This is a genomic window from Ditibartonella choladocola (genome assembly GCF_002007565.1).
GTDB classification, from domain to species: Bacteria; Pseudomonadota; Alphaproteobacteria; order Rhizobiales; family Rhizobiaceae; genus Bartonella; species Bartonella choladocola.
On sequence record NZ_CP015625.1, the window covers coordinates 2,617,501 to 2,732,843 of the forward strand.

Genomic DNA, 115,343 nt, shown 5'->3' on the forward strand with positions numbered 1-115,343 from the left:
AAACTATTATCAACGCGTTGAATGATGCCAATTACGAAGGCGATGATGCCGACAGGCTTGCACAAGCGCTAACCCGTTTCAACGGCTCGGACACACTTCATGCCGGAAATGTCTTGCGCATCGGTATCGAAACCAATTCGGCATCGGAAGATCATCTCGTACGTGCAAGCATTTATCACGGTATGCATCATGTGCTTTCCATTTCTTTGAACGACAAAAACGAATTTATAAAAAGCAACGAACCGGAAATGACTCCGATTCTGAAAACCGCTTTCGAGGGAGGCGTACCGCTCACCCATATTAATGCTTCCAATTTACCGACAATCTATGATGCAATTTACCGGTCGGTTTTGAGTTATGATATGCCGTTGACGACTGCCCGACAACTTATTCGCGTCATGGCCAATGATGTCGACCTTGAAGATCGCGTTTCGCCAAACGATACATTGGAAGTCTTTTATGCGACTCCGGGAAAAGACGAGGAAGACAGTTCCGAACCGGAGATTCGCTTTGTCAGTGCTACATTCGGCGGCGTTACACGTAAATATTATCGCTTCCGTTCAACTGACGGAACAATTGATTATTATGATTCGCAAGGCCGCAGCTCGAAACAATTTTTGTTAAGAAAGCCTGTCCCCAACGCTATCTTCCGCTCGCCATTCGGGCCAAGAAGACATCCCGTCCTCGGTTATGTCAGAATGCATACCGGTGTCGATTGGAGTGCGCCGAGGGGTTCTCCCATTGTTGCAGCCGGTGACGGTGTTGTAACGAAAGCAGGCCCCGTTCGCGGTTATGGCAATCAAACCGAAATCCGTCATGCTAACGGATATGTCACATCCTATGCCCATCAGAACAGCTTCGCTCCCGGTATCAAAGTCGGAGCAAAAGTTCGTCAGGGGCAGATTATCGGCTATGTCGGATCAAGCGGTCTTGCAACGGGACCTCACTGCCACTTTGAAGTTTCTGTCAACAACACCAAAGTTGACCCGATGCGAATTCGTCTGCCCGATGCGAAGTCGTTACACGGAAAAGATCTGGAAGCATTCAAACATGATCGCAACAAATTGGAGGCTCTTATCAACGGACAGGACGATCAGAAGCTTGCAGCAACGGTCACTTCCGACGATAAAGTGCGAAATCCACGTTCCGACATTTGACAGGAAACTGCTTTAGACCGCTATAAACCGGCTCACCGGATTTTTTTCATCATATCGGGTGAGCTTAAAAATCGTAAACGTCGCGGATTTTATTTCTTATATTGATTCGACAGAAACTGTTTTGGATTTATTAAAATGAATGGCACTCGCGCAGTTTGAAGCTGCGTCTATGGCGTGCCGGCCAATTAAAAATTCATCATATATTACAGGAAATCGAAAAATGATTTTCGATTCGTAAACAGTTGAGCGGATGACCAACTATTTGCTTCCTCGTTCTGAACAGGTCAGGCAACAACACCGGAATAACTGAACCCCGCTTTCGACCGGCGGATCTGATATTATGAGCTGCCGATGCCAATTCTCTTATAAGTTCCAATTCTATCATAATAAGATAGCTAGGCGGTTTCGTGAGTTGCTTTTAGCAATACAGCCTCTAGCCTCTCTCACCGGAAAAATTCCGGCAAGCCTGTTCGTTCCGCCTGTCAGTTATTCGTAAACGAGCGCATTGTTGCGGCTGCCGAATTGGCGTCGGGACCATAATCCGATTGACCGTTAACGCCCAATAATTCCTGTAGACGGGTACGCGCGCGGCTGACACGGCTTTTTATTGTGCCGACAGCACAACCGCAAATTTCTGCTGTATCTTCATAAGAAAAACCGGAAGCACCAATAAGGATGATGGCTTCTTTCTGGTCGTCGGGCAATTGGTCCAGAGCTTTTCTGAAATCCTGTAAATCAAGGGAACCGTATTGTGCAGGATGAACAGCAACATTTTCAGTGAAAACGCCTTCGCTGTCCTGCACTTCACGGCCTTTTTTACGCATTTGACTGAAAAACTCGTTTCTCAAAATCGTGAATAACCAAGCTTTCATATTTGTTCCGATTTCGAAACTGTCCTGCTTTGCCCAAGCTTTCATAATGGTGTCTTGAACAAGGTCATCGGCTTTATCATGCTGACCACTCAAAGACACGGCAAAAGCGCGCAGAGACGGTAAAATTGAAAGAAGTTCACGTTTGAAATCAGGATTATGCGGGCTCATGGGTTTCACTTTCCCATATCAATTTTGGCTGCCTTGTTCGGCTTTATCAAGCTTTTCAAGAAGATCGAGAAATTTTTCCGGTATTTCTTCTTCCTGAAGAGCTGTATAAAACTGCCGCAACTTAACCGCTATTTCGCTATTGGATCCAAGCAGATCATCTTGCGGACCGAAATTCTCGGAACCGTTTTTTTCCTTGCCATCATCCATCTTAAGTCCCTTAAAAATGACGCCATCCGTTAATTTATAAAGAGTGTAAAAAAATACACTTACCTTAAAGAATATAGAAGTGAGTAAAAAGTTCCAAGGGGCTGGAACTTTTTATTATTCATGAATTAATCTTCCAAACACACCCTCATGCGGGTACACTTTCAGGGGCAGAAGGAGTTTCTTATATGACCTTATCAACGCGTATTGCACCGCATCTACCTTACTTGAGAAGATTTGCGCGTGCCGTTACCGGATCTCAAACTTCGGGTGACGCCTATGTTGCAGCTATGCTTGAAGCATTAATTGCCGACATTTCGATTTTCCCTGACACATCTTCCGACCGCATAAGCGTTTATCGGTTGTTTTGTGAATTATTCGATCAGACAACGCCGAATATTGCTGAGCCATTGCCGCAATTCGGTGTCGAGCAGAAAGCGAATGCAAAACTTTCCTATCTCACTCCCAAGGCCCGTCAGGCATTTCTGCTCATCGCTGTTGAAGGTTTCAGCGATAAAGAAGCTATGAAAATTATGAATGTCGATGCTCAAGAATTCAGAAAATTGCTGAATGATGCTTCGAGTGATATTTCCGAACAGGTCGCAACACGCATCCTCATTATTGAAGATGAACCCTTAATTGCTATGGATATCGAGCAACTGGTTGAATCGCTTGGTCACCAGGTGGTCGGCATTGCACGTACACGTGACGAAGCGGTTTCACTGTTCAAAAAGGAAAAACCCGGAATGGTTCTGGCGGATATTCAACTTGCCGATAACAGTTCGGGCATTGATGCGGTCAATGACATTCTGGAAACCGATGAAGTTCCGGTCATCTTTATTACCGCATTTCCCGAACGTCTCCTCACAGGTGAGCGGCCCGAACCGACATTCCTTGTAACCAAGCCTTTCAATCCCGATATGGTCAAAGCGTTGATCTCGCAAGCGCTTTTCTTCCAAGAAAATGCATCACGGAAGTAACAAAAGTGAAGCTTCAAAACTATCTCAGACAAAAGGTTATTCGTTTCTTATGACATCGGCTCCCCGATCAGCACCTGCCGTTGAAAGATTGCATGTGAGTGCCTTGGCACAGGCCATTCACGGAGCCGATATTTTTGTACTCTATCAAACGCCCGATTTTATCTATCATTGGGCTGAAAATTTGCCTGATATACTCGCGAACAAGTGGTTTGCCGGATGCCGTGAATCGGATTTTCTATCCGAAACACTCGCCGATAATATGAAAACTGTAAAATCGCAGGTTCTTGCAACAGGCAAGATGCAAACATTAGAAGCGCGCTTTGAAAATAGCTCGAACCGGATTTTGTGGTATAAATTTTCTATCGATTGTCATCGCAACGATCAGGGGGAAATTATCGGTTTATTGACGACGGGCGTCAATGTAACAGAATTACGGCGACGCGAGCAGGTACTCAAAGCTTTATTGAGAGAAGTAAGCCACCGTTCCAAAAATCTTTTAGCCATTATCCAGAGCGTGGCCGGACAGACTGCCCGTTATACCGATTCATTGCAAACATTTTTAAAGAAGTTTCAGGGACGCATACAATCCTTGTCGCATTCGCAAGATCTGGTCACAGATTCGGATTGGCGCGGTGCGCATTTCAGGGAGCTTTTTTTAAGCCAGGCTTCAAGCTACCTCGGGAGCGAACATAAACGCTTTACGATCGAGGGAGAAGATCCCTATTTGTTCCCTGGTGCAGCCTTGCACATCGGTTTGGCGTTTCACGAACTTATCATCAATTCTCTTTCTTATGGTGCTCTCTCCAGACCTGACGGTTCGATACGTGTGACAAGCCGGATCAGCAAGGATAAAGGGCAGCCTTCCCACCTTTATATTTCCTGGTATGAAGTTTTTTCACCCGATCAAACCCTGGACGATGATCGCAAGGCCTGTTTCGGCAGCGCAGTTCTCGAAAAAATTGTTCCGGTTTCTGTCGATGGAACAGCAAGTCTCGAATTTACCGACGACGGTGTCGTTTATCATCTGACTTTGCCTGATACCTATTTTGATTTTTACGGCTGATCGCATTCGCGCTCACAGAAATTTTTTAATATCCTGCTTAAAAGGATAGCGATCATTGCGCGCCAAATTCAAACCTTTTTATGAAATATGTTTTGTTCTGGAACAAATAACCGGATCAACCGTTTATTAATTATAAAACAAACGTAAATCCAGCCGTTCAATACTGTATCTTTTCTGAAGGGGTCAATTATGAATTCCGTCATTGCTGTCATGTTGCTTGTTTCCTGTACAGATGGTTTTTCTGCCTGCAACGCCTCTGATGATATGGTCAAGGTTTTTCCGACACACGAAGCCTGCGAAGCAGCGCTTTTGCCTGCGGTCAGCCGTGTTGGACAGACCAACGAGATGGTTTTCGGTAAATGTATCAAATCCGATCCGGACTTTATCAACGGCGATTTGAGTATTTATTGGCGGGTCGACCAGAATGGCGATTTCATTGTCGAGCTTTCCAACGAGGACAGTGAAGAAGAAGAGCTCACTGTGCCACTTGAAAAACTTGAAAAACCGGTGGCGGGTAAACCGGTAACCAATAAGCCGACGGCCTGATTTCAATAAAATCTTGCCTGATAACCGGATTTGACTTTCCGTTTCTGCTTTATCTTTCCCCTTAACACTTTATATACCACGGACTAAAAAATATATTTTCCATTGAAAGATCACCTCGAAACTCGTAAATGCGGTGCACTATCTATGGAGAATGTTCAATGCGCGATGATTACCAGTCAGGTTACGACGATATGGATTATCAGGATCCCTATAATCAGCAACCAACACAGCCACAAGCGCAATTAGACCCTGCAGTTGAAAAAGTAAGACGCAAACTTATGCGTTTGATGATGATTTCAATCGGAATAACAATCGTTCTGATTTTGATTATTCTGGCGGCGGTCATTTATAAAGTGACATCTTCACCTTCAGAAAAAACACCGACTGAAGTCAGCAAAACAGAGGCTAGTCCCGTTCCCGGTGCAGAAACCGATGCGACCTCTGAAGCCAAAACAACACAGCCAGCCGTTCCGGAATTTATCCGGCGTTCGATTGCTCTTCCACAAGGAACCCGCATTCTCTCGCAGAGCCTGTCGAACGATATGATTGCGCTTGAAACATTGACACCTGAAGGCAACACGGAACTTGTGATTTACGATTATCGCCAAGGGCATCTGGTTGCCGGAATCACGGTTGATACATCGCCGGTTGCCAAACAGCCGGTTGAAGAACCGACACCACAAAGCCAGCCCGCTCAATAAAAAGCTTTCAAATTTTATTCAAAAGAAAAGGCCGCTTCAAAAAGCGGCCTTTTCATCATCTCATGATCTTATTTCTTGTCTGTTTTACGGTTTGCATTGGAAGTTTTTCCATCACCCGCCTCTTCGGTCTTTTCGGCAACTTTTTCTTCAACTTTTGCCTCATCGACCGGATGCGTTGGCGTTGGTGTAAAGATCAAGCGATCGGAACCACGGGATATATTGACTGTCGAACCATCAAGAATATCACCGATCAGCAGTCTTTCAGCGAGCGGATCCTGAACTTCTCTCTGGATAACCCGTTTAAGCGGCCGTGCACCATAAGCCGGGTCATAACCCTTGTCGGCAAGAAATTCACGAGCACTATCATCAATAACCAGTTTGATCTTCCGGTCTGACAACAATGATTGCAAACGTTGCAACTGGATGTCGACAATGGCTCCCATTTCTTTCCGGTGCAACCGGTGGAACAGGATGATTTCGTCAACACGGTTGAGAAATTCCGGTCTGAATGCAGCTTTAACTACTGCCATAACATCGTCACGGGCTTTCTCGGCTTCGTCATTATCGTCAAGTGCTGTCAAATATTCGGCACCCAGATTCGATGTCATAATGATAAGCGTATTGCGGAAATCGACAGTGCGCCCCTGCCCATCGGTCAAGCGGCCATCATCAAGCACTTGTAAAAGAACGTTGAAAACATCCGGATGGGCTTTCTCAATTTCATCAAACAGGATGACCTGATATGGCCGACGACGAACCGCTTCTGTCAAAGCGCCGCCTTCTTCATAACCGACATATCCCGGAGGAGCACCAATCAAACGGGCAACCGAATGCTTTTCCATATATTCCGACATGTCGATACGAACCATTGCGGTTTCGTCCTGAAACAGGAATTTTGCCAGAGCCTTGGTGAGTTCTGTTTTACCAACACCTGTTGGCCCCAGGAAAATGAACGAACCAATCGGCCTGTTCGGGTCTTGCAAGCCCGCACGTGCACGACGTACCGCCCGCGAAACAGCCTGTATTGCTTCGCCCTGTCCGACAACGCGTTTGGCAAGCTCGTCTTCCATTCTCAGAAGTTTCTCACGCTCGCCTTCGAGCATGCTGTCAACCGGAATACCGGTCCAGCGCGATACAACCTGTGCAATGTGATCGGGTGTGACGGTTTCTTCCAGAATCGAGCCGTGATTTTCCTGACTTTCAGCCTCTTCCAATTGTTTAGCCAATTGCGGAATGATGCTGTAAGAAAGTTCACCGGCTTTCTGATATTCGCCGTTACGTTGGGCAATAGCCAAATTGTTGCGTGCTGCTTCCAATTGTTTCTTCAACTCGGCAGCATGACCCAATTTCTGTTTTTCCGATTGCCATTTTGCAGTGATTTCATGCGATTGTTCTTCAAGCTCGACCAATTCGTCTTCGAGTTTTTCCAAACGGTCTTTCGAAGCAGGATCGGTTTCGGCTTTCAAAGCTTCCCGCTCGATTTTCAACTGCATGACACGGCGGTCAATTTCATCGAGTTCTTCCGGTTTGGAATCAACCTGCATACGCAGCCTTGAAGCCGCTTCATCAATAAGGTCAATTGCTTTATCGGGCAAAAACCGGTCGGTAATATAACGATTCGACAAAGTTGCCGCAGCAACAAGAGCCGAGTCGGAAATCCGGACTTTATGATGTTGCTCGTATTTTTCTTTAATGCCACGCAGAATAGAAATCGTGTCTTCAACCGTCGGCTCGTCGACAAAGACCGGCTGGAAACGACGTGCAAGAGCCGCGTCCTTTTCAACATATTTGCGATATTCTTCGAGAGTCGTCGCACCGACACAATGCAGTTCACCACGGGCAAGAGCCGGTTTCAAAAGGTTCGACGCATCCATTGCGCCATCCGATTTACCCGCACCGACCAATGTGTGCATTTCATCAATGAACAGAATAATTTCGCCATTTGCAGCCTGAACTTCGGTCAAAACCGCTTTCAGGCGCTCTTCAAACTCGCCACGATATTTTGCACCGGCAATCAATGCCCCCATATCAAGGGCAAGAAGCGATTTATCACGCAATGTTTCGGGAACATCACCATTGATAATACGCAATGCAAGCCCTTCGACAATAGCCGTTTTACCAACGCCCGGTTCGCCTATCAGCACCGGATTGTTCTTGGTGCGCCTTGACAAAACCTGAATTGTCCGGCGGATTTCTTCATCACGCCCGATGACCGGATCAAGTTTCCCCTCGCGCGCATCCTTTGTCAGATCACGCGCATATTTCTTCAATGCGTCATACTGCGCTTCGGCATTGGCCGAATCAGCTGTGCGTCCTTTTCTCATCTCGTTGATCGCCTTGTTTAACGCCGTTGGCGTAACCCCACTTTTTGAAAGAATTTCTGCTGTTTTCGCTTTCGGCTCCATCAGCAAAGCCTGTAGAAGCCGTTCGACAGTTACAAAGCTGTCTCCTGCTTTCTCGGCCAGTTCTTCGGCTTTCGTAAAAACCTTTGCCAATGCTTCCGACATATAAAGCTGGCCATTGCCACCACTCACCTTGGGCAATGCCGAAAGTGCCGTAGCCAATGCGTCTTTTGCAGCTTTTACGTTGCCACCGGCCTTCTCTATCAACGATGCACAAAGGCCTTCATTGTCGTCCAGCAACACCTTTAACAAATGTTCCGGAACAAACTGCTGATTATCAGACGATAAGGCAAAATTTTGTGCAGATTGTAGGAACCCCTGCACGCGCTCGGTATATTTTTCTAAATTCATTCTCGTCTCCTTTTCCCACAATCCATAAATGGCCTTATGGGCTTGAAGTGACAGACTCCCGTTAAGGCAAGCCGTACTCGTTACCTGATATGGTATTGACGGTGAAATTCGACAAGATCAAAAATAATCAAGCCGACAAACAAAATGTGCACTCTGAAAAGAAATAAAAACAAGCGCTTTTATTTGGAAAAAGTCTGGCTTTCATTTGCCGGAATAATGTCCAGAGGAATTGTAATACCAAGTTTTCCCAGCATATTTTTAAAGTCCTGAACACCATAACCGGCGCTCTCGGTTACCAGCCCTTGAATAAAACCGCTTCCCTCTTCGCTTTTTCCAAGTTTGGCAATAACGCTTTCGGCGGGATCAAGAAAACAGCATTGTGGCGCTGCTTTTTCAAAAAAGCTTTTGAGCCACGGCAAATGGGTGCTTGAAAGTGTGCACGTATCAACGGCCGGATATTGTCCCAACAAATCGGCCATGAAACGGTCGACTTCGGCTTGCGTCTTTACAGGATCAAACAGGAAAGTGCCGCTTTCCACCAGCTCGACCATAGAAGACGCATTGACGAGGGCGACATTTTCCGGACGTTTGCTGTGTTTCTTCACAAATGCTCTCCCCATGGGGCTTGCAACCATAGAAGCAACCCCCATAATTGCCACGTGACCGCTCCGGCTTTTTCTTTCTGCTTCTTCAAGTGGCGGAAATACGCCATAAAGCGGCACAGGGCAGCACTCTTTCACATCATCGAACACCATAATAGACGGCGCATTGGAAGCGATAATGATGGCGGAAGGGTCGTAACGCATCAACCGTTTGAAGGTCAACTTCATTATATCGGTAAGCTCTCCGGCTGTTTTTTTCCCGTAAGGGAAATTGGCCCGATCGGCAAAATAGATAATGTCGCGTTGTGGTTGTTTTCTATGTAACAGATCAACAATGGCATAAGAACCAATGCCCGCGTCAAAAATAGCAACCGGCTTTATCATATTCATTCTTGTTCATCCGCGTTGTTGAATGGCTTTCCCGGCAATATATAAGCACCTTTCAGCCAGCGGTTAAGGTCGATTGACCGGCAACGCTCCGAACAGAACGGATAGGCTTCACGGATTGAAGGTTTACCACATTCCGGACATGGTCTGGGCGAACGCAAAGGATATACTTTTGCAGTTTCTGAAACCTCGCCATTTTTCGACGTAGCCATTTTCAGACCTCATCTTTCTGCCAATGTTCAAATACGGGATAATTCTGTGTCGTCAACAATTCAACTGTTTCGGCAAGCGGCAAGCCGACAATACCGCTATATGAACCGGATATTTGCAGGGCAAAACAACCGGCTCTGCCCTGAATAGCATACCCGCCTGCTTTTCCTTGCCATTCGCCGGATTGCAAGTAAGCTTCGATAACCGCCCGTCCAAGGCGCTCGAAACGTACTCTGCTTTCAACAAGCTTATGGTGGCTTTTACCTTTGGCGTTAATAAGACAGACACCGGTATAAACTTTGTGGGTGCGCCCTGAAAGAAGCCGCAAACATTCACGCGCTTCATCTTCGTCAACCGGTTTAGGAAGAATTCTGCGCCCCACTGCAACCACTGTATCGGCAGCAAGCACCAGAGCATTTTCGAGATCCGGTAAAACCCGAACCTTTTCAGCGCCTCTTTCGGCTTTTTCTTTTGCCAGTCTACGCGCCAAAAAACGCGGATGTTCCAGACGCCGCGGTGTTTCGTCAATATCGGCAGGGTGCAAATGATCGGGATAAACCCCGATCTGCCGCAGCAATGCCAGACGACGCGGAGAGGCTGAAGCAAGAACAAGTTTGACTTTCGCCAAAGAGTCTTCTTCAGGCATGGCAGCACTTTCGGTCATATTATTTATAACGGTAGGTGATCCTACCCTTTGTCAGGTCATAAGGTGTCATTTCCACCATGACCTTGTCACCTGCGAGAACTCTGATACGGTTCTTGCGCATACGCCCTGCCGTATGGGCGATGATTTCGTGATCGTTATCAAGCTTTACGCGGAACATTGCATTGGGTAAAAGCTCTGTAATCACGCCGGAAAATTCCAAGACTTCTTCTTTGGCCATAAATTACCTATTTCAAGACTGTTTATTTTGATCAAAATTTGACAAACGGCCTATACCGTCCATCCAGTTGGGGCGAACCTACCCTATTCTCGGCCATTTGTGAACAACTGAATCAAAAGAGCGCAACGGTTTGTGCCGGTTTTTATCTAAATTGGCACTATTTATTGCCGAAACGCGCCAATATCCGTTTCTTCAGGTTTTCCCGAATATCCCGATAGGCATCGAGTATCTGTTCACGCGAGCCTGTTGCAAGTGCCGGATCGGGTGTGGGCCAATATTCGACATCGACCGAAAAACCGCGCATCTGTTCGAGCACTGCATGATGGGCTTGCGGGGTGAGTGTGATAGCGAGATCAAAATAACCATCCGACAATTCTTCAAGCCCGCGCGGGTTATGTTCTTCCATGGAAAGCCCGTCTTCAGCAATAACCGCCGCTGCAAAAGGGTCGCGGTTACCTTTGACAACGCCGGCCGAGGCGACATAAATATCAGGAAACATTTTGCGTGTCAGTGCTTCGGCAATGGGCGAGCGTATCGCATTCTGTCCGCAAACAAAAAGCACTGATGAAGGGCGTGTTGACTTCCGGTCTTCGATCATTGTCACCCTTTCCAGTATAAAACGCAAAGAAGGGTGAAAAGGCGCCGCGCGGTTTTGAAATCCATATCTATTTTCCCCCGCAGCCGTTCTTCCAGAGTGGTCGAACCTTCATTGTGCAAGCCGCGACGCCCCATATCAATGGCTTCGATTTTTGTGGGAGTTGCAGACCGGATAGCCTCGTAATAGCTATCACAAATAAGATAATAATCTTTAACAATGCGTCGAAACGGCCCAAGCGATAATATATGGGTGGTTACCCATTCGCCATTTTCACGGGAAATATCGAAAACCAGCCGCCTGTCGACAAGTGACAATTTTAGCTTATAGGGGCCGGTTCCAGTGTCGCCTACGGGCTTGAAACTATTTTCTTCAATCAGATCGAAAATAGCGACAGCACGTTCATGTTCTATTTCGGGCGTTGACCGCCCGATCGTTTCATCAAGTTCAACATCGATTAGACGTGCCTTGTCCACATTCCCCCTCCCTTTTTACCCTAGAGGTTCAATCTTACTGCAACCGACCGCCCGTGGGCTTCCAGCCCTTCGGCATTGGCAAGCTCTATTGCAGAAGGGCCAAGTTTGCGCAATTCATCGGCTCCAAGTTTTAAAATCGAGCTGCGTTTCATATAGTCAAGAACCGAAAGACCCGATGAAAACCTTGCCGAACGAGCCGTCGGCAATACGTGATTCGATCCCCCTACATAGTCACCGATCACTTCCGGCGTATAGCGCCCGACAAAAATGGCTCCGGCATTGCGTATCAAAGGCAAGAAACGGTCAGGGTCTTCAACTGCCAGTTCGAGATGTTCCGGAGCAATACGATTGGCAAGCGGAAATGCACTTTCAAGATCATTGACAAGAATAACCGCGCCAAAGTCCTGCCAACTGGCAGAAGCCGTTTTACCGCGTTTCAATGTCGTCAATTGTGTTTGAACCGCCTTCATGACATCGTTTGCAAAAGCTTCGTCATCGGTCATCAGAATGGATTGGGCGGCTGTATCATGTTCGGCTTGAGCCAATAGGTCGGCTGCTATCCAGTCGGCATCGTTCATTTTATCGGCAATCACTAAAACTTCCGAGGGACCGGCAATCATATCGATACCGACTTTGCCGAAAACCTGTCTTTTGGCAGCCGCAACAAAAGCATTACCGGGGCCGACAATTTTTGCCACCGGCTTTATGGTTTTAGTACCATAGGCAAGAGCTGCCACCGCTTGCGCCCCGCCAACACGATAAATCTCGCTGACACCGCCAAGTTTGGCTGCGGCAAGAACCAGCGGATTGAGCTGGCCATCCGGTGTCGGAACCACCATAACAATACGCTCGACACCGGCCACTTTAGCCGGAACAGCGTTCATCAAAACCGAACTCGGATAACTTGCCGTACCGCCCGGCACATAAAGCCCGACCGATTGGACGGCTGTCCAGCGCCAACCGAGTTCGACACCGAGAGGATCTACAAACCGTTCATCCTTTGGCAATTGTTTCCGGTGGTAAACAGCAATACGGTCATGGGCAAGCTTTAGCGCATCAAGAGTCTTTGACGGAACAAGCTTGACCGCTTCATCAATTTCCTCCTCGCTGATTTTCAGCCCTTTTTCTTTTAAATCCACGCGATCGAATTTTGCCGAATAGTCGATCAGCGCTTTATCACCCTGTTCCCGAACAGTTTGAATAATGGTGCGGACTGTATCATCAACGCTTTGGGAAACTTCCCGTTTTGAATCAAGGAATACACGAAACTCGTTTTCAAAATTTGCCGATGTCTGACGAAGAATTTGAACCATTCTTTTTCCTGTCGAAAAAACTATCTGTGATGGGGGTTGGCCTTGGCTTGCCATACGGGACCAAGGTCGGTCAATTGTGCTTCAATACATTCCACTTCAAGGCGGATAGCCGCTTCACCGGAAAAAATCAGCGTTACAATACCGGCAGGAGGAAGTGTTGGCTGGAATTGCATCGTCAGAAGTGACAAAACATTGTCTTTTTTGTCGCGATTGAAACCACGGCTTTTGACACTCAAAACACGATCGAAACGAAGAGCTGTGCGGTGGCGTTCTCCGGTTTTTGCACGCGAAAAAAAGCCCCCCTTCATCTGTTCTTCCCATGCAAAACGGTTGAGTGCCGCGATAAAACGCTTTTCATTACTGCGCCAGTCAAGATCGCCAACCTTGACAACAGCATCCTGCAAATGCGCCGACAAGACCTCCAAATCCTCATCATCCATGGCTATCAATTTCAAAAGTGGCATCTTACCAACCTATTTTAGTTTTATATTATCCTTCTGTCGACAAGAAAGATATTGTCATTATCCACTGATGCGTTCAATCTGTGCACCACAATTTGAAAGTTTTTCTTCCAGACGCTCGAAGCCGCGGTCGAGGTGATAAACACGATTGACCGTTGTTTCCCCTTCGGCTGCAAGTCCGGCTATGACGAGAGAAACCGAAGCGCGCAAATCGGTTGCCATAACCTGCGCACCTAATAGACGGTCGACACCTTCAACCGTTGCCGTTTGCCCCACAAGCGAAATATGGGCTCCAAGTCGGGCAAGTTCCTGAACGTGCATGAACCGGTTTTCAAAAATTGTCTCGGTGATGTGCGAAACACCTTTTGCACGTGTCATCAACCCCATAAATTGCGCTTGCAAATCTGTCGGGAAGCCTGGAAATGGCTGGGTTTCTATATCGGTCGGAACAATGTCAAGGCCGTTTCTCGCAACCCGTATTCCCTCATCACTTTCCTTTATTTCAAGTCCGGTTTTGGAAAGCGTATCCAATACCGAACGCAAATAATCGGGGCGTGCGTCTTTCAGCATGACATCACCCCCTGTCATGGCAACCGCCATGGCATAGGTACCGGCTTCAATACGATCGGAAATAACCTTGACGCGTGCGCCAGAAAGCCCCTCGACGCCTTCGATATAAATCGTCGGGGTTCCGGCACCTTTGATTTTTGCTCCCATTGCATTAAGGCATTCGGCAAGGTTGACAACTTCCGGTTCGCAAGCCGCATTGTGTAAAACAGTATCGCCTCTTGCCAGACATGCTGCCATCAGCATGGTGTGAGTGCCTCCGACAGTCACCTTCGGAAAAGTAAATTCGGCAGCCCGCAGCCCTTTTGGCGCTTTGGCATGGACATAACCATTCTCGATATTGATTTCTGTGCCAAGTGCTTCAAGCCCTTGAAGGATAAAATCAACCGGACGGGTACCGATTGCGCAGCCACCGGGGAGCGAAACGCAAGCTTCTCCCATGCGGGCAACCAATGGTGCAATAACCCAGAAACTCGCCCGCATTTTCGAGACAAGCTCGTAAGGTGCACGGGTTGTCACAATCTGTCGTGCCGTAAAATGAACCGTTCGGGAATAGGCTCCATCCTGATGTTGGCGGCGGCCATTTACCGAATAATCGACACCATGATTGCCCAGAATTCTGATAAGCTGCTCGACATCGGCAAGGTGGGGAACATTATCCAGTGTCAACGTATCATCGGTAAGCAAAGAGGCAATCATCAACGGCAATGCTGCATTTTTTGCACCTGAAATGGGTATAACCCCATTTAAACGGTTCCCGCCGATAATTTTAATACGATCCATTCCGCAAGGCCTTTCTTTGTTTTTCCTGTTGGTAGCCGGATATACCGGTTTCCGTTTGTTCTTTAAAAATAAATCATGGCACAAACGGGACCTGATACGCACTTAACGTCACACACAACCGGCATAAAACACAACCGGGCACATCCGACAAGACAAGCCCGGCTTTTACAAGATTAAACCGGCAGAGGCAAATTGATCCGACAAATCAGGCTGATCCGCCGGATCCGGCTAATCCGGAATTATTCTGTCGAAGAATGTTTCAGCTCTTCCGCCTTTTCATGTCCGGTGTTTTCACGCACTTCATCGCGCCCGCGCGCTTGTTGCTTGCGCCGAACGAGATTGGCGCGCAATTGTTGAGCCAGCCGTTTCTGGCGACGTTCCTGGGCAATCGAATCTGCCATCCTTCAAACCTGTTGAATTTTGTTAAAAAACGCTTCCGGCATAACACCATGTAAAAAAAATTGCCAGACAAAGAATATTATCCCGATTTTTCTTACGAGAAAAGTGAATGCACGCTTGCCTATTTCTTTACAATGTGGCAGAACGCCGCCCGAAAACTGTTTTTATTAGCTGCGGTAGCTCAGTGGTAGAGCACTCCCTTGGTAAGGGAGAGGTCGAGAGTTCAATCCTCTCTCGCAGCACCAGTAACCTTCCTTCTTGAAATTTCGGCATTGTTACCGATCATCGTTCATCACAATTGTTACCGGTCATCGTTAAAAAGCAATGCGTGAATCATTTACGAAAAAATCGGAAGATGACTTCGTTGCAATTCGGCAAAAGCAATTATCCGGTCAGGAGAGACGGGGAAATCTTCCCGAATTTCAAAAATGCATGTGCCAAATACATATCGGGGAATAACAATTCAAAATATCGCGCTCGGTGCGTTCCAAACCTATAAATTCAGTGCATTCCGGTTCTCTAAATAATGAGAATAAAAAACTGTTCTCTTTTGAACGCCACTTCAGTCCGGATATTCGATAACAGTCGAGATTGTTTGAATAATGTGACGGCACACAGAATAAAGGCTGCCTTTTTCCTGCCTCCAATTTGGTCTAGAAAACGGGTTCTTTGATTTAAACGAATTTATGACAATAGATTTGCGCGGTTCATAATGTTTCAAATTTCTTCCGGTTCTTGTTTGGCTTTTACTATTTTTGTCACATCAATAACTCCTGTTTTTGCAAGTGAAGTTGAAAAAGATGAAATAATCCGGCTGGCACAGCTTTATGACCCCGCCGATGCGCCGCGCCATAGCCAGCAATTGCGCATTTATCAGGATCAATACGGGCGACGGATCTATGTCGACGAACGTGGACAGGTCGTGCGTGTTGAAGAACCGCAAAACTACCCGCACGGGCTAACCCCTCCGCCTTATGAAACAAATAATCAGGGGCCGGTAGAAGGCGGAGCACCATACGATCAGGATGTACCGGAAGCACCTGACGCAAGGCCCTATCGCGGCAGCAGGCAAAACAATTCGCCTAACTATCGCAAAAATACCCCGCATTATCAGACCGGCGATACTCCGTCCGAACATACGCCTGCAATCAATGTTCCCAAAGGGCGTGAAACGATAGCAGCTGTGCAAATTCTGATGGATCGGCTTGGCTCTTCACCGGGGGCAATTGACGGACAGGTTGGAAGCAATTTTGATAAAGCAGCAGCCGCCGCAAGTGAAATCAGTGGTCGTTTCATTGACCCCAATGACAAGCAACGGCTTGATTCGGCATTGCAGGCAACCGGCGGTCCGGCCTTTACACAATATACAATTACAGAAAGCGATGTTAACCGGCATTATGCGTCTTCAATTCCCGCCGACTATGCAATGAAGGCGCAAATGCCTGCTATGGCTTATACTTCGGTCAGGGAAATGTTGGCAGAACGCTTCCATATTGATGAAAATTATCTGCAACAGCTCAATCCGCAGGCCCGTTTTTCCCGTGTTGGTGAAACAATCAAAGTTCCCAATCTCGTTTTACCAAAGCGGGAAAGTGTCGTACGCATTGTTGCCGACAAGGCTCGCAAACAAGTGCGCGGCTATAACGCGGAAGGCCGTCTTGTTGTGGCTTATCCGGCAACAATCGGTTCCACTGATAATCCCTCGCCTTCCGGTACTGTACAAGTTGAACGAATAGCCTTTAACCCGAATTATACTTATAACCCCAAAGTCAATTTCAAACAGGGAAGTAACAACGAAATTCTCACAATTCCCCCCGGCCCCAACGGACCGGTCGGCACTGTCTGGATAGCTCTTTCAAAACCCACTTACGGTATTCACGGGACGCCCGACCCGTCACGGATTGGCAAGACTTCCAGCCATGGTTGCATACGTTTGACCAATTGGGATGCCGAAGAATTGGCAAAATTGGTAAAACCGGGCGTGGTGGTTCACTTTACCGATTGATATTTGAGGTTGATAAGCTCTTTGCGTGAGAGGTAACAATACAAAAAGCGGTTTTATTTCCGGCTGAATGGCCAAAAATTCAAAAACCGCTTTTTGGCGAGTTCATCGATTCTCGATCTAACTTCAGCCAAAGCATTGTTGCAACGTTTTGTAGCCTTCTTGTCATCACTGGCAACTGCTACCGCATGGAGTTCTGCAAGCAGTTTTGCTGCTTTTTCGAGCAATGGTCGCGCCTGTTTTGCGGGCACAATTTCTGCCCAGTCTTTCAACATCAGCGCATAGCTATTCAATATGTTGACCAATTTGTTATATTTATCTTTCAATACCGGCGAGGCTAGCAATTCCTCATAAATTGCCTGCGATTTCGGGAACGCATCCGGTATGCCGCCGAACGAGCCAAGGCGCCATAAAATAAGTGCATGGTGAGAACGCGTGTCGAGTTGTTCTTCTATATTATCAACGGTTCCCTTCGCGACAACAGAAAAGGCTGTTTCTACGGCAATATTGGCAGCCTTTAACAAATCAACCGGAGTTTCGGAATCTTTGCGCCGCGCCATTGCGTAAAGAACATGAGCGAGATTGCTATAAAGGCGGAATAGATCTCTTTTGTCTTTTTCCGGATCGAGTTTGGAAATTGCCAGCCGGAAATCCAGCTCCGCCTGTTTAAGCAATATCAATCCCTGATGGCTTTTTTCATCCTCTCCGAGACGGGCACGGGCAAGAGCACGCCATTGCAAAATCCGGTTCACAAGTTTTGCATTCTGCTGGCCTTTGACCGTTTCCAGAACCTGATTATAAAATTTTACCGCCTCACGAAGCATGTCGCCGCGTTTTTCCGGCGCTTCGATATTGGCTGCAGCCTGAAGGGCTGCACCAAGTTCAATAAAATACGACAACCAATCCAATGGACGGGCAACTTTTATTTCTTTACCGACAGCTTTTCTCAACGCGGAAATAGCTTCAAGCCTTTTTTCAAGCTCCCGAAATGGTGAAGATGCCAAATTGGCAAGCTGCGTCAGATCTTTTCCCATATTGCCGTAAGCAAGTGCAAGCTCCACGGTTTCTCCCTTATCTTTGACAAGGGCTATATTTGAACGGTAAAGCGCAACCGCCTTTTCCAAAAGTGGAATTGCATTTTCACTATCTTTTTGCTGGGCAACAAGGGAAAGTGCCAATGCTGTTTCATTCTGAAGGCGAAAAAGGGCATTGCTCGTATTGTCATTCTTCAATGATTTGTTAGCATTTTCGTAAGCCTTCAGCGCATTTTCCATAAGGCTCACATTGTTCGGACTATCCAATGTTGCAAGCTGCATCAATGTTCGCCCCATTTCAAAATAGACATAGGAAAGATCCTGTGGGGCGTCATCACCATTGAAAAAGACCAATGCCGTCTCGAAACGTTCGATTGCCTGTTCGAGGTATCCTCTCGCTTTTTCAACCGGCTCTATGCGAGCCAATTCCGCCGCAACCAGCGCACTTGCAGACACGGCAAGCGACCAATAATGGAAATTTTCTTTTTCCCTTAGAATAGCAATGGCTGCATCGAATGCTTCCATTGCCAATTTCAATCTTTCCTGACGTGGCCGTGAAAAATCTATGTCGGAAAGCGCACGATAGACGTGGCCTTTTTCCGTCAATATCAGCGCGCGATCAAAAGCACCTTTCTGCTCTGGCAGGCCGCTATAAACTTCTTCAAGTAAAGAAAGCCCGCGTTTTAACCGCAAAACTGCAATTTCGCCACCTTCTCTTAAAGCATAATTGCGCAGACACCGCACATAGGAAACAATGATTCCTCCCCAGCGGGTAAAATTTTTCTTGCGGGTAAAAACCTGTAGGGCTTTTTCAAATCCGGATGCGGCTTCACTGTAATGACCGAGGGCATCATCTTCCCCTTCTTCGGCATCGGCAAGTGCCAGCAGTGCTTCTGAAAGTTCGATATGCGCTTCTGCCCACGAGGCATTATTTTCAGCACGTTTTTTTAGCGACAATGCCAAATCTGCATCCTCAACCTTCTGTCGAAGCGTTTTTTTGCTGTCACTATCCAAAGCCAACCGAACGATTCCTTTTAAAAATAAATCCTTTGTAACATATGCATTTCTGATAAAACAGAAATAACCATGTCACGAGCGAGTAATAAATGAATGAATTCCCCAATATTGTTGTTCTAACAGGCGCAGGTATATCTGCCGAATCAGGGTTGGAAACCTTCCGTGGCAGCGATGGTACATGGAATAAATATAAGGTCGAAGATGTTGCTACGCCGGAAGCCTTTGCACGAAGCCCCCGTCTCGTCAATGACTTCTATAACAAACGCCGACGTGATGCATTAAAAGCCTCACCCAATAAAGCGCATTTTGCGCTCGCCGCGCTGCAAAAGCATTTCACAGAATCCTTTGTACTTGTGACGCAGAACGTTGATGATTTGCATGAAAGAGCCGGTTCGACAAATGTTCTTCATATGCATGGAAGGCTCAATCAGGTTCTGTGCCTTTCCTGCCATAAAAAATCCGAATGGCTCACCGACGTAACAGAAACAAGTGTTTGTCCGCATTGTCACGCCAAAGCGAGTCTCAGACCCGACATCGTATGGTTTGGTGAAATACCCTATTATATGGAAAAAATCGAAAATGCGCTTTCCAGAGCCGATATTTTTGCTGCTATCGGAACATCCGGCCTCGTCTATCCGGCGGCCGGTTTTGTAAACCTTGCACGTCTTTCAGGCGCAGAATGTCTGGAAATCAACCTTGCTGCCAATCCCCATTCCTATACGTTATTCGATGAAGTCATTTCCGGACCGGCAACAAAGACCGTACCGGAATTTGCACAAAAGCTCATTGAAAAATATCAACATTGAGGGTTTCAAACGTAAAAAACGGGTTTAGAACCACCGGCATATCGAATGATAATTCAAATTATTTTCAAGCAAAAAACAAGGTTCAAAACCGGACCGGAATGAACAAGGAAATGTTTTCAATAAGTGACAAGGTTGACTGAAGTGACAATGCCGGATGAAGTGACAAGGTCGGATGAAGTGACAAGGTCGAATGAACTAACAAGTCGAATTTTAATTTATCGGGTTAATCTATTTCAAAATTGAAGGAAAAGTTTTCAACTGGCGATTTTTAATGCGCATTTCGTCCGACACCATTTGTCCGGAAAATAGAAAGCCCTACCGGACTTTCATTATTTTTGTAGTTCTGCGCCCGAACGTTTGTCGGCTCATTATCAGCTTTTATAAAAAGCTTTATTCTTCCGGTAAAATCAGAAGATTTGTTACCTTTTCGGCCGGTCTACACAATTGAACCCCTTTGGGACAAACGACAATCGGCCGGTTTATCAATTCAGGATAATCGTGCATCTTGCTGGCGATGACATCGTCCGGCAATGTTTCATCGTCAAGACCCTGTTTTTTATAGGCCGGTTCTTTCGTCCGCAAAAATTCGCGGATGGAAACATTGGCCCGATTGGCAAGCCAAAGAAGCATTTCCGGTGTGGGTGGTGTTTTCAGATATTCGATAATATGGGGTTCATATCCCATGGCGCGCACAAGACCGACCACGTTTCGCGAGGTTGCACAACGCGGGTTATGATAAATGATAACATCGGTATTTTGCATAAATTGCCCCTTTTATAATTGAGTATTCTCTATCTGCTTTAACACGGCCGGAAAAGATTTGCCGAGGATATTCTATCTGTTTCCTGACCGATAGAGCAATTATCAAACCCGTTTTTATGTTTTTGATATAAAAGCGGGTTACTGAAACGTTTTTTAAAAATATCGGTTGGGGAGACTTGAATCTTTGCGTCTATACGACACGAAAAAAGTGCCGGAATTTTTCTTGAATAGATAAAAAGCCGAATGACAAGGTGTTTTTATATGGGAGAAAAAAGCCGCGTATGGGCTTTCATATCAGGAAACTATTATCATCAGATAATCTTATAAAAATTATTTGTTTCAAGATATTTCTTGAAGAACATCTTCAAGCAGCCAACAAAATAGCAATGAAGCCCAGGAATCATGAAAGTCTGATTGGTGCGGGTGGTCGGAATCGAACCGACACTCCTTTTGGGAACCAGATTTTGAGTCTGGCGCGTCTACCAGTTCCACCACACCCGCATCGATGAAGTGAGGACACAAACCTGTGTCATGGATTTGTTGAGTTATATTAAGAACCGATGTCTCGTCAACTGTCTTACGCACAATTATCTTAAAAAAATTTGTTCGAGCTACTGGATTAACGCTTTAACCCTCTTTAGAGATAGCATCATTGACGAGGAAAAGAAGAATGCTAAAAAAGCTCGGAGACTGGACACTATCTCTTGCGGGCCGCCGGTCGGCAGAATATTGGCTGGCGTTTATCGCTTTTGTGGAAAGCTCTGTCTTTCTCATTCCCGCCGATGTTCTGTTTATCCCTATGTCGCTTATCAACAAAGAAAAGACCTATCGCTATGCCTTTATCGCATCGCTGTTTTCTGTTCTTGGCGGCGTACTTGGATGGCTTATCGGCCATTTTGCATATGAAGCAATAGCAAAACCGGTTCTCGAATTTTATGGAAAATTTGAAACCTTCGAGGCATTGCGCAGCAATACCAGTATGGAAATCATTCTGCTTTTGCTCATTACGTCGGGAATATCACACCTGCCACCAATCAAGGTAGTGACGATTCTTGCCGGTGTTGTGGGAATGAATATATGGATTTTCATCCTTTCGGCAATTATCACACGCAGTGCGCGTTTCTATTGTCTGGCCTGGCTCATAAGCCGTTATGGTGCAGCCATGCTCGAATATATCCTGCCCAGGCTCAAATGGATTATCGCTATCGCTTGCACTGTTCTGATAATCGGCTATATTTTTTATAAAATATTGGTTTAAAGGAATTCGGAGTGATCGGTTTCGCCTCGCCCATTTATTTATCCGGACGGCTTCAAACGATTCTGTCATGTTTGATGCTGGTCATTATGGTGATCGCGATTGGAACGGCACTCGGCTTTGAACATATTGGCGGCTATATGCCGTGCAAATTGTGCCTTGAAGAACGTATTCCCTATTATTCGGGCATCCCTTTGATGGCTGTTACTTTTATTCTGTCTTTAAAGGGAAAGCCGGGGATTCTTATCCGTGTGCTTTTTTTAATTTGCGCCGTTTTGATGCTCTATAATTGCGGTCTATCTATCTATCACGCCGGAGCCGAGTATAAATTCTGGCAAGGGCCGACAGATTGTTCGGCTGCAGCAACCGCGATTACCACCGATGCAAATGATTTGCTCGCCAATTTGAATAGCAAACGCCCCCCCTCTTGCGACAAGGCCGCAGGATATTTTCTCGGTCTTTCATTTGCCGGTTGGAATGGCGTTTCAAGTCTCATTTTGACTGTTCTGGGTTTTATCGGCTCGTTTTGTGCCTTCAAGAAGAATGGTGAACTCTAAAACTGCCAGATTACGTTTTGCCCCCAGTCCCAATGGATATTTGCATCTGGGGCACGCCTATTCGGCACTTGTGAACAAGCATATCGCCGATGAGTTGAATGGCGAGCTTATCTTGCGCATGGAAAATATTGATACAATTCGTTGCACAACAGAGTTTGAAAATGCAATTGTTGAAGATCTTTCATGGCTCGAATGCGATTTTCAAAAGCCGTTCAGACGCCAGTCGGAACATTTTTCCGACTATAGAAAGGCATTCAACGAACTTGAAAAACTCGGACTTGTCTATCCTGCATTTTTGACCCGTGGCGAGGTGAAAGAAATCATTGCCGAAGCTGAACGGAAGGGTAAAAATTGGCCGCGTGATCCCGATGGAGTGCCACTTTACCCGACAGATGAACGCTCTCTTTCACCTGTGAAAGCGAAAAAAATGATCGCCGAAGGTGTGCCCTATTCATGGCGGCTCAATATGGATCTGGCACGGCGTTTTTTAAACAAAGAGCTTTTCTGGTACGAATTTAAAGGCCATGAAACCGGAAAAATTATAGCGCGTCCGGAACTGTGGGGTGATGTCATTATCGCGCGCAAAGACATCCCGACAAGCTATCATTTATCGGTTGTTGTCGACGATGCTCTTCAAAAGATCAGCCATGTCGTGAGAGGAGCCGATCTCTTTCAAGCAACTTCGGTTCACCGGCTGTTACAGGAAATTCTGGGTTATAAACCGCCGCTTTATTACCACCACCCGCTGGTTCTTGGTCGAGACGGGCACAAATTATCAAAATCCAGCAAAGATACAAGTTTGCGCTCGCTGCGTGAACACGGGCTATCGTTACAAGATATTCTTGCCATTTTGCCGGAAATTTGACCGTTGCTACAGTTCCCCCCTCTTCCCACCGTTTTAAAAAACGATTAGGGTTTGAAATCATAATATTCGATGGATTTTAAAAATGATTACTATTAGACCGGCCGAAGAACGTGATCTCGAAGCCATCACAGATATTTATAATGATGCAGTAAAAAACACACTTGCGATCTGGAATGAAAAAACCGTCGATATTGATAATCGTCGGGAATGGCTAAAGACGAGAAATGCAAGCGGGTACCCGGTTCTTGTAGCAGATGATGATGGTAAAACTGTCGGTTATGCAAGCTATGGCCCGTTCAGACCTTTCGAGGGGTATCGCTATTCTGCCGAAATATCCATTTATATTGAAAAAACCCAACGCGGCAAAGGCATCGGAAAAAAACTTCTCGGTGCCTTGATTACCCATGCCGAACAAAACCATATCCATGTGCTTATTGCCGGTATTGAAGCGGGTAACAAAGCATCCATAGCCATTCATAAAGCCTTCGGTTTCACCATTACCGGACACATGCCGGAAGTCGGCACAAAGGCCGGACAGTGGCTCAATCTTGTGTTGATGCAAAGAATTCTCTAGCTGTTAGCGAGGCTTTATAGATATTTGTCATGAATGTCTCTTTAATTCCGGAGACATCGGCTTTATCTTTATTACCTCTTGGAGGAAGTGATAATTATTCTTTCCCCTTTATAGCGTTCCAAATATTGTTCCAAATATTGTTCCAAAATATAAGCGAATGATCGGGCATAAATAAAACGGCCGGAGTGACAGTGAAAACCAACGCCGATGGTCGCTATAGAGCACTTCTTACATTTTAATCCGGCTTGTTCTGCGCTATCGGCGAATTTTCATCCGCGCCGGATAATGTGGACAGGAAATTGCTTTTTTGCAATTCTAAGGGTGACATTCAGGTTTATTTTTGTCACAAATCAAAAGGGGTTAAATTCCGTTTATTAAAAACCGGAGATTGGGTAGAGCGATCATGTTTATCAAAACCAGACGGGTGCAAACAAAAATTCCGGTTGGAAACGGTTGGAGGAGCGCAGAAAAGCCCCATATTCCGGCTTGCAACCTGATTTAAAAGGCTTAGGCCCCGCCACTCATCCATCTCAACACGCGTTCCAGCCGGATAAAGACATTCACAATCCGGTGCAAAGCGTATTTTACAATTGAAATTCTTACTAACTCGATTAGTTTAGAATAATTCTAATTTGCAGGTTCCAAATGTTTTCAAAACTTTTCGCCTCTTCCTATCGCAAACCATTTTCCTCGCTCAGTGAAAAGGAAATTCTCGCTCTTGCCATTTCCTCTGAAGAAGATGACGAGCGCATCTATCTTAACTATGCTGATGGTTTACGTGACGAGTTTCCCGCAACTGCCAAGATTTTTGAAAAAATGGCGGATGAGGAACATAGCCACCGCGACAGGCTGATAAAGATTTTTGAAAAACGTTTTGGCAAAATGATTCCACTTATCCGGCGCGAACATGTCAGCGGCTTTTATGATCGCAAACCGGACTGGTTGGTTCGCCCGCTCGGCATTGATAAAGTGCGTGATTCGGTTGCACAAATGGAAGACCAATCGGCACGCTTTTATGAACAGGCTGCCGAGCATGCCAAGGATGCGGAAATACGCAAACTCCTGGGCGATCTTGCACTTGAAGAAAAACATCACGAAGATGTGGCGATCGAGCTTGAAAAAAAATACACGCCGAAATCGGTTGCCGATGAAGAGCGTGCAAAAGAACGCAAGCAAACGCTTCTCACATGGATCCAGCCCGGTCTTGCCGGTTTGATGGATGGCTCGGTTTCAACTCTGGCACCGATTTTTGCGGCTGCCTTTGCCACCGGTGACACGAGACAAACATTTCTTGTCGGTTTATCGGCTTCACTCGGCGCGGGTATTTCAATGGGCTTTACCGAAGCCGCCCACGATGACGGAAAACTATCCGGCCGCGGCTCACCAATCAAACGCGGCATTGCCAATGGTGTTATGACTTCTCTCGGCGGTCTCGGACACGCGCTTCCGTTTCTCATTCCCGATTTTCACATCGCAATTGTCATTGCATTTGCTGTTGTGTTTTTTGAATTATGGGCAATTGCATGGATCCAGAACAAATTTATGGAAACACCGTTCTGGCGTGCCGCTTTACAGGTTGTTGTCGGCGGGGCTCTGGTTTTTGCAACCGGTATTCTTATCGGTAGCGCTTGAAAAAGACCGCTCCAAGAGAACTTGTAACTTTTCGCTATCCCTTTAAAAGGGTTGGTAGTAATTATATCGTCCTGAAGGCTTTTCATGTCGCAAACAGATTCTTCCGTTAAACTCGCCATTCGTCGACTTCCCCATTCGGAAGGGCTGAAATTGCCTTGCTATGAAACCGCAGGCTCGGCGGGAATGGATTTGAGAGCGGCATTGGAAGAGGGAAAAGAGCTTATCCTTTCCCCCGGTGAACGGGCACTCGTCCCTACAGGTTTGATATTCGAGTTACCGGAAGGATATGAGGCGCAAATCCGCCCGCGTTCGGGGCTGGCCTTCAAAAACGGCGTTACCTGTTTGAATACACCCGGCACAATCGACAGCGATTATCGCGGTGAAATCAAAGTTCTGCTTATCAATCTCGGTCAGGAACCATTCACAATTACCCGCGGCATGAGAATTGCACAAACTGTCATTTCTCCGGCTCCGCAAATTGCCGTTGTGGAAACCACAACAACTTCCGATACAATTCGTGGAACCAAAGGGTTCGGCTCAACCGGACACAACTAGACAATTAGAATCCGTAGAGATTTAAAAACAACAAACTTGAAAATAAGACAAAGCCTCTGAAAAGAAGTGCGAATGCCCGATTTATTACAGGGGTTCTTATCAGGTTCTTTCGCCTTCTGCGGCATTGCTTTGATAATATCGACAACAAAACAACGCTTAAAAATATAAAACCGCAATGTTTGGAAAAACATTGCGGTTAAATTCATTGAAACCTCAAGGCCTGAACCTAGCGGTCTTTGATGCGATTTGCTCTCAAAAGCGCAATATACCATTTGCGATGGTGAGCCCATGCAAAGCCGCCGGAAATCTTGCCCTTTATCATTGCGCCGATTGAACCGGCAACCCAATAACCGGCATAGACATGGAAAATCCACACCGCGATAATGCAGGCGGCAACCAGCGAATGGGTAAGCAATGCATAACGCTGCCATTCAATAGGAACAAAAGGTGCAAAATAGGCTTGCCAAACCATAAAGCCTGTCACAATCAATATGATAAGACCAATCGACATCGACCAGAAAATACATTTTTGGCCAAAATTGTATTTTCCGATCATTGGCAGTTTTTCTTCATCGCCTTCAAGAACATCCTTGATATCGACAATCCATTTCAAATCCGTATTTTCCCAGATATTGAGGCGCCAGAAGCGGAAGAAAAGTCCGGCAAAGCTGATGACCATGACAACACCGATATAAGGGTGAATGGTACGCACCACCTGCCCGCCTCCAATGAGGTTTGAAAGCGGGAAAAGCGGTGGCCAATACATCATCAGACCGGTCAATGCCAAAAGAATCATTGAAATGGCGCCAATCCAGTGGTTGATGCGCGCGCCTTTTGTATAGCGGTCGACCATAACCGGATTACCTTTATGGACATAATCGTATTTTTCATAAAGCTTATGCGTCATGATCGATATCCTCCAGAGTCTTTTCGGCTCGTTCTTCATCGTGTTTGGTTACTCTTGTACGCCCGATGAAGATACCATGTGCGGCAGCTCCAAGGATAGCCGCAGCAATAGCACCAAGCCCGAAATATTTGGAAATGCCCTTCCACGTTTTCACAATCGGTGAAATGTGCGGGTCTTCCGGCAGGTTTGCATAAATGCTTGGTTGATCGGCATGATGGAGAACATACATGACGTGCGTTCCGCCAACGCCTTGCGGGTCATAAAGACCGGCATTCTTGTAACCACGGTTTTTCAGATCGGCAATGCGTTCTTTGGCATGTTCTTTAAGCTCGGCTTTTGTCCCGAACATAATGGCTTCGGTCGGGCAGGTTTTCGCACAAGCAGGCTTCTGCCCGACAGCAACACGGTCCGAACACAAGGTGCATTTATAGGCTCTGTGGGTTACTTGCGAGACACGCGGAATATTGAAAGGACAGCCTTTAATGCAATAACCGCAACCGATACATTTATCGTGAATAAAATCCACAATACCGTTGGAATATTGCACGATAGCACCCGGTGACGGGCAAGCGGCAAGACATCCCGGTTCTGAACAATGCATACAGCCATCCTTGCGGATAAGCCATTCGAGTGCATCTGTTTCCGGATTAACCCATTCTGTGAAACGCATAATTGTGAAAGCGTCCGGAGAAAGGTCACGTGGGTTGTCATAAACACCGACATTGTCACCGATTTCGGGGTTCAGTTCGTTCCACTCCGAACAGGCCGATTGGCAAGCTTTACAGCCGATGCAGCGTGAAACGTCAATCAGCTTGGCGATTTCTTCCAATTTTCGCTTCGGTTTCGGCGCTGGCGAAGCGGAAATCCGGATGTAATCATCCGGACCGATCTGCGGTTCGATTTTATCCTGTGTTGGAGGATTGATATTAATCATTGTTCCGCCTTTCCATTCTCATCGACTGGTGCTTTCGATTTTTCCATATTCACCAGAAATGCCTTGAATTCAGGCGTCTGGGAATTGGCATCGCCGACAAACGGCGTGAGCGAATTAGGACCGAAGCCTTTCTTCGCCTCGCCGATAAAGCCCCAATGCAGTGGAATGCCGATAACATGAACCGGTTTGCCGTCACAAATGATCGGACGAATACGTTTGGTAACCAGCGCTTTGGCAAAAACCTGCCCGCGTTTGTTCCAAACTCTCACCCAATCACCTTTTACAACACCCTTCTCTGCTGCCAGTTCTTCCGAAATTTCAACAAAGAATTGCGGTTGTAAAGCAGCGTTGATCCGGTTGTTTTTCGTCCAATAGTGGAAATGCTCGGTCAAGCGATAAGAGGTTGCAGCATATGGGAATTCATCACTCGTTCCCAATTGTGCAAGATCTTCATCGAAGATACGAGCGGCCGGATTGCCACGAATATTCGGTGCAATCGGGTTGACGACCGGCGATTCAAACGGCTCGTAGTGAACCGGGAACGGTCCGTCACGAAGTCCGGCAAGCGTAAACAGTCGTGCAGTACCTTCCGCATTCATAATAAACGGACCAACAGCGTGCGGATCGGATGCAGGCGGAATATCCGGAACATCAAATCCCGTCCATTTCTCGCCATTCCATTCGATAACTTTACGTTCCGGATCCCAGGCCTTACCGTCAAAATCGGCAGATGCACGGTTATAGAGAATGCGGCGGTTTGCCGGCCATGCAAATGTCCACTTCGGATAAAGTCCGGCACCATCATAATCGGTGTTATCACGCCGTGCCATCATGTTTCCGTCTTCGGTAAAGCTGCCTGAATAAATCCAGCAGCCCGAAGCGGTACTTCCATCGGCCTTCAAGGAAGCAAAGCCTGGAACCTGTTTGCCTTTTTCAAGGATTTTTTTGGTCGGGTCTTTCGGATCATAAAGATCTTCGACAGCATAACCGTTCATTTCCTTGGCAAGTTCTGCCGGCTGAGGTTCGCTTTCGTCCTCATATGGCCAATGGAGGTTGACGATAGGATCGGGGAACACACCGCCTTCTTTTTCATAAAGCTTCTTCAGCCTCAACCAGAGTTGCGCCATGATCCATGTGTCGTGCTTTGCCTCGCCCGGCGGATTTTGCCCTGCCCAGTGCCACTGCAACCAGCGACCGGAATTGACAACAGCACCTTCATCTTCGGCAAAACAGCTTGTCGGCAATTGGAAAACTTCCGTTTTGATTTCGGATGTATTGACATCATTGAAATCACCATGGTTTTCCCAGAAACGTGCCGTCTCTGTTTCCAACGGATCCATCACGACGAGGAATTTCAATTTGCTCAAGCCACGCTCGACCTTTTTACGGTTCGGGAAAGCAAGAACAGGATTGAAGCCTTGGCAGAAATAGCCGTTCATCTGATTATGATCCATCAGGTCGACAGCTTTAAGAATATCGTAATTGGCGATATCAAGCTTCGGCAGATAATCATAGGCAAAGTCGTTTTCTTTTGTTGCGGCCTTACCCCACATTGCCTTCATGAACGAGATGAAGAACTTGTCATAATTCTGCCAGTAGCTGACCTGATTCGGCCGTGTCGGCGTGAACTTGCGTTTTCCGAGATAGGTCTTGAGATCTGTCTCGTTTTCCATCGGAATATTCATATAGCCCGGAATGAGGTTGGACATCAGTCCGACATCTGTCAGGCCTTGAATATTGGAGTGGCCACGAAGTGCATTCACACCGCCACCACGAACACCAATGTCACCAAGAATAAGCTGCAACATGCACATTGTGCGAATGTTTTGCGCACCCTTGGAGTGTTGCGTCCAGCCGAGAGCATACATGGATGTCATCGCCTTTGTCGGGCTTGAACATTCTGCAATCATCTCGCAGATCTTGAGGAACTTATCCTTCGGTGTACCGCAAATTCTTTCAACCATTTCAGGTGTGTAAACCGAAACGTGTTTTTTAAGAAGCTGCCAGACCGAACGCGGATGCGTCAAAGTCTCGTCATTCTTGGCATAACCGTTCTCGTCCATTTCGTAGGACCAGGTCGAGCGGTCATAATCACGTTTGGCTTCGTCATATCCGGTAAACAGGCCATCTTTGTAACCGAAACCTTCATTGACGATCAAACCGGCATTGGTGAAATGTTTGACATATTCATACTGAACTTTGTCATGCGTTATGCAGTAGTTGATGACACCGGACAAAAAGGCAATATCGGTTCCCTGACGGATCGGTGCATAAAAATCGGCAACCGAAGCCGAACGGGTAAAGCGCGGATCAACAACGATCAGCTTTGCACCGCGATGCTCTTTTGCATAGGTAACCCATTTGAAGCCACAAGGATGTGCTTCGGCAGCATTACCACCCATAATAATGACGAGATCCGTTGCACGGATATCCGTCCATGGATTTGTCATCGCGCCACGACCAAATGTTGGGCCCAGACTGGACACCGTGGGGCCGTGTCAAACGCGTGCCTGATTATCGAATACCAGCATACCGCATGAACGCACGACCTTATAAGTCGCAAATGCGGTTTCGTTTGTAGCCGCAGAGGCTGCGAGAAATCCTGTTGTCAACCAGCGGTTGACTGTTTGGCCTTTTTCATTTTTCTGAACAAAATTGGCGTCGCGGTCATCTTTCATGTAGCGGGCAATTTTATCGAGTGCCTCGTCCCATGTGATTTCTTCAAAGTGATCGGAACCGGGGCGACGAACCTTCGGCTTTGTCAAACGGTTCTTTGAATGGATTGTATCAAGAAGGGCTGCACCTTTCGGGCACAGAGTTCCATGATTGGTCGGGTGGTCAACATCACCCTCGACGTGAATAACTTTTGCTGTGCCGTCTTTCATTGATCCTTTTGAATAAAGGATAATGCCGCAAGCAACCGAACAATAAGTACAGGTTTGTCGGGTCTGGGTTGTTGAAGCCAACCTGAAAGGCTTTATCGCCGAAACAACGGTCGCCTCGGCTTCACTAAAGCCGAGTGCCCCCAAGGCTGTTGCGCCGACACCCGCACCAGCACCCTTTAAAAAGGCGCGACGCGAAATTTCTATATTCATACGGGCTTTCCTCTAGTATTTTTCGATCATCCCACAAGCTCACAATTGTAAATCAACAATTGTTCCAAAGCAACCAATCCTGCTTTGAAAAAGTCCAAACAACGCTCTGTTAGAACATGAGCGGATGTCTGCCGGTCGGGTGAGATCATCTACAATATTTCGATATGTGTCGCAAAAACCGATAATGCAATCGGCTTTTCTATGACAGTCGCGTTATTGTGAACACAATTAACGTCTGGTCAACGATCTGGTCAACGATCAGGGATGAAGAAGCGCTGCATTGCACGCAGGTTTGACAAATGGTAACATTGGCTTACCACCGGATATAAACTGGTATCCGCGGGAAAATGAATAATTAAGAGGATATTTTGATGACACCCTTCCGTTTGACAAGTCTTGCTCACGGTGGGGGTTGCGGTTGTAAACTGGCACCCTCCGTTTTGCAGAAAATGCTGAAAAACCAGCCGGAATATGGACCATTTGAACATTTGTTGGTGGGAACCGAAACGAGTGATGACGCCGCCGTTTACGAACTTGACGATGGCACTTGTGTCATCGCTACAACAGACTTTTTCATGCCGATGGTTGATGACCCTGTCACTTTTGGTCAAATCGCCGCGACAAATGCTATTTCCGACGTTTATGCCATGGGCGGAAAGCCGATTATGTCGCTGGCAATCCTTGGTATGCCGGTTGACAAGATTGATCCGGCCATTGTCGGAGAGATTTTGAAAGGCGGGCGACAAAAAGCCGCAGAAGCCGGCATTGCTGTCGCCGGTGGCCATTCGATCGACAATCCCGAACCGGTCTATGGTTTGGCCGTTATCGGCATTTGCAAAAAAAGCGAGATCAAATTGAACGCCCGTGCCCATGCCGGTGACAAACTCGTTCTCATGAAAGGTATCGGCGTCGGTGTTTATTCGCATGCATTCAAAACCGGAAAACTTTCCGATGAAGCCTATCAGGAAATGATTGCATCCATGACGCTCCTCAATAAAATCGGCACAGAGCTTGGAAATAACCCCGATGTTCACGCCTTAACCGATGTGACCGGCTTCGGAGTTCTGGGACACAGCCTTGAAATGGCTCAAGGTTCCAATGTCGAGATTGCTATAAATTATTCAAAAATTCCGTTTCTCAAGCAAGCCGAGGCACTCGCAAAAGACGGTTGCTTTACCGGTGCTTCACGCCGCAACTGGGATAGCTATGGCGAACATATTGTGTTGCCGGAAAACTACCCCGATTATAAACGCTTTCTGTTGACCGACCCGCAAACATCCGGTGGCCTTCTTGTTTCAATTTCGCCGGAGAAAGCCCAATCACTCGTTGCTTACGGGAAAAGCCAAGGCTATCCACTCTCTACCATTATTGGCGAAGCCCGCAATGGCACTCCAAAAGTCGTTATAGAAGAGTGATTCGAGTGGCTTTTCTCGCCCGCGGACGGGGTTGCTATCGGCAATTTCCCGCCCGAACGGGCGACAATTTACCAATATGACCCATTTTTGCGAACAATTTTCTCTTTTCATTTGAATTAGATAATGAATTTTGAAAAAAATGCTTGGCAATTCGGTTGAAGAACGCTAATTTCCCCCATATCAAATAGATCGTCATGGAACTTAGCTATTGGAGTCGTTTCCATAGGCTTTTTGAGATTTTCAAAAAATTGGTTTGAGCTTGATGGCTTGTCAACAAGCATAATCAAAAACGGATATTGGCGCGAACGCCATCATATCCCTGTCTGAAAATCAACTGAATAAAATTAGATAAAACATATTCTTAAAGAGATCATTATGAGGCCACAACAAAATAGGCGCATCCGTGGACGCAATAATAACAATAATAATCGTCGCGGTCCAAATCCTCTTTCACGCAATTATGAAAGTAACGGTCCGGATGTAAAAATTCGTGGTAATGCACAACATATAGCAGATAAATATACTGCTTTGGCTCGCGATGCGCAGGCTGCCGGTGATAGGGTGATGGCAGAAAATTACCTGCAACATGCCGAACATTATGTCCGCATCATTCTGGCAGCACAGGCACAAATGCCGCAACCGATCCAGCGTGAAGAACTGATTGATGACGATGAAGAGGACGAGAATACACCGGTCGTTTCTTTGGAACTGAATGAAGAGCATGAAGCCGCAGGAAGTGGCCCGCAACCGGAAATTCAGGGTGTTCCTGCTGAAGTCGCTCTTGCCGAGGATTCAGACGAAGTCGGTAAGGTTGTAGAACTCAAGAAACCCCGTCGTGCACCACGTCGTCGGAGCACTCCGTCAAGTCGTTCCGATGGCGGTGAAAACGAGGCCGAAGAGCAAGTAAAAGAAAAAGCGGAAGCTTCTGAAGAAACGGTTGAAAAACCGGTTGCAGCCGAAGAGGTTGTTGAAAAGAAACCGCGTCGCAGACGCACGACAAAACCGAAAGTGGAAAAGGCTGAAGAAGAAGCCTAAGTCATTCTATGGGATTTATCAAACTGTGAGATTCATCAAATCAGACGGGCTATTGCCCGTCTTTTTTATTTTTGCTCGCATTAATAGGTTTTTTGCCGGTCTTTTCGGTTTTACCCTTTTTATTTCCCCGTTAATGGCAGACCAATTTTTGCTGATTACAAGTTTCCAGAACTTTGCGGACACATATCCTGCCAATTTCAAAAAACTATAGTGATGAAACCTGTTTTACAGAAGACAAACTTGGCCGAAAACGTCTCTAACGCCCGTTAGTTTTCTTGTTCCCGACTCTCAATGGCTTATGCCTTTCCCGACACTTGAAGTGCCAAGGCGATCAGCAACGGTTCGGGAATGGTGATGGCAAGCGATGGGCTTCAATCGGACATCATTCAATTAAAAACAATTGGCGGAAGAGCATGGGAGTCGAACCCATAAAAGACCGTCTCACGGCCCCTTACGGCTTTGAAGGCCGCATCCATCACCGGATGAAAAGCCCTTCCGAATGTCTTATGCGGCTTTTAGGCAAAAACTGCAAGCCTAACTATCGGCAAACAAGTCGAGCCGATGCGGATTTAACCGCCTTATGTCGCCCTTTCTGATTGTCACACCGTGGCGATCAAAAAATTCCAGCAGAAAAATGGAAACCTTGCGGCCGTTATTCAGCCGGTCACGCAAATCGGCGGCGATAAATTCGTGCTTTTCTTTTTTGTCGGCAATGTCCCGCATAATCATAATAATTTCAGCCAGCACTTCACGCGGGAAGAAATAGTCTTGCGCCACTTCATAGACACGTCCCATCCGTGCGCATGATTTGAGGATTTGCCGCATATGATTTTCATCAATTCCAAGTTCTTGCGCAAAATCGCGCGTACGCGGCGGGCGAAAACGTTCTTCACCTTTCAAAACTTTATAGACACGTTGCCAGATTGCTTCATCTTCAGGCGATAATTTGGCTTCATGACCGGCAAGGCCAACCCAGGCGCCGCGAATTTTCAACCGGCCTTTGTCAATTTCGTTTTGTAACAGATCACGAAAATAAGGGGCACGGATTTCGCGAGCAACGTCACGCCGCAATTTTTCAAGACCGACACCGAAAAGATCAGGCTCGTTTTTATGAAATTCGACAAGATAATCGACAATCGCCTTTTGCAGGCGTTGTTCTTGTTGCTGTTCCATAACAAACCGGTCTTGACCATGTTCGAGAACAACAAAATTTCCACTCGCGAGAAGTTTGGCTGCCTCCACTTCAGACAGGTTCCGTGCACGACAAAAATAAAGCCAGTCAATGCCATAAGGTGGCAATGCCAGAATTGCCGACAAAGCTTGAAGATGATCTTCATTTTCCATTGCGGCAAGAAATTTGAAACGCTCAAGTGAGCGACGGTGGCGTTCCGGTGCGAGCGGGTCAAGAATAATACCGCCACCGATTGTACGGCTTGCCGATGTATCCCGAATAACAAAACGGTCGCCGCTTGCGGCAATCACAGCTTTATCGGAAATAATCTGGACATAAGCGGTTTCACCGGCTTTCATTGTGTCTTGCGACAAAAATACAAGACGGGCATTGGTTTCCAATGAACCATGGTGCAAGTGAACAGGAAACCATTGTTTCAAAGGCTTTTGTTCGGAAGCAAGAATTCTGAGACGAACATCGAACCTTTGACTTGGCTTATCAAGAAACGGGTCAATGACCATCATACCCCGTTTAACTTTATCCTTGTTGATTGCGTCACCGACAATATTGAGTGCTGCCCTGTCGCCCGTTCTTGCCTTTTCGGAAACTTCATCCTGTACATGGATAGAACGTAATCGCGCCGGCAGATGATTGGGTGCAATCACCATAAGATCATTGGTCGATGCTTCACCTGAAAGCACGGTTCCCGTCACCACAGTCCCCGCACCGGACAGCACAAAACAGCGGTCGATTGCATGGCGGAAACGCCCATGGGAAACACGTTTTTTCAAATGCAGGGCAGCATTTTCTATCTCTTCCCGAAGGGCCGCTATCCCCTCGCCGGTCAGTGACGACACGGGAAAAATCGGTGCATTTTCAAGAAACGAACCTTTGAGAAATTCGTGCAATTCCGCTTGCAATGCATCAACACGCTCTTTATCGACAAGGTCGATGCGTGTGATGACAACAACCCCGTGTTTTAACCCCAGAAGCTTCAATATTTCAAAATGCTCGCGCGTTTGCGGCATAATACCGTCATCGGCAGCCACAACCAGCATGACATAATCAATGCTACCGGCACCTGTCAGCATGGTATGGATGAGTTTTTCATGCCCCGGAACATCCACAAAACCGATACGCTCGCCATTTTTCAAAGTCTTATAAGCAAAACCCAGTTCAATTGTGATACCACGTTGTTTTTCCTGTGGCAGACGATCTGTATCAATGCCTGTCAATGCTCTGACGAGAGCCGTTTTTCCATGGTCAATATGACCGGCAGTACCAATAATCATGATAATTTATCGAGATTGTTAACAAAACCGTTTGTGTCATCAAGGCAGCGTAAATCAAAAACCAGCCGGTTGGCATGCATGCGTCCGATAACGGGCTTTGGCAATTGGCGCAAACGATAAGCGAGTTCCGTCAAGGAATTTGTCGGGTCAACAGGACTTACCGAAATACCATAGCTTGGCAAAGTTTCCATCGGCATAGCGCCTGAGCCTACCTGACTATTACACGGGCAGATTTCAACATGATAAGCCGGTTGAAAAAATTCGCTTATTTTTGCGCATAAATCGGCGGCTTGATGAGCAATATCGCTTTGGTTGCGTGAAAGATAACGCAAGGTCGGTATTGCTGTGTTCCTTTTTTCTTCATTCCGATAGGCACGCAAAACCGCTTCCAGTGCCGCAAGGCGCACTTTGTCGACACGAAGCGAACGTTTCATGGGGTTTTTATTCACACGTGCAATCAATTCCTGCTTGCCGATAATAAAACCAGCCTGGACACCGCCCAATAATTTATCGCCGGAAAAAGTGACAATATCCGCACCCGCTTTGATGACATCCTGAACAGTCGGTTCATAGGGGAGCCCGAAAGTCACGAGATTGACGAGCGTTCCCGAACCGAGATCTTCCATCAAAGGTATATGACGCGTTGCAGCCAATGCCGCGAGTTCTTTTGTGGTAACCGCAGAAGAAAATCCTTCAATACGATAGTTCGATGTGTGCACTTTCAATAAAAGTGCGGTCTCTTCATTGATGGCTTTTTCATAATCGGCAAGGTGGGTGCGATTGGTTGTTCCCACTTCCACCAGCTTGCAACCGGCACTTTCCATAATATCCGGCATACGGAATGCACCGCCAATTTCAATAAGTTCGCCACGGGAAATAATGCTTTCGCCCTGTTTGCCCGCAAGCGTATTCAGCACCAGAAGAACGGCGGCCGCATTATTGTTGACAAGGGTTGCATCTTCCGCACCGGTAAGCTCGCAAATCAATTCGCGTAAATGGTCGTCGCGTTCTCCCCTCTCGCCACTTTCAAGATCATATTCCAGTGAAACCGCGTTGCGCATGGCATTAACGGCATTCTGGATTGCGGCTTCCGGAAGTTGCGCACGTCCGAAATTGGTGTGCAAAATTGTGCCGGTCAGGTTGAACACGGCGCGCATGGTCGATTGGGCATCCACCTCCAGCCGTTCAAGTGCCATCATTGCCAGAACAGCGCTTGTGCGTGGTGTGCGTCCTGCCTTGATGAGAATGCGCTCGTCGGCAAGGGTTGCCCTGATAGCATCGACCGTTGCACTGTGCCCGAATTCGGCTTCCGCCTCTTTTGCCGCTCGTTCGGCAAGAATTGCGTTGACCGGAGGTAGGAGAGAAAAATCTGCGACCATCAATAACCCGCCAGAAATGGATTGAATGCACCTCTTTTGAATGTACCATCCTCTTTCATCAAAAGATCAAGTGCCAATGAACCTATATCATCGGCAAACACATCGAAATGGCTATCTTTTTGATGATTCATCTGTTTGCAATAGCGTTTGCAGGTATCACATGTCTCGGCAAGAATCGTTCCCGGCCCCCCGTCGATCTCGCGGAAACTGATACCTTTGGTTTCTTCGCAAAACGTACATTTGATGCGTACATAACGCCACATGGATCCGCAATAAAGGCATGAACAGAACCGGATGCCTTCCGAAGATGGCCAACCGACAATCATCGAAGCCGAATGCGTACCACCGCAACAGGGACAAAGATTACCTTCGATAGGCTGCAATTTCTTTGCGTCAAGTTTTGCAGCAGCCAATGCCAATGTAATCTGCAAAGCGCCGGTTACATAAATATGCTGGGCGAGGTTTTCCTGCGGCAATTTGTGCGCAATAATATCGGAAGCCCAATTTTGCCATTTTGCCTTATTGGCTTGTGTATCCTCAAGGGCAAGGAGGCTTGAACCTTTCAACTTTCTTTTGCCGAGAATCTTGAAAAAACTATTGGCAATCTCTTCAAAAACAGGGGCAGATATAATTGCCTGCCGGTCGATCGGCGGCATAACGAATTTTTGTGCCTGAACCTGATCGGCTGTCGGAATATCGCTAGTAGAAAACTCGTTACAGACGAATTGCTGTGCTCCGGTAAATTCCACCATAAAATCTATATAGTCTTTAACCGGACTTGTGGGAGCAAGCTCTTCAAAACGTTTGCTCCGTTCCTCGAATAACGTATTAATATCGGGAAGCCGGACGAAAGGAGGCGTGCGCATATGACCGACTTCGGTCATATCTCCTTCGAATTTTTTATTACGCGGCATATTTCAATGGACTCCATTTTTAGTTCGGTCAATTTTATAACCGGAAAACGGAACTTGTCCAACCAATCTATAAATGTCGAAGGATAACACTTGAAAAATAAGGCGCAGAATTCAATAGGGCTGCCTTTGAATGATAATTTTGCCATCTGATTTGAATGATAATTTTGCCATCTGATTTGAGCAATGCTTTGGCCGCCAGATTTGAATGATGCTTTTGCCATCTGATTTGAGCAATGATTTTGCCGTCAGATAGGTCAATCTTTTTGGCAAGAACAGGATTTTAACACCATCCGAAGTGAAACAAACCCGCTTTGACAGCTTGTTTCACAGGGGACAGCTTGTTTCACAGGGGACGGCTTATTTTACTGTGGAGCCGGCGCCGATGTTTTTTCCAAACCGACAAGACCTATTTTTGTGTATCCGGCCGCACGCAATTCATTAAGGAGTTCGATAATGCCGCTATATTCCACGCTTGCGTCACCACGAATAAAGATTTTTTCTTCATGATTGTTTGAAGTAAGCCGATCAAGAGTCGTCCTGAGGTCGTCCAAAGACGCTTTTTCTTCTCCTACATAAAGCGATTTATCCTGCTGCAATGTGATATAGACCGGTTTGTCAGGTTTTGGTTGCGCAGGTGTCGAAGATGTCGGCAGTTGCACCGGAATATCGCTTGTTGCCAGAGGTGCGGCAACCATGAAAATGATGAGCAAAACCAGAATAACATCAATGAACGGCGTTACATTGATTTCATGACTGACATCAAGTTCATCACTGTCGAGATCTGAAAGCTTTGTTGCCATCTCTTCCTACTCCGCAGCAATCGACAAACTCGGCCGTGTTGCTGTTTCACGCTTGACTTTACGGAAGTCGAGATCACGACTGACAAGACGTTCAATTCCGGCTGAAACATCAATAAGCTGTTGCCGGTAACCGGTAATCAAACGGGCAAAGACATTGTAGATAATGACAGCGGGCACGGCTGCAACAAGGCCGATGGCTGTTGCAAGAAGCGCTTCAGCAATACCGGGAGCAACAACGGCAAGATTGGTTGTTTGCGCTTGCGAAATGCCGATAAAGGAATTCATAATACCCCAGACAGTACCGAAAAGGCCGACGAAAGGACCGATAGCGCCGATTGTTGCCAACACACCGGTTCCGAATGCAACATGACGTCCGGATGCTGAAATAATGCGCGAGAGAACCGAACTCAATCGTTCTTTCAAGCCCTCGGTTCCAGCCAAATCCACGGCTGCGAGCGAAGCTTCCACTTCATCTTGTGCCGCCTGTACCAAGCGGGAGCCGACACCTTTGTCATTTTTAACTGCCAAAGCAAGCTCGGACAGGCTTTGAGCGCCGTTAACCTGCCTTATGGTCGCTCTTGCCCGTCTTTTCACCGCCGATACTTCGATAAGTTTGACAATGAAAATAACCCAGGTTGCAACAGAAGCGAGTGCCAGACCGACCATAACCACTTTAACGACCCAGTCCGCATTCAGGAACATACCGATAGGAGAAAGATCATGCGGGATGGAAGCGATAAAATGGTCGGCAGCCTGACTGGCCGTATCGGCAGCAGCTTTAGCTGTGCTTTCCGTTTCCGAAGCGGCCGATTGCAAAGCCTGTTCACCTGCTTTCAAAGCATTTTCGCCCGTCTGAACGGCACTTTCACCGGAATGCAAGACATTTTCACCGGTTTGTAAGGCTTTTTCGCCAGCTTGTTCGCCAGCTTGCAATACCTGATTTCCGGTTGTTTGCTGCACTTCATTTTGTGCCGATGCATAGCCGCCAGCCAGGCATAGAAATACCGCGGCAGTTACAAGCCTTGTCAAAGATCTCATCATCGCTCTCGTTCCTGAACTTCAATTCGATGGCGATTAATTAACAAAATTTAATATGATAAATCAAGTCATGTTTATGCAAATATTGAAGTTATTTTCTGCCTGCCAAAAAATTCTACCCCCGGCGCCGTCTTAACGAACAATGATTGCACGGAAATCATTGACATTGGTTCCCGTCGGGCCGGTTTCAAGAAGGTCATCAAGCATATTGAATGCACTCCAAGCATCGTGGCGGGCAAGAAAAGTTGCGGGATCAAAACCTTGCTGTTTGAGACGTAAACAACTATTGCCGTCACAAAATGCACCTGCATTGAATTCACTACCGTCGCGGCCATCCGTATCTGCCGCAAGTGCCGTGATAGAACTCTCCCCCTCTATTGCCATCGAAAATGACAGTAAAAATTCGCTATTTCTTCCACCCTTGCCAACGTCACCCTTGTTGTAAGCGCCGGTGATCGTCACGGTTGTTTCGCCGCCTGAAAGCATAACGACAGGTTTTTCAAAGGGGCGGTTTTTCAAAGCAATTTCACGGGCAATGGCAGCATGCATCAATGCAATATCCTTTGCTTCACCTTCAATCGAATCGGAAAGGATAATGGCATTCAAACCGGCTTTGCGCGCATGAGCGGCGGCTGCTTCCAGCGATGTCGCCGCCGATGCAACAATATAAGCTGCATTTTTTTCAAAAGCAGGATTATCAGGGGTTGGAGCCTTGGCAAGATCGCTCTTTAAAACGGAAACGGCTTTTGGAGGCAAAGCAATATGATATTGGCTTACAAATTTTAACGCATCCTCGCGGGTTGACCAATCGGCAACTGTGGGACCGGATGCAACTTGCGAGGCAATGTCTCCCGGAATATCCGACACAATGAAACTGACGACGCGGGCGGGCGCTGCATAATAGGCAAGCCGCCCCCCTTTGATTTGTGACAAATGCTTCCTGATCGTATTCATTGCGCCGATGGGAGCACCACTTTTTAACAATGCCTCATTGATCGCGATTTCGTCTTCAAGTGTCAAAGGTTCAAGCGGCAAAGGCAACAAGGCAGAACCGCCACCGCAGATAAGCGCAATGACGAGATCATCGGCTGATAATCCTTGAACAAGTCTGACAAGCTTTTTTGCCGCTTTCAGCCCGTTTTCATCCGGCAAGGGGTGGGAAGCTTCCAGAACTTCAATCGAACGAAGCGAGGTCGCGTGGCCATAACAGGTGACAACCGCACCTTCAAGCTCGCCATAGCCGGCTTTATCCCATAGTTTTTCAAGTGCCAAAACCATTTGAGCGGAACCTTTGCCCGCTCCCACAACAATGGTCCTGCCTTTTGGCTTTGCGGGTAAAAACTGTTCCATCAAACATTCCGGATTGGCAGCGGCAACCGCACAATCAAAAAGTTCGTTCAATAATTGACGATCATTGTTATTTTTCAATTATGACCTCCCCGAAAAATCTGTTTCCCGTTTCTTTTGTTTCAGATTTTTATTTCCATTTACAGTTTATTGTTGCAGACTTTTGCGAAAAAAGTGGAAAAAACAAACATAATAACTATGTAATTAAAGTACATCGTCCGAAAATTTCGTACGGTCATTCATTCAAAAAGCAGGAGAAGACGATATGCCTAAGGAAAATGCGACACCAACCGAAAAAAGTCTCCAGGAACAATTTGAACAGTTGAAAAAAGAGGTTTCCAATATTCATTCCACATTGAATGATCTGGGTTCCGAAAAACTGACAGCCGCAAAAGGCAAAGCCGAAAAGCTTTATGCATCGGCGAAAGAAAATGGTGAGGAAGCGATCTCGCAGGCAAAAGAAAAGATTGGCGATGTGCAAGGACAATTGTGCAATTGCATACGCGAAAAACCGATTGCAAGCCTTGCCGCAGCCGCAGGTGTCGGTTTTATTCTTGCTCTGTTGATGCGGCGTTAAAATATGTTGCGGCTTATCGCGCCGCTTATTGGCGGTTTGGCAAATGGCAGCGTGAAAACGGCAGTCAAATCAACGCGTAATCAGGCAATTTGTTATTTACTGATCGGTTTGTCACTGTTTTTCGCGGTGATATTCCTGTGCGTCATAGCATTTATTGCCCTTACATGGGTGGTCTCTCCGATCTTGTCGGCAACGATTATTTTTGCCTTTTGGCTCATTGTGGCGCTTGCCGGTTTTTTAATCGGCCGGTCTGTTTCAGCCAAAAGACGAAAAATCTATGAAGAACAGATGAATGACGAGCGGTTCAACCTTGTGGCGGCATCTCTTGTTGCTGCCGTTCCTGCCATATTGAAAAACAAAAAGACGCTTACTCTTGCAATTCCCCTTATCGGATTGGCAGCATTGATGTTCTGGAACAAGGATAACAACCGGAAGTCGTAAAATCCGTATTAAAGGGATGAAATTTTAAAAAACCGGTTGTGTTCCAACCGGTTTTTGTCTTTTCGCAAGTGGTTACAATTGATTATTTGAAAGCGTATCTTATACCCACTTTTACATCATGTGATGTCAGATGGTCGAGCTTGAGAGCGCCGTTTCCCGAAATACCGGCAGTTTTTGCGTCGCCCAGATCGCTATAGCTATAACCGATGTCGAAGATAACACGACGGGAAAGTTTCACACCTATGCCTGCATGAATTGCAAAAGCGAAGTCCCATTCGGTTTTTGCGGCTGCCTCATAGGTTTGTCTACCGTTATCCACCTCGAAGTCGCTGACACGATTGGCACTTGCTCCGAGGCCTGCCCCGATATAGGGCGTAACATCATGATAGGTTACAAGGTCGACATAAGCATTCGCCATGAATACGGTTGAAGATATATCACCTTCATATTTTCTTGTTGTATCGAAATCGCGATCCTTCGCAGTGATTGTATTTTTGGCACGATATTCGATCGTCCCGTCAAGGCGGACAATATCATTGAGACGATAGCCCAAACCGACCCCGCCAAGAAAGGCGTTATCCATATCACCTTTATTTTTCCAGTGATAATCGGCACTTGCGTCGCCCGAATCGAATCTGTCGAATTTATGGATGTCGCCGAGGCTGACACCGGCATATGCTTTTGCATAAAAGGGAATGTTTTCGGTTGTGATGGCAATTTCGGGAACCTTGTCAAGGTCGATGTCATTGGCCAACGCCTGATTTAAACCAAGTGCCGACAATGCTCCAATAAGTGCAAAGCAAAATTTCATTCTCAAGCCTCTAAACAAGACGCAAATGCCATCATCTTGTGAAGCTTTTTAAACATGATTGGTTAAGACGTTCTTAACCATAAATTTTAACTATCTATTTTCCATAACCAAAGCCGGAACAGGCATAAAAAAGCAGCCATTTTCAGGCTGCTTTTCAAAAAACCGAAAAGTCTATTTGCGCTTGAACTATAGTTCGGGCACTTGTCAGATGGCGTCTCTTACCTTTTTTAGCGCCTCGACAATCTCGTCAACAACATTTCCGATCAAACGTTCATCATCACCTTCCGCCATAACACGAATGAGAGGCTCGGTTCCCGACGGGCGAATAACCAGTCGACCATTTTTTCCCAAACGTTTTTCAGCGTTTTTGATAACATCTTTGACGTGGGCATCTTCAAGCGGTTTGCCTTCGGAAAAGCGGACATTCTTCAAGACTTGCGGCACCGGCTCGAAGCGGTGACAAAGCTCGCTCATCGGCTTTTGTGATTCTTTCGCACATCCCAGAATTTGTAACGATGTCACCAGACCATCGCCGGTCGTCCCGTAATCGGATAGCACAATATGACCCGATTGTTCGCCACCGACGTTGAAGCCATGCTGGCGCATATATTCAACCACATACCGGTCGCCAACCTTGGTTCTTGCCATGGTCAGCCCTTTTTGACCGAGAAAACGTTCAAGTCCGAGATTGGACATGACTGTTGCAACGATACCGCCACCCCGTAAAAGACCATTTTCCAGCCAACGTTCGGCAACAACGGCCATCAACTGGTCACCGTCGATAATGGCTCCGGTTTCATCAACCATCACCACGCGGTCGCCATCGCCGTCAAGTGCGATTCCCGCATCCGCTCTCACTTCATGAACCTTGCGCATCAAAGCAATCGGGTGGGTCGAACCGCAATCTTCGTTGATATTTGTGCCTGTCGGCTTATCGCTTAGCGTGACAACTTCTGCACCAAGCTCCCACAGCGCAAGCGGTGCTGCTTTATAGGCCGCACCATTGGCACAATCGACAACAATACGCATACCGTCCAATCGGACATCACGCGGCAATGTGCGTTTGGCAAACTCGATATAACGATAAATATCACCTTCAACGCGCTTTGCCCGACCGATTTGCGACTGTCCCGCAAGCTCGTTTGTCATGTCGCTTTCAATGAGTTTTTCGATTTTCATCTCGATTTCGTCGGAAAGTTTGAAACCGTCCGGACCGAACAATTTTATACCGTTATCGTAAAAAGGATTATGGGAGGCCGAAATCATAACGCCGACATCGGCACGCAGCGAACGGCAAAGCATTGCGACGGCTGGTGTAGGAATTGGCCCCAAAAGAAACACTTCCATGCCGCTTGCCGTAAAGCCTGCAACCATAGCATTTTCCAGCATATAGCCCGACAGGCGTGTATCTTTGCCGATAACAACTCTTCCCGGCCGTCCCTGACTGCGAAAAAGAATACCTACCGCCATACCGACTTTCATAGCCACATCCGCGGTCATCGGAAATGTATTGGCTTTCCCCCTTATTCCATCGGTACCGAAATATTTAAACGCCATTATATTTTCCTTTTTCGACAAAATTCCGTGTTCGATAAAATTCAAATTTCGATCAATTCAAATTTCGATAAAATTCTGCCGGCCACTCATACTACAATTTTCAATGTTCCAACTAACAATTTTTAAGCAGAAAACCAACCGTCGACCGCATCAATGAAGGCCTTCATGGCGCGAATTATCACGACACGGTTAACATTCATATGTTTGAACAAAATAAAAGCGGCTTGAGCGTATCAAGCCGCTTCAGATTTTTTGAACCGGAATTCAGGCCTTTTTATCATCACCATGATCGGTGACGGTGTCTTCCTTTGCCGATTTTTCACTTTCCGTTACCGGTTTTTCGGACTTTTGCGATGGCGAAGTTTTTGTCGCCTTTCTTGTCCTTTTCGGCTTTTTTTCGGCTGCTTTTTTTTCAGTTGTCTTTTTTTCGATTTCCGGCTTTTCGGGAGTTTCAGACTTTTCGTCGACCTTGTCGGCCGGTTGAGAAGCCGCTTTTGCCCTTACAACAACCGACTTCGACTGGTCGCTTTTGGGTTTTTCGGGCGTTTTTCCGGCTTTCGGAACACTTGAGACATGCGGTGTCGGCGAATCCTTGCCCATATCCCGTGAAGGCGGTTTGCCGTTGATAACTTCCTGAATTTCGGCTCCTGTAAGCGTTTCGTATTCAAGCAAGCCTTCGGCAAGAGCAACCCATTGTTTCTTTTTCGAGGTCAAGGTTTGTTTGGCCGTCTGATAGGCTTCGTCGATAAGACGACGAATTTCGGCATCAATCACCCTTGCAGTTTCTTCCGAAACTTGCTGGTTACGCCCGCCTCCCTGATACATATCTTCCTGACTTTCGCCATAAGTAACCTTGCCGAGTTCATCGGAAAAGCCCCAACGTGTGACCATAGCACGGGCAAGTTTCGTTGCCTGTTCAATGTCGGAGGACGCGCCGGAAGTGATGTTATCCTTGCCGAACTTCAATTCTTCGGCAACACGGCCACCCATCATGATCGCCAGACGCGAAATCATGTAGCGGTAGCTCATCGAATATTTGTCACCTTCCGGCAATTGCATAACCATGCCGAGTGCGCGACCACGCGGGACAATCGTTGCTTTGTGCACGGGATCGGCTGCCGGCATATTGATAGCAATAATGGCATGTCCGGCTTCGTGAAAAGCTGTCAGCTCTTTTTCTGCCGGTGTCATGGCGGAATGGCGTTCTGCCCCCATCATGACTTTGTCTTTGGCATCCTCGAATTCCTGCATGGTGACCAGACGTTTGTCGCGCCGTGCTGCCATAAGTGCCGCTTCATTGACAAGGTTCATCAAATCGGCACCGGAAAATCCCGGTGTACCGCGCGCCACAATCTTCAAATCGACATTGGGCGCCAAAGGCACATTGCGAACGTGGACTTTAAGAATTTCCTCACGCCCTGCAACATCGGGATTGGGAACAACCACCTGCCGGTCAAAACGACCCGGACGCAGCAATGCCGGATCAAGTACATCGGGACGGTTGGTTGCGGCAATCAGAATAATGCTTTCATTCGGCTCGAACCCGTCCATCTCGACAAGAAGCTGGTTCAAAGTCTGTTCACGTTCATCATTGCCACCGCCGAAACCGGCACCACGGTGACGGCCAACGGCATCAATCTCATCAATGAAAATGATACATGGCGCATTCTTTTTTGCCTGCTCGAACATGTCGCGAACGCGGCTTGCACCAACACCAACAAACATTTCCACAAAATCCGAACCGGAAATTGTGAAGAAAGGCACATTGGCTTCACCGGCAACAGAACGGGCGAGCAATGTTTTACCGGTTCCGGGCGGGCCAACAAGCAAAACACCCCGCGGGATACGGCCGCCAAGACGCTGGAACTTTTGTGGTTCGCGCAAAAATTCGACAATTTCCTGTAGATCCTGTTTGGCTTCATCAACGCCCGCGACATCCTTGAATGTTACGCGACCATGGGCTTCTGTCAGCAGTTTTGCTTTGGACTTGCCGAACCCCATAGCGCCGCGTGAACCGCCTTGCATCTGGCGCATGAAGAAGATCCACACACCAATCAGGATAACAACGGGTAAAAGCGAGAAAAGCAAATTCATGAATGTGCTGTTTCCCGTGCTTTCCGGCTGCGCCCGGACATTGACGTTCTTGCTTTCAAGACGATCGACAAGACCGGGATCATTAGGAGCGAAAGAAAGGACGGTCCGGTTATCGGTTGTGATACCGGTCAAACGTTGTCCTTGAATCGTGACGGTTTTGATTTCTTTATTATCAACCCGTTTCAGAAAATCTGAATAAGTAATCTCTCCTGTGCCAGCTTGCTGACTATTCCCGTTAAAAAACGAAAACAAAGTAATCAGCAAGAGTGCAATGATCCCCCATATCAGGAAGGAACGATAATTTGGATTCATATTAGGTCCACTCGATCTATTACGCTCTGTCAGATAATTTTAATGTAACATATGTGCTTGAAGTTGCCTTGCCAAGGTTGAAGATCACCTTTCATCATAATTCATCCGGCTTTTTAGTCATTTTCCCGCGATGTTGACAATGTCATTTCAAAAAACGGGCTTAATATATTGAAAAGGGAGTAATCGTCCGATGATATAAGCCACCCGAACGGCCGCATAAATCTTTTGCAAGTCAAATTTTCGGCGTGAACAAGTTTTCCGGTAAGTGCCGGAATATCGATTCCCGACCGGCTGAAAATTGCCAATGCTGTTTGCAATGAAAGAAAATGGATTGAACGGCTGCTTATATTCTGTTCTTCAGCGACAGCCTTTATATCGCAAACCGAGGCAACATTTACCCTGACTGCATTATTCGACCGGTTATCAACACGGTAGCGCCCATCCCAGATAATGGAAGATTGTGTACCGGCGACACTTGCCGTCTGGTTTCTCGCCTCGCGCCATAGCCTGATTGTTTTACCATTGATTTCGATGACTGTTCCAAGCAACGTAAAATGATAAAGTGACGTGCGTTTCTTCACCAATTGTTTTTTCAAAAAATCGACTTGTGAATCACTTGCAAGAGCCTGCGAACCACCAATAATTGAGGCAAGAACACCCATGACAAAAGGAAATCGGGGGTTATTCAATTGTTCATCTGAAACATTGCTGATCGTACATAAAGCATGTTGCATCTTCATATCGAGTTTGGCAATCAATTCAACTGCGGCTTTGTTCTCGTCACGTCTGAAAATGGCCGCCTCTTCGACTTTTTTGGCGATAATATCAACATCTTCGTCTTTCAAACGTTGACGGATTCGCACCCGCTCATAATGCGGGTTTTCATTCGTCGGGTCGTCGATCCAGTCCTGTTTGATAGAGCGTAGATATTCCCGTAATTGTTCCCGTTTCACCCCCAAGAGAGGCCGGATTAAGCGTATTTTGCGCATCAGAAGTGATTCACGCGGCATACAGGCAAGTCCGCGACGGCTACCGCGATGCAACCGCATTTCATATGTCTCGGCCTGATCGTTCAAAGTGTGACCGGTCATGATAACGCTCGCCCCGACTTTTTCAGCTTCCGAAAAAAGCAAGCCGTAACGGGCGATCCGTGCTTCGTGAGACAAAGCCGTTTGCGGTTTTGCATCTGCCCAACAAACGGTCTCGTGGCGAACATCGAGACGCTTGCACAATCGGGCAACTTCTTCCGCCTCGGCTGCGGATTCGGGACGCAAACGATGGTCGACTGTGACAGCAACGAGTTCGGGTGCGTCTTCAAGTTGTTTCAGATAATCGCGCAGAAGAAACAGAAGCGAAGTCGAATCCCCGCCCCCTGAAACAGCAGCAATGACAATTTTAGAGTTTTTGAAATCTGATGGCTGAAAGAGTTGTTTAAAATCTATTACTGACACTTGTTACGACTTTGCTCGTCCTTGACACGTTTTAAAACTGCCGGATCTACGGTTTTGTATCGTTTTGTCACTTCGGCAAAGGTTGCGCAAGCCACTTTCTGTTCATCAAGATGAGCCATGCTCATTCCAAGTTTTAAAAGATTTTCCGGTCCGCGCGGTGAATCCTTGTAATTGCGTTGCACATCAATATAGGCTTGTGCCGCTTCACGATAGCGCTTCTGCCCGAAAAGTGATTCACCAAGCCAGAAACCGGCATCGGCAATTTGCGGATCTGTCGGATAACGCTCCTGAAAGGCTCGAAAATCGGCCTCAGCCGTCCGATAATCGCCGGAAAGAATATTTTTATAGCCGATGTCATAGAGTTCTTTTGCACTCGCCGTCTGTGGAGCGACAGGTGCAGCAGAGTTCCCCTGGGTGGCCGCTTGTTCTTGCGAAGCTGTTGCCACCGCATTCTGGTTGATACTCCCGTTGAGGATATTGCCGTTTTTGTCGAATTCGATAGATCCCAGATCTTTCGGCGCTTCCTGCGGATTTATATTTTTTTGTTCGCCACTTTTGTCGCTTCCCACACCGGGAAGTGTTGCCGAACTTTCAGTCGAGGTGGCCGTTCTTGGCAATTCCTGCTTGCCATTGGTTGAAGATGAAGGCGATTGCGGTTCCACCGCTTGCGACTGTTTTTTCGGTTCCTGAGCAGTTTGTTGTGAAGGATTTGCCGCCGCTCCTCCTTGCAATTGTCGCAATTGCTCCTGCATTTGCAGAACCATGAAATTGAGTTCTTCAACTTTCCCCGTAAGTTCACGCACCTGTTGTTGAAGGTCGGTTACCCGACTATCGGGTTGCGGTGACATTTGCACCGTCTGGCTTTCAACGGTTTTTTTCTTGCCAAAGGGAAAAAGCCCGTTTGCAAAAGACGAGCCTCCCTGATCGGCAGATGCACTATAACAGGGCGAGAGAGCGGCAAATGACAATGCCGGTATAAAAGCTGCTGTGATAACCAGACGTTTTACCGAACATGTCAATAAACGGGGGGATGAAAGAAAACCCATAGCTTTGTCCTTTTATTTATGTTCGCGCACCAAAAACGTTATCAGGCAACTTCGGCGGAAATTTGTCACAAAAAAACGGCCCTTGAGGGGGCCGTCTTTAACATTGGAATAAAAATGTAAATCAGCGTGCGTTGTTCAAGACTGTAACAGCGCGACGGTTCTGGTTCCAGCACTGTGGAGCATCACAAACGGCAACCGGACGTTCCTTACCGTAGGAAATTGTCCGCATACGGTTGGCTGCAACACCTTGCGAGATCAGGTAGTCACGTGCGGCAACCGCACGGCGCTGACCAAGAGCAATATTGTATTCGCGTGTACCACGTTCGTCGGCATGACCTTCAACAGTGATGGTGTATTGCGGATAACGCTGCAACCATTGTGCCTGACGGGTCAATGTCTGCTGGGCATCAGCACGAATGCTGGAAGAATCGAGATCAAAGAATACGCGGTCACCAACGTTGACTGTAAAGTCCTGCGCTGATCCCGGTTTTGCGTTGTTCAGTCCAAGCGCATTCGGATCATTCAGGCCGTGTTTGGCGCAGCCAGCGAGAGTTAGCGATAGGACAAATGCTATAGCAAGCGGATTGCGAGCAAGTTTTTGGAAACGGCCCATGTGCCGAGACTCCTTAAAAGTTAGCGGTTGATTTCAAGGCTTTTAGCTTGATTTGCTTAAAAAGCTCTCAACACGCATGGTTAATGAATACTTACGCATCACTTTTTATAAAAAATACAAATCCACCGGTTGCTCGCTGATTGAGGCGGAAAGACGGCAGATGTGTTTTTCATTAGCGCGAAATGAGTAAAAAGTCCAATAGCAAGTTAAAGTGAAAAGAGCTTAAATAAAAACGCCGCTTTAAAACTTTTAAAGCGGCGTTGAAACCAACATATTTCCTTTTTGATCGCTCATGAAATGAACGGGCCGGAAAACCGAAAATTATAAAACGAGAAGGTCTTTTTATCGAAACCGGTTTTCAGGATTATTCCTAATCTAGCAATGGCGACCAGGCCGGATCGGATGCACCATTGGGAGTTGGCAATACGCGTTCGTTACGTCCGGTTATATCAATCGTATAGAGCTTTGGCTGCTGCCCCTGATTTTGCCGGAAGAACATGATAACGCGGCCATTTGGTGCCCATGTCGGACCTTCATTATGGAAACCGGAAGTCAACAAGCGTTCACCCTGCCCGTCGGGCTTCATAACACCGATTGAAAATTGCCCCTGCGACTGCTTGGTGAAAGCAATGTAATCACCGCGAGGCGACCAGACCGGTGTTGAATAGCTGCCATCTCCGAATGAGATGCGGTGCTGGTTGCTGCCATCGGTATTCATGACATAGATTTGCGGTTTGCCACCGCGATCGGATTCAAAAACAATCTGTGTGCCATCGGGCGAATAGGACGCCGATGTATCAATGGCCGGTGTTGTTGTAAGCCGTGTTGTCGAACGCGAACGCAAATCCATAGTGTAAAGATTGGCGCTGCCATTATCCTGTAAAAGGCTCATAATCACCTTTTGACCATCCGGTGAAAAACGCGGTGCAATGGTCATATTCGGGAAAGTACCGACAAGTTCGCGCTGACCTGTTTCGATTTGTTGCAAATAAACCTTCGGGACATTGTTACCGGCATAAGCCATATAGGTAATTTCCTGACGGCTGGGCGAAAAACGCGGTGTTAAAACGAGTTCACGTCCATTCGAGATATAAGTGAGGTTTGCTCCGTCCTGATCCATAATAGCGAGACGTTTGACACGTGCATTTGCTGCACCTGTTTCATCAACAAATACAATGCGCGTATCGAAATAACCCTTTTCACCGGTCATTTTCGTATAAATAGCATCGGCGATAATATGGGCAACGCGACGCCAGGTTTGCGGTGTTGCATAGAACTGGCGGCCTTCAAGCTGTTTGCCGCCATAAACATCCCATAGACGGAATTCTACACGCAAACGCCCGTCAGCTTCTTTTGTGACACGGCCGGTTACCAGACCTTGTGCGTTGATTTGCTGCCAATCGGGAAACCGTGGTTGTACATCCGGATTGGAAATACGTTCAAGAAATGACGATTTGTCAATTGGTTTGAAAAGCCCTGAACGTTCAAGATCGGCGGTCACCACCGACGAAATCTGTACGCCCATCTGGTCACCGGCAATAAAATCGGTAACTGCAATAGGTATCGGATTGAAATCGGCCGACGAGACAGTTCCTTTCAATTGCGCATAAGCGGTTTGCCAGCTTAAAAATGGCAAAACCATTGACAAAAAAACAAAAATATAAAGGCGCTTATTTTTCTTAATCATCGAAGAAACCATTTTCTTTCCGTTGCCTTAAAGCATTCCACTTTACGTCTTTTTTGTATCGGAATCGTAAAAATTCCGGATATCCATTCCAATTGCATGAACAGCTTTTCAATCATGACAAGACTTGTTTGAAAAACCGGTTCCAAGCCATTTCACATCAGATCCTTCCCGACCTTGCCAATACCTTCAAAACATTTTCGAGCAACGTCTTGTTTTCTGCCGCTATCATCATTGCCATGAGACAATTTTGCCAAGCCGGAAACCGGATATGCAATCGAAAACAATACGAACATCGAAAACTGTTTTCCGCCATTATGACGAAATTATCTCATCAACACCATTGGCGAATAGTAAAGTCGGTTATCACTCCTAAAATTGTTTACTTTGTTTAATCCCGTCACAAAAATTCATCGCCACAATCAGAACGAGTTGAACGGGTCGATTTTCAAATCAAATCCCTGACCCCATTTGTCATACTGGTCACGTGGCAAATCCTCGAACGGCTGACAGGCAAATATGGCCGCGCGTGTCTGGTTAATCAGCAAGTCCACTTTATTGGGGTTACCACTCATTCCGGTAATGATCGGTTCACCGACAACTTTACCCTCGATGCTCAAATTGAACTTGGCTTCGGCTACCGGATTTTCTCCCGCGACCCCGCCACCAAGGGCAGCCAATTTCAAGTTTTTGGTGATACAGCTTGTTGCCGCATTAACGAGTGTCTGTCCAACATCCTGACCATTGCCGATATTTTTCTTGGCACCAAAACCGGCCGGCCCCTGCGAACGGGCAGCACCACCGCCGGATGTGCGCGTTTTATCAATCAAGGCCTTTTCGTTCATTGCCAGAATATCATCGACACTTTCACCTTTGGCTTTTACAGCAGGCTTTGGTTCTGCCGGTTTCGGTTTTGCTGTCGGCAAAGGTGCTTTTTCCGGTAAATTCGGGAAAGGATCCTTCTTCGGCTCGCTAGCTGGTTCGGTCGCATCGGCTGATTCTTCCGGTTTCGGCTCGGCCTTATCCGGCTTGGAACTTTCTTCCGGTTTCTGTTCTTCTACCTTCGGTTTTTCTTCAGGTTTCGGAGTATTGTCCGGCTTTGTTTCAGGCGTTTTTGTAGGTGGAACAGGATTCGGATCCGCGTCGGGTGTGCCCGAAGGTGGCGGTGTTGCATCCACATCGCGATCTTTTTCCTTGGGCTTTAATGGCGCTTCATTATCAACCTTGCCATCGCCGACATGCTCGGCATCGGGTTTTTCAACCGGTTTTGTGGTCGGTTTCGGCGCGGCCTTATTCTCTTTGGATGCTGTCAACTCGCCCTTTTGTATCGAAGTCGTTTCAGCAATCGGCACCAGAGAAACCGGCAAAGCTTCGGTTACCTCCGCATTAAAATCGGCAGGCGAGGAAAGGCTGATAAGCCCCCAGGTAAGAATCAGGGCATGTGCCGCTACCGATGTTGCCAGACCTGCTTTCATAATATCAGTTTATCGCCAATTTTACTGTTGTGGCAGACTTGCCAATGCAACATTGGTAAAGCCCGCTTTCTGAATGATTGCAAGAAGGTCAAGAACCTTCTGGTATTCTACTGTTTTTGCCCCGCGAACAAAAATACGTTGTTTGGAAGCATCACCGCCTGATTCTGTAACCGCTTTCAATTTCGCAACAACTTCATCCGGCGTATCATAATATTCCTCATTAACGGCAAGCCGTCCCTGATCGTTAATGGAAACCGTCAAAGGTTTTGTTTCGGTATTGACGGGGCCTGCTTGCGTTTTCGGTAAATCAAGTGGCACACCATTAACAAGCAATGGTGCCGAAACCATAAAAATAATCAACAGAACCAGCATCACATCAACGAATGGTGTCACGTTGATTTCGCTCATCAAGCCACGGCGCGGTGCACCGCCACGGCGACCACGCCGTTTTGAACCACCGGAACTTCCTACAGCCATACCCATGACAGAATTCCTTTTAGTAAGACTGGCGAGAAGTCAATTTCTCATCAATTTGACGGGAAAGAATGGCTGAAAATTCGTCAGCAAAGCCTTCAAGACGGCCTGTAATTTTTCCCGCATCTCCCGACAATTTATTGAAAGCAATAACCGCCGGAATAGCCGCAAGAAGGCCAATGGCCGTTGCCAACAAAGCTTCCGCAATACCGGGTGCAACAACCGCAAGAGAGGTATTTTTCGATGCAGCAATTGACTGGAAGGAACTCATAATACCGACAACTGTTCCGAAGAGGCCGATAAACGGCCCTGCCGAGCCGACTGTTGCGAGAAACCCCAAACGTGATTCCATCCTGTCGCTTTCGCGGGCAAGTGCAACATCCATGGCTTTATCAATACGGCTTTGCAACCCCATAGGCGAACGTGCACCCTTTTCGAGCGACTTCTTCCATTCCCGCATAGCCGCCATAAAAATAGCGCCCATGCCGAAAACGCGTCGGTCGTTCAAGCTTCTGTAAAGATCTTCGAGCGATTGACCGGACCAAAAGATCTGCTCGAAACGGTTCATCGCGTGGCGAATGCGACTATAGGTAATCAATTTGTCAATAATGATTGCCCAACTCCAGATAGATGCCAATAGCAAGCCGATCATGACAGCTTTTACAACCCAATTGGCCTGCATGAACAGGCTCCAGATTCCTACTGACGCTGGACTTGCTAATTCTATTCCCGGCATAATGTGTTAATCCCTGAATCCAAACGCCCGGCATCTTTTACCGGGCGGCCTTTAGCAAAACTCTTCAATTCCTGTCTAAACGCCCGAAGCATGTTTTCAAATTCTATTAGCAATGCTTCACGACATTTCTATGACGTTCAAATTTGGTGAAACAAAGGCCAAAACGCAAAGATTACGGCGCTTATGCTTCTCGTTTATAGATAGCCAAAGATGGTTAATTTTTAGTAATTTTTTCTCGCTTGCTACAAAGTCGATCGCCATAAAATGGATGATCTCTGCTTTGCCTGTTTTCCTTTCCCGATTATCTAAAAAACAGCCAAAAAAGCATTGCAAAGCGTGCTGAAATAATTAGTAAAAATATATTCAAACATCATATTCAATTTTTGAAACAATAGATATTTTATGATGACTTATTTTATTTCTATTTTTCTTTCATCAATTATATTTTTAAATTTTCTATAATAATAAATTCCGGATTTTACCAATTTTTACCCGAACATATGAAATATAATGTTTCCCGTTGATATTTTAAAACAGGTCATGATGACTTCCGTCATTTTGTAAACTTGGGTAGATGCTATAAAGACAACCCGCAATTTACAAAAATTGCGGGTGCTTAAAAAAATAAAATTCAGAAATTCAATAATTCTTCAATCGTGATAAACACGTAACAATGTGATAGGCACAGAGTCTATATACACAAGCAACTTCACCTATAAGAGAAAGCTCTTTTACTTGTCGTCGCTATCGTTTGTTTCGCTGTTATCACTTTTGAGCGAAGAAAGCTTGGCGAAAACCTTGTCGGCGTCCAGTTCTTCGTCTTTCTTATCGTTAATTTCAAGGTTTTCGGTTGCCGATGCCGGTAGCAATGTGCCATCTTCTGGCATTGCAGCAGGACGGTTTTTGGCTGCTTTTTCTACTTCTATATCGAGTTCGATTTGCGAGCAAAGTCCCAGTGTTACCGGATCCATTGGTGTCAAATTTGCCGAATTCCAGTGCGTACGATTGCGAATTTGTTCGATTGTCGACTTTGTTGTGCCGATCAAACGGGCAATCTGTGCATCTTTCAATTCGGAATGATTGCGTACCAGCCACAAAATCGCATTCGGACGATCCTGACGCTTTGAAAGCGGTGTATAGCGCGGCCCTTTGCGCTTGTTTTCCGGAAGGCGAACTTTGGGTTCGGAAATTTTCAGGCGGTAATCATTATTCTTTTCACCGCGTTCGATTTCATCGCGCGTCAATTGACCGGTAATGATGGGATCAAGCCCTTTGATGCCTTGTGCTGATTCTCCATCGGCAATCGCTTTGACTTCCAATGGATGCAATTTGCAAAAAGCGGCGATCTGGTCAAAAGAAAGCGCCGTATTATCAACCAGCCAGACGGCTGTAGCTTTGGGCATCAATAGTTGTGTTGCCATAACATTATCCTCTCGTTCGCCCGCTCCGGTGAGGCGGGACGTGGAATAGACCACATTTTCCGGGAATTCGCCAAGCCTTATAAACCGAATTTTATAAAACGACAAGACATGAGGTGAAACTCGCAAGCCCCTTAGTCAATTTCGAGAATTATTTTGCCTATATGGGCGCTTGATTCCATGCGTTCATGAGCCTTTGCTGCCTCTTCAAGCGGAAAAACCTTATCAATAACCGGCTGAATTTTACCTGTTTCAAGAAGCGGCCAGACCTTTTCCTTTAATTGGGCGGCGATGGCGGCTTTGAAGACAGTATCGCGTGCCCGCAAGGTCGAGCCGGTATGAATAAGCCGTTTTACATAAATATAGTTGAGGTTGACTGTTGCCATAGAGCCGGACAAATTGGCAATCTGGACAATACGTCCATCAGGTGCAGCGATTTTGTAATTCTTGTTGGTATAATCTCCCCCGACCATATCAAGGATTACATTGACACCTTTTTTACCGGTAAATTCCTGAGCCTTGCTGACAAAGTCCTCTGTTCGGTAATTGATTGCAAGATCGGCTCCAAGTTTCAAACAAGCTTCGCATTTTTCTGCTGTTCCTGCTGTAGCAAGTACCTTGGCACCGAAAGCTTTTGCCAATTGGATAGCTGTCGTGCCAATGCCGGAAGTACCGCCATGAACAAGGAAAACTTCCCCCGATTTCAAATGCCCACGATCAAAAACATTGCTCCAAACGGTGAAGAAAGTTTCAGGAAGCGCCGCCGCTTTGATAAAATCATAGCCTTCCGGAACAGGCAAAGCATTATCGGCAGCAACTGTCGCATATTCGGCATAACCACCACCGGCGATCAGCGCCGTGACTTTGTCGCCAATGTTCCATTGTTTGACTGCAACACCAAGTTTGACAATTTCACCGGCAACCTCCAACCCCGGTAGTGGCGAAGCGCCTTCCGGCGGCGGATAACTTCCTTGTCTTTGAAAAACATCAGGGCGGTTCACACCGGCTGCACGGACACGCACAAGAATTTCATTATCTTTAATATCCGGAACATCGACTTCGACAAGTTTGAGGACTTCAGGCCCGCCCTTACCGGCAATTTCAATAGCCCGCATTGTCTTTTCAGAAAAAGTCATTGTGTTCCCTTTCATCGAATTTCTTGTGTTTTCTACCAAATTTTCCGGCATTGACCTTGCAAATATTTTTCTCCCCCCCAAAAAAAAGACAATTCCGTTTGCAAGACAATTCCGTTTAAACGAATTTCCCTCAAAAATAGCTGTTCTTTCGGGGCAATCACCCGATGCTTGTGATCCCTTTGCCGATCCGGTCTTTCAATAGTTTACGTTTTTCACATCAAACATTTGAATTGTTGAAACGCGTTTTTACAAAAATTCGCTCTTCTTTTTCGCTCGTCTCTGTCACACACCGGTTTCTTTTCTGTCACACACCGGTTATTGCCGGAAAAACAGACCCGCCATTTTCGCGAAAACCACTTCTTTGACAAAGGTCAAATAGCGTTCAACATCGCGCTTCCATCATAGTTCAAGTAAATTTTATTCAGACCACTTATTCTTGTCGGGGGCTTGTTCGGAACTTCTTTGTGTCCGGTTCGGGACACAATCATTTCTTGTTCGGGGCACGATAATTCGCGCCCCGTTTAAAAAAAGCAAATGCCAGCGTTTAAAGATTCTTCAGCTTTTCAATTTCATCTTTGAGTGCAAGCTTTTTCCGCTTGAGTTCATTGATCGACAAATCGTCAGCCGAAGGTGAAGCCATAGCTTTGTCAATTTCCGTTTCAAGCTCCTGGTGTTTACGTTCCAAAGATGCCAGATGTGCTTCAGTTGCCATACCATGCTCCTTATTTACGGTATTAACTTTGTATTTTATGCAAAGCCTGTTTCAATTATTATGAAATAGCTTGGCGTTGAAAAATAACTTGGCATCTTTAAGATTAATTGTCGACTTCAAAATCGAATAATACAGAATTTGACAATTAAACATTTCCGCAATTTTTCTTTCGTGATATAGGCAAAAAATTAATGATGGGCTTTAAAGACCGACTGATAAACAAGCTCCATGCCATATAAGCACGATTGCAAAAATAGGACGGCCAGAGAATGTCAGAACAGGAACAGGTTGATGTCAAATTGGCCGTTGCCAAGCTGAAGCAGGAACATGCTGATTATGATGCAGCAATTGACGCTATGATAAAAGCTGGCTGTGACCAGTTACAAATCCAGCGGATGAAAAAAAAGAAGCTGGCAATCAAAGACCAGTTACAGAAACTTGAAGATCGTATTATTCCCGACATCATCGCCTGATATAAAGGGGCAGGAAAAATTATGGGCACAGAAACACATGATGTTGCCATTATTATGGGCAGCCAATCCGATTGGGAAACAATGCGCCATGCTGCCGAAACGCTAAAAAGTCTCGGCATCGGTTATGAAGCAAGAATCGTTTCGGCTCACCGCACGCCTGATCGCTTGTACGATTTTGCCAAAGGCGCCAAAAAAGCCGGTTTCAAGATTATTATTGCCGGTGCCGGAGGTGCTGCCCATTTGCCGGGAATGACCGCTGCCATGACCAGTCTTCCGGTATTCGGTGTTCCTGTCCAGTCACGCGCATTATCGGGACAGGATTCGCTTCTTTCCATTGTACAAATGCCGGCAGGTGTACCGGTCGGAACACTTGCGATCGGCAAAGCCGGTGCCATTAATGCGGCACTTCTTGCCGCCGCTGTCCTTGCCCTTTCAGACAAGGCTCTCGCAGAGCGGCTTGATGAATGGCGCACCAACCAGACTGCCGGTGTTTCGGAATTTCCGGCCGACGAGGTAAAAAATGAAAAGTCTTGAACCAGGAGATACAATCGGCATCATCGGCGGCGGGCAACTTGCTCGCATGATGGCAAGTGCTGCGGCACGGCTCGGATTTCATACAATTATTCTTGAGCCGACGCCGGATTGTCCGGCAGCACAGACGGCCAATCGACAAATCGTGGCAAATTACGACGATGAAAAAGCCTTGGATGAACTCGCCAATTTATCCGATGTGATCACTTATGAATTCGAGAATGTTCCGGCTCGCGCCGTTGACCGGCTTGCCAAAAAAGCAACTGTTTTGCCAAAGCCCGCAGCACTCGAAGTTTCGCAGGATCGTTTTACCGAAAAGAAATTTTTGAACGACAGCGGAATAAAAACCGCTCCGTGGTTTCTTGTCGACAATCGTCAAATGCTGATTGCCGGTCTTGGCAATGTTGACGGCAAAGGCATTCTGAAGTCACGCCGATTCGGTTATGATGGCAAGGGACAGGTACGGCTTGATAATCCGAATGAAGAAGAAATCGACAAAGCGCTTGCCGATATTGGCAATGTGCCTGCCATTCTTGAAGGATTTGTTCCGTTCAAAAAAGAAATATCGGTTATTGCCGCACGTGCCTTTAAAGGCCGTGTGGCTTTTTATGATTGCCCTGAAAATGTTCACCGCGATGGAATTTTAAGGACATCCACCGTTCCGGCTGCAATTGACAAGAAAACCGCTGAAACTGCGCAAAAAGCTGCGGAAACGATTCTTCATGAACTCGATTATATCGGCGTGATCGGGGTCGAATTTTTTGTTCTGGAAGACGGCTCGGTTCTAGCCAATGAATTGGCACCGCGCGTTCATAATTCCGGCCACTGGACAGAGGCTGCCTGCCTTATCTCGCAATTCGAGCAGCATATACGTGCAATCACCGGTCTTCCTTTGGGCAAAACAACGCGGCATAGCAATTGTGTAATGGAAAATCTGATCGGCGAGGATGTGAAACGTCTGCCCGATCTATTGGCTGAACCGCAAACTTTCATCGACCTTTATGGAAAAGCGGAGTTGAGAGCGGGAAGAAAAATGGGGCACATTATAAGGCTGACCGGTCGACCTTGATAACAGAAAAAAGGCAGGGATAAACATCTTCATTGCCTCATTCCTGATAGAATTTGCCAACAGAAACACTATTTTTACGTGATTTGCAGTTGACAAACCCTCTATCGTCAGGCTATTTGACCGACGAAATTCAAGCCCGATTACGGGACTAAACCTTTTACCCGGCGACGGGTTATACAAACGGTGATTGAAATGAAAATTAAAAATTCGCTCAGAGCGCTCAAGGGTCGTCACCGCGACAACCGCATGGTTCGCCGCAAGGGTCGTATATACATCATCAATAAGACCAACCCGCGTTTCAAAGCCCGTCAGGGTTGATTATTCGATATATGATTTAAAAAGGCTCCGTTTCGGAGCCTTTTTTATTTTCCCCGGATTTTTCCGGCATTGCTTCGGTTCGTTCATCCATATAAGATCGCCAACAAGATATGTTGCAGTTTTGAATAACAAAATCATGTGTCACAGGCGACAGGTGACAAAGAAAAACGACAGTGGCAGAGGAAATAATGTTGAAGAGATTGAAAATTCATTTTTTCATTATGTCGCTATCTATTGTAATGGCGGTGTCGCCTGCGACAGTTTTTTCCCAAGGTTTGCCGGAACTTCCACCACAAGAAGATCCTGATTCTCCGCCATTATCTCCTGAAGATATGATTCCGGAAAAACCTTCACCGGATGAAGCATTGCCCGATCTTGGAAAAGACCGGAATGCATTACAAAAAAAACAGGCTGAAATCGACCGTTTGCTCGCTGTTTTGAAACGAACACCCGATTACAAGGAAGCGGGAAAAATAAGCCGCCAGATTCAAGGCCTGTGGGCGCAATCGGGGAGCGATACGATTGATCTTCTCATGCAATGGGCGGAAGACGCAATCAACGAGCAAGATTATGCCATGGCGCTCGATTTTCTTGATAATGTGGTCGCTTTGCAACCTGATTATGCCGAAGGTTGGGCGCGTCGTGCGGCCGTTCATGTGCAATTGAATGACCTGAAACTTGCAATGAGCGATCTGAAACGTTCCCTTGAGCTGGAACCCAGAAATTATAATGCCCTGTTTCTTGTCGGGTCGATTCTGGAAATGACAGGGCGCAATAAGCTTGCGCTACACGCCTATGAAGATGCGTTGAAAATTTATCCACAAATGCAACGCGCCCAAAAACATGTTGCCGATATTCTGGAAGAACAGACAGGGCAAGCCATCTGACTTTCAGCCAAATTGCACCAGTTCCGGATGCGGTAAAAATTACTTTTCAAAAACTACTTTGCAGACTGGTAACAGGCGGTGACTTGACCTATATTGGCGAAGGCGTTCTGCTCTTCTCGACAGGAATAACTGCATCCCCGGGGCCTTATTGATCTCTAAGGGAGCTGTCCCTGATTAGGCTCGTGGGCCTTTTCATATGGCGCCCACCTACGTTGTAGGTTTCCCGGGATCAAATACATTCCACCGGTTGCTGCGGATCGCCACTTTCTCTCTCCAAATTGTGTGGCATAAACGAAAATCTTTCCACACCTATAAGCCACCGCCCGTTTCAATTTATAGCTGCACTCCTCTTCCTGCTTCAAATTTATCTCTTCAAATCAACCCATCACCATCTTCAAATTGTTTCGATCAATGTTGCGGGTTCGGCCTTTCCCCTGTTTTCTTGCCGATTTTCTTGCCGATGCGTGATGATTGAAGAAATCATGGTGTTTATCGACGCGATTGACCGGTTTCCACCATTCTCTTGGCAATATTTTATAAAACAGCTTTGAAAAAACCGGATGATCGTCCATTATCGCGCATGAGTGAACCGGATTTTAACACTAAATCGCAGAGCAGCTTTTAAGAAATAAACAGAAGTGGAAAACGTTTCTCGCAATATGACCAACAACAAAAACACGCTTCGACGGGAAGCACTGGCAAAACGCGACCGGATACCGGAAAAACAACGTGTTGTCATTTCACAAAAACTCGTCGAGGAGCTTCAAAAGCTGCTCGCCATTTTGAAAGGCAAAACGGTTGCAGGGTTCTGGCCGATCAAAAGCGAAATCGACCCGCGCCCTCTCATGTCAGCGTTGAAAAAACATGGCTTTAAACTGGCTTTGCCCGCCATTATCAATAAAACAAAAATGGTTTTCAGAATTTTTGAAGATGAGGGAAAACTCGTTGATATGGGTTTTGGCACAGTGGGGCCATCTGAAGACGCGCAAATTGTTGCGCCGGAAACACTTCTCGTTCCGCTTTCGGCTTTCGATAGCAAAGGAAACAGGATCGGTTATGGCGCCGGTTACTATGATCGGGCAATTGCAAGCATGAGAGAAAACGGGCATAACCCGTTATTGATCGGACTTGCTTTCGATTGTCAGGAAGTTCCATCAATACCGGCAGAGCCACACGATCAAAAATTGGCAATGATACTGACCGAAAGCGGTTTGAGGTCTTTTTAAAATATGTTTAGAGCAAAATTATGAGATTTTTATTTTTAGGTGACATGGTTGGCAAATCCGGCCGCACAGCAGTGTTCCAGAAGCTTCCCGGCCTGATATCGGGTCTCAAGCTCGACTTTGTTGTCGTTAACGGTGAAAATGCAGCTTCCGGCTTCGGCATTACCGAAAAAATCTATAATGAAACACTGGAAGCCGGTGCAAATGTTGTAACCACCGGCAACCATGCGTTCGACCAGAAAGAAACTCTGACTTTTGCCGATCATGCCGACCGGTTTTTAAGACCTGCAAATTTTCCAAAAGGGACGGCGGGCAAAGGTTCGGGTGTCTATATTGCAAAAAACGGTGCGCGTGTGCTTGTTGCCAATGTTATGGGGCGGGTATTTATGCATCCTGATCTTGACGATCCGTTCGAGGCAGCCGAACGCATTGTGGGAGAATGTCCGCTCGGCGAGCAGGCCGATGCCGTGATTTTTGATTTCCATGCCGAAGCCACAAGCGAAAAACAATGTTTTGGCCATTTTCTTGATGGTCGCGCCAGTGTGGTGGTGGGCACTCATACCCATGTTCCGACAGCCGATTATCAGATTTTCAGTGGCGGCACTGCGTTTATGTCGGATGCCGGTATGTGTGGCGATTATGATTCGTCACTTGGCATGGATAAAGAAGAACCGCTCAACCGTTTTGTTACAAAAATATCGCGTGGTCGCTATGAACCGGCGAGCGGGCCTGCAACCATTTGTGGACTTGCAGTTGAAATTTCCGACCGCACAGGACTTGCAGAAAAAGTATCTGCCTTGCGTCTTGGACCGCGATTGGAAGAATGCTTGCCGGATTTTTGGTGAAAGACGGGCAACTCTTTACCTTTTCACTCGTTTTCCGTATAAGGCGCTCATTCAGATTTTATTAGAACATTGTCCGACAGGAAACTTCGATCATTCCAAGGCTCGCTGTCGGTGAAAACCGAAAGGTGATCTATGTCAGGCCATTCACAGTTTAAGAATATTATGCATCGCAAAGGTCGTCAGGATGCGATGCGCTCGAAGATGTTTTCCAAACTCGCCCGCGAAATAACCGTTGCGGCCAAGCTTGGTGTGCCGGATCCTGCGATGAATGCCCGTTTACGCTTGGCTGTGCAGAATGCAAGAGCCCAGTCCATGCCGAAAGACAATATCGAACGGGCGATTAAAAAGGCTGCCGGTAATGATGGCGAAAATTATGAAGAAGTCCGCTACGAGGGTTACGGCCCGGCTGGTGTCGCTGTTATTGTTGAAGCTTTGACAGATAACCGCAACCGTACCGCCTCCAATGTTCGTGCCGCTTTCACCAAAGCAGGTGGTGCATTGGGTGAAACAGGTTCGGTCGGCTTCATGTTCAATCGCGTTGGCGAAATTGTTTATAAACCGGAAGCCGGCGACGCAGACAAAGTTATGGAAGCTGCCATTGAAGCAGGTGCCGATGATGTCCAGTCTGATGAAGATGGTCACGTCATTACTTGCGCTTTTGAAAATGTCGGCGAAGTTTCCAAAGCACTTGAAGCCGCACTCGGTGAAGCCGAATCGGTCAAAGTCGTCTGGAAACCATCAACGACAACGCCGATTGATGAAGAAAAAGCCGAATCGGTTCTTCGTCTGATTTCTACCTTGGAAGAAGATGATGACGTCCAGAACGTCTATGCCAATTTCGAGGTTAGTGACGAAGTCATGGCAAAGCTTGCCGCCGAATAAATTTATTCTTCAAGTTTTTTAAACTGAATTGTTCCGGCTTTCGGGTGTTTTTTAAACCTCCCGAAAGCCGGTTTTTTATCGGAGTGCCGGATTTATCTTCCCGTCTGTGGGATTTGTCTCCTGTTCAAAAGCCGGTTGCTTGTTAAAAAAACAGCCTGTTTTTCAAGAGCGGCCTTTGACTTCATGATTGTTAGAATTTTTCTCCACCTTCATCTTCTTGCCTGCCGTGGCAACCAAGTCTTTCGATAACCGTTCCAGAGGTAGAGTTGGAAAATATCGTGCATTTGAGAACCATTGCGATATTTTTAAACAATAAAAAACCCGCCGGATTGGCGGGTTTTAAAAGGAAATAGAAACTTATTAAAGGCCGAGATTGCCAAAACGGTTTTTGAACTTGGAAACGCGACCACCGCGGTCAACGAGGGTTTGTGAACCACCAGTCCAAGCCGGATGTGTTCTCGGATCAATATCAAGATTCATGGTGTCACCTTCTTTGCCCCAAGTGGAGCGGGTGAAATACTCGGTGCCATCTGTCATCACAACCTTGATGGTGTGGTAATCGGGATGAATATCAGCTTTCATGACGCGAACTTCCTGCTTCTAACGGGAACGAACAGTCACATGGTGTATTTTCATGATGCCATCCGTTCATCAATTTGATAAACAAAGCCCGGACTTCACCGGACTTTGATAAAAATCTGGTGTTGCCTATACAACAGCACGAACGATAGCACAAGGGCACAATAGAATATGGATAAGAAGAACAGCATGGAAAATAGCGAAAAAAGACTATCTGCCCCGAAAAAACATAGCTTGCGTCCCTTATCAGCACTGCAACCTTATGTATTCCGCTATAAAAAACTTGCCTTTTCGGCTGCTGTTTCTTTGATTGTTGCTGCCCTTGTCATGTTGGCACTTCCCATTGCAATCCGCCGTATGCTCGATCATGGCTTTAGTTTAAGCAACGGTACAATGATAAATTCCTATTTTGCGGTGCTGTTTCTGCTTGCTGCAATTCTGGCTCTTGCTTCAGCCGGACGTTATTATTCGGTAATTACTCTGGGTGAACATGTGGTGGCCGATCTCCGGCGGGATGTTTTTTCCCATATAATCAACTTGTCACCGGAATTTTTCGACAAAGCCCGTTCCGGTGAAATTATCTCGCGCTTGTCTGCCGATACAACACAGGTGAAATCTGCTGTCGGTGCTACAGCTTCGGTTTTCTTGCGCAATATTATCATGGCCGTTGGTGCTGTTATCATGATGATTGTAACCAGTCCGAAACTGTCGGCTATGGTGCTTGTGGCAATTCCCATTGTTGTTATTCCGCTCATTGTTTTCGGCCGCAAAGTGAGAAAGAGAACCCGCCTCGCACAAGACCGTCTTGCCGATGCGACAGCACTTGCTTCCGAACAGGTGAGCGCTATCCGCACTATTCAGGCTTTTACGGCTGAACAAAATGTCAATAAACGGTTTTCCCAATTGATCGAAAGGGCTTTCCAATCGGCACGTGGCTCCATTCTGTCGCGCGCATTTTTAACCGCCTTTGCCATTTTTCTTGTTTTTGGAAGTGTTGTAGCGGTGTTGTGGATTGGCTCGAACGATGTCTTGAATAAAACCATGACGGCCGGAACATTGGGGCAATTCGTTCTTTATGCGGTTTTTGGTGCCAGTGCATTCGGCCAATTATCGGAAGTTGGTGCAGAGCTCGCACAGGCAACAGGGGCTGCCGAAAGACTTGCCGAACTGCTTGTTGAAAAAACTGCAATTACTGTTCCCGCAAGTCCGTTGAAACTGCCGGAACCGGCACGGGGTGCAATCAACTTCAATCATGTCGATTTTGCCTATCCGACCAGAAAATCGCAAGCTGTCTTGCACAATTTGACATTTTCGATCAAAGCCGGAGAGACGGTTGCTTTTGTAGGCCCGTCCGGCGGTGGCAAAAGCACAATTTTCTCATTGATCTTGCGCTTTTATGACCCTGATAGTGGCAATCTTACTTTTGATGGTACGGAAATTTCCAAAGTCAAGCTTGAGGATTTACGCTCGCGCATTGCCTATGTCCCGCAGGATGTCGCCATTTTTGATGGGACTTTGCGGGAAAATATCGCTTTCGGTAATCCTTTAGCCGATAATAAAGCTATTGAAGAAGCAGCCGAGGCTGCCCATGCACTCGACTTCATTCATAATTTGAAAGACGGTTTTGAAACAGAAGTCGGCGAGCGCGGCATTACCCTTTCAGGCGGACAAAAGCAACGCATAGCCATTGCCCGCGCAATTTTGCGCAATGCTCCGCTTCTTTTGCTTGACGAGGCAACATCCGCACTTGATGCGGAAAACGAGATGCTTGTACAAAGAGCACTTGAAGGATTAATGAAAAATCGCACAACTCTGGTTATCGCCCACCGTTTGGCAACAGTTTTGAAAGCCGACAGAATTGTTGTTCTTGATAAAGGTGCTATTGTCGAAGAAGGCACACATGACGAACTGGTTGCGCAAAACGGCCTTTATGCGCGCTTGGCAAAACTCCAATTCTCGCATTGAAGACAATACGGCAAAAGAACATACAGGAATTAAAAAACAGGCCAGACTATGGTTCAAATTCGTGTTAGCCCGAAAATTGACGGCGTTTCAGGTTGGTTTGCCACATCGCCCGATCATGGAATAACAATTGGCAAAAGCTTTGAAGACGATAAAGACTTTGATTTTGTAATTATCGGAGCGGGCTTTATCGGCCTTTCTTTGGCTCATCGTTTGGCCGAACGGCAACCTGATGCCAAGATTGCGGTCATTGATGCACTTAAAGTTGGCGAAGGCACTTCGGGGCGGAATGCCGGCTTTATCATTGATGTCCCGCACAATGTGGACGGCGGCAAAACAACCCCCGATCATGACCGGCGGCTTTATGCATTGAATAAATTTGCCATAAAGCGTTTGCGTGATTTCAAAGACCATTATGCTATTTCCTGTGACTGGCAGGAAAGCGGTAAATATATGGCCGCCCGCGAAACAAATAACCTCGGCAATCTGAACCATTTTGCCGCACAACTCAAAAATGACGGGTTTGATTATCAGGATTTTGCCGGAGACGATTTAGCGAAACGATTGGGAACTAGCTATTATCAACGGGCAATCTATACAAAGGGCAATGTCCTTGTTAACCCTGCCGCACTTATCCGTGGTATTGCCAAAGCCTTGCCACCTTCTGTCAGCCTTTTTGAACAAACGCCCGTTACAGAAATCACTTATGGTTCAAAGCATGTGATTAGAACCGCCTGCGGGCTTATTACGGCAAAATTTATCTTCGAGGCAGGCAATATCTTCAACAGTGAATTCGGCTATGAAAAGCACCGTCTTGCGCCCGTTTATACTTATGCCAGCCTGACAAAACCGCTTGAGGCTAGCGATGTCGAAAAATATTTTTCCAATGTAAAACCTTGGGGCATTACCTCGGCTCATCCGGCAGGCACAACAGTGCGCTATACACCCGACCACCGCATCTTTATTCGTAATATATTGCGTTTTGCACCAACATTGACGACTTCAAAAGATGATCTCGACTTTGCCTTGACCCATCATAGGCGTTCGTTCGAGAACCGTTTTCCTATGCTCTCCCATATTCCGTTCGAATTCACATGGGGCGGAATGATTGCCGTTACGCTCAACCAGAATTATGTTTTCCATAAACCTGCCGAAAACATCATGGTTTTGAATGGCTGTAACGGCGTTGGCGTGGCAAAAGGCACATATCTCGGATTTTATGCGGCCGATTTTATTTCTGGTGATAATAATGAAGAAATCCGCTTCATTCGCGAAAACAGCCATCCGAGCTTTATTGTTCCCGATCCAATACGTTCGCTTGTTGCCCGCTACCGGTTGAAAAAAGAGCAAGCCGCCGCTGGCGGTGATTTATGAGGTGAACGTAACTCAAACGAAACACATATGTGCACACTTTAGCTTAAAAAAAATTCCCGCTTTTTTTTAAAGCGGGAATGGAATTTGATCGAATTTTTTTAACAAAGCTTAGCCCTTAGATGGGCTTTTTGATCGTCTTCATCAGTGCTTTATGAATAAGCTCGTTTCCGGCAACAATATTCTTTTTCCCGAAGATATTCTGCCCGCCATCTTTATCACTGACAAAGCCACCGGCTTCCCGAACCATCAAAAGGCCGGCCGCCATATCCCATGGCTGTAGATTATCTTCCCAAAAACCGTCAAGACGACCGGCTGCGACATAAGCAAGATCAACTGCTGCCGCACCCATACGCCGGATACCTGCCACTTCGGCCATCACATTGCGCAGTTCGACAAGATATTCGCCGTGATGACCACGACCAAGATGGGGAATGCCTGTTCCGATAACGCAATCTTCAAGCTTGCGGCGATTGGCAACCCGCATGCGTCTGTCATTGAGAAACACGCCACCACCACGCTCGGCAGTGAAGAGTTCATCCATTGCGGGATTATAAATCACACCGGCAACAATCTGTCCCTGACGCTCCAATGCAATCGAAACGCCGAAAAAAGGTATGCCGTGAAGAAAATTGGTTGTTCCGTCAAGCGGGTCGACAATAAAACGATGTTGCGTGTCGCTGCCGTTGATCTCGCCCGATTCTTCCATGAGAAAACAATAATCCGGACGCGCTTTCAAAAGCTCTGTCCGGACAATATCTTCTGCGCGTCGATCGGCCTGACTGACATAATCGGCAGGCCCTTTCAAAGACACTTGAAGATTTTGTACCTCACCATAGTCACGGGCAAGCGACCGCCCCGCTTTCATTGCCGCTTGTACCATGACATTCATTATCGCTGAACGCGCCATCAAACCAATCCTTAATCTGCACGACGCAGATAAATAAGCTCGTTTGTATCCACAACCACTTTCTCGCCTGCCGAAATAAACGGCGGCACGAGAATGCGGATGCCATTTTCCAGAACGGCCGGCTTATAGGAAGAAGCAGCCGTCTGCCCCTTAACAACCGGATCCGCTTCGGTAATCGTCAATGTGACCTGATCGGGCAAATCAATACCGATCGGCTTTTCTTCATAAAGTTCAACCGTGACCTTCATGCCATCCTGAAGGAAAGCTGCACGTTCGCCAACAAAATCTTTCTGTAATTCAAGCTGCTCGAAAGTTTCTGAATCCATGAAAACGAGTGCGTCACCCTGCTCGTAAAGAAACGTATAGTCCTTTTGCTCAAGTCTTACTTTTTCAACAGTTTCAGCAGCGCGGAAACGTTCGTTCAATTTTGTTCCATCAAGCAGATTCTTCAATTCAACCTGATTGAAGGCACCGCCTTTACCCGGTTTGACGGCATTGCATTTGACTGCAACCCAAAGGCTGCCATTATGTTCAATCACATTGCCAGGGCGAATTTCATTGCCATTAATCTTCATAGTTTTCATCCGACATTAGATTATTATGGAATAAGGACATTAGAATATGCCCTCAATTAACGTGTTCAAGACCATAAAAATAGTCTTTAAGCAAGGGGCGCGGCCTCAATTTTAAGGACACGCCTGAACTTTAAAGTGTTGGCATAAGCTGTTCTGCTTTTTGGCGGGCTGTTGCCAATTGCTCATCCGACATGCCTTCCAACATAGTTTCAAGATCCGGAGCTTCCATTTTAGCCTGTTTGGCTACCATATACCAAGCTGCCGCTTTTACAATATCCCCCTCGGTTCCGATGCCATCGCGATAAAGCCTCGCAAGATTGATCTGTGCCGGTGCAATCATCTTGCTTGCATCCATTAAGAGCAAATTGAATGCACCTTCGTAATCTTGCGGACCACCGCGTCCTTCAACCATCCATTTGGCCAATGTAATTTGCGCAGGAACGTGATCTTTTGCCGAAGCTGCTTCCAGCAATTTGCGTGCATTATTATCATCACGCGGGCGTTTCGGTGTTCCTCTTGCCAGAATTTGGCTTGCTGCGAAAGCCGAGTCGGGATCACCGAGCGAAGCCCCTTTCAGAAAATAACCGAGGCTCGTTTCGAGCGCATCATCGCTTTCAGATTTGTTCAACAATAATTGGCCGTAATAGAAATAGGCTTCCGGTACACCTGCATCAACCGCGCGTTTGATATAGTCCTCGCCCATTGACGGGTCTTTGGGCACATAAGTACCGTTAAAAAGCAAAAGCCCGTAACGCAACTCTGCCTGCGGGTCGCCTTGTTTGGCTGCTCTTCCGAACCATAAGGCTGCCCGTGCCCCGTCAATTGCAACGGCATAGCCTTCCATATACATCCGCCCCAGAAGTGTTTGAGCGGTGGCATCACCTTCTTCGCCTCTTCTCAAGGCTTCAAGAAACGCCGTCTTATAATTTCCCGCAATATAATTATCATAGGCTTTGTCATATTGACCGGCTTTCAGATAATCTTCCCCTGTCTGTTTGGGTAAAACGGGTTTGGCTCCTTTATCGGAACGTGCTTCCTGAGCTTCAGCGAATTGGAAACCGGCCAAAGACGCCAATAAAACAAGCCCAAGGAGTTTGCTTGCGAATAACTTCATTCGACAAGCTCCCCGTCGAAACCGCCACTTTCTTCAATCAGGCGGGTAATCTCGCTTACAATATGCTGCGGATTGTCATGGCCGAAAACCATTTCTTCCACTGCAATAAATTCGGCTTTTGTCGCAAGAACTTCGGGAAAAGTGGCGATGTCGGAACCGGCCTGGACAATAGCCGGAATTTCCATGACTTCCGCCCACCAGGATGAAAGCGCGATGTTACGCGGATGGGGAGCCGGTTTTTTATCGGCACCGAGTTTGCCGAACATCAGATAATCAGGCTCACATTCACCGCTTGTCATGGCCGTGTGCTTGTCGCGCAAATTGCCAAAGCCGACAATCATCGAATTGTGCCGGCGATCAAGGAGGGCACGGAGTTCTTCAACCTTGCCTTCAAGATGGACGCCGTCAGCATGAATGCGTCCGGCAATCCGGCTGTCATTGGCGACAAGAAAAGCAACAGATTTTGCCTCTATTCCATCAACCAGAAGTTCCGCCTGTTGCTGCAAAAATGTAGCGTCATTTTGCGAATCATAAACAATGAGACTGGCAAAATCGCCATGATCGAGAATATCCATGAGAATATCCGCTTTTATATTGCGGCGCGTGTCAAGTGTCATCACAAGTCTTGGATATAGGCGATTTGTATCTTTACTCATGGCAATATCGTTTAGGTCTATAAAAAGGACGAATTAGGGCGAATCTAACATTTTCGTCCTAACCATTTCTTACAATGATTTCACTCTGGAAAGAAATGTGATTGTGCTTTTCTTAATTTGGACTCCAATTTGGTTTCAAATCGGATAATGACGCAGAAACAATTTTTCTTTGATGAGTGAAATGGCCAGCAGAAATTTCAATTCTTTGACGCAAGTGACAACGTCCAAAAGGGATACCCGCATTGATGTTTTTCGGGCGTTAGCGTTGTTGACGATTTTCATAAACCATGTACCCGGTACAATCTATGAATGGTTCACCCATAAACATTTCGGCTTCTCTGATTCTGCCGAAGCCTTTGTTCTGATTTCCGGAATTTCGGTCGGCCTTGCTTATGGCAGCAAATTTTTTGGCCAAAATCGCCTTATCATCTCGTTAAAGCTTCTGCGTCGGTCGGCAACGCTCTATTCCGCCCATATTCTGACAACTCTGGTCAGTCTTTCCATTTTTGTCAGTGCTGCTACATTTTTTCACCGGCCGGAATTTCTGAATGTCAATAATATCCCGACCTTGCTGAAAGATCCCGCACAATCATTGCTGGGGCTTGTAACGCTTGGTCACCAGCTCGGTTATAACAATATCCTGTCGCTTTATCTTGTTTTGATTCTTGCGACACCCTTTATGCTCTATCTTGCCAATAAATCACTCAAATTATTGGTTATTTTGTCGGTTGCAATCTACATCATTGGCGGATTTTACGGCATTGCACCGCATAATTACCCGACAAAAGGCGTATGGTTTCTGAATCCGCTTTCATGGCAATTATTATTTGTTATCGGCCTTTCGGTGACACTTTATGTCAAAAGGGGTGGATGTCTCCCCTGTCACCCTTTTTTGTTGGCAAGTGCACTAGCCTACCTTGTCATTTCCTGTTTATGGGTACGCCTTGGCTGGTGGTGGATTAATCCGACAATGGGGCTTCCCGCGACGCTTACCGGTTTCAATAAAACTTTTCTTTCTCTGCCGCGGCTTTTCCATATTCTGGCTCTTGCCTATCTTATTGTTTCAATTCGTCCATTAAACCGGATCGCAAAAGTGGATGCCAACCATCCTCTTGCCATCCTCGGCAAGCATAGCCTTGCGGTTTTTGTGACGGGCACAGTTCTTGCCATGGCAGGGCAGGTTTTGAAGGTCGTCAATCCGGGCGGTCTTTATTATGATACACTCTTGTTGACGACCGGCATTGTTATTCAATTTGCAGTTGCCTACTATTTTGAATGGGTAAAAATCGCCACAAAAGAACTTGAAGCCGGTGTTAAAACCTATAACCGCCCGATTGCCCCGGCAATAGAGACAAAGAAGGTCGCAACAGGCGATATTGCCGACCAAGGCTGGCAGAAAGCCTGAAACAGGATCAAGCCTTATAAAAACTGTTTGGCAGAATTGACATTCGTGCTGTCAAAGAACCGGATAACGCTTTCACAGGGTGAAGTTCGGGAAATATCGGCAAAACCGGCTATTGATTGCTTTGTCAAATGATAAAAGCCAAAACTATCGGTCTGCTTTTGGGGCGTTAACCTTGCATTAAGGAATTCGTTGCGAAAACAGTCGAAAAAGTGCAATTTCCCTTTGGTTCAAAAAACGATGGTGACAATTGGGGGAGACCATCTTTATTTGGCTATTATAAACATAATAAATTCGGAAAACGGGTTGGAGTGTGAAGATTGCATCCGCAGGATTTTCATAATGACAACATGATTGTCATGTTCGAGCACGGAGCGTTCGACAGTGCGTTTTCGCGTCTTTATGACGAGGGAATGTCGTTGATTGAAAAAACTGCTTCCTATATTGACGGTGACGGAAAAGTCGCCTCGCGGAACCTTTCCGGAGAAGCCTCTTCACTTTATGCTGCCGAAGCAATGCGTATGAGTACGCGGCTTATGCAGGTGGCTTCGTGGCTGTTGTTGTTTCGTGCGGCACGCGAAAAAGAAATGTCGAAAGATCAAATAGCTCAGGAAAAAGCCAAAGTCAGCCTTAACACGCCCTCTCTTATTGACGAAAACGAACATTGGCAGGAACTGCCGGACGAATTCAAACAACTTGTCGAGCTATCGTTGCGTATAGAAGAACGCGTACGCCATATGGATCATGATGTCGAAAGCGCTTTAACCGGTGAAAATGGCGATGACAATCCCGTTAACAAGCAAATCGAAATGCTGAAAGCCGTTTTTCAGCATAATTAACCCGCTGTTCATTCTGTTTCCTTTTTGTTCACAATCAACTATAAAAATCGGGTCGAAACTTTTATATTGCGAAGTATGGGTGAAGCGATTCGTATTATAGGTATTGATCCCGGTTTGAGACGTACAGGCTATGGTGTCATCGAAACACTGGGAAATAATCTGAAATTTGTAACTTCCGGTACTATCAGATCGGATGACCAGTTGAGTTTGGCTTCCAGATTATCGACACTTTATGATGGTTTAACGGAAATTATTCATCATTATATGCCACTAGAAGCTGCCGTCGAGCAGACTTTTGTGAATAAGGATGCAACAGCCACACTTAAACTTGGACAAGCGCGCGGCATTGCCTTGTTGGCACCGGCTCAAGCCGGCTTGCCGGTTGCCGAATATGCGCCGAATTCGATCAAGAAGGCGGTTATCGGCGTTGGACATGGTGAAAAACAACAAATTCATATGATGGTGAAAGTCCTGATGCCGCGAGCCAATTTCGATTCAAGTGACGCGGCCGATGCTTTGGCAATTGCCATATGTCATGCCCATAACCGCAACAGTCTTGAAAAACGCTTGAAGGCTTTGGCATGATTGGAAAATTGAAGGGTATTATTGACGAAATCAATGCCGATCACCTGATCGTTGATGTTCATGGCGTCGGTTATATCGTGTTTGCAAGCCCACGCCTTCTTGGAAGCCTGACAGGCATTGGCGAAGCTGTAACCCTCTTTATCGAAACGCAGGTACGCGAAGACGCCATCAAACTTTTCGGCTTTGCAACAAAAGCGGAAAAACAATGGTTTGCGCTGTTGCAAACAGTTCAGGGAGTGGGCGCGAAGGTAGCCCTTGCTCTTGTCGGAACATTGTCAACTTCAGAAATTGCCAATGCAATTGCTTTGAAAGATATTGCCATGATCTGCCGTGCTCCGGGTGTCGGCAAAAAAGTGGCAGAACGTATAGTCACAGAACTGAAAAACAAAATTCCCGAATTTACCGGCAGTAACAAGAATATAACCTTGAAGCAGGAAATTGGAGAGGGAAATTCTTCACAAGCAATTCTGGATGCGGTTTCTGCATTGGAAAATCTTGGCTATTCGCGCGATCAGGCTGCCAATGCCGTTCAAAGTGCATTGCGTCAGGCAGGTGATGATGCTGATTCCGCCAAGCTGATAAAGCTTGGTTTAAAGGAACTTTCAAGGTAAGCTTGCAGAATGGATAACAACAAACGCCTGATTTCAGCCGATAAACGCGATGAAGATGGAGACATTTCTTTACGTCCCCAATGTCTTGATGATTTTGTCGGTCAGGAAGTTGCGCGGGCAAATCTGAAAGTCTTTATTGAAGCTGCCAAAAGCCGTAATGAAGCTTTGGATCATGTTTTGTTCGTCGGCCCTCCCGGCCTTGGAAAGACAACGCTTGCGCAAATTATGGCAAAAGAACTTGGTGTCAATTTCCATTCGACATCCGGTCCCGTGATCGCCAAGGCAGGCGACCTTGCCGCGCTTTTGACAAATCTGGAGGAACGCGATGTTCTTTTCATAGATGAGATTCATCGTTTAAGCCCCGCCGTTGAAGAAATCCTCTATCCTGCCATGGAAGATTTCCAGCTTGATCTTATTATTGGTGAAGGGCCTGCCGCACGTTCCGTCAAAATTGATCTTTCAAAATTTACCCTTGTTGCAGCAACGACGAGACTTGGCTTGCTGACAACCCCCTTGCGTGATCGTTTCGGTATTCCGATCAGGCTCAATTTTTATACCGTTGACGAGCTTGAACACATTGTCAAACGCAATGCCCATATTTTGCAAATGCCGATTGCCGAGGATGGCGCAAGAGAAATTGCACGCCGTGCGCGTGGCACACCGCGTATTGCAGGCCGGCTTTTGCGTCGGGTCAGGGATTTTGCCTCTGTCGCCGGAGCACAAACAATAGACAGAGACATTGCCAACGAGGCTTTGTTGCGTCTGGAAGTCGACCAGCTCGGTCTTGACCAGCTCGACCGGCGCTATCTTGGAATGATTGCTGAAAATTTTGGCGGTGGACCGGTCGGCATCGAAACAATTGCAGCCGGCTTATCCGAGCCTCGCGACGCAATTGAAGATATTATCGAACCCTATCTTATCCAGCAAGGATTCATACAAAGAACTCCAAGGGGAAGAATAATGACTGCAAAAGCGTGGACGCATATGGGGTTAAATCCTCCGAAGTCCATGGATCAAATGCAAACGAACCTGTTTGGCGAATCCGATGATTGAGAATGTTCCTTTTTGCGGCGAATTTATCGGTCATGTGCACCATCTTTTCGCTCGTGTCTATTTTGCCGACACGGATTTTACCGGCGTCGTCTACCATGCCCGTTATCTTGAATTTCTGGAGCGTGGACGTTCCGAATTTATAAGATTAAGTCTGCGTAACCATAAAGAACTGGCAAATGGTGAGCAAAGTGAAAAATCGGGCTGGGTTGTGCATAAAATGGCTATTAGTTACCATAAATCCGCCCATTTTGACGATATACTAAATATCCGGACGAGCATAATAAAAATGGGAGGGGCACGCCTCGTAATGGCTCAAAAAATTTTCCGAGAAGATGTATTGCTTGTTTCTGCCGAAGTTCAATTGGCGTTAGTCAATTCACAAGGATTTCCGCAACGCATACCGGATGAATTTATAGAAAGCTGGAATGTGATGATTGCAGGAAAATAATTTTTTTAAATTCTTATCACTGCATTAGAATTGTTCTAAATTTTATTTTTAAGGATATAAATATATTTTAATGTTCTTCATGTTTGTTCCTTTTATTCTATTATTGAGTATATCAAGCAATTTTATTGTTAGGATATTGCTTGAGGATAAAGGCGTACTTTTTGTACGTTCTGATCGTCTTTCAAATTCAGGGAGTTGGGTATGACTTTCAGGTTTATATTTAAAGTTGTCATTTGCGTGACAGCTTTAAGCTTTATAAAACTTGCACAAGCTCAGGAAGTTCGATTTGCAACCGATAATAATCACGTTCCATTCAGCTATATGCAAGATGGAAAAATTAACGGTTTCGATGTAGATCTTTGGGATGCAATTGCCCGTGATATGGGTGTCAAATATAAAGTAACACCGATGGATTTTTCGACAATCATGTCGGACGTTCACATCGGCCAGATTGATGTTGCTATGGCGGGATTAGCCATTACCAGAACGCGGACGAACGTTGTCGATTTTTCCAAGCCTTATTATGCAGGTGGTCTGATCTTGTTGGTTCGCAATGATAGCAATATCAAATCAATTGATGATTTAAAGGAAAAAACGATTGCAATAAAGAACGGAACGAGTGCTTTTCCTTATGCAATCGAACATCTGCCGAATACCGAGCGTCGTCTGTATTCCGAAATAGACGGGGCGTTCAAGGATCTTCTGGAAGGCAATGTCGATGCTGTGTTATATGATACGCCTGCTTTGTTGAATTATGCAGCAACGACCGGCAAAGGCAAAGTCAAGACTGTCGGAGACGATCTTGAACAACAGAATTATGGTGCGGCTTTCCCCCAAGGTAGCCAGTTGGTGACGCGTTATAACACTGCTCTCGATCACCTGAAAGAAAATGGTACATATGCAACGATTTATAAAAAATGGTTCGGCATTGATCCGCACTGATAGCGAGACCCGAAAATAAAATTTTTTAAAGCGCTTATAGAATTGCGTTTTTGCTCGTCCGGCACTCGTTTGATATCTCGCGTTTAATGGTAAAAATCTCTTCGGTACGTATTTGTTACAGTTAATTGCGCCGCAGCGGAGCGGGCGCCATTTTCAGTTGCACTTTAACGTCGATAGTCTGTTTTTCCATGTTATTAAACGTCAATATGAAACCACTGACAAATGTCTTTATTTCTTGAACTGTAAATCTACTGCCGACGACTTTCCAAAATAAGTCGAAAGACTCTTCGGGAAAATTCCTGCCACCCTTATTTTTCCATTTTTGCCGTTTGAAAATTGGAATGGCGACCAAATATCAAGCAGGATTCATAACAGCTCCCTATCTCGTTACAGCCCCCATCCTCTACACTCCGCCCAACGAGTTATAGCCGCCCATTCTGCTAATGTCGTCGCATCCGGCTACTGTCGTCACTCTCGCTACAGTCCCCCCATCCTCTCCCTTCCGCCCAACGAGTTATAGCTTTCCCGCTCTGCTATTGCCTTCGTATCCGGCTACTGTTCTCAATCTCGCTACAGTCCCCCCAATCCTCTACCGCCCGCCCAACGAGTTATAGCTTTCTCGTTCTGCTACTGTCGTCGCATCCGGCTAATGTCCTCACTCTCGCTACAGCCCCCATCCTCTACCCTCCGCCTAACGAGTTATAGCTCCCCATTCTGCCATTGCCGTCGCATCCGGCTACTGTTCTCAATCTCGCTACAGTCCCCCCAATCCGCTATCGCCCGCCCAACGAGTTATAGCTTTCCCGTTCTGCTATTGCCGTCGCATCCGGCTACTGTTCTCAATCTCGCTACAGTCCCCATCCTCTACCGCCCGCCCAACCTGCGATAGCTTTCCCGTTCTGCTACTGCCCTCCAATGCAGCTACTGTCTTCACTCTTGCTACAGTCCCCCATCCTCTCCCTTCCGCCCAACGAGTTATAGCTCCCCGTTCTGCTAATGTCGTCGCATCCGGCTACTGTCCTCGCTCTCGCTACAGTCCCCCATCCTCTCCCCGCCGCCCAACGAGATATAGCTTTCTCGTTCTGCTACTGTCGTCGCATCCGGCTACTGTTCTCGCTCTCGCTACAGCCCCCCCACCCTCTACCGCCGCCCAACCAGTTATAGCCGCCCGTCCGCTAGCGTCTTCTCAACTTCCTCGGCGGTCTTTTCGGCGGCCTCCTATTGTTTTTCTTTTCTGCAAAATTGTTTCTGCACACCGGCTTCACTTGCTGTTTCGCCGCCTATATCCGCCCATAGAAAGGTCGATCCTATAAAATAGCGATATAAACAATATTTCGTTTATATTTCAAAATCTGTATCATTTTATGATAATAACATGAATAATCATTTTTTTATTTTATAGTTATATGTTATTTATAATTTTTATTATAATTATTTATAATAGTTATATAAATAGTTTACCGTTCACTGAATAATATTTCATATCTATTTTAAATTATATATAACTATTTAAAATAAAAATTATACTTATATTACTAATCATAAATTTTTTTAAATATGTTTTTCTAGCAGTGCCGGCAAGATGTGCAACAACCGGACTGACCGGTTTAAAAATCGGATTATGCCGGTTTTAACAATGGAAATACCGAAGTTTCTTATTGCCCGCCGACGTCGATAAAACTCTGCTAATAAAACGCAAAAAGCTGCTTAATCTGCTTATAAAATGCAAAAAGCCCCGTGAAGGGGCTTTTTAGCTGTGCAATATTTGACGGTTTAGAAGTCGCGTTGAATACGGATAGCGCCGCCGATAGCATCCTGATCGTGCAAATCCGAATGGACATCATTCCATTTACGATAGTTGACTTCCGGCATAACGGTAAGACCGGGAAGCATTTCATAAGCAACATTGGCGGCTGTGTAAGTATTGCCTACACCTTCATAAGACAACTGGAAGTTTCCTGTTGTTTTCGGCGTGAATTTATAAGAAGCGCCGAGCCAGCCAACCCATTTTCCGCCCCATGTACCGTAGAAACTGTCGACAGCGCGGATACCGCGACGACCGTCGCGGATGATGGAATCTTTATCTTCAATGTCCTCATAATAGGTGTCTTTCAAATCCTTATAGGCACCCATAACCCAGATATTGAAAGCGTCGGTAATCTTCAGGTTGACTTTTGCCTTGCCAATCCATGCTTCATTTACGGCATCGTAAGCACCGGCACCTGTAATTGATCCCCAACCTTGTTCAAACTTCAAACCGGCCACAACATCGGGGGTGTAATCTTCTATCGTTCCGTTGAAGTCGGTATCTTCGTCGCCGCCCTGCTCGATTGAAACCATTGCCGTCAAACCACTGCTGAAAGCATATTGGTACTGGATCATATTGGTACGATAGGCACCGCCCAAGATAACGTCATCATTGATGAAGTTGCCATAATAATCGAAGAATGTATTCAATGCCGATTCATCAACACCGATATGCAAACCGCCGAGTTCGATATAACCGAAGCGCAATTCCGACGAAGATGAATCCGTCCCGTCGTCAAAATCGGAACGCAACTCGATATGTGTTTTCAAAGTTCCGAGTTCGGTTTCGGAAGCTGTTGCAACGAGCAAATGGGCACGGACTTCATCGCGCCAGGTTTTCATATTACGTTCGTCACGCGAACGGGCATAAACATCGTCACCACCCTTCGCCTGCGCATAGACAAAACCACCCAGTTTCAAACATGTATCAGTGCCCGGAATATAGAAATACCCTTCGCCATAAGCGTCGCAGACACGGACATATTCGACCGGTTCAGCTTCCGGCAAGGCGACATCGGCTGCCTTTGCCGCTGTTGTTTGAATTGCGATAACCGCTGAAGTTACCATGAATGCCTGAAATAATTTATTCATCATTGCCCCGAAAAGTTACTTATCGAACCTGTCGATAATGTATTGACTGTCTGTCATGGACCTCTCACTTAGCAAGCCCGTCATGTCCATGCAAATCCCGACGAGCAAATAGAAATTCTGATGCATCTATACAAACTTGAAGAATCTATTCAAGTTTTTAATAGTGTTTTTATTTCTAAGGCGTTTTTAAAAGATAATCTGTAACAAATATGATACACTTTTATAATAAAAGCCCGAAACAAGTGCTTCGGGCTTTTTGAAACTCTTATAATTCTATTTTTGAAAATCAGGCAGTTTGTTCGTCTTTTTTGGTCCATTTGCCAAGTGCTGCAAGATAGTTCATCTTTGCACGGTGGGCAAAAGCCTTTTGTCCGGCTGCAACATTCTGCTTTTTACCGCCCCAGGCCGCGATAGCAGCAGCTTGCAAAGCGCGCCCGTAAGAGAATGTTACCTTCCACGGGAGATTGCCGATTGCATTGATTGCCGAAAGATGGGCTGTTGCTTCTTCGTCCGATTGACCGCCGGAAAGGAATGCAATTCCGGGAACAGCCGAAGGAACTGTCGTTTTCAAAACACGAACTGTTTTTTCTGCAACTTCTTCGACCGAAGCTTTACGGGCTTTTTTGCCATCAATCACCATATTGGGTTTCAAAATCATGCCTTCCATCTTGACGCGGGCGGCAAATAGCTCGTCGAAAACTGTTCTCAAGACATGTTCTGTTACTTCATAGCAACGGTCGATCGAATGGTCTCCGGGCTTGCCATCCATCAGGATTTCCGGCTCTACAATCGGCACAATCTGTGCTTCCTGACAAAGTGCGGCATAGCGTGCCAAGGCCTGTGCATTTTGCCTTACAGCACCCCATGTCGGGAATTTATTGCTATCAATAGCAATAACGCCGCGCCATTTGGCAAAACGGGCACCCAATTCATAATATTCCTTCAAACGTCCACGCAAACCGTCAAGTCCTTCAGTGATCGTTTCATCAGGGAAACCGGCAAGCGGTTTTGCCCCTTCGTCAACCTTGATACCGGGAATTGAACCGGCCGCTTTGATTATATCGGTCAACATGCGGCCGTCAGAAGCTTTTTGGCGGATAGTTTCATCATAAAGAATGACACCGGAAATATATTTTTCCATAGCTTCTTTAGTCGTGAACAACATCTCACGATAGTCGCGGCGGTTTTCTTCGGTCGATTCAAGCTTGATCGCATCAAAACGTTTTTTAATCGTACTGGTGCTTTCATCAGCAGCAAGCAGACCTTTTCCTCCTGCTGTCATAGCAATTGCGATATCCTCAATACGTTCACTCATTGGGGCGGCTCCTCTGTTCTAATAGCCAGACATTAAAATAATAATATTCAAAGTGAAACGGACAAACCTCCGTTTCGTTTACCTGAATTTGCAGGCGGAAAATTCTTTAAAAAAGAAAACTCTCTCTCCCCGCATTTTAAACCTATTTTTCCAAAGCCAGAATACCCGGCAAAGGCTTGCCTTCCATCCATTCGAGAAAGGCTCCGCCGGCTGTCGAGATATAAGTGAAATCGGAAGCGACACCGGCATGGTGCAGCGCCGAAACAGTGTCCCCACCGCCAGCAATAGAAACGAGTTTTTTCTGTTTTGTGCGGGCAGCGACACGTTTGGCAACAGCAACTGTACCCGCATCGAAAGGATGAAGTTCAAAAGCGCCAAGCGGCCCGTTCCAGACAATGGTTGCAGCATCGTCAATTGCTGCATTGATACGTTCGACAGAATTTTCACCAATATCAAGGATCATTCCATCGGCCGGAATGGAGTCAATTCCATAACGATGATTGGGCGAGTTTGCTTCAAAGCTTTCGGCAACAATGGCATCAACCGGCAAAATGATCGAACAATTTTCGGTCTTCGCCTTGGTCATGATAGCGCGGGCTGTTTCGCCAAGGTCATGTTCGCAGAGCGATTTTCCAACGCTTAAACCTTCGGCTGCAAGAAACGTATTGGCCATACCGCCGCCGATAATAAGTGCGTCCACTTTTTCTATCAGATTGTTGAGAAGGTCGATTTTGGTAGAAACTTTGGCTCCGCCAACAATGGCTACAACCGGATGCGCCGGATGGCCGAGTCCTTTTTCCAGTGCTTCGAGTTCCATCTGCATGGAGCGTCCGGCATAGGCCGGCAACAAATGGGCAAGCCCTTCCGTTGAAGCATGGGCACGGTGAGCGGCGGAAAACGCATCATTGACATAAATATCGCCATTTTCAGCCAATGCTTTTACAAATGCCGGATCGTTCTTTTCTTCGCCTTCATGGAAGCGCGTATTCTCCAAAAGAACAACATCGCCGTCTTTCATGGCGTCGACTGCGGCTTTTGCTTTTTCACCGATACAATCTTCTGCAAAACCTACTGTTTTGCCAAGGACTTTCTCCACAGTCGGAACAATTTGCTTCAGCGAAAATTCGGCAACGACTTTGCCTTTCGGACGCCCGAAATGGGCAAGCAAAATAACTTTTGCACCTTTTCTACTCAATTCGTTGATGGTCGGTTTTACCCGCTCGATGCGGGTTGCATCTGTGACCTTTCCGTCTGTGACAGGAACATTGAGGTCAACACGCAAAAGAACGCGTTTGGATTTTACGTCAACATCATCAAGGGTGCGAAAAGCCATATTTTTCTCCAGATTTTCAAGACATGGCCGTTCTTTTTCATAAACGGTCCGCTCATTTACTTTTTATAGCAAGGCCTCGGCCAGACAATCGACAAAGCCCCGCTTTTCAAAAGAAAACGGGGGCTCGCGCCCCCATCGTTCTATTAGATGGTTTTTGCAAAAGCGACAGCAACATCAGCCATACGGTTGGAGAAGCCCCATTCATTGTCGTACCAGGAAAGAATACGAACGAATGTTCCATCCATAACGCGTGTTTGCTCGGTATGGAAAACCGACGAATGTGGATCATGGTTGAAATCGTGGCTGACGAGTTTTTCATCGGTATAGCCGAGGATACCCTTCAAAGGTCCATTTGCAGCAGCACGGATTTCTTCATTGATTTCTTCCGGCGTAACCGAACGCTTTGCAATAAAGGTAAAGTCGACAACCGAAACATTCGGGGTCGGAACACGGATAGCAACGCCATCAAGCTTGCCGTCAAGTTCCGGCAAAACCAGACCGACAGCCTTGGCAGCACCGGTAGATGTCGGAATCATCGACAAAGCGGCAGCACGTGCACGGTAAAGATCTTTGTGCAATTTATCCAAAGTCGGTTGATCGCCGGTGTAGGAGTGAATGGTTGTCATAAAGCCTTTTTCAATGCCGACAGTTTTGTTGAGAACATGGGCAACCGGAGCAAGGCAATTGGTGGTGCAAGATCCATTGGAAATGACCTTGTGCTCTTTTGTCAGCTTGTCATGATTAACGCCATAGACAACTGTCAGATCAGCGCCTTTTGACGGTGCGGAAACGATAACACGCTTGGCACCTGCATCAAGATGGGCAGCAGCTTTTTCGCGAGCGGTAAAAATGCCGGTGCATTCCAAAGCAATATCAATGCCAAGTTCTTTCCATGGCAATTGTTCGGGATCACGTGCTGCCGTGACCTTGATCGGCCCGCAGCCCGCATCAATGGTATCACCGGCTACCTTTACTTCATGGGGGAAACGTCCATGGACCGAATCATAGCGCAACAGATGGGCATTTGTTTCAACAGGCCCCAGATCGTTAACTGCAACAATGTCAATATCTTTGCGACCACTTTCAATGATTGCGCGCACAACATTGCGCCCAATACGTCCAAATCCGTTGATTGCTACACGTACTGCCATATTATCTCTCCCTTTAATTGAGATATTTGAATATTAAAGCTTTGCTTCCGCCGCTGCAACGACGGCTTCGGGTGTGATCCCGAAATGTTTGTAAAGTGCGTCGATAGGACCGCTCGCACCGAAACCGGTCATCCCTATAAATACACCATCTCGGCCAATAAAACGATCCCACCCTTGTCGAATAGCTGCTTCTACAGCGATATTTACCGGAGCATTGCCTATCAATGCTGTTTTATAAGACTCTACTTGGTGCTCGAAAAGCTCAAAACAAGGGACAGATACCACTCTTGTAGGAATTCCCTTCGCTTCAAGCACTTCACGCGCCTTTACCGCAATTTCCACTTCCGAACCCGATGCAAAGATTGTGACTTTCGCATCGTCACTTGCCGTCATCAGTTCGTAAGCACCCAGTGCCGAGAGATTATCTTCTTCATAGTTTTTCCGCAAGGTCGGCAATCCTTGACGGGTCAGCGCCAAAGTGGATGGTGTCGTTTTGGATTTCAGCGCCAATTGCCAGCATTCGGCCGTTTCAACAACATCGGCGGGACGGAAAACCAGATGATTGGGAATTGCTCTCAAACTTGCAAGATGTTCAACCGGCTGGTGGGTAGGGCCATCTTCCCCCAGACCAATCGAATCATGTGTCATGACATAAATGACACGAATTCCCATCAATGATGAAAGCCGCATCGACGGGCGGGCATAATCGGAAAAACACAAAAACGTCCCCGAATAGGGGATAATGCCGCCATAAAGCGACAAGCCGTTCATAATCGCGGCCATTGCATGTTCACGAATACCATAATGGATATAACGACCGGAAAAATCTTCCGGCGTAATATCATTGGTCTGGCTTGTTTTGGTGTTGTTGGAGCCTGTCAAATCGGCTGATCCACCAATTGTTTCGTTGACCGCCCCGTTGATAACTTCGAGCGCCATTTGCGAAGCGACACGCGTTGCCACCTTCGGCTGCTCTGCGGCCAGCTTCTTCTTGTACTCGCTAATGACATTGTCAAAATTACCCGGAAGATCACCCCGCATCAAACGGTCGAATTCGGCACGTTGTTGCGGATCAAGTGCTTCAAGCTTCTTGTCCCATTCCTGACGTTTCTTTGCGGCGTTGAGGCCTGCAAGACGCCAGCTATCAAGAATTTCGGCAGGAACCACAAAAGGCTCGCTTTCCCAGCCCAATGCTTTGCGCGTTTCGGCAACTTCTTCTTGACCGAGAGGCGAACCGTGAACCTTGTTGGTTCCCGCTTTATGGGGAGAGCCGAAACCGATTGTTGTCCGGCACGAGATCAAAGTCGGTTTGTCGGATGATTTTGCTTTCTCGATTGCTTTGGCAATCGCATCCTGATCGTGCCCGTCAACTTTGATTGTATTCCATTGACAGGCTTCAAAGCGTGCACATTGATCGGTATTATCGGAAACGGAGATCGCACCATCAATCGAAATCTGGTTATTGTCCCAAAGGAGAATAAGCTTGTTCAGCTTCATATGACCGGCGAAAGCAATGGCTTCTTGCGAAATGCCTTCCATGAGGCAGCCGTCACCGGCAAGCACATAGGTGTAATGGTCGACCAAATCTCCCCAGCGTGCATTCATGATCCGCTCGCCAAGTGCCATACCGACAGCATTGGCTATTCCCTGCCCCAACGGACCGGTTGTCGTTTCAATACCGTTGATATGACGATATTCGGGGTGACCGGCAGTTTTTGCACCAAGCTGACGAAAATTTTTAATCTCGTCAATTGTGACATCCTCGTAGCCGGACAAATACATAGCCGAATAAAGCAGCATGGAGCCATGACCTGCCGAAAGAACAAAACGGTCGCGATTGGGCCAATTCGGCTTCTTCGGGTCATGAGCGAGAAATTTTGTATAAAGAACGGTTGCAATATCGGCAGCTCCCATCGGAAGCCCCGGATGCCCGGAATTTGCTTTCTCGATTGCATCTATAGATAGAAAACGGATAGCATTGGCCATCTGGTTCTGCTTGTCATTATTTTTCATGAGAATCGGCTACTCTTTGATCGCTATTAAATTCGGTCTAATGCTTCTTCTGACAAATATCACTTAAACGGTGTGAGTCAATAAAATCCCACTGTCACCAGCTTTGATACGGTGGATTTCTTGCCACAAAGCCGGAAGACATTTAAGAATAGCAAAAACAGGATAAAATTTACCGGAATGATTCGTTTTTAAAGTTACATTTTACAAAAAGGATCCGGAACTCGATGCCACAAGACACATCAATTCTCGATCAAGCGATCAATCGTCTGGAAAACGCTCTTAAAACGCTTGAAAATGCCGTTGTCAATGACAATAAAGATTCATATGACACCAGCGAACTCGAAGAAGAAATCCAGCGCATGAATGCAGATCGCAGCCGTCTGGCGCAAGCACTTGATACATCTGAATCACGTGCCGAACGTCTTGAACAAGCCAATAAGGAAGTATCACGCCGCCTTATTACTGCAATGGAAACGATACGCACTGTGGTTGACCGGTAAAGGGCAAAGAAATATGGCAACTGTTTCAGTTACTATTGATGGCAAAACTTACCGAATGGCTTGCGACGAAGGCGAAGAAGAACATCTTGCCGGTCTCGCCCATCAGCTTGACCAGTATATCAGCCATTTAAAATCCAATTTCGGCGAAATCGGCGACCACCGTCTTTCTGTCATGGCCGGCATCATGGTCATGGATGAACTTGATGAAGCGCGGCGTCAGCTAAACAACCTGAAACAGGAAAACGAAACTCTACAACAAGAAAATAACCAATTGGCCGATGCTTGCCAACGTTATGAAACAGTTGCTGCAAAAGCCATTGACAGGGCAGCCAATCATATTGACGCTCTTGCCCGCCAGCTTGTCAAAAATCAATAAACCGGTCATACCGGTCTTGAGCTTGTGTGTTTGTTTCTTCAACAAGTGACATTGAAAATTGAAGAAACACATCTTTTAAAAAATTGGATGGACTAACTTTTTTGAAAATATAACAGACAAGAAACCGGTGAAATAGACAAACAACCGGTGAATTAGACAAGACCCCCCCAAAAAACAGACAAGCAAACTTCTAAAGACGACAAGTAAATTCTTGACCCCACCTGAAGAATAATTTTTTCATTATTATTTTTAAAAGATTTGGCGGTTGTTCAAAAATATTTCAAGACAAGCAGAAACCGGCTCTGTTATTTGATAATCCGCTTTTTGTTTCAAGCTCTCGAATATTCTCGCTGCCATTGCGGCAGATTGTTTTTAACCGGCGGGTTACACGCAATTACAGGGCTTCGCATAATTGTCGGGATCCACACAATAATCGTCGGGCTTTTTCTTCATATGATCCGTGATGCTATGCCCCGATACCAAGCACCCTGTTCCGCCCGCTTCGTGTCCTGAGATTTCTCTATCTTCGTCTTGCGCTCGTGAACCACATGAAGACAGCAAGCCTGATCGTTCATCACAAGCTTACACTCTGCGACGGAACAGGCTTTTCAGCTTCCGCCGCAGAGTTGATATTCATCAAGAAATTAACCAGTCAGATTATCTGCGTTTACCATCTTCCTTGGCGACATAGGCAATACGCAACATATTGGTTGCACCCGGTGTTCCGAGTGGCACACCGGCCGTTACGATAATTCTGTCGCCGGGAACGCTATAGCCTTCCCGCAGTGCAATGGCAGCGGCTCTTTCGACCATATCATCAAGATTGTGAGCGTCTTCCGTGACAACACAATGAAGCCCCCAGACAAGGGCAAGACGCCGTGCCGTTTCGGTAATGGGTGAAAGAGCAATGATGGATGGTATCGGCCGTTCGCGGGATGCGCGTATACCTGTTGCACCGGAGGCCGTATAAGCAACAATAGCCGAAAGATTGAGCGTTTCGGCAATCTGCCTTGCGGCGAGCGAAATTGCATCGGCGCCGGTTGGTTCGGGAGCAGGATGTTGGGCGTCGATCATCGGTTCATAATTGGAATCCCGTTCGATCTTGCAAGCAATTTTATCCATCGTACGTACAGCTTCTTCCGGATAAGCACCGGCAGCCGATTCAGCCGAAAGCATAATGGCATCGGCCCCCTCATAAACGGCCGTTGCAACATCGGAAACTTCTGCACGGGTGGGAACAGGTGCAGTAATCATGGATTCAAGCATTTGCGTTGCGACAACGACCGGCTTGCCAGCGCGTCGGCACAATTTGATAATATCCATCTGGATACCGGGCACGGCTTCCAACGGCATTTCGACACCAAGATCACCACGCGCCACCATAACCGCGTCGGATAAATCGACAATTTCGTTGATTCTGCGAACGGCTTGCGGCTTTTCGATTTTTGAAAGAATCGCCACTTTTCCTTTGGAAATTTTACGCGCTTCGGCAATATCTTCAGGACGCTGGATAAAGGAAAGCGCAATCCAGTCGATCGGCTGTTCAAGAACCGCCAGAAGATCTTTATGGTCTTTTTCGGTCATTGCGCCGACACCGAGCAGTGTGTCGGGCAAACTTACCCCTTTACGGTCGGAAATATGGTTTCCCGCCACGACCTTACATTCAATGGATTCATGTGTACATTTTTGAGCAAGAAGCTGGAGCTTTCCATCATCAATAAGCAGGCGTTCACCGGGCTTGACGGCGTCGAAAATTTCCTTATGGGGCAGATAGACGCGTGTATTATCACCCGGAATATCCTTATTATCGAGCGTGAAAGTTTGCCCGACAACAAGATCGACTTTACCTTTTGCAAATTCTCCCACACGTAATTTCGGCCCCTGCAAATCTGCAAGAATGCCGATTGGCCGCCCCTGCTTTTTCTCGATATTGCGAATGATTTTTACGAGAGAGCGCATTGTGTCATGATCGGCATGACTCATATTGATACGAAAAACGTCAACTCCCGCTAAAAAAAGCTTTTCAATCATGTTTTCGTCAGACGATGCAGGTCCGAGCGTAGCAACAATCTTTACTTTACGGTTACGTTTCATTTTGTGGGAGCTCCTGTAACAAGCGGCGTATTTAACGCCGGATTATTGGATACAGGCTCGGTTAGCTGAACCATCCAGCTTGTTTGTGTGCCTGTATCGATTTCCTGAAAACCGGCTTTTTGAAAGCCGCGTGCAAAACAGTCATTGACGCCATTAATGGTAAATTCGGAATCCTTCACACACATATTGATAGGTCCATCCCAGCGCCCGTGATTTTTAGCGTCTTCCGCATGGAGATAATAAAAGCGCGAGGTTAAAGGCCCATCAATAATCGTCTTGCAACGTGTCGGACCGACAACCCACCACCCTTCGGACATCCAGCCGACTTTTGCACGGTATCCGATGGAAACGCCGATAACCTCCTGCGTCGTGTTACAGACACGAAAATCTGCCTGAGCTGCGTTTAGAAAGGTGAACGCAAACATGCCACCGAAGAGTATAATCCGAGTCTTTTTCAACAACATTCCTGGCACCTTCGGTTTTATTTCGTCCCGACCGCTGTTCTTTTGCACTTGAATTGTGTTTTGTGTAGTTTCTCAAACTTTGTCAATGTCAGAGGTTTTCAAAACATATCATATTATAAAGTGATGATAAAAAAATGAAACAGAAAGAAATTTTCCATCCCTTCAAAGAAATTGCCGGCAATATGCAAGCAGGGCTTGCACTCATTTGCGATCATGCAAGCAGCGATCTGCCGGTCGAATATGGTTCGCTGGGGCTTGATCCTGCCGAATTCAAAAGACACATCGCTTATGATATAGGTGCACAATTATTGACCGAGGAACTGGCCAAACGCCTTGAAGCCCCCGCCGTCATCAGCCATTTTTCAAGATTGTTGATCGACCCCAATCGCGGGGAACATGACCCGACACTTATCATGCAACTATCCGATGGTTCGGTAATTCCGCATAATTATCCGCTTGGTGAGGCTGAAAGGAAACGCCGCATCGACAATTATTATACGCCTTACGACAAGGCAATCGGAAGGCTCATCGCCAATGTCGGGGAAGCAAGCGGAAACAGCCCTTTTGTTGTTTCTGTCCATTCGTTTACACCTGTCTGGCGGGGCAAAGCCCGCCCATGGCATATCGGCCTTTTATGGGATAGCGACAGGCGCGTATTCGATCCGCTTTTTGAAGGCTTGAACAAAATCGGACATATCAAGGTCGGCGATAACGAACCTTATGATGGAGCGCTGAAGGGTGACACAATGTATCGCCATTGTACAAAAAAAGGCATTGCCCATATATTGATCGAAGTCCGGCAGGATTTGATAGCGGATGAAGAGGGTGTGCGGGAATGGGCAAATTATCTCGAACCGCTCTTCAGGAAAATAAATGAAATGCGGGAGATTCACATGAAACAACTTCATCCCTCGCGTGCAGACAATTGACGTTTACGTTTGCGTTAGAAAATTTTACGACTTTCCAACAGGCGTGAAAAAAAGGAACCTGCATCTTGACTCAAGGGGTCGGACTCGGACATCAACAGGAAACTGAACGATCGACTGAACGACTCGTTTCAACACGATTTATCTGGAGGCCATTTCCATGAGTGAAGTGACAGACGAAAAACAAGCAGTGGCTGTTGGCCAATTACGGTCTTTTATCGAACGTATCGAACGTCTCGAAGAAGAAAAGAAAACAATTTCCGACGACATCAAAGAGGTTTATGCCGAGCTTAAAGGAAGTGGTTTTGACAGCAAGGCGGTGCGCACAATCATCCGCTTGCGCAAAAAGGAAGACCACGAGCGGCAAGAAGAAGAAGCTATGATCCAGCTCTATAAAGATGCGCTTGGCATGAGCTGATTTTTGAATTTTCTGAAAACTCTAAAGCCTTCCCTTTCGGGAAGGCTTTTTTGTTTATTATCTATTTTCTTTTATGATTGCGGCTTTTCCTTGCGCCACCGGTTATTTATCGGGTTCCGGTCACCCGCCAAATAAAAACCAACGCAAAACCGGTAGAAAACCGACACAAACCCGACCGACACGAAATTCACTTGAAGCTGAAACCTACAGCCTTTTAAACAAAGCTATTTTTCAAGTTCTTCTTTCAGCATTTCAAGCTCCAGCCATTCATTTTCCTTTGTTTCAAGGTCTTTGCGTTTTTGTTCGAGAAGGTGCGAAAGTTCCTCGAACCTTTTGGCATTTTTTGTATAAAGGTCAGGATCGGAAAACTCTTTTTCCATCTGCGCTATGTCGCGATGAAGCCCATCAATCTCCGAAGGCAATTTTTCCAAAGCGTATTTCTGTTTATAGGATAGCTTCTGTTTTGTTTCCCGTTTCACCTGTTCAACTGCGCCAGACGTTTGCGACGAGGACGGTTTCACGCCTTTCTTCTGTTCGATTTCCCGACCTTTTCGTTGCGCAATCATATCGCTATAGCCACCGGCATATTCAAGCCAGCGACCGTTACCTTCAGGGGCGATAATGCTGGTAACCGTACGATCAAGAAAATCGCGATCGTGGCTGACAAGCAAAACAGTTCCCGGAAAATTGCTTACGAGTTCCTGCAAAAGATCGAGTGTTTCCATATCAAGGTCATTTGTAGGTTCGTCGAGTATCAAAAGATTTGCAGGACGTGACAAGACGCGCGCCAGCATAAGCCGTGCTCTTTCACCGCCCGACAATTCCTTGATCGGTGTGCGCGCCTGTTCAGGTGAAAATAGAAAATCTTTCATATAGGAGACAACATGACGTTGTTCGCCATTGACGATAACACTGTCGCCGCGCCCGTCGGTCAAATAATGGGCGAGCGTTTCATTTTCATCAAGCGAGCGTTTTTGATCGAGCGTGGCAATTTCGAGATTGACGCCGAGTTTTACAGTTCCGCTATCGGGTGTCAAAACCCCGCTCAACATAGACAACAATGTTGTTTTACCAATGCCGTTGGGACCAACCAGTCCGATACGGTCACCGCGATGGATGCGGGTGGAAAAATGATCGACAAGCACATGTTCGCCGTAAGCCTTGCTGATATTTTTGGCTTCGATCACCAGCTTTCCGGATTCCTGTGAATCGCTCAACTCCATAACGGCATTGCCTTGCGGCCCGCGATAGTTCTTGTATTTTTGCCGCAGTTTCTGCAATTCATCAAGACGACGCACATTGCGTTTGCGCCGCGCTGTAACACCATAGCGCAGCCAATGCTCTTCACGCACAATCTGGCGGCCGAGTTTTTGTTGCTCCATTTCTTCTTCTTCAAGAAGCTTGTCACGCCATTCCTCGAAAAAAGCAAAGCCTTTACCAAGGCGCTTTGTTTCGCCCCGATCAAGCCAGATTGTCGATTGCGAGACATTTTCCAGAAAACGGCGATCATGCGAAATCAATACAATGCTTGAACGTATCGTTTTGAGTTCACCTTCGAGCCATTCGATTGTCATGAGATCAAGATGGTTGGTCGGCTCGTCAAGAAGCAGAATATCGGGAGCGGGGGCAATGACGCGCGCCAATGCCGCGCGGCGTGCTTCACCACCGGAAAGCTGGTCGGGTTTTTCTTCTCCGCTCAATCCCAGATGATCGAGCATATAGCTGACACGGTGGACATCATCCAAAGGCCCCAGTCCGGCCTCGACATAGGCACGCACATTTTTAAAACCCTCAAGATCAGGTGCTTGGGGCAAATAGCGGATTGTTGCCGAGGGGTGCCGGAAAATTTCCCCGTCTGTCGGTTCGACAAGACCGGCTGCAATTTTCAAAAGCGTTGATTTACCCGACCCGTTACGACCAACAAGCGCAATACGATCGCCATTCGACACCGATAACGCGGCATCGGTCAGCAATGGTGTACCGCCAAAGGTAAGTGAAATATGATCGAGACGTAAAAGAGGAGGCGCCATTATGATTCCATTCTGCTATTTAAGAGATTAATAGCAAAATATAACGTTTAAACACATAAAATAAAAAAGGGTCAGCAAACCGACCCCTTTCAATTGCAAAGCCTTGAAAAACTTATTGATATTGGTTGCAAGGTGCCTGATACATCTGCCCATAGGCATCGCGATAATTACAATATTGAACGCCGTTACGCTTGGTTGCAACGCCAACCAGAGTACCGGCTGCCGCACCGATTGCAGCCCCTCTTAATGCTCCCTTGCCATTGCCCTTGATAGCGCCGCCTGCCAATGCACCCAGAGCTGCACCACCAACGCCATAACCGGCGGTACGTTGTTCATTCGGGGAACAGGCGACAGTTGCAAGTCCCAACGCCGAAACCATGGCAATTACAGAAATACGTTTAAACATGTCGTCACTCTTTCTCTTTTTGATATTTTTGATACTGTGTCGTAATAATAAGGCAAAACCAAGATAAAGTTAAAACTATCACTCACCTCATCCTGATTAATAAATATGGATAGGCCGCATTTTTTCCACCAACCTTGCAGTTAAAATTCGTCACACTTCAGGAAGTGTAGCCAACAACAGCGCCCGCCCCGTGGAAAGATGCAATTGAAGCTTGCCATTTACCTCGTTTGAAAGGGTCAATGATGAACCAAAGGGCACATTTTTCTCGAAAAGCGGCCATCTCGCTCCCTCGATTGTAAGACCACCGAGGTCATCAAAGCCGATAAGACTGAAAATTGTACCAACAGGAAAATCGAATGTATAATGTCCGGGAAGAATGGCATAACCTTCCTCGTTGCCGCTTGTTAAGAGAACGTCAATGCCCTTTTTTTTCATCGCCAATGCATGAGCAAAGTGGAAAAAAGCATGATCGGAACGTTTGCCCCCCAATGCGCCACATAAAATAATGCGTTCGGCTCCCCGTTCCAAAGCAAAATCAATCGCAAGTTCGCCATCTGTCTTGTCTTTAGCAACAGGAAATGACCGCTGCTCTATAGTATTGTATTTCAGTTTCAATCCGGATCCGGTTGAATCAAAATCACCCACCCATAATTCGGGTTTGACATGAAGAGCTTCAATATAACGTATTGCACCATCTGCAACGATGACATTGCTCTTGCCAATCTGGCTGATGAGCCGCCCGGTCACCTGAAGATGTCCATCAAGAACGATCGTATAGCTTTTCATAACCACTCCGATTTCCGGTTTTTACGTAGATTTCGCATTTTAATTTTCCAATCGGCATCTATTTGATTGTTCTGAGGTTAGCTATATGTCACAAGAATTGAAATCTATCCGTTCTATTATAGGGGAAATTTTGAAAAAGCCTGTTAGCTTCAAAGTTTTTCAGCCTTATAGTGTACTTTTATCAGTTTGCCTGCAATGAGGGTCAAGCACCAGTTACAATGAGTAAACGCAGAAAAGATAACTCTATCAAGCCGCTTTTGTTGCAGCGCGATGATAATCGTGCCGCGAAAGCCGCCGGTTTTGTCTTTTTTTTAGGTTTCGTTTTTTTTCCGTTAACTGGCTGCCAGCTTGTCGATTACAATAAGCCCGACGGCGGTCTTATGCCTTCGGGCGCTCCTGTCACTGTCGACAAAGTGAGCAAGGGCGATTCTCTTGCGCAATTGGGAGCCTCCCAACACCCGCGGATTTTACAAACCTATGGCGGTGAATATAGCGATCCGAAACTGGAGCGAATGGTTGCAAAAATTGTCGGAAGGCTCACAGCCGTCTCCGACAACCCCGATCAGACCTACAGAATTACAATTTTGAACTCGCCCAATGTCAACGCTTTTGCGCTTCCCGGTGGCTATGTCTATGTCACACGCGGTCTTCTCGCACTTGCCAATGATTCATCGGAAGTAGCCGCCGTTCTTGCCCATGAAATGGCACATGTCACCGCCAATCATGGTATTTTACGCCAGCAAAAAGAAGCCGAGGTGGAGCTTACAAATCAGGTTGTCAGTGAAGTTCTGGAAGATCATTCGGCCGAACGTGAAACAGCCATTCGCGGGAAACTGCGCCTTGCACAATTTTCGCGCAATCAGGAATTGCAGGCGGATGCAATCGGTATAAAAATGTTAGGGCGAGCAGGTTATGATCCGTTTGCGTCGCCACGTTTCCTCCAATCTATGGAAGCTTACGCCGCTTTTCGTAATGTTTCGGGTGCAACCGACGCAACACTCGACTTTCTGGCAAGTCACCCGTCAACGCCCCAACGTATCCAGCTTGCAACCGATCAGGCACGCAAAGTGGGGGCTCCCGGTGTCGGCAAAACCGACCGCGACGATTTTCTCAACGGTATTGACGGAATGATTTTCGGAGATACTGCCGATGAAGGATATATTCGCGGCAACCAGTTCATTCACCCCAAATTGGGGATTACCTTTTCTGTTCCGCAGAATTTCACGATTGATAATTCGTCAAATGCTGTTATTGCGAGCGGCAATAATGACATCGCGATACGCTTTGACGGAGTCGCATTACCGCGCGGTTTAACGCCGGTTGACTATATAAAAAGCGGTTGGGTAAGCGGTCTTGATGCGTCCACTATCCGGCCTCTTACCATTAACGGTCTGGAAGCTGCCCGTGCCCATGCTGCCAATGATCGTTGGCAGTTCGATGTTGTCGTGATTTTCGTCAAAGATCGCGTATACAGATTTTTGACGGCAGCCCAGAAAAACTCGACAGAACTTGATAGTATCGCAACTTCTACAACTTCGACTTTCAAAACCTTGTCGTCGCGCGAAATTTCCGCGCTCAAACCTTTGCGTATTCGTGTCATCAACGTCCGTTCGGGTGACACCGTCGCATCTCTTGCCACACACATGCAAGGCACCAACGCAAAAGAGAAACTGTTGCGCATTATCAATGCACTCTCGCCGACTACAAATTTATCGGCCGGCGACAGGGTCAAGATTATTTCGGAATAATTCCGGATGTTCGGATATAAATCTTTTAATCAATAAGCCCATTGCGGACTTGAGGTGAAAGAAACTGTCAACCAGCGGTCGGGGCCTGCATGACCTATTTTATTGCCAATTTCGGAACGGATTTTATCAAGCTCCTCCACCTCGGCAATTTTATAATGCTCCGGCAAAATGAGGTGAATTTCTATCATGGTCGATCGCCCCACCTTGGCCAGATAGTTCTGGGAACCGACAAAGCCATATTTTTCCACGATTGCATCGACAACGGTATTAACATGTTCATCAAGATCAACCGGCGTTATCATGAGGATGTCGCGCATGGCACGCAAAACGGTTTTCACCGGCATTGGCAACATTATCAGCGCAATAAAAGCCAGAACAACCGGATCGATATAAGGCAGGATCCACTCATAATCTGTACCCTCTATAAGGGTGGCAAAGCTGAAAGCAAATAAAAGTGCCAAGCCTATGCCGCCCGACACAATCCAGCTTTTCGCATCAATCGTTATAAAAGCCGATTTTAGACGGCGATTGAAATAATGTTCGTAAAATGCCATGCCGAAGCACAGAAAAACTGCAAAAGTCGAAAACCAGATGGCGGCATCGAAATGCGGCAGTTTGCCACCGTTCAATATCTTTCCCGTCGCCTCGAACAAAGCGTAAATAATGGCAACCATCAAAGACAAACCGTTAATTGCCAGAAGCATAGGTTCAAGATGCCAGAAACCGTATTGGAACCGCTCGATAAATTTTGGCGCTTTACGGCTGCGGCGATTGACATCAATCTCGATCAGACGAACGACCAGAAGCGCGGCAATGCTGAACAGACAATCAATCGACGAATACATTCCGTCGAAAATAATTGAAGAAGCTCCCGTCAGAATTCCGGTAATAACCGCAGCAACGGCCAGAACAATGGTTGCAAGAATGGAATAGGCAAGTATTTTTTGTTCAAGATGGGCGTTTCTGTCGAACGGTGACAAACGTAATTCTCCTGGCCGATTGTTCCGGCCAATTCTTCCAAAGCGATAGTGTCAGGTATTAGCTTGACTGCTCAAGATCGCTCAAGAAGACTTTACGCACTCGTTCAGCGATCAAACCTGATAGGCATCCGCACTATTAACAGAAAGAAGATAATTTCGCAATTTTTCCATGGCGCGCGCTTCGATCTGGCGTACGCGTTCTTTGGAAATGCCCATTTTTTCACCCAGTGCCTCAAGGGTTGCACCGTCATCATTCAACCGGCGGAAACGGATGATTTGTAGCTCCCTGTCGTTCAAAATCTGCAAAGCGTCATTGAGCCATTTGGAACGCCGATCACCGTCAATTTCATCTTCGACCAACGCATCTTGCAAAGGATGTTCATCAACGAGCGAATCCATCTTGCTACCGGAATTTTCGTCATCGGCAATCATCGGTGCACTCAAGGAATTATCGGTCGTTGAAAAACGGAAATCCATGGTTTCAACATCGCCAACCGAAACACCCAACTGTTCAGCAATGTTACGGAAAATATCCTGTTTGGTGAGCGTTCTATCCTCAGTGGCGAGTTTTATGCGCAAACGACGCAAATTGAAGAAAAGTGCCTTTTGTGCGGAACTTGTACCGCCGCGCACAATCGACCAATTCCGCAAAATATAATCTTGTATAGACGCTCTGATCCACCAGGTTGCATAGGTGGAAAAACGAACTTCGCGTTCAGGGTCAAAACGTGCAGCAGCTTCCAGCAGACCAACATAGCCTTCCTGAACAAGATCACCTAAAGGCAATTTGAAATGTTTGAACCTTCCGGCAATCGAAATGACAAGCCGCATATGGGAAACTGCAATCTTGTGCATTGCGACACTGTCCTGCTCATCGCGCCAACGCAATGCCAGAGAATGTTCGTCATTCCTTTCAAGATAGGGAGCGCGCATTGCCGAACGCATCATGTTACGGCCAAGTGTATTGTCTGTTCCCGCAGTAAAATTTGTGATTAGTTGCGTTGACGTTGAGATGCCGGCCATGATTTGCCCCTCAGAAAATTTGTTGGTACACAAAAGCGACACATTCTGTGTTTCTTTCAGGCACACAACGCCCACCGAGGAACTTGGTTCCATAAAAAAACAATCAAAAGTTTAAAAAAATCAACTTTCGGTATTTTTTTCACAATCATTCCGTGTTGAATTGATAAATGTAAACGGTTGCAAATAAAAAACCCGCTTTGAAAAGCGGGCTTTTAGAAAACTTGATTAACGAGTGGAATGTCTCTTCTTGACTTCAGTCAAGCAGCAACATTTTCACTATCTTCGCCATCTATATCAATGTCGATGTCGCTATCACCTTCGGCATCTGTTTTTGCACTACGCTTCGGGCTTTTTGCCAAATTGATTTCAATTGCGCGAACAGCTTCGGTTTCCGAAATTTTATTGACGACAGCAATTTCCCGCGCCATCCGGTCAAGTGCGGCTTCATAAAGCTGACGCTCGGAATAGGATTGTTCGGGCTGGTTATCCGCACGGAAAAGATCACGGACAACTTCCGCAATCGAAATCAGATCACCGGAATTGATTTTTGCATCATATTCCTGTGCACGACGCGACCACATGGTACGCTTGATACGGGCGCGCCCTTGTAACACTTTCAATGCACGGTCGACAAAATCTGTTTCAGACAATTTGCGCATGCCAATCGAAATAGCTTTGGCAACCGGCACTTTGACATGCATCTTGTCTTTTTCAAAATGGATAACAAAGAGTTCAAGTTTAAGGCCGGCAACTTCCTGTTCTTCAATAGCAACAATCTGGCCGACACCGTGGGCAGGATAAACGATGTATTCTTGAGCCTTGAACCCCTGACGAGCCGGGGATTTTTTCTTGGGGGATGACATATTCTTAACCAACTCCATTTGTGCTCGGCATTGTTGCCGACAAACACAGGTTGAAGGCTCTGCAAATAAAGAGCCATATCCGACCCCCGAATTTTATGAACGTTCCTTTTGATTTAACTGGCGCAAAACAGTTTCATGCATTTGCAAAGATAGTTTCATGCATTTGCAAAGCAAATGCGACTGTAAATCCATCAACCTCTACACAATCCGACTGGACGCGACAAACCCATCCACTAGAAAGTGCGAACTATGCCAGATTAAAACACCTTTCGATGAGAAAAAGAAACGTCAACGACATCCGGTTTTCGGCTTAACGGAAAGACGATAACACAAAAAACCGTCGAAATCAATCATCGGCCAGTCAAGTTCAACTGATTATATATCTAATCACCGGTTCCAGGTTTTGGCGAGAAGTATTTCTCCAGTTTTCCGGTAACACCATCCATTTCGGTTGCTTCGGGAAGCTGGTCCTTTTTGACGGTTATATTTGGCCATTTAGCCGAATATTCCATGTTGAGTTCAAGCCATTTTTCAAGTCCGGGTTCTGTATCAGGCTTGATTGCTTCTGCCGGACATTCCGGTTCACATACACCACAATCAATACATTCATCAGGGTGGATAACAAGCATGTTCTCCCCCTCATAGAAACAGTCGACCGGGCATACTTCAACGCAGTCAGTATATTTGCAGCGAATGCAATTGTCGGTCACAACATAGGTCATTTTTCAATCTCCAGTGTTCACGTCAAGCGCATTCCGACAAAAGCCTGTCACACTTTTAAACGGAAATGAAACGATAACAGCAATGAGTTAACGTTTTTGACGGTCGGTTTCAACCCCGCATATGCACCAATATGTTCACATTTCCTGTTTTAGAAAGCGCAACAAATGTCGTCTGTCACGCTTTGTCGGTCGTGGCCCCGAAGAAATGACATTTTCCTGTCTGTCTGTCGGACTTACTTCCGGCGTCAAATCTTCATAAAGCAATCTGGCTTCAGGAGCCGGCCCCCTACGCACGCCAAGCCCTGCAACTTTATAGACAACAACCGACCGTTCAAGACGAATAGTCAAAACATCTCCGACTTTTATGGAATAGCTCGACTTGTCAATCTTTACACGATTAACCCTGACCTTGCTGCCCTCGATCAGTTTGGCAGCAAGGCTACGCGTTTTGACCGTCCGCGAAAAAAACAACCACTTGTCCAGGCGCTGTTTAGGGACGGCCTCTTCAATCATTTTTTCAATTGGTCACGCAAGGCAGCCAGTTTTGCAAACGGCGAATCAGGATCAACCGGTTTTGACTGTGCCTTCGGTTTATGTTGTCTGTAGGAAGCATCGGCTTTCGGATTATTAAACGACGAATTTTTGCGCGGGCGTTGCTTGTCACGCCGTGGCTCGCCTGTTTTTTCTGCCCCTTCACCCGGCTTTTGCCCCGATTTTTCGCCCGACTTTTCGCCCGACTTTTCAAAGCGCTGCTCGGAACGCTTTTTCCTGTCATTGTTTGACCGTGACGGCCGATAATCGTGGCGCCCCTGATAATGCCAAAGCAAAACAGGTTTTTCCTCTTCTTCCGTCGTCTTTTTGGTAAAATGCGGCCCTACCGGTTCGGCATCCGGTGTTTTCGATTCCGGCTTTGACGGCGTTTTCTGAAGAGCCGCTGCGTTTATGAAATCGCCAACCGGTTCGGCAGGACGCACATTTGCGGCAACCGGCTTTGTTTCTTCTGTCGAAGCCTGATCGAATTCCTTGAGTTTCGCCAAAACTTCGGCTTTGTCTTTTTTATCGAACCGATAGCCGAGACTTTTGAGAATTTCTTCCATATCTTCGGCCGTTGCGCCAAGAATGGACATCATTGCCGGAGTAACCAGAAACTGGCGGCCATCATAAGCACCGTCCGGACGCGAACCGCTTCCCGGTTTCCAGTTTACTGCATTGCGAATGAGATCGGCGAGGCGTTCAAGAATATCGACGCGGACAGCGCGCCGACCAAGAATGCGGTAACCGGCAAGCTGGTAAAAGGTGGGGTTGAAAGCCGGGTCGACGACAACCGAGGTACGACCGGCTGCAAGCACCTGCAAAACATCGCCATAGCCCGGCAAATCCCTTGCATGATTTTTCAATGCCCATAAAAGCGTGATTGCTTGTGCCGGTGCAGGTTTCAGCATCATTGGCAGAAAAATATGAAAAGCACCGAACCGCGTACCAAGACGGCGCAGGGCAGCGCGTGAAATCTGGTCAAGGCTTTTGACTTCTTCGGCAACGTCACGACGCGGCAAAACGCCCAGATGTTCTACCAGACGGAATGCCAGTCCCCGTGTCATACCAACCAGCGCATCCGCATTGATAAGGTCAAAAAGCGGCTTCAATGCTGTTTCAAAATGGAAACTGACAAAACGGTCTACCCGCTCGGCGACTTTTTCTCGTGCCTGTCCTGTCAATTGTTCATCGGCAAGAAGGACCGCGCGCGGCTTTAAAATATCGTCGGTTGCAGCAAGACTTGCCAAAGGTTGGCCAATCCAGCGAACCACACCGTCCGAACCGATCGCAAAATCGCCATTGGCCGAAGCAGCCAACCGGTCTGCTTTTTTTTCAAATTCCACAGCCAATATTTTATCCGCAGCAGCCCTTAGAGCTTTTGCATCGGCACCTTCGCCATTAACATCGGCAATAAAACGAAACCCATCAAGTTTTCCAACATGATGTCCTTCAACAAGAACATCGCCAGTTTGAACTATTTCGGCATCCATCATCACATTCTCTCTAAGCCGCCTCATAAGTACGCTTGTTCTGCGGTCTACAAATCGTTTCGTCAACCTCTCATGTAGCGCATCTGACAATCTATCTTCAATTTCTCGCGTCTTTTCTTGCCAGTGTTGCGGATTGGTAAGCCATCCGGGTCGATGTGACACGAATGTCCAGGTTCTAATCTGTGCAATCCGATGCGATAAAGTGTCAATATTGCCATCGACTCGATCAGCTTGGGAAACCTGTTCGGCCAAATAGTTTTCATTAACACTGCCGCGTTTTACAAGATCACGGTAGATGTTGGCAATAATTTCTGCGTGTTGTGCCGGTGCTATTTTGCGATAATCGGGAAGCGCACACGCATCCCATAACAAGGAAACGCGTTCCGGACGGTCGGCAAGGCGGATAATGTCATAATCACGCGACAAATTATCAAGAGCTTGAACATCCACCGCCGGTAGTGCACGGGCAAGCCCTTCCAGAGGCGCGGCTGTTTCCAGCGATTTTCTCAAGCTGTCAAGCGTTGAAAAATCCAGACTTTCGCTTCGCCACTGGAGAACTTTGACCGGATCAAAATGATGTGATTCGATTCTCTCTACCAAATCTTTGTCCAAATCCGCGATTCGGCCGGTTACGCCAAAGGTCCCGTCACGCATGTGACGACCGGCACGTCCTGCAATTTGTGCCATTTCTGCCGCCGTCAAATCGCGAAACTGGTAGCCGTCGAATTTTCTTGTCTGCGCAAAAGCGACGTGGTCGACATCAAGATTAAGCCCCATACCGATTGCATCGGTCGCAACCAGAAAATCCACATCCCCCGATTGATAAAGAGCAACTTGTGCATTTCTTGTGCGTGGCGACAGCGCCCCCATGACCACCGCTGCCCCGCCGCGCTGCCGTTTGATAAGTTCGGCAATAGAATAAACGTCATCGGCCGAAAAGGCGACGATTGCCGTGCGACTCGGCAAACGGGTCAACTTTTTTGAACCGGCATAAAGCAATTGGGAAAAACGCGGACGACTGATAACATTCAGACCGGGCAAAAGCTTTTGCAAAATTCCTTGCATCGTCGAAGCGCCCAGCAACATTGTTTCCTGAGTGCCGCGCAAATGTAAAATCCGGTCGGTAAAAATATGGCCACGTGCCAGATCGCCGGCAAGTTGCACTTCATCAATGGCAACAAAAGATGCTTTGGTTTCCCGCGGCAAAGCTTCCACCGTACAAACCGAATAAGGTGCACCAAGAGGAATAATCTTTTCCTCTCCGGTAATGAGAGAAACGCGGTCAGGGCCAATTTTTTCGCTGATACGGTTATAAACTTCACGTGCAAGAAGTCGTAACGGTAAGCCGATCAATCCGCTATCATGAGCGAGCATCCGCTCGATTGCCAAATGGGTTTTGCCAGTATTTGTCGGCCCCAGAACGGCTGTTACATCACGCCCCGAAAGGATAAGAGGGGCTTTGGCCATCATCTACTCCAAATAATCAGTTTTGCCGGTTTGACCGCCAAAACATGCCTTAACGCCCTGTCAAACGATAAGCAAGCTTTACCATTTACAAGACATTAACCAACATTCTTAACCTCTGGAACACTACCGGAACGAATCGGCGACGAATCACCGACATTAGCATGTTCCTGCTATGTTCTTACAACATACTGTGTCGTTACAGAGGAGAGAAACCAAAATATAGCAATAAGGTCAAGGCGTAATCTAAAAAACCGGCGATTTGCTATTAACCATATATCGGACACCCGACGCGATATTCAATTGTCATAAAAATCTTGGCGACAAGAAAAATTCCGGCAAATCGGAAACCCACTGGTTCACTTCTTTACACCGTTTCCTTTGTTTCGTGCCAATAATCAGGTTCCCATCACCGTTTTTACGAATACATTCCCGAAACAGAAAATAGAATTTTGCTGCGGGCTTTTTGAACATCCCTGTTCGAGAAATAAAAATATAAAGTTTTTTGATTGTTACTTTTCGATCGTCCGGATTGGCAGTTATTGTTTACATGGTCAAACGGGCAGAAAAACCTTATTGCGGCATTAAAAATGCGCGCTTTACCTGAAACTTCACAAATTGAAAACGGAACAGAAAATTATTTGGCCTGAGACCGGACAAAGGAATCAGTTAATTAAAACGGCCGCTCCGGTTTCAAAAATAGCCGGCCTTCAAGCATCGGGGGCGTGAATCTTATTGGCAACCGGTTGGTCGATCATATTTTACAAAACGGGTAACCCGAAATCTCGCGAAACCGACTCACCGAAAACGCTAAAAAACAAAATGATCCCGGACATAAAAAAACCGGCCAACAGACCGGTTTTTCTTTAAATTCAAAAAGACTTCAGTCTTTCGGTGTCAGAACCTGACGGCCACGATACATACCGGTCTTCAGATCGATATGATGCGGGCGGCGAAGCTCGCCGGAAGTCTTGTCTTCAACATAGGTCGGAGCCTTGAGGGCATCGGCAGAACGACGCATACCGCGCTTTGACGGTGTCGTTTTTCGTTTAGGTACAGCCATGGAATTATACTCCAAATTTGCTTAAAACGTATCTGCCACCATAACCCGAAGCTATATCGGCAGACAAAATTATAGAAGGTTTGGCGTGCCTATACACTGATTATCAGGCTTTGACTAGACTGAAATCAGCATTTTTTATGAAATAGGCCGATATTGTGTCTCTTACAGGCTAAAAATTTCAAAATAAACAGTCGGGCTGAAATATTTTAAAATTGTTGTGGTCGATTTGGTATATAAAACCCGAACCGGTTTTTAACACGTGCCCGACACGCTTCCGCTTCGCTCACTGCTTGCAAATTCTTTCCGTTAACGTTGATGCCACCCCATTTTCGTGAGTAATGGCTTATTCCCGCAGACATTGCGTATAAGCACCCGATTGTCGCAAACGCCTTTCAATGAGCCGTTCAAGCCTTGTAAGATTGACTGAAGGACGTGCGGGATTACGCAGTTTCGGATTGGGCAATGTTACCGCAAGATAGGCAGCCTGCCGTGGATTGAGGCTTTTTGCCGAACGTTTGAAAAAATGTCGGGAGGCAGCTTCTGCACCATAAATTCCCGGCCCCCATTCGGCAATATTGAGATATATTTCCATAATGCGTCGTTTGGACAAAACAGCATCGGCAACTGTTGCATAAGGAATTTCCAGACCTTTTCTGAGATAAGACCGGTCATGCCACAAAAACAGGTTTTTCACCATTTGCATAGTAATGGTCGATGCCCCTCTATTAGGCCCGCCATTACGAGAAATAACTGTTTTCAATTCGTCCCAGTCAACGCCATTATGGAAACAGAATTGCCCGTCTTCCGACATCATAACCGCATAAACAAGATGAGGAGAAATATCTTCAATAGAAGTCCATTCGCGTTCATAAGGCGTGAAAGTGATTTTATCACGCAACATCAAAGTAGAAACAGGATGAATAAAAGGGAGCTTATAAAGAAGCAGCATGAAAAACGGCAAAGCCAGCAAAAACACCAATAGGTAAAGCGCCACGCGCAGTTTTCCTGAACGCTTTCTATGGAAACGAACTTGCGGGCTTTGGCTTTCAGACAACAATTATTCCTCGTTTAATAAACAACCTTCGTTTATATCAATATTGTCTCGTTTATAAGCATTGACGGCGACGTTTGAATGTTTCATGTGCATCTTGCAAAGAATAGAGGAATACTCAATGGAAGATTTTACCAATTTACTTGCCAGAAATGCCCGCCAGATTGGTGAAATGCTGGACGCGAAACTCTCTAACCATATCGAGTCGGGAGAGATTGCCCGTCCGCCACGCCTTCTCGCCGCAATGCGCCATGGCGTTTTGAATGGTGGCAAGAGATTGCGGCCTTTTCTTGTTATCGAGACAGCGCGACTTTTTGATGCCAATATCGAAGCAGCACAATGCGTTGGTGCAGCACTTGAAGCAATCCATTGTTATTCACTGATACATGACGATTTACCGGCCATGGATAATGATGATTTGCGGCGCGGCAAGCCTACTGTCCATAAAGCATTCGACGAAGCAACGGCCATTCTTGCCGGTGACGCATTATTGACAATTGCTTTCGATTTTCTCTCCGATGACAAATTGGAGCTTGATGCAAAAATCCGGCTTCAACTGATAAATGGTCTTGCCCGCAGTGCCGGTCTTGGCGGCATGGTTGGCGGGCAAGTACTCGACCTCGAAGCGGAGACGAAAAAACCTGATGAAAGCGGCATTATCACATTGGAAGCCATGAAAACCGGCGCACTTATTCGCTATGCATGTGAAGCGGGTGCTATTCTTTCCAATGCAACACGTGAAGATCGCGAAAGACTTTCCGAATTCGGCGCGGCAATCGGCTTGGCCTTCCAGCTTGCCGATGATGTTCTTGATGTGACTGCCGATACCGAGGCTCTCGGCAAGACCGCCGGTAAAGACATAGCCGCCAATAAAGCAACTTTGGTAGCCTTACACGGTGTCGAATGGGCAAAACACCAACTGGAAGGCCTGATGGAACAGGCTGATAGCTTGCTTGAACCATTCGGAAACAAAGCCGATATTTTAAGGGCGACTGCAAGATTTGTCATAGAGCGGAAAAATTAAGGGGGGAGCGGAAAAATTAAAGGGGGAAAGGAAAAATTAAAGGGGCGAACGGAAAAATCGACAGGAAAACCGAACAATTGACGGGGGTGAAGAACCGGCAGGAAAGGAACGATTGACGACAAAAAATCCGTCAAAAAGACATTCGTCGAACGCACACGATTTGTCATTCTAAACGCTAAAAAGTCGGCTAAACGCTAAAATGTCGGCTAAACGCTAAAAAGTCGGCCAAACGCTAAAAAGCCGGATGTTTTGAAAACGCACAATTTGCCACTATGCCCCTCGTTAAAACCGAAGACTTTGGAAAATATTGATGGCCTTTACTCTTGCTTCTGCAACCGAGCTTTTGGAAGAAATTAAAAAAAGCCGTTTTTTAACACGTGCTTTTCCGATCAATTCCGTGGAACAGGCAGAAGAGATCATTGAAACAGTTCGCAAAGAAGAAGCAACACACCATTGCTATGCCTGGAAGTTCCATCAGAATTACCGCTTCAACGATGATGGCGAGCCAACAGGAACTGCCGGTAAACCGATACTCAATGCCATTGAAGGCAGAAATTGTGATTGCGTTCTCGTCATTGTCACACGCTGGTTCGGAGGGGTTAAACTTGGCACCGGTGGCCTTGTTCGTGCTTACGGGGGCGGTGCGGCAAGAGCACTCCAGAATGCCGAACTCGTCGAGCTTGTGGACTGGCAAAATTTGACTTTTCACTGCCCTTTCAATCTTTTGCCCATTATCGAAAACGAGGTTCAGAATTTCCTTGCGCAAATTGAAAATCGGCATTTTGACGATTCCGGATGTGAATTGACACTGCGTTTGCCAAAAGCTGAACAACAAAACTTTATTGACTGGCTAAAAGATAAGAGCAGCGGCAAAATCCTGATTGATAGAGAAAACTCCCACTCCGACATGTCTTTCTAGAAGCGCGCTCCAAATTTATAAAACTCCGGTCATACAAAGATGACCGTCAATTTGACTGTTAGGTTTTTCTTTATTTCACTTGATTGACGAGCCTCCGATAGGCGACACGTTCAAAAACAATCGCTTCCGCTTAAAGGGCAACCGTTCCAGCTCTTCCGTGATCTGCCTTCCTTAACTCTCCGGTTTCCGGCTTTATCGGGCGAAGCACATTTTTTCATTCCAACAAAGCTTTTAAAACATTTTGAATTTTTAAACGCGTTCAAGCTCTTTCAACCCTGAAATAGGTAAACCGGGCTTTTCATCGTTTTTGATGACGACAAAAAGCAAACGACTTTTTTGCTGTTTGAAAAACTCACGCGAAAAACGCACCCTTCAAAGTTGGACACCCGTTTCAAGTGTCAACTTCATGGTTTTTGAATTGACGATCGCAAATCTATTTGAAACGTTCCTCGATATAGTCGGCAACCATCTGCTCGAATTCAGCCGCAATATTCGCGCCACGTAATGTTTTTACCTTTTTCCCGTCAATAAAAACTGGGGCTGCCGGCATTTCGCCGGTACCGGGAAGCGAAATACCGATATTGGCATGTTTTGATTCCCCTGGCCCGTTGACGATACACCCCATGACAGCAACATTAAGCGTTTCGACACCGGGATATTTTTCCCGCCAGACCGGCATGTTTTTACGAATATCACCCTGTATTTTCTGCGCGAGTTCCTGAAATACTGTCGAGGTGGTACGCCCGCAACCGGGGCAAGCGGCAACAGTCGGTATAAATTGCCTGAATCCCATGACCTGCAAAAGCTCTTGGGCAACCTGCACTTCACGGCGGCGGTCACCACCCGGTTCCGGTGTCAAAGAAATACGAATCGTATCGCCAATTCCCTGTTCCAGCAAAATACCTAGAGCTGCTGAAGAGGCAACAACACCTTTCGTCCCCATACCGGCTTCGGTAAGCCCCAGATGCAAAGCATAATCGCAGCGCTCGGCCAACATGGTATAAACGGCAACGAGATCTTGCACCTGACTGACTTTAGCCGAAAGAATGATTTTATCGCGACCAAGGCCGATTTCTTCAGCAAGATGCGCAGAAATAAGTGCAGATTGCACCACCGTTTCATGCATAACCTCGTCGGTCGAGAGAGGGCCACCTTTTTCGGCATTTTCATCCATTAAACGCGTGAGCAATTCCTGATCGAGCGAACCCCAGTTCACGCCGATCCGTACCGGCTTGTCATAGCGGATTGCAAATTCGATAATTTCACTGAATTGTTTATCACGTTTTTCGCGAAACCCGACATTGCCCGGATTGATGCGGTATTTTGCCAAGGCTTTCGCACAATCGGGATATTCGGCCAATAATTTGTGGCCGATATAATGAAAATCGCCGATGAGCGGAACTGTAATTCCAAGATTATCGAGCCGTTCTCTAATTCTTGGCACGGCGGCTGCCGATTCATCCCGATCGACAGTGATGCGTACCAGTTCGGAGCCCGCTTTTGCCAGTGCTGCAACCTGCGCTACTGTAGCATCTACATCTGCCGTATCCGTATTCGTCATTGATTGCACGACAACCGGATTGTTCCCCCCCACCATGACACCGCCAACATTGACGGCAACAGACTTGCGGCGCGGAAACGGTTTTGAAAAATATTCGTGCTTGTTCATTTTCGGATGATGTCTCTTTTCATTGAACGGTCGGGATAAACACATCGCCCCTTTATAACTGTTATAGCGGCATTTTCCCAACCGGAAATTAAAAAAGCTTTTCACTTTTTTGATGATTCACATTCCCGTTTTTATCAATCATCATTTTTATATATAACTATATATATGACATGGCAGATCGTTTATCGCACAATTTCCGCACTTTATCCGACAATTATTTTCCCTCCTGCAAAGCCTTGTATTTTTCCTCCCATAAGCCCGCGAAATTTTTCTTTACGAAAAATACCGGCTCTACCTGTTACTTTACACTGGAAGGAACATATTTTTGCATTATCTATTCTTATACGTGATCTATTCTTAGACGTGGAAATTCCCGGCCTTGTGTTCGACTTATACGGGGCTTCAAGCGCAAGGAGAAAACAATGTTTAATGTATTAAACGGCAGTGACACAAAAGAAAAAATCGAAAAACGCATTCAAGATCTGAAATCCGAGCTTCAATCACTGACACAATCGCTGAAACAACCTTTAACGAAGGGTGATGGTTTTTTCGAGAATACCGGTGAAATTGCCGAAACAATAAAAGACAAAGGCCGTCAGGCGCTTGATGTCGTTGGCGAGCAAGCCCACTATATCACAAAGCAGACAAAAAATTATCCGAAGACTGCTTTGGCAGTTGTCGGTGTTCTGGGCGTTGCAGCTTATTTCTTGTTACGACGTAAATAACCGGAACGATAAAAAATCGGATTGCATATGTGTTTGAATAAAATTTGTCTCACTAAGAGTTGAGAAACAAATTTTTAAAATGAGCGGCACATTCAAAAGGTCCGATTGGTCATATCTGATCGTGTAATGAAGATAGAAGTAAATAAAAAGCGCGTTAAACGCGCTTTTTTATCTTCCAGTCGCTTTCAGCTCTTTTGGCTTACTTTAGTTCTTTTCCGACTTTATTTTTCAATCCTTGACTTCGGAATAATTATAGCTTCCGTCCGGAGCCTTATACCAACGGTTCATAACAAAACCACCCTCTTTCGGATCGCCTTTCTCGGTAAAATCCAAAGGTCCGAGCACGGTTTTGAAGGGTCCTTTTGTTTTCAGGTATTGAGCCACTTTTTGCGGGTTTTGTCCTTGGGTTTCAATGCCTTCGGCAATAAGTTGCACAACCGCATAGGAATAAAGCGTGAATGCTTCCGGTTCAAATCCGCTTGCCCTGAAGGTTTTTACCAATTCGTCATTATCCTTATTGGCACGCGGATCGGCGTTGAAAGTGTTCATAACGCCGATAACGGCATCTTGGGCAGTCGCCGCAAGTTCATTGCTGGCAAAAGCATCCCCACCGATATAGACAGGTTTAACCTTCTGTTCCGCCATTTGGCGCAACATCAATCCGGCCGGTGTATAAAGCCCGCCGAAATAGACAACATTCGCGCCACTCTGCTTCATTTTTGCGATAATCGCCGAAAAATCCTTATCTTCGACATTGACACCGTCAAAGCTCAATTCGGTAACGCCAAGCTTGTTCAGTGTCTTTTTAACCTCTTCGGCAATACCAATTCCATAAGCGGTTTTGTCGTGGATAATCATGACCTTCGGATCAGGAACATGTTTTTTTATGAATTCACCGGCAAATGAACCTTGCTGGTCGTCACGGCCGCAAACACGAAACTGTAGCGGATAGCCCGATTCCGTCAATTTCGGATTGGTAACACCGGCTGAAATTGCCAGCATTCCGTTTTCATCATAAACAGTGGCTGCCGGAAGAGCGGCCCCTGAATTATAGTGTGCGACAACAAATTCCACGCCGTCACCGGCAAGCTTATTTGCGCCCGAAACAGCCTGTTTGGGGTCGGATGCATCATCGACAATTTCAATAACAAGCTTTTCGCCTTTTACTCCTCCCTTGTCATTGATATTTTTAACGGCCATTTCCGCACCGTGTTGAATTTGTGCGCCAATTGCCGCACTTGGTCCCGTAGCCGGAATCGCCACACCGATTTTAATATCGGCCCAGGCGCTGTTCATGAACGCACCAAGACCGATCGCCGCAACAGTTGTCAGTAAAGCCTTCTTCATTTCCGTTCTCCTCTTTTTCTTCATAAGTTGTAAAACATCCAAAGTATTTTTTCCAGACAACATCAAAGAAAAGCTTATTTCTTGTGCCAGCTAAAAGGCGACGATTTCTTGTAAAGCCAACTATATTGGCGAACCATCTGGTTGGTTCGGGTAAACTGGAAACCGAGGCTTGCAAAAATCAGCAAAACGACAAGATCGACAAGATAATAATGAAGCGATAATAGCGTCCCGTTAAAGGGGGGAATATAATGGATGAAGCGGATGGCGGCCGCCAGCGGTACCATTGAAACGAGTGCTACTTTCAGTCCGTGCCAGGTCAATGCACAGGCACGCCCTGTCATCCATGCAGCCCAGCCACCGAGGATTACGGTCACCAGAATAAAGACAAAAAGCGATGACTCTTCGTAGATGATACCTTGCATTTTTTCTCCCTAAAACTTCAAATAACGACAATTGTTTTTTGAAGACTTCAATTAGTGTCGGCCACCTTCAAGATAGGCTGCCCTGACTTTCGGATCAGCCAGCAATTCCGCGCCTGTTCCGCTCATTGTAACAGCACCATTCACAAGAACATAGCCGCGATGGGCAAGTTTCAATGCTCCGAAAGCATTCTGTTCGACCAGAAAAACGGTCAGTCCTGTTTCCTCGTTCAGTACTTTGATCGCATCGAATATCTGTTTGACAATGAGAGGAGCCAGCCCCAATGACGGTTCATCAAGCAAAAGAAGCCGCGGGCGGGACATCAGAGCACGCGCTATTGCCAGCATTTGTTGTTCGCCGCCTGACAAAGTACCACCGCGCTGCTGCAAACGTTCTTTCAAACGCGGAAATAATGTGAACATTTTCTCGACATCCTCGTCAAAATATTTGAGGTTGTCGATACTTGCGCCCATCTGGAGGTTTTCAAGCACGGTCATACGTGGAAAAATCCGCCGCCCTTCCGGCGATTGCGCTATACGTAATCTCGCAATTTCGTGCGTTTCCATATAGGTAATATCGCGCCCCTCGAAGAAAATTTGACCCGACCTTACACGCGGCTTACCGAATATCGTCATCATCAATGTCGATTTACCGGCACCATTGGCACCAATGAGCGTAACAATTTCGCCCTGCCGGACTTCGACGCTCACACCTTTTAGAGCCTGAATAGCACCGTAATAAGTTTCGATATTTTCGACTTTAAGGAGTTCTGGTGCATCGCTACTCATGAACGCTTTTCCTCTTGTTCCTGCAAGTCGGCAGAAATGATTTCTGTTTCGGAGATTTCAACACTTCCCGTTATCTCCCCGCCGGACGTAACCTCACCGGAAGCCGCCTCATCCTCGTCAACGCCAAGATAGGCTGCAATAACCTTCGGATCGTTTTTAACCATTTCCGGCGTGCCATCGGCAATTTTCGACCCGTATTCGAGAACAACAACGTGATCGGATATTTCCATCACCACCGACATATCGTGCTCGATAAGCAGCACCGATGTGTGCTCGACATCACGTATATTCAAAAGCAAATCATTGAGTTCCAGCGATTCTTTCGGGTTGAGACCGGCTGCCGGTTCATCAAGACATAGAAGTTGCGGCTCGGTGCACATTGCCCGTGCAATTTCCAGACGCCGCTGGTCTCCATAAGGGAGATCACCCGCAGGATCATCCGCACGATTGACGAGATTGATTTTTTCAAGCCAGATTTCCGCCTTTTTGATCGCCTCTTTGGCTGCCCGCTTATAGGAAGGAAAGCCGAACAGACCAAGCACGGTCATACCGGAAGCGCGCATCAACTCGTTATGCTGTGCGACAAGCAGATTTTCGAGAACCGTCAAACCGGTGAACAGACGTATATTCTGGAACGTACGGGCAACTTTTGCTTTCTTGGTAATCTCGTAATCGGCAAGTCGCTCCAACAGAAACGTTTTTCCTTCGTTTGTGTGGAGAGAAAGCATTCCGCCAGTCGGGCGATAAAAGCCGGTAATACAGTTAAAAACAGTTGTTTTACCTGCACCATTCGGCCCGATCAGCGCTGTTATTTTTCCCCGCTCGACATTGAAGCTCAAATCATCAACAGCAACAAGACCGCCAAATTGCATCCGCAAATGTTCGATCTGAAGAAGGGTATTATCGTCAGCCATCAGCCGTTTCCTTCTTTTGTAAAATCACCTGAAACAGCTTTCTTCACTTTCAGAAAAGCACTCGGCTCGCGCTTGCCGACAAAGCCTCGCGGCTTCCACACCATAACAAACACCATAGCCAGACCAAACCACAACATACGATATTGCGGCGGGTCGAAATCGGGCCCGAATATCATTTGCAGGGCGGGAACATCACGAAGCAATTCGGTACCGCCGATCATGACGGCGGCGGCAACAGCTATTCCGCCAAGTGAACCCATGCCACCGAGCACAACGATTGCCAGAATAATGGCCGATTCATCGAAAATAAAACTGGTATAATCGGCGCGCCCTTGCCTTGCTGCAAAAAATGCACCGGCAAAACCACCAAACATTGCGCCAATAGAAAACGCTGTCAATTTTGTTGTGACGGTATTGATGCCGAGCGAACGGCAGGCAATTTCATCTTCTCTCAAAGCTTCCCATGCCCGTCCGATGGGTAGGCGGCGCAATCTCACGACAACCCACGCCGTTATGACCACCATGACAAGAATGACGTAATAAAGAAATATCTTATAATGGGCGGCCTGAAAATTCAGCCCGAAAAATGCGGCAAAACCACCATCACCCTTGGTGAAAGGAATACCGAAGAAGGTTGCTTTTTGTACCGACAGTCCCGCAGCTCCACCGGTAACCGGCGTCCAGTTTTGCAAGATTGTGCGGATAATTTCACCAAAGGCCAGAGTAACAATAGCCAGATAATCGCCGCGTAATCTTAATACCGGAAACCCCAGCATCATTCCCCAAAGGGCGGCAAAAATACCTGCCAAAGGCAAACACAGCCAGAATGAAAAACCGAAATGGTTGCCAAGGAGCGCAACCGTATAGGCTCCCACTGCATAAAAGGCAACATAACCCAAATCAAGCAGTCCGGCGAGGCCGACAACGATATTAAGCCCCCATGCAAGCATCACATAAATCAAAATCTGGATCGCATAATTATCAATCCATTTTTGTGACTGCGCCAGATTGTCGACCACAAAGGTTGTAATAAAAAACGGATATACGAGTAATAAAGCAAGAATACATCCGGGCGCATATTTCTGAAAGCCGGGTGTTACCTCTCTTACTGTTATTCTGATCGCTTGTTGAAGCCCTTTGGCATAAAGAAAAATAAAGGCAAGCAGAACAAAAACAACGAGCACAATTCCCGTAATCAAGAGCTGATGTGCCTGAGCTGACAGATTATAAGTCGATTGGGCAGATGCGTCTTCATAATAAAGCCACGCACGATAGGCGACAAACAGGATGACCGAAGGAACAATTGCAAAAACCGCACCTTTCGTGCCGCCTCCAAACAGACACCACGTAAAACGCCCGACGCCGGCAATAATCACATAATTGATGAGATAGCCGATTTGCGGCGTTAGCGTCATCTCGTTTTTCAAATTGAGATCAGCCCTGAAACCGACGATAAAGGCAAATAGCAACAAGGCGATAAACGCTGTTATCAGACCTTCGCGAAAGGCTCGGACAATGTCGACTTTTCCGGTATTTGGCAAGGATTTCATCTGGGTCATGGCCGCCGTCTAGACCTTTTCAACTTCTGGCCGTCCAAGAATACCGGATGGCATAAAGACAAGAACAATTGCAAGAATGAGAAAGACTGCGACGTCTTTATATTCAGGCGGAAAATAGGTTTGCCATAATGCTTCGGTCAAACCTATAAGAAGGCCGCCAAGAACCGCACCGGGCAAAGACCCGATACCGCCAAGAACCGCAGCAGTGAAAGCTTTGATGCCCGGAATAAAACCGTCGGCAAAATGGATTTGGCCGTAATTCATGAGGTAAAGCGTTCCGGCAATCGCTGCAAGCGCTGCACCCATAATGAACGTTATAGAAATAACACGATCAACGTTGATACCCAAAAGTGCTGCCATTTTACCATCTTGTTCGACAGCCCGTTGAGCGCGGCCAAGCGGCGTTTTGCTAACAATATGGGAAAAAATGAAAAGGAGAACTGCGGTCACCACGACGACCAGAAGCTGCTTGTTCAAAACAAAAACATCGGTTCCGGGAATTACAAAACCGCCACTTATCATTTCCGGAATAGGCTTGTTCCGTGGCCCCTGTTCGACCTGAACGAAATTGCGCAAAACAAACGACATGCCAATGGCGGTAATCAATGGCGCAAGACGGAAAGAGCCGCGCAACGGCCGATAGGCTACACGTTCGATAACCCACGCCCACACAGAGGTGAAAACCATGGAGACAATCAACATAATCAGAAGTGCCAGGGCAATCGGTACAGCCGCAGGCAATGTCAACAACATCATAAAAACGATCATTGCAATGAACGCGCCGATCATGAACACATCACCATGGGCAAAATTAATCATGCCCAATATACCATAGACCATCGTGTAGCCAATGGCGATCAGCCCATAAATAGCCCCAAGAGCAACTCCGTTTATCAGTTGCTGAAAAAAATAATCCATCGAGTGTATGTTCCCTATGTTATTTTTCTAATTTCACAATACCAACTGTCAAGCCGAAAGCAAATGGCAGGATTACGAATTAACGCAATCCGC

General features: G+C 46.6%; 109 protein-coding genes, 3 tRNA genes, 1 other RNA gene and 3 pseudogenes (1 of these 116 running past the window's edge). 44 read left to right on the forward strand and 72 right to left on the reverse strand.

The features are described 5' to 3' along the window. A protein-coding gene (locus BBC0122_RS11340; protein WP_077993885.1) for a M23 family metallopeptidase crosses the window boundary here: on the forward strand, nt 1–1,157 show its 3' portion. 832 nt of this gene lie to the left of the window's left edge; 1,157 of the gene's 1,989 nt are visible here — the last part of the coding sequence; the start codon falls outside the window, past its left edge; its stop codon occupies nt 1,155–1,157. Nucleotides 1,158–1,639: 482 nt separating this feature from the next. Here the strand turns inward: BBC0122_RS11340 and BBC0122_RS11345 are convergent, their stop codons facing one another. Then, nucleotides 1,640–2,197 (reverse strand): RNA polymerase sigma factor, encoded by a 558-nt coding sequence (locus BBC0122_RS11345; RefSeq protein ID WP_077993887.1) that lies wholly within the window; start codon nt 2,195–2,197, stop codon nt 1,640–1,642. Between the two features lie 18 nt (nt 2,198–2,215). After that, nucleotides 2,216–2,404 (reverse strand): NepR family anti-sigma factor, encoded by a 189-nt coding sequence (locus tag BBC0122_RS11350; protein ID WP_077993888.1) that lies wholly within the window; start codon nt 2,402–2,404, stop codon nt 2,216–2,218. A gap of 185 nt (nt 2,405–2,589) precedes the next feature. On the opposite strand from BBC0122_RS11350, the gene BBC0122_RS11355 reads away from it, so the two are divergent. From BBC0122_RS11355 to BBC0122_RS11370, 4 genes are all read left to right on the forward strand, one after another. After that, nucleotides 2,590–3,381 (forward strand): response regulator, encoded by a 792-nt coding sequence (locus BBC0122_RS11355; RefSeq protein WP_077993890.1) that lies wholly within the window; start codon nt 2,590–2,592, stop codon nt 3,379–3,381. Nucleotides 3,382–3,430: 49 nt separating this feature from the next. After that, entirely contained in the window at nt 3,431–4,444 is a 1,014-nt protein-coding gene (locus tag BBC0122_RS11360; protein ID WP_077994686.1) for a PAS domain-containing sensor histidine kinase, read from the forward strand. Between the two features lie 189 nt (nt 4,445–4,633). Next, complete coding sequence (locus tag BBC0122_RS11365) at nt 4,634–4,990, forward strand: hypothetical protein (RefSeq protein WP_077993891.1); 357 nt, start codon at nt 4,634–4,636, stop codon at nt 4,988–4,990. 158 nt (nt 4,991–5,148) lie between these two features. After that, nucleotides 5,149–5,691, forward strand: coding sequence for a hypothetical protein (locus BBC0122_RS11370; protein WP_077993893.1), 543 nt, complete (start codon nt 5,149–5,151; stop codon nt 5,689–5,691). Nucleotides 5,692–5,759: 68 nt separating this feature from the next. Here the strand turns inward: BBC0122_RS11370 and clpB are convergent, their stop codons facing one another. The 11 genes from clpB to BBC0122_RS13070 all read right to left on the reverse strand — a co-directional run bounded on the left by clpB (nt 5,760) and on the right by BBC0122_RS13070 (nt 15,123). Then, nucleotides 5,760–8,444, reverse strand: coding sequence for an ATP-dependent chaperone ClpB (clpB, locus tag BBC0122_RS11375; RefSeq protein WP_077993894.1), 2,685 nt, complete (start codon nt 8,442–8,444; stop codon nt 5,760–5,762). Nucleotides 8,445–8,623: 179 nt separating this feature from the next. Continuing rightward, a complete protein-coding gene (locus BBC0122_RS11380; RefSeq protein ID WP_210188143.1) occupies nt 8,624–9,436 on the reverse strand; it encodes a glutamate racemase in 813 nt (270 codons plus the stop codon). Then, a complete protein-coding gene (gene yacG, locus BBC0122_RS11385) occupies nt 9,433–9,645 on the reverse strand; it encodes a DNA gyrase inhibitor YacG (protein ID WP_077993896.1) in 213 nt (70 codons plus the stop codon). Before yacG ends, BBC0122_RS11380 begins: the two co-directional genes overlap by 4 nt. A gap of 2 nt (nt 9,646–9,647) precedes the next feature. Beyond that, nucleotides 9,648–10,289 (reverse strand): Maf family nucleotide pyrophosphatase, encoded by a 642-nt coding sequence (locus tag BBC0122_RS11390; protein WP_188318048.1) that lies wholly within the window; start codon nt 10,287–10,289, stop codon nt 9,648–9,650. 19 nt (nt 10,290–10,308) lie between these two features. Continuing rightward, complete coding sequence (infA, locus tag BBC0122_RS11395; RefSeq protein WP_075869273.1) at nt 10,309–10,527, reverse strand: translation initiation factor IF-1; 219 nt, start codon at nt 10,525–10,527, stop codon at nt 10,309–10,311. Between the two features lie 157 nt (nt 10,528–10,684). Beyond that, the gene (locus BBC0122_RS11400; protein WP_077993905.1) at nt 10,685–11,125 is read right to left on the reverse strand and encodes an arsenate-mycothiol transferase ArsC; all 441 of its coding nucleotides are present in this window, start codon (nt 11,123–11,125) and stop codon (nt 10,685–10,687) included. Nucleotides 11,126–11,127: 2 nt separating this feature from the next. Then, complete coding sequence (locus BBC0122_RS11405; RefSeq protein WP_077993907.1) at nt 11,128–11,598, reverse strand: UPF0262 family protein; 471 nt, start codon at nt 11,596–11,598, stop codon at nt 11,128–11,130. Nucleotides 11,599–11,618: 20 nt separating this feature from the next. After that, nucleotides 11,619–12,911: a histidinol dehydrogenase gene (gene hisD / locus BBC0122_RS11410; RefSeq protein ID WP_077993909.1), complete on the reverse strand. Its 1,293-nt coding sequence runs from the start codon at nt 12,909–12,911 to the stop codon at nt 11,619–11,621. 20 nt (nt 12,912–12,931) lie between these two features. After that, complete coding sequence (locus BBC0122_RS11415) at nt 12,932–13,375, reverse strand: DUF2948 family protein (RefSeq protein WP_077993911.1); 444 nt, start codon at nt 13,373–13,375, stop codon at nt 12,932–12,934. A 57-nt stretch (nt 13,376–13,432) separates the two neighbouring features. Then, nucleotides 13,433–14,722 carry a UDP-N-acetylglucosamine 1-carboxyvinyltransferase gene (gene murA / locus BBC0122_RS11420; RefSeq protein WP_077993913.1) on the reverse strand — a complete coding sequence of 430 codons (1,290 nt, stop codon included), beginning with the start codon at nt 14,720–14,722 and terminating at the stop codon, nt 13,433–13,435. Nucleotides 14,723–14,961: 239 nt separating this feature from the next. Beyond that, nucleotides 14,962–15,123: a hypothetical protein gene (locus tag BBC0122_RS13070; protein ID WP_188318049.1), complete on the reverse strand. Its 162-nt coding sequence runs from the start codon at nt 15,121–15,123 to the stop codon at nt 14,962–14,964. Nucleotides 15,124–15,291: 168 nt separating this feature from the next. Here BBC0122_RS13070 and BBC0122_RS11425 point away from each other — a divergent pair. Together BBC0122_RS11425 and BBC0122_RS11430 are read left to right on the forward strand one after the other, a co-directional pair. Then, nucleotides 15,292–15,366: transfer RNA gene (locus tag BBC0122_RS11425), tRNA-Thr, on the forward strand. Nucleotides 15,367–15,833: 467 nt separating this feature from the next. Continuing rightward, nucleotides 15,834–17,126: a L,D-transpeptidase gene (locus BBC0122_RS11430; RefSeq protein WP_077993914.1), complete on the forward strand. Its 1,293-nt coding sequence runs from the start codon at nt 15,834–15,836 to the stop codon at nt 17,124–17,126. Between the two features lie 53 nt (nt 17,127–17,179). Here the strand turns inward: BBC0122_RS11430 and BBC0122_RS11435 are convergent, their stop codons facing one another. Then, nucleotides 17,180–19,177 (reverse strand): tetratricopeptide repeat protein, encoded by a 1,998-nt coding sequence (locus tag BBC0122_RS11435; RefSeq protein ID WP_077993916.1) that lies wholly within the window; start codon nt 19,175–19,177, stop codon nt 17,180–17,182. Nucleotides 19,178–19,263: 86 nt separating this feature from the next. On the opposite strand from BBC0122_RS11435, the gene BBC0122_RS11440 reads away from it, so the two are divergent. Continuing rightward, nucleotides 19,264–19,980, forward strand: a complete 717-nt coding sequence (locus tag BBC0122_RS11440) for an NAD-dependent deacylase (RefSeq protein ID WP_077993917.1) — start codon at nt 19,264–19,266, stop codon at nt 19,978–19,980. 390 nt (nt 19,981–20,370) lie between these two features. On the opposite strand, the gene arsC is transcribed toward BBC0122_RS11440, so the two are convergent. Then, nucleotides 20,371–20,742: an arsenate reductase (glutaredoxin) gene (gene arsC / locus BBC0122_RS11445; protein WP_077993919.1), complete on the reverse strand. Its 372-nt coding sequence runs from the start codon at nt 20,740–20,742 to the stop codon at nt 20,371–20,373. A 415-nt stretch (nt 20,743–21,157) separates the two neighbouring features. Then, nucleotides 21,158–21,243 (reverse strand) — tRNA-Leu (locus BBC0122_RS11450). A 169-nt stretch (nt 21,244–21,412) separates the two neighbouring features. On the opposite strand from BBC0122_RS11450, the gene BBC0122_RS11455 reads away from it, so the two are divergent. The 6 genes from BBC0122_RS11455 (at nt 21,413) to dut (ending at nt 26,180) form a co-directional block, all read left to right on the forward strand. Next, on the forward strand, nt 21,413–22,000 hold the full coding sequence (locus BBC0122_RS11455) for a YqaA family protein (RefSeq protein ID WP_077993921.1): 588 nt from the start codon (nt 21,413–21,415) through the stop codon (nt 21,998–22,000). A 74-nt stretch (nt 22,001–22,074) separates the two neighbouring features. After that, nucleotides 22,075–22,554, forward strand: a complete 480-nt coding sequence (locus BBC0122_RS11460) for a disulfide bond formation protein B (RefSeq protein ID WP_077994689.1) — start codon at nt 22,075–22,077, stop codon at nt 22,552–22,554. Further along, nucleotides 22,541–23,419, forward strand: coding sequence for a tRNA glutamyl-Q(34) synthetase GluQRS (gluQRS, locus tag BBC0122_RS11465; protein ID WP_077993922.1), 879 nt, complete (start codon nt 22,541–22,543; stop codon nt 23,417–23,419). Before BBC0122_RS11460 ends, gluQRS begins: the two co-directional genes overlap by 14 nt. 82 nt (nt 23,420–23,501) lie before the next feature. After that, nucleotides 23,502–23,993, forward strand: a complete 492-nt coding sequence (locus BBC0122_RS11470; RefSeq protein ID WP_149866701.1) for a GNAT family N-acetyltransferase — start codon at nt 23,502–23,504, stop codon at nt 23,991–23,993. A gap of 645 nt (nt 23,994–24,638) precedes the next feature. After that, on the forward strand, nt 24,639–25,625 hold the full coding sequence (gene mbfA / locus BBC0122_RS11475) for an iron exporter MbfA (protein WP_077993924.1): 987 nt from the start codon (nt 24,639–24,641) through the stop codon (nt 25,623–25,625). 84 nt (nt 25,626–25,709) lie between these two features. Next, complete coding sequence (gene dut / locus BBC0122_RS11480; RefSeq protein WP_077993926.1) at nt 25,710–26,180, forward strand: dUTP diphosphatase; 471 nt, start codon at nt 25,710–25,712, stop codon at nt 26,178–26,180. A 226-nt stretch (nt 26,181–26,406) separates the two neighbouring features. Here the strand turns inward: dut and BBC0122_RS11490 are convergent, their stop codons facing one another. From BBC0122_RS11490 to fdnG, 3 genes are read right to left on the reverse strand one after another with little or no spacing between them, the layout of a single operon-like run. Continuing rightward, a complete protein-coding gene (locus tag BBC0122_RS11490) occupies nt 26,407–27,087 on the reverse strand; it encodes a formate dehydrogenase subunit gamma (protein WP_077993929.1) in 681 nt (226 codons plus the stop codon). Beyond that, nucleotides 27,077–28,021, reverse strand: coding sequence for a formate dehydrogenase subunit beta (gene fdxH, locus BBC0122_RS11495; RefSeq protein WP_077993936.1), 945 nt, complete (start codon nt 28,019–28,021; stop codon nt 27,077–27,079). The genes BBC0122_RS11490 and fdxH overlap by 11 nt, the downstream gene beginning before the upstream one ends. Next, nucleotides 28,018–31,116, reverse strand: coding sequence for a formate dehydrogenase-N subunit alpha (gene fdnG, locus BBC0122_RS11500; RefSeq protein ID WP_077993937.1), 3,099 nt, complete (start codon nt 31,114–31,116; stop codon nt 28,018–28,020). The genes fdxH and fdnG overlap by 4 nt, the downstream gene beginning before the upstream one ends. Nucleotides 31,117–31,487: 371 nt before the next feature. On the opposite strand from fdnG, the gene selD reads away from it, so the two are divergent. Both selD and BBC0122_RS11510 read left to right on the forward strand, forming a co-directional pair. Next, nucleotides 31,488–32,531 carry a selenide, water dikinase SelD gene (selD, locus tag BBC0122_RS11505; protein ID WP_077993939.1) on the forward strand — a complete coding sequence of 348 codons (1,044 nt, stop codon included), beginning with the start codon at nt 31,488–31,490 and terminating at the stop codon, nt 32,529–32,531. 375 nt (nt 32,532–32,906) lie between these two features. Next, nucleotides 32,907–33,512 (forward strand): annotated as a pseudogene (locus BBC0122_RS11510) (DUF4167 domain-containing protein); the annotation flags it as partial. A 455-nt stretch (nt 33,513–33,967) separates the two neighbouring features. Here BBC0122_RS11510 and BBC0122_RS12910 read toward each other — a convergent pair. The 7 genes from BBC0122_RS12910 to BBC0122_RS11550 form a co-directional block, all read right to left on the reverse strand. After that, nucleotides 33,968–34,063, reverse strand: a tRNA-Sec gene (locus tag BBC0122_RS12910). A 37-nt stretch (nt 34,064–34,100) separates the two neighbouring features. After that, complete coding sequence (gene selB, locus BBC0122_RS11520; RefSeq protein ID WP_077993944.1) at nt 34,101–36,029, reverse strand: selenocysteine-specific translation elongation factor; 1,929 nt, start codon at nt 36,027–36,029, stop codon at nt 34,101–34,103. Continuing rightward, complete coding sequence (gene selA, locus BBC0122_RS11525; RefSeq protein ID WP_077993946.1) at nt 36,026–37,408, reverse strand: L-seryl-tRNA(Sec) selenium transferase; 1,383 nt, start codon at nt 37,406–37,408, stop codon at nt 36,026–36,028. The genes selB and selA overlap by 4 nt, the downstream gene beginning before the upstream one ends. Then, entirely contained in the window at nt 37,408–38,292 is an 885-nt protein-coding gene (gene fdhE, locus BBC0122_RS11530; RefSeq protein ID WP_236823785.1) for a formate dehydrogenase accessory protein FdhE, read from the reverse strand. Before fdhE ends, selA begins: the two co-directional genes overlap by 1 nt. Before the next feature lie 392 nt (nt 38,293–38,684). Continuing rightward, nucleotides 38,685–39,122, reverse strand: a complete 438-nt coding sequence (exbD, locus tag BBC0122_RS11540; protein ID WP_077993950.1) for a TonB system transport protein ExbD — start codon at nt 39,120–39,122, stop codon at nt 38,685–38,687. Nucleotides 39,123–39,128: 6 nt separating this feature from the next. Then, a complete protein-coding gene (gene exbB / locus BBC0122_RS11545) occupies nt 39,129–40,163 on the reverse strand; it encodes a tonB-system energizer ExbB (protein WP_077993952.1) in 1,035 nt (344 codons plus the stop codon). Between the two features lie 129 nt (nt 40,164–40,292). After that, entirely contained in the window at nt 40,293–41,588 is a 1,296-nt protein-coding gene (locus tag BBC0122_RS11550; protein ID WP_149866702.1) for a glycerate kinase type-2 family protein, read from the reverse strand. A 184-nt stretch (nt 41,589–41,772) separates the two neighbouring features. Here BBC0122_RS11550 and BBC0122_RS11555 point away from each other — a divergent pair, with 184 nt between their 5' ends. Beyond that, nucleotides 41,773–42,084, forward strand: a complete 312-nt coding sequence (locus tag BBC0122_RS11555; protein WP_077993954.1) for an ElaB/YgaM/YqjD family protein — start codon at nt 41,773–41,775, stop codon at nt 42,082–42,084. Between the two features lie 3 nt (nt 42,085–42,087). Beyond that, the gene (locus BBC0122_RS11560) at nt 42,088–42,525 is read left to right on the forward strand and encodes a phage holin family protein (RefSeq protein ID WP_077993956.1); all 438 of its coding nucleotides are present in this window, start codon (nt 42,088–42,090) and stop codon (nt 42,523–42,525) included. Between the two features lie 82 nt (nt 42,526–42,607). Here the strand turns inward: BBC0122_RS11560 and BBC0122_RS11565 are convergent, their stop codons facing one another. From BBC0122_RS11565 to BBC0122_RS11630, 14 genes are all read right to left on the reverse strand, one after another. Then, nucleotides 42,608–43,336 (reverse strand): outer membrane protein, encoded by a 729-nt coding sequence (locus tag BBC0122_RS11565; RefSeq protein WP_077993957.1) that lies wholly within the window; start codon nt 43,334–43,336, stop codon nt 42,608–42,610. Between the two features lie 204 nt (nt 43,337–43,540). After that, complete coding sequence (gene glmM, locus BBC0122_RS11570) at nt 43,541–44,893, reverse strand: phosphoglucosamine mutase (protein ID WP_077993959.1); 1,353 nt, start codon at nt 44,891–44,893, stop codon at nt 43,541–43,543. Nucleotides 44,894–45,157: 264 nt separating this feature from the next. Next, nucleotides 45,158–47,299: an ATP-dependent zinc metalloprotease FtsH gene (ftsH, locus tag BBC0122_RS11575; protein ID WP_077993960.1), complete on the reverse strand. Its 2,142-nt coding sequence runs from the start codon at nt 47,297–47,299 to the stop codon at nt 45,158–45,160. A gap of 113 nt (nt 47,300–47,412) precedes the next feature. Next, the gene (tilS, locus tag BBC0122_RS11580; protein WP_077993962.1) at nt 47,413–48,750 is read right to left on the reverse strand and encodes a tRNA lysidine(34) synthetase TilS; all 1,338 of its coding nucleotides are present in this window, start codon (nt 48,748–48,750) and stop codon (nt 47,413–47,415) included. Continuing rightward, nucleotides 48,741–49,796 carry a tol-pal system protein YbgF gene (ybgF, locus tag BBC0122_RS11585; RefSeq protein WP_077993963.1) on the reverse strand — a complete coding sequence of 352 codons (1,056 nt, stop codon included), beginning with the start codon at nt 49,794–49,796 and terminating at the stop codon, nt 48,741–48,743. The genes tilS and ybgF overlap by 10 nt, the downstream gene beginning before the upstream one ends. Nucleotides 49,797–49,917: 121 nt before the next feature. Beyond that, a complete protein-coding gene (gene pal, locus BBC0122_RS11590; protein ID WP_075869304.1) occupies nt 49,918–50,409 on the reverse strand; it encodes a peptidoglycan-associated lipoprotein Pal in 492 nt (163 codons plus the stop codon). A gap of 370 nt (nt 50,410–50,779) precedes the next feature. Beyond that, nucleotides 50,780–52,051: a Tol-Pal system beta propeller repeat protein TolB gene (tolB, locus tag BBC0122_RS11595; RefSeq protein WP_225868198.1), complete on the reverse strand. Its 1,272-nt coding sequence runs from the start codon at nt 52,049–52,051 to the stop codon at nt 50,780–50,782. A gap of 197 nt (nt 52,052–52,248) precedes the next feature. Next, nucleotides 52,249–52,389 (reverse strand): hypothetical protein, encoded by a 141-nt coding sequence (locus BBC0122_RS13075; RefSeq protein WP_188318050.1) that lies wholly within the window; start codon nt 52,387–52,389, stop codon nt 52,249–52,251. Between the two features lie 126 nt (nt 52,390–52,515). Next, the gene (locus BBC0122_RS11600; protein ID WP_077993967.1) at nt 52,516–53,568 is read right to left on the reverse strand and encodes a hypothetical protein; all 1,053 of its coding nucleotides are present in this window, start codon (nt 53,566–53,568) and stop codon (nt 52,516–52,518) included. A 21-nt stretch (nt 53,569–53,589) separates the two neighbouring features. Continuing rightward, nucleotides 53,590–54,051: a protein TolR gene (gene tolR, locus BBC0122_RS11605; RefSeq protein ID WP_077972976.1), complete on the reverse strand. Its 462-nt coding sequence runs from the start codon at nt 54,049–54,051 to the stop codon at nt 53,590–53,592. Nucleotides 54,052–54,064: 13 nt separating this feature from the next. After that, on the reverse strand, nt 54,065–54,778 hold the full coding sequence (gene tolQ, locus BBC0122_RS11610; RefSeq protein WP_077993971.1) for a protein TolQ: 714 nt from the start codon (nt 54,776–54,778) through the stop codon (nt 54,065–54,067). 731 nt (nt 54,779–55,509) lie between these two features. Then, nucleotides 55,510–56,199: a DUF1013 domain-containing protein gene (locus BBC0122_RS11615; RefSeq protein WP_077993973.1), complete on the reverse strand. Its 690-nt coding sequence runs from the start codon at nt 56,197–56,199 to the stop codon at nt 55,510–55,512. Nucleotides 56,200–56,330: 131 nt separating this feature from the next. Continuing rightward, nucleotides 56,331–57,332 (reverse strand): NAD(P)H-quinone oxidoreductase, encoded by a 1,002-nt coding sequence (locus tag BBC0122_RS11620; protein WP_225868119.1) that lies wholly within the window; start codon nt 57,330–57,332, stop codon nt 56,331–56,333. A 544-nt stretch (nt 57,333–57,876) separates the two neighbouring features. Then, nucleotides 57,877–58,044, reverse strand: a complete 168-nt coding sequence (locus BBC0122_RS11630; protein WP_077993977.1) for a YdcH family protein — start codon at nt 58,042–58,044, stop codon at nt 57,877–57,879. A gap of 269 nt (nt 58,045–58,313) precedes the next feature. Between BBC0122_RS11630 and BBC0122_RS11635 the strand changes: the two genes are divergently transcribed. The 6 genes from BBC0122_RS11635 (at nt 58,314) to ssrS (ending at nt 61,585) form a co-directional block, all read left to right on the forward strand. Further along, a complete protein-coding gene (locus tag BBC0122_RS11635) occupies nt 58,314–58,517 on the forward strand; it encodes a YdcH family protein (RefSeq protein ID WP_077993980.1) in 204 nt (67 codons plus the stop codon). A 21-nt stretch (nt 58,518–58,538) separates the two neighbouring features. Beyond that, nucleotides 58,539–59,051 carry a 5-(carboxyamino)imidazole ribonucleotide mutase gene (purE, locus tag BBC0122_RS11640; protein ID WP_077993981.1) on the forward strand — a complete coding sequence of 171 codons (513 nt, stop codon included), beginning with the start codon at nt 58,539–58,541 and terminating at the stop codon, nt 59,049–59,051. Next, nucleotides 59,038–60,117: a 5-(carboxyamino)imidazole ribonucleotide synthase gene (locus tag BBC0122_RS11645; protein ID WP_077993983.1), complete on the forward strand. Its 1,080-nt coding sequence runs from the start codon at nt 59,038–59,040 to the stop codon at nt 60,115–60,117. Before purE ends, BBC0122_RS11645 begins: the two co-directional genes overlap by 14 nt. 192 nt (nt 60,118–60,309) lie before the next feature. After that, nucleotides 60,310–60,435, forward strand: coding sequence for a type B 50S ribosomal protein L36 (ykgO, locus tag BBC0122_RS11650; RefSeq protein WP_075869311.1), 126 nt, complete (start codon nt 60,310–60,312; stop codon nt 60,433–60,435). Between the two features lie 173 nt (nt 60,436–60,608). After that, nucleotides 60,609–61,322 carry a tetratricopeptide repeat protein gene (locus BBC0122_RS11655; RefSeq protein WP_225868120.1) on the forward strand — a complete coding sequence of 238 codons (714 nt, stop codon included), beginning with the start codon at nt 60,609–60,611 and terminating at the stop codon, nt 61,320–61,322. A 101-nt stretch (nt 61,323–61,423) separates the two neighbouring features. Beyond that, nucleotides 61,424–61,585: non-coding RNA, 6S RNA (ssrS, locus tag BBC0122_RS11660), on the forward strand. Between the two features lie 114 nt (nt 61,586–61,699). Here ssrS and BBC0122_RS11665 read toward each other — a convergent pair. Next, nucleotides 61,700–61,894: a hypothetical protein gene (locus BBC0122_RS11665; RefSeq protein WP_077993987.1), complete on the reverse strand. Its 195-nt coding sequence runs from the start codon at nt 61,892–61,894 to the stop codon at nt 61,700–61,702. A gap of 66 nt (nt 61,895–61,960) precedes the next feature. Here BBC0122_RS11665 and BBC0122_RS11670 point away from each other — a divergent pair, with 66 nt between their 5' ends. From BBC0122_RS11670 to BBC0122_RS11680, 3 genes are all read left to right on the forward strand, one after another. Continuing rightward, nucleotides 61,961–62,548 carry a 5-formyltetrahydrofolate cyclo-ligase gene (locus BBC0122_RS11670; protein WP_335617815.1) on the forward strand — a complete coding sequence of 196 codons (588 nt, stop codon included), beginning with the start codon at nt 61,961–61,963 and terminating at the stop codon, nt 62,546–62,548. Nucleotides 62,549–62,568: 20 nt separating this feature from the next. Continuing rightward, nucleotides 62,569–63,390, forward strand: a complete 822-nt coding sequence (locus BBC0122_RS11675) for a TIGR00282 family metallophosphoesterase (protein WP_077993991.1) — start codon at nt 62,569–62,571, stop codon at nt 63,388–63,390. Nucleotides 63,391–63,522: 132 nt separating this feature from the next. Further along, entirely contained in the window at nt 63,523–64,272 is a 750-nt protein-coding gene (locus tag BBC0122_RS11680) for a YebC/PmpR family DNA-binding transcriptional regulator (protein ID WP_077993993.1), read from the forward strand. Between the two features lie 360 nt (nt 64,273–64,632). Here the strand turns inward: BBC0122_RS11680 and rpmE are convergent, their stop codons facing one another. Continuing rightward, complete coding sequence (gene rpmE, locus BBC0122_RS11685; protein ID WP_075869314.1) at nt 64,633–64,854, reverse strand: 50S ribosomal protein L31; 222 nt, start codon at nt 64,852–64,854, stop codon at nt 64,633–64,635. A gap of 168 nt (nt 64,855–65,022) precedes the next feature. Between rpmE and BBC0122_RS11690 the strand changes: the two genes are divergently transcribed. Further along, the gene (locus tag BBC0122_RS11690) at nt 65,023–66,816 is read left to right on the forward strand and encodes an ABC transporter transmembrane domain-containing protein (RefSeq protein WP_077993995.1); all 1,794 of its coding nucleotides are present in this window, start codon (nt 65,023–65,025) and stop codon (nt 66,814–66,816) included. Nucleotides 66,817–66,864: 48 nt separating this feature from the next. After that, nucleotides 66,865–68,187, forward strand: a complete 1,323-nt coding sequence (locus tag BBC0122_RS11695) for an NAD(P)/FAD-dependent oxidoreductase (protein WP_077993996.1) — start codon at nt 66,865–66,867, stop codon at nt 68,185–68,187. A 115-nt stretch (nt 68,188–68,302) separates the two neighbouring features. On the opposite strand, the gene BBC0122_RS11700 is transcribed toward BBC0122_RS11695, so the two are convergent. The 4 genes from BBC0122_RS11700 to BBC0122_RS11715 all read right to left on the reverse strand — a co-directional run bounded on the left by BBC0122_RS11700 (nt 68,303) and on the right by BBC0122_RS11715 (nt 71,439). Beyond that, the gene (locus tag BBC0122_RS11700) at nt 68,303–69,094 is read right to left on the reverse strand and encodes an inositol monophosphatase family protein (RefSeq protein ID WP_077973022.1); all 792 of its coding nucleotides are present in this window, start codon (nt 69,092–69,094) and stop codon (nt 68,303–68,305) included. An 11-nt stretch (nt 69,095–69,105) separates the two neighbouring features. Next, on the reverse strand, nt 69,106–69,669 hold the full coding sequence (efp, locus tag BBC0122_RS11705) for an elongation factor P (protein ID WP_077993998.1): 564 nt from the start codon (nt 69,667–69,669) through the stop codon (nt 69,106–69,108). A gap of 130 nt (nt 69,670–69,799) precedes the next feature. Beyond that, nucleotides 69,800–70,783, reverse strand: coding sequence for a tetratricopeptide repeat protein (locus BBC0122_RS11710; protein WP_077993999.1), 984 nt, complete (start codon nt 70,781–70,783; stop codon nt 69,800–69,802). Continuing rightward, nucleotides 70,780–71,439 carry a thiamine phosphate synthase gene (locus BBC0122_RS11715; RefSeq protein ID WP_077994001.1) on the reverse strand — a complete coding sequence of 220 codons (660 nt, stop codon included), beginning with the start codon at nt 71,437–71,439 and terminating at the stop codon, nt 70,780–70,782. The genes BBC0122_RS11710 and BBC0122_RS11715 overlap by 4 nt, the downstream gene beginning before the upstream one ends. Nucleotides 71,440–71,620: 181 nt before the next feature. Here BBC0122_RS11715 and BBC0122_RS11720 point away from each other — a divergent pair, with 181 nt between their 5' ends. From BBC0122_RS11720 to BBC0122_RS11750, 7 genes are all read left to right on the forward strand, one after another. After that, the gene (locus BBC0122_RS11720) at nt 71,621–72,844 is read left to right on the forward strand and encodes an OpgC family protein (RefSeq protein ID WP_077994695.1); all 1,224 of its coding nucleotides are present in this window, start codon (nt 71,621–71,623) and stop codon (nt 72,842–72,844) included. A 347-nt stretch (nt 72,845–73,191) separates the two neighbouring features. Continuing rightward, nucleotides 73,192–73,680 (forward strand): protease adaptor protein RcdA, encoded by a 489-nt coding sequence (gene rcdA / locus BBC0122_RS11725; protein ID WP_077994002.1) that lies wholly within the window; start codon nt 73,192–73,194, stop codon nt 73,678–73,680. 75 nt (nt 73,681–73,755) lie between these two features. Next, the gene (gene ruvC / locus BBC0122_RS11730) at nt 73,756–74,265 is read left to right on the forward strand and encodes a crossover junction endodeoxyribonuclease RuvC (RefSeq protein ID WP_077994004.1); all 510 of its coding nucleotides are present in this window, start codon (nt 73,756–73,758) and stop codon (nt 74,263–74,265) included. Continuing rightward, the gene (gene ruvA, locus BBC0122_RS11735) at nt 74,262–74,876 is read left to right on the forward strand and encodes a Holliday junction branch migration protein RuvA (protein WP_077994005.1); all 615 of its coding nucleotides are present in this window, start codon (nt 74,262–74,264) and stop codon (nt 74,874–74,876) included. Before ruvC ends, ruvA begins: the two co-directional genes overlap by 4 nt. A 9-nt stretch (nt 74,877–74,885) precedes the next feature. Then, a complete protein-coding gene (gene ruvB / locus BBC0122_RS11740; RefSeq protein WP_077994007.1) occupies nt 74,886–75,929 on the forward strand; it encodes a Holliday junction branch migration DNA helicase RuvB in 1,044 nt (347 codons plus the stop codon). Next, nucleotides 75,922–76,377 (forward strand): YbgC/FadM family acyl-CoA thioesterase, encoded by a 456-nt coding sequence (locus BBC0122_RS11745; RefSeq protein WP_077994008.1) that lies wholly within the window; start codon nt 75,922–75,924, stop codon nt 76,375–76,377. Before ruvB ends, BBC0122_RS11745 begins: the two co-directional genes overlap by 8 nt. A gap of 201 nt (nt 76,378–76,578) precedes the next feature. Beyond that, nucleotides 76,579–77,319 (forward strand): transporter substrate-binding domain-containing protein, encoded by a 741-nt coding sequence (locus BBC0122_RS11750; RefSeq protein ID WP_077994010.1) that lies wholly within the window; start codon nt 76,579–76,581, stop codon nt 77,317–77,319. Between the two features lie 1,773 nt (nt 77,320–79,092). Here the strand turns inward: BBC0122_RS11750 and BBC0122_RS11760 are convergent. The 5 genes from BBC0122_RS11760 to tkt form a co-directional block, all read right to left on the reverse strand. Continuing rightward, entirely contained in the window at nt 79,093–80,217 is a 1,125-nt protein-coding gene (locus tag BBC0122_RS11760) for a porin (RefSeq protein ID WP_149866755.1), read from the reverse strand. Between the two features lie 286 nt (nt 80,218–80,503). Then, nucleotides 80,504–81,532 (reverse strand): class I fructose-bisphosphate aldolase, encoded by a 1,029-nt coding sequence (locus tag BBC0122_RS11765; RefSeq protein ID WP_077994014.1) that lies wholly within the window; start codon nt 81,530–81,532, stop codon nt 80,504–80,506. A gap of 142 nt (nt 81,533–81,674) precedes the next feature. Beyond that, nucleotides 81,675–82,865, reverse strand: a complete 1,191-nt coding sequence (locus BBC0122_RS11770) for a phosphoglycerate kinase (RefSeq protein WP_077994015.1) — start codon at nt 82,863–82,865, stop codon at nt 81,675–81,677. A gap of 143 nt (nt 82,866–83,008) precedes the next feature. Then, nucleotides 83,009–84,016, reverse strand: coding sequence for a type I glyceraldehyde-3-phosphate dehydrogenase (gene gap, locus BBC0122_RS11775; protein WP_077994016.1), 1,008 nt, complete (start codon nt 84,014–84,016; stop codon nt 83,009–83,011). Between the two features lie 33 nt (nt 84,017–84,049). Beyond that, the gene (gene tkt / locus BBC0122_RS11780) at nt 84,050–86,029 is read right to left on the reverse strand and encodes a transketolase (RefSeq protein ID WP_077994017.1); all 1,980 of its coding nucleotides are present in this window, start codon (nt 86,027–86,029) and stop codon (nt 84,050–84,052) included. 224 nt (nt 86,030–86,253) lie between these two features. On the opposite strand from tkt, the gene BBC0122_RS11785 reads away from it, so the two are divergent. Then, complete coding sequence (locus BBC0122_RS11785; RefSeq protein WP_075869331.1) at nt 86,254–86,529, forward strand: DUF4164 domain-containing protein; 276 nt, start codon at nt 86,254–86,256, stop codon at nt 86,527–86,529. Between the two features lie 13 nt (nt 86,530–86,542). Then, nucleotides 86,543–86,905 carry a cell division protein ZapA gene (locus tag BBC0122_RS11790; protein WP_077994019.1) on the forward strand — a complete coding sequence of 121 codons (363 nt, stop codon included), beginning with the start codon at nt 86,543–86,545 and terminating at the stop codon, nt 86,903–86,905. Between the two features lie 657 nt (nt 86,906–87,562). On the opposite strand, the gene pyk is transcribed toward BBC0122_RS11790, so the two are convergent. Together pyk and BBC0122_RS11800 are read right to left on the reverse strand one after the other, a co-directional pair. Beyond that, a complete protein-coding gene (gene pyk / locus BBC0122_RS11795) occupies nt 87,563–88,999 on the reverse strand; it encodes a pyruvate kinase (protein ID WP_077994020.1) in 1,437 nt (478 codons plus the stop codon). Then, entirely contained in the window at nt 88,996–89,463 is a 468-nt protein-coding gene (locus BBC0122_RS11800; RefSeq protein WP_077994022.1) for a DUF1036 domain-containing protein, read from the reverse strand. The genes pyk and BBC0122_RS11800 overlap by 4 nt, the downstream gene beginning before the upstream one ends. 134 nt (nt 89,464–89,597) lie before the next feature. Here BBC0122_RS11800 and BBC0122_RS11805 point away from each other — a divergent pair, with 134 nt between their 5' ends. After that, complete coding sequence (locus BBC0122_RS11805; protein ID WP_077994024.1) at nt 89,598–90,392, forward strand: N-formylglutamate amidohydrolase; 795 nt, start codon at nt 89,598–89,600, stop codon at nt 90,390–90,392. Between the two features lie 157 nt (nt 90,393–90,549). Then, complete coding sequence (locus tag BBC0122_RS11810) at nt 90,550–90,807, forward strand: DUF2312 domain-containing protein (protein ID WP_075869337.1); 258 nt, start codon at nt 90,550–90,552, stop codon at nt 90,805–90,807. Nucleotides 90,808–91,031: 224 nt separating this feature from the next. Here BBC0122_RS11810 and BBC0122_RS13425 read toward each other — a convergent pair whose 3' ends face one another. The 4 genes and pseudogenes from BBC0122_RS13425 to BBC0122_RS11825 all read right to left on the reverse strand — a co-directional run bounded on the left by BBC0122_RS13425 (nt 91,032) and on the right by BBC0122_RS11825 (nt 94,029). Further along, nucleotides 91,032–91,373 (reverse strand): hypothetical protein, encoded by a 342-nt coding sequence (locus BBC0122_RS13425; RefSeq protein ID WP_418214886.1) that lies wholly within the window; start codon nt 91,371–91,373, stop codon nt 91,032–91,034. Further along, nucleotides 91,352–92,837: pseudogene (locus BBC0122_RS11815) on the reverse strand (ABC-F family ATP-binding cassette domain-containing protein); the annotation flags it as partial. The gene BBC0122_RS13425 and the pseudogene BBC0122_RS11815, both read right to left, overlap by 22 nt. Nucleotides 92,838–92,949: 112 nt before the next feature. Then, nucleotides 92,950–93,243, reverse strand: a complete 294-nt coding sequence (locus BBC0122_RS11820; RefSeq protein ID WP_075869339.1) for a glycine zipper 2TM domain-containing protein — start codon at nt 93,241–93,243, stop codon at nt 92,950–92,952. Nucleotides 93,244–93,393: 150 nt separating this feature from the next. After that, nucleotides 93,394–94,029, reverse strand: coding sequence for a thiamine diphosphokinase (locus tag BBC0122_RS11825; RefSeq protein ID WP_077994026.1), 636 nt, complete (start codon nt 94,027–94,029; stop codon nt 93,394–93,396). Nucleotides 94,030–94,247: 218 nt separating this feature from the next. Here BBC0122_RS11825 and BBC0122_RS11830 point away from each other — a divergent pair, with 218 nt between their 5' ends. After that, on the forward strand, nt 94,248–95,777 hold the full coding sequence (locus tag BBC0122_RS11830) for a M48 family metalloprotease (protein WP_077994027.1): 1,530 nt from the start codon (nt 94,248–94,250) through the stop codon (nt 95,775–95,777). A 29-nt stretch (nt 95,778–95,806) separates the two neighbouring features. Here BBC0122_RS11830 and BBC0122_RS11835 read toward each other — a convergent pair whose 3' ends face one another. From BBC0122_RS11835 to mtgA, 8 genes are all read right to left on the reverse strand, one after another. Further along, the gene (locus tag BBC0122_RS11835; RefSeq protein WP_077994028.1) at nt 95,807–96,757 is read right to left on the reverse strand and encodes a cation diffusion facilitator family transporter; all 951 of its coding nucleotides are present in this window, start codon (nt 96,755–96,757) and stop codon (nt 95,807–95,809) included. A gap of 111 nt (nt 96,758–96,868) precedes the next feature. Further along, nucleotides 96,869–97,780 carry an RNA polymerase factor sigma-32 gene (locus BBC0122_RS11840; RefSeq protein WP_077994697.1) on the reverse strand — a complete coding sequence of 304 codons (912 nt, stop codon included), beginning with the start codon at nt 97,778–97,780 and terminating at the stop codon, nt 96,869–96,871. 257 nt (nt 97,781–98,037) lie between these two features. Continuing rightward, entirely contained in the window at nt 98,038–98,643 is a 606-nt protein-coding gene (locus BBC0122_RS11845; RefSeq protein WP_077994029.1) for a CarD family transcriptional regulator, read from the reverse strand. Between the two features lie 383 nt (nt 98,644–99,026). Next, the gene (fdxA, locus tag BBC0122_RS11850; protein WP_075869344.1) at nt 99,027–99,365 is read right to left on the reverse strand and encodes a ferredoxin FdxA; all 339 of its coding nucleotides are present in this window, start codon (nt 99,363–99,365) and stop codon (nt 99,027–99,029) included. A gap of 135 nt (nt 99,366–99,500) precedes the next feature. Continuing rightward, complete coding sequence (locus tag BBC0122_RS11855) at nt 99,501–99,878, reverse strand: RNA-binding S4 domain-containing protein (RefSeq protein ID WP_077994037.1); 378 nt, start codon at nt 99,876–99,878, stop codon at nt 99,501–99,503. Continuing rightward, the gene (locus BBC0122_RS11860) at nt 99,875–102,856 is read right to left on the reverse strand and encodes a DEAD/DEAH box helicase (protein ID WP_077994038.1); all 2,982 of its coding nucleotides are present in this window, start codon (nt 102,854–102,856) and stop codon (nt 99,875–99,877) included. Before BBC0122_RS11860 ends, BBC0122_RS11855 begins: the two co-directional genes overlap by 4 nt. Nucleotides 102,857–103,736: 880 nt before the next feature. Then, nucleotides 103,737–103,916, reverse strand: coding sequence for a 50S ribosomal protein L32 (rpmF, locus tag BBC0122_RS11865; protein WP_075869347.1), 180 nt, complete (start codon nt 103,914–103,916; stop codon nt 103,737–103,739). A 343-nt stretch (nt 103,917–104,259) separates the two neighbouring features. Further along, on the reverse strand, nt 104,260–104,970 hold the full coding sequence (gene mtgA / locus BBC0122_RS11870) for a monofunctional biosynthetic peptidoglycan transglycosylase (protein ID WP_225868121.1): 711 nt from the start codon (nt 104,968–104,970) through the stop codon (nt 104,260–104,262). Between the two features lie 118 nt (nt 104,971–105,088). Here mtgA and BBC0122_RS11875 point away from each other — a divergent pair, with 118 nt between their 5' ends. Both BBC0122_RS11875 and BBC0122_RS11880 read left to right on the forward strand, forming a co-directional pair. After that, nucleotides 105,089–105,991 (forward strand): polyprenyl synthetase family protein, encoded by a 903-nt coding sequence (locus BBC0122_RS11875; RefSeq protein WP_077994040.1) that lies wholly within the window; start codon nt 105,089–105,091, stop codon nt 105,989–105,991. A 310-nt stretch (nt 105,992–106,301) separates the two neighbouring features. Continuing rightward, a complete protein-coding gene (locus BBC0122_RS11880; protein ID WP_077994042.1) occupies nt 106,302–106,910 on the forward strand; it encodes an IMPACT family protein in 609 nt (202 codons plus the stop codon). A 433-nt stretch (nt 106,911–107,343) separates the two neighbouring features. Here BBC0122_RS11880 and ispG read toward each other — a convergent pair whose 3' ends face one another. Further along, a complete protein-coding gene (gene ispG, locus BBC0122_RS11885; protein ID WP_077994043.1) occupies nt 107,344–108,579 on the reverse strand; it encodes a flavodoxin-dependent (E)-4-hydroxy-3-methylbut-2-enyl-diphosphate synthase in 1,236 nt (411 codons plus the stop codon). Between the two features lie 422 nt (nt 108,580–109,001). On the opposite strand from ispG, the gene BBC0122_RS11890 reads away from it, so the two are divergent. Then, nucleotides 109,002–109,304, forward strand: a complete 303-nt coding sequence (locus tag BBC0122_RS11890; RefSeq protein ID WP_077994045.1) for a hypothetical protein — start codon at nt 109,002–109,004, stop codon at nt 109,302–109,304. A gap of 228 nt (nt 109,305–109,532) precedes the next feature. On the opposite strand, the gene BBC0122_RS11895 is transcribed toward BBC0122_RS11890, so the two are convergent. The 6 genes and pseudogenes from BBC0122_RS11895 to BBC0122_RS11920 form a co-directional block, all read right to left on the reverse strand. Further along, entirely contained in the window at nt 109,533–110,651 is a 1,119-nt protein-coding gene (locus tag BBC0122_RS11895) for a branched-chain amino acid ABC transporter substrate-binding protein (protein ID WP_077994047.1), read from the reverse strand. 74 nt (nt 110,652–110,725) lie between these two features. Further along, nucleotides 110,726–111,073: a DUF6867 family protein gene (locus BBC0122_RS11900; RefSeq protein WP_077994049.1), complete on the reverse strand. Its 348-nt coding sequence runs from the start codon at nt 111,071–111,073 to the stop codon at nt 110,726–110,728. A gap of 51 nt (nt 111,074–111,124) precedes the next feature. Beyond that, nucleotides 111,125–111,859 (reverse strand): ABC transporter ATP-binding protein, encoded by a 735-nt coding sequence (locus BBC0122_RS11905; protein ID WP_077994054.1) that lies wholly within the window; start codon nt 111,857–111,859, stop codon nt 111,125–111,127. A gap of 5 nt (nt 111,860–111,864) precedes the next feature. Beyond that, nucleotides 111,865–112,773: pseudogene (locus tag BBC0122_RS11910) on the reverse strand (ABC transporter ATP-binding protein); the annotation flags it as partial. After that, nucleotides 112,773–114,188, reverse strand: coding sequence for a high-affinity branched-chain amino acid ABC transporter permease LivM (gene livM, locus BBC0122_RS11915; protein WP_369805705.1), 1,416 nt, complete (start codon nt 114,186–114,188; stop codon nt 112,773–112,775). The pseudogene BBC0122_RS11910 and the gene livM, both read right to left, overlap by 1 nt. Before the next feature lie 153 nt (nt 114,189–114,341). Beyond that, nucleotides 114,342–115,250 (reverse strand): branched-chain amino acid ABC transporter permease, encoded by a 909-nt coding sequence (locus BBC0122_RS11920; RefSeq protein ID WP_077994059.1) that lies wholly within the window; start codon nt 115,248–115,250, stop codon nt 114,342–114,344. Nucleotides 115,251–115,343 lie beyond the last annotated feature (93 nt).

What these genes read in the sequence shown, in the direction of transcription:
- BBC0122_RS11565 (WP_077993957.1), bottom strand. Translation starts at nt 43,336, where the DNA reads ATGAAATTTTGCTTTGCACTTATTGGAGCATTGTCGGCACTTGGTTTA.
- infA (WP_075869273.1), bottom strand. Translation starts at nt 10,527, where the DNA reads ATGGCCAAAGAAGAAGTCTTGGAATTTTCCGGCGTGATTACAGAGCTT.
- selB (WP_077993944.1), bottom strand. Translation starts at nt 36,029, where the DNA reads ATGATTATTGGTACTGCCGGTCATATTGACCATGGAAAAACGGCTCTC.
- BBC0122_RS11900 (WP_077994049.1), bottom strand. Translation starts at nt 111,073, where the DNA reads ATGCAAGGTATCATCTACGAAGAGTCATCGCTTTTTGTCTTTATTCTG.
- pyk (WP_077994020.1), bottom strand. Translation starts at nt 88,999, where the DNA reads ATGAAACGTAACCGTAAAGTAAAGATTGTTGCTACGCTCGGACCTGCA.
- BBC0122_RS11860 (WP_077994038.1), bottom strand. Translation starts at nt 102,856, where the DNA reads ATGGCCAAAGCCCCTCTTATCCTTTCGGGGCGTGATGTAACAGCCGTT.
- rpmF (WP_075869347.1), bottom strand. Translation starts at nt 103,916, where the DNA reads ATGGCTGTACCTAAACGAAAAACGACACCGTCAAAGCGCGGTATGCGT.
- BBC0122_RS11400 (WP_077993905.1), bottom strand. Translation starts at nt 11,125, where the DNA reads ATGATCGAAGACCGGAAGTCAACACGCCCTTCATCAGTGCTTTTTGTT.
- BBC0122_RS11355 (WP_077993890.1), top strand. Translation starts at nt 2,590, where the DNA reads ATGACCTTATCAACGCGTATTGCACCGCATCTACCTTACTTGAGAAGA.
- BBC0122_RS11785 (WP_075869331.1), top strand. Translation starts at nt 86,254, where the DNA reads ATGCCACAAGACACATCAATTCTCGATCAAGCGATCAATCGTCTGGAA.
- BBC0122_RS11600 (WP_077993967.1), bottom strand. Translation starts at nt 53,568, where the DNA reads ATGAAAGCAGGTCTGGCAACATCGGTAGCGGCACATGCCCTGATTCTT.
- BBC0122_RS13425 (WP_418214886.1), bottom strand. Translation starts at nt 91,373, where the DNA reads ATGATTGCGCAACGAAAAGGTCGGGAAATCGAACAGAAGAAAGGCGTG.
- BBC0122_RS11825 (WP_077994026.1), bottom strand. Translation starts at nt 94,029, where the DNA reads ATGAAAAGCTATACGATCGTTCTTGATGGACATCTTCAGGTGACCGGG.
- BBC0122_RS11390 (WP_188318048.1), bottom strand. Translation starts at nt 10,289, where the DNA reads ATGCCTGAAGAAGACTCTTTGGCGAAAGTCAAACTTGTTCTTGCTTCA.
- BBC0122_RS11370 (WP_077993893.1), top strand. Translation starts at nt 5,149, where the DNA reads ATGCGCGATGATTACCAGTCAGGTTACGACGATATGGATTATCAGGAT.
- glmM (WP_077993959.1), bottom strand. Translation starts at nt 44,893, where the DNA reads ATGGCGTTTAAATATTTCGGTACCGATGGAATAAGGGGGAAAGCCAAT.
- BBC0122_RS11855 (WP_077994037.1), bottom strand. Translation starts at nt 99,878, where the DNA reads ATGATTGAAGAGGCCGTCCCTAAACAGCGCCTGGACAAGTGGTTGTTT.
- BBC0122_RS13070 (WP_188318049.1), bottom strand. Translation starts at nt 15,123, where the DNA reads ATGGCAGATTCGATTGCCCAGGAACGTCGCCAGAAACGGCTGGCTCAA.
- BBC0122_RS11380 (WP_210188143.1), bottom strand. Translation starts at nt 9,436, where the DNA reads ATGAATATGATAAAGCCGGTTGCTATTTTTGACGCGGGCATTGGTTCT.
- BBC0122_RS11710 (WP_077993999.1), bottom strand. Translation starts at nt 70,783, where the DNA reads ATGAAGTTATTCGCAAGCAAACTCCTTGGGCTTGTTTTATTGGCGTCT.
- BBC0122_RS11360 (WP_077994686.1), top strand. Translation starts at nt 3,431, where the DNA reads ATGACATCGGCTCCCCGATCAGCACCTGCCGTTGAAAGATTGCATGTG.
- purE (WP_077993981.1), top strand. Translation starts at nt 58,539, where the DNA reads ATGGGCACAGAAACACATGATGTTGCCATTATTATGGGCAGCCAATCC.
- BBC0122_RS11645 (WP_077993983.1), top strand. Translation starts at nt 59,038, where the DNA reads ATGAAAAGTCTTGAACCAGGAGATACAATCGGCATCATCGGCGGCGGG.
- selD (WP_077993939.1), top strand. Translation starts at nt 31,488, where the DNA reads ATGACACCCTTCCGTTTGACAAGTCTTGCTCACGGTGGGGGTTGCGGT.
- BBC0122_RS11845 (WP_077994029.1), bottom strand. Translation starts at nt 98,643, where the DNA reads ATGTCATCCCCCAAGAAAAAATCCCCGGCTCGTCAGGGGTTCAAGGCT.
- BBC0122_RS11745 (WP_077994008.1), top strand. Translation starts at nt 75,922, where the DNA reads ATGATTGAGAATGTTCCTTTTTGCGGCGAATTTATCGGTCATGTGCAC.
- BBC0122_RS11470 (WP_149866701.1), top strand. Translation starts at nt 23,502, where the DNA reads ATGATTACTATTAGACCGGCCGAAGAACGTGATCTCGAAGCCATCACA.
- BBC0122_RS11350 (WP_077993888.1), bottom strand. Translation starts at nt 2,404, where the DNA reads ATGGATGATGGCAAGGAAAAAAACGGTTCCGAGAATTTCGGTCCGCAA.
- BBC0122_RS11820 (WP_075869339.1), bottom strand. Translation starts at nt 93,243, where the DNA reads ATGTTTAAACGTATTTCTGTAATTGCCATGGTTTCGGCGTTGGGACTT.
- gluQRS (WP_077993922.1), top strand. Translation starts at nt 22,541, where the DNA reads ATGGTGAACTCTAAAACTGCCAGATTACGTTTTGCCCCCAGTCCCAAT.
- ispG (WP_077994043.1), bottom strand. Translation starts at nt 108,579, where the DNA reads ATGAACAAGCACGAATATTTTTCAAAACCGTTTCCGCGCCGCAAGTCT.
- efp (WP_077993998.1), bottom strand. Translation starts at nt 69,669, where the DNA reads ATGAAGATTAATGGCAATGAAATTCGCCCTGGCAATGTGATTGAACAT.
- BBC0122_RS11555 (WP_077993954.1), top strand. Translation starts at nt 41,773, where the DNA reads ATGCCTAAGGAAAATGCGACACCAACCGAAAAAAGTCTCCAGGAACAA.
- BBC0122_RS11905 (WP_077994054.1), bottom strand. Translation starts at nt 111,859, where the DNA reads ATGAGTAGCGATGCACCAGAACTCCTTAAAGTCGAAAATATCGAAACT.
- BBC0122_RS11750 (WP_077994010.1), top strand. Translation starts at nt 76,579, where the DNA reads ATGACTTTCAGGTTTATATTTAAAGTTGTCATTTGCGTGACAGCTTTA.
- BBC0122_RS11875 (WP_077994040.1), top strand. Translation starts at nt 105,089, where the DNA reads ATGGAAGATTTTACCAATTTACTTGCCAGAAATGCCCGCCAGATTGGT.
- BBC0122_RS11460 (WP_077994689.1), top strand. Translation starts at nt 22,075, where the DNA reads ATGCTGGTCATTATGGTGATCGCGATTGGAACGGCACTCGGCTTTGAA.
- selA (WP_077993946.1), bottom strand. Translation starts at nt 37,408, where the DNA reads ATGGTCGCAGATTTTTCTCTCCTACCTCCGGTCAACGCAATTCTTGCC.
- livM (WP_369805705.1), bottom strand. Translation starts at nt 114,188, where the DNA reads ATGACGCTAACGCCGCAAATCGGCTATCTCATCAATTATGTGATTATT.
- ybgF (WP_077993963.1), bottom strand. Translation starts at nt 49,796, where the DNA reads ATGGGTTTTCTTTCATCCCCCCGTTTATTGACATGTTCGGTAAAACGT.
- tolB (WP_225868198.1), bottom strand. Translation starts at nt 52,051, where the DNA reads ATGGTTTTGCCATTTTTAAGCTGGCAAACCGCTTATGCGCAATTGAAA.
- BBC0122_RS11720 (WP_077994695.1), top strand. Translation starts at nt 71,621, where the DNA reads ATGGCCAGCAGAAATTTCAATTCTTTGACGCAAGTGACAACGTCCAAA.
- exbD (WP_077993950.1), bottom strand. Translation starts at nt 39,122, where the DNA reads ATGGCAACAAAGCTTTCAGATCTCGACAGTGATGAACTTGATGTCAGT.
- BBC0122_RS11765 (WP_077994014.1), bottom strand. Translation starts at nt 81,532, where the DNA reads ATGAGTGAACGTATTGAGGATATCGCAATTGCTATGACAGCAGGAGGA.
- ruvB (WP_077994007.1), top strand. Translation starts at nt 74,886, where the DNA reads ATGGATAACAACAAACGCCTGATTTCAGCCGATAAACGCGATGAAGAT.
- dut (WP_077993926.1), top strand. Translation starts at nt 25,710, where the DNA reads ATGTCGCAAACAGATTCTTCCGTTAAACTCGCCATTCGTCGACTTCCC.
- exbB (WP_077993952.1), bottom strand. Translation starts at nt 40,163, where the DNA reads ATGATGAGATCTTTGACAAGGCTTGTAACTGCCGCGGTATTTCTATGC.
- BBC0122_RS11830 (WP_077994027.1), top strand. Translation starts at nt 94,248, where the DNA reads ATGAGTAAACGCAGAAAAGATAACTCTATCAAGCCGCTTTTGTTGCAG.
- ruvC (WP_077994004.1), top strand. Translation starts at nt 73,756, where the DNA reads ATGGGTGAAGCGATTCGTATTATAGGTATTGATCCCGGTTTGAGACGT.
- BBC0122_RS11895 (WP_077994047.1), bottom strand. Translation starts at nt 110,651, where the DNA reads ATGAAGAAGGCTTTACTGACAACTGTTGCGGCGATCGGTCTTGGTGCG.
- BBC0122_RS11840 (WP_077994697.1), bottom strand. Translation starts at nt 97,780, where the DNA reads ATGGCCGGCATCTCAACGTCAACGCAACTAATCACAAATTTTACTGCG.
- BBC0122_RS11490 (WP_077993929.1), bottom strand. Translation starts at nt 27,087, where the DNA reads ATGACGCATAAGCTTTATGAAAAATACGATTATGTCCATAAAGGTAAT.
- pal (WP_075869304.1), bottom strand. Translation starts at nt 50,409, where the DNA reads ATGGGCCGTTTCCAAAAACTTGCTCGCAATCCGCTTGCTATAGCATTT.
- mbfA (WP_077993924.1), top strand. Translation starts at nt 24,639, where the DNA reads ATGTTTTCAAAACTTTTCGCCTCTTCCTATCGCAAACCATTTTCCTCG.
- BBC0122_RS11560 (WP_077993956.1), top strand. Translation starts at nt 42,088, where the DNA reads ATGTTGCGGCTTATCGCGCCGCTTATTGGCGGTTTGGCAAATGGCAGC.
- rpmE (WP_075869314.1), bottom strand. Translation starts at nt 64,854, where the DNA reads ATGAAAGCTGATATTCATCCCGATTACCACACCATCAAGGTTGTGATG.
- rcdA (WP_077994002.1), top strand. Translation starts at nt 73,192, where the DNA reads ATGATTGTCATGTTCGAGCACGGAGCGTTCGACAGTGCGTTTTCGCGT.
- BBC0122_RS11675 (WP_077993991.1), top strand. Translation starts at nt 62,569, where the DNA reads ATGAGATTTTTATTTTTAGGTGACATGGTTGGCAAATCCGGCCGCACA.
- BBC0122_RS11810 (WP_075869337.1), top strand. Translation starts at nt 90,550, where the DNA reads ATGAGTGAAGTGACAGACGAAAAACAAGCAGTGGCTGTTGGCCAATTA.
- murA (WP_077993913.1), bottom strand. Translation starts at nt 14,722, where the DNA reads ATGGATCGTATTAAAATTATCGGCGGGAACCGTTTAAATGGGGTTATA.
- BBC0122_RS11345 (WP_077993887.1), bottom strand. Translation starts at nt 2,197, where the DNA reads ATGAGCCCGCATAATCCTGATTTCAAACGTGAACTTCTTTCAATTTTA.
- BBC0122_RS11680 (WP_077993993.1), top strand. Translation starts at nt 63,523, where the DNA reads ATGTCAGGCCATTCACAGTTTAAGAATATTATGCATCGCAAAGGTCGT.
- BBC0122_RS11365 (WP_077993891.1), top strand. Translation starts at nt 4,634, where the DNA reads ATGAATTCCGTCATTGCTGTCATGTTGCTTGTTTCCTGTACAGATGGT.
- BBC0122_RS11665 (WP_077993987.1), bottom strand. Translation starts at nt 61,894, where the DNA reads ATGGACGATCATCCGGTTTTTTCAAAGCTGTTTTATAAAATATTGCCA.
- BBC0122_RS11690 (WP_077993995.1), top strand. Translation starts at nt 65,023, where the DNA reads ATGGATAAGAAGAACAGCATGGAAAATAGCGAAAAAAGACTATCTGCC.
- BBC0122_RS11890 (WP_077994045.1), top strand. Translation starts at nt 109,002, where the DNA reads ATGTTTAATGTATTAAACGGCAGTGACACAAAAGAAAAAATCGAAAAA.
- tkt (WP_077994017.1), bottom strand. Translation starts at nt 86,029, where the DNA reads ATGAAAAATAATGACAAGCAGAACCAGATGGCCAATGCTATCCGTTTT.
- ftsH (WP_077993960.1), bottom strand. Translation starts at nt 47,299, where the DNA reads ATGAATCCAAATTATCGTTCCTTCCTGATATGGGGGATCATTGCACTC.
- ykgO (WP_075869311.1), top strand. Translation starts at nt 60,310, where the DNA reads ATGAAAATTAAAAATTCGCTCAGAGCGCTCAAGGGTCGTCACCGCGAC.
- ruvA (WP_077994005.1), top strand. Translation starts at nt 74,262, where the DNA reads ATGATTGGAAAATTGAAGGGTATTATTGACGAAATCAATGCCGATCAC.
- yacG (WP_077993896.1), bottom strand. Translation starts at nt 9,645, where the DNA reads ATGGCTACGTCGAAAAATGGCGAGGTTTCAGAAACTGCAAAAGTATAT.
- BBC0122_RS11920 (WP_077994059.1), bottom strand. Translation starts at nt 115,250, where the DNA reads ATGGATTATTTTTTTCAGCAACTGATAAACGGAGTTGCTCTTGGGGCT.
- BBC0122_RS11880 (WP_077994042.1), top strand. Translation starts at nt 106,302, where the DNA reads ATGGCCTTTACTCTTGCTTCTGCAACCGAGCTTTTGGAAGAAATTAAA.
- gap (WP_077994016.1), bottom strand. Translation starts at nt 84,016, where the DNA reads ATGGCAGTACGTGTAGCAATCAACGGATTTGGACGTATTGGGCGCAAT.
- BBC0122_RS11805 (WP_077994024.1), top strand. Translation starts at nt 89,598, where the DNA reads ATGAAACAGAAAGAAATTTTCCATCCCTTCAAAGAAATTGCCGGCAAT.
- fdxA (WP_075869344.1), bottom strand. Translation starts at nt 99,365, where the DNA reads ATGACCTATGTTGTGACCGACAATTGCATTCGCTGCAAATATACTGAC.
- BBC0122_RS11620 (WP_225868119.1), bottom strand. Translation starts at nt 57,332, where the DNA reads ATGACTTTTTCTGAAAAGACAATGCGGGCTATTGAAATTGCCGGTAAG.
- tolR (WP_077972976.1), bottom strand. Translation starts at nt 54,051, where the DNA reads ATGGGTATGGCTGTAGGAAGTTCCGGTGGTTCAAAACGGCGTGGTCGC.
- BBC0122_RS11790 (WP_077994019.1), top strand. Translation starts at nt 86,543, where the DNA reads ATGGCAACTGTTTCAGTTACTATTGATGGCAAAACTTACCGAATGGCT.
- tolQ (WP_077993971.1), bottom strand. Translation starts at nt 54,778, where the DNA reads ATGCCGGGAATAGAATTAGCAAGTCCAGCGTCAGTAGGAATCTGGAGC.
- BBC0122_RS11440 (WP_077993917.1), top strand. Translation starts at nt 19,264, where the DNA reads ATGAATGAATTCCCCAATATTGTTGTTCTAACAGGCGCAGGTATATCT.
- BBC0122_RS11695 (WP_077993996.1), top strand. Translation starts at nt 66,865, where the DNA reads ATGGTTCAAATTCGTGTTAGCCCGAAAATTGACGGCGTTTCAGGTTGG.
- fdhE (WP_236823785.1), bottom strand. Translation starts at nt 38,292, where the DNA reads ATGACCGAAGTCGGTCATATGCGCACGCCTCCTTTCGTCCGGCTTCCC.
- BBC0122_RS11715 (WP_077994001.1), bottom strand. Translation starts at nt 71,439, where the DNA reads ATGAGTAAAGATACAAATCGCCTATATCCAAGACTTGTGATGACACTT.
- BBC0122_RS11415 (WP_077993911.1), bottom strand. Translation starts at nt 13,375, where the DNA reads ATGCCACTTTTGAAATTGATAGCCATGGATGATGAGGATTTGGAGGTC.
- BBC0122_RS11800 (WP_077994022.1), bottom strand. Translation starts at nt 89,463, where the DNA reads ATGTTGTTGAAAAAGACTCGGATTATACTCTTCGGTGGCATGTTTGCG.
- clpB (WP_077993894.1), bottom strand. Translation starts at nt 8,444, where the DNA reads ATGAATTTAGAAAAATATACCGAGCGCGTGCAGGGGTTCCTACAATCT.
- BBC0122_RS11430 (WP_077993914.1), top strand. Translation starts at nt 15,834, where the DNA reads ATGTTTCAAATTTCTTCCGGTTCTTGTTTGGCTTTTACTATTTTTGTC.
- BBC0122_RS11630 (WP_077993977.1), bottom strand. Translation starts at nt 58,044, where the DNA reads ATGGCAACTGAAGCACATCTGGCATCTTTGGAACGTAAACACCAGGAG.
- BBC0122_RS11615 (WP_077993973.1), bottom strand. Translation starts at nt 56,199, where the DNA reads ATGGCAACACAACTATTGATGCCCAAAGCTACAGCCGTCTGGCTGGTT.
- BBC0122_RS11635 (WP_077993980.1), top strand. Translation starts at nt 58,314, where the DNA reads ATGTCAGAACAGGAACAGGTTGATGTCAAATTGGCCGTTGCCAAGCTG.
- fdxH (WP_077993936.1), bottom strand. Translation starts at nt 28,021, where the DNA reads ATGATTAATATCAATCCTCCAACACAGGATAAAATCGAACCGCAGATC.
- BBC0122_RS13075 (WP_188318050.1), bottom strand. Translation starts at nt 52,389, where the DNA reads ATGTTCGTATTGTTTTCGATTGCATATCCGGTTTCCGGCTTGGCAAAA.
- BBC0122_RS11760 (WP_149866755.1), bottom strand. Translation starts at nt 80,217, where the DNA reads ATGAATAAATTATTTCAGGCATTCATGGTAACTTCAGCGGTTATCGCA.
- BBC0122_RS11770 (WP_077994015.1), bottom strand. Translation starts at nt 82,865, where the DNA reads ATGGCTTTTCGCACCCTTGATGATGTTGACGTAAAATCCAAACGCGTT.
- arsC (WP_077993919.1), bottom strand. Translation starts at nt 20,742, where the DNA reads ATGCAAAATACCGATGTTATCATTTATCATAACCCGCGTTGTGCAACC.
- hisD (WP_077993909.1), bottom strand. Translation starts at nt 12,911, where the DNA reads ATGGTTCAAATTCTTCGTCAGACATCGGCAAATTTTGAAAACGAGTTT.
- BBC0122_RS11700 (WP_077973022.1), bottom strand. Translation starts at nt 69,094, where the DNA reads ATGGCGCGTTCAGCGATAATGAATGTCATGGTACAAGCGGCAATGAAA.
- BBC0122_RS11455 (WP_077993921.1), top strand. Translation starts at nt 21,413, where the DNA reads ATGCTAAAAAAGCTCGGAGACTGGACACTATCTCTTGCGGGCCGCCGG.